This window comes from Butyricicoccus porcorum (assembly GCF_051246315.1).
GTDB lineage: Bacteria > Bacillota > Clostridia > Oscillospirales > Butyricicoccaceae > Butyricicoccus_A > Butyricicoccus_A porcorum.
This window is the reverse complement of the sequence record NZ_CP178353.1, coordinates 2,181,782-2,297,124: the sequence shown is the minus strand read 5'-3', so window position 1 is coordinate 2,297,124 and position 115,343 is coordinate 2,181,782. Positions and strand designations below refer to the sequence as shown.

112 protein-coding genes and 1 tRNA gene (2 of these 113 running past the window's edge) are annotated in these 115,343 nt (G+C 50.0%); 83 read left to right on the top strand and 30 right to left on the bottom strand.

Going from position 1 to position 115,343, the window contains the following annotated elements; all coding sequences use genetic code 11:
* The 42 genes from ACLM7Z_RS11315 to ACLM7Z_RS11110 all read left to right on the top strand — a co-directional run.
* On the top strand, positions 1–2,137 hold the 3' portion of the coding sequence (locus ACLM7Z_RS11315) for an AAA family ATPase (RefSeq protein ID WP_435645068.1). Its footprint begins 146 nt before the window's first position; only the last 2,137 of its 2,283 coding nucleotides appear in the window; its start codon lies beyond the left edge, outside the window; its stop codon occupies positions 2,135–2,137.
* A 51-nt stretch (positions 2,138–2,188) separates the two neighbouring features.
* Positions 2,189–2,887 (top strand): hypothetical protein, encoded by a 699-nt coding sequence (locus ACLM7Z_RS11310; RefSeq protein ID WP_435645067.1) that lies wholly within the window; start codon positions 2,189–2,191, stop codon positions 2,885–2,887.
* Positions 2,880–4,430, top strand: coding sequence for an Eco57I restriction-modification methylase domain-containing protein (locus ACLM7Z_RS11305; protein ID WP_435645066.1), 1,551 nt, complete (start codon positions 2,880–2,882; stop codon positions 4,428–4,430). The genes ACLM7Z_RS11310 and ACLM7Z_RS11305 overlap by 8 nt, the downstream gene beginning before the upstream one ends.
* Positions 4,430–7,408 carry a GIY-YIG nuclease family protein gene (locus ACLM7Z_RS11300; RefSeq protein ID WP_435645065.1) on the top strand — a complete coding sequence of 993 codons (2,979 nt, stop codon included), beginning with the start codon at positions 4,430–4,432 and terminating at the stop codon, positions 7,406–7,408. Before ACLM7Z_RS11305 ends, ACLM7Z_RS11300 begins: the two co-directional genes overlap by 1 nt.
* A 69-nt stretch (positions 7,409–7,477) precedes the next feature.
* Positions 7,478–10,336 carry an AAA family ATPase gene (locus tag ACLM7Z_RS11295; protein WP_435645064.1) on the top strand — a complete coding sequence of 953 codons (2,859 nt, stop codon included), beginning with the start codon at positions 7,478–7,480 and terminating at the stop codon, positions 10,334–10,336.
* Positions 10,275–11,399, top strand: coding sequence for a 5-methylcytosine-specific restriction endonuclease system specificity protein McrC (gene mcrC, locus ACLM7Z_RS11290; RefSeq protein WP_435645774.1), 1,125 nt, complete (start codon positions 10,275–10,277; stop codon positions 11,397–11,399). The genes ACLM7Z_RS11295 and mcrC overlap by 62 nt, the downstream gene beginning before the upstream one ends.
* A gap of 22 nt (positions 11,400–11,421) precedes the next feature.
* Positions 11,422–11,853, top strand: a complete 432-nt coding sequence (locus ACLM7Z_RS11285) for a hypothetical protein (protein ID WP_435645063.1) — start codon at positions 11,422–11,424, stop codon at positions 11,851–11,853.
* A complete protein-coding gene (locus ACLM7Z_RS11280; protein WP_435645062.1) occupies positions 11,841–12,101 on the top strand; it encodes a hypothetical protein in 261 nt (86 codons plus the stop codon). The genes ACLM7Z_RS11285 and ACLM7Z_RS11280 overlap by 13 nt, the downstream gene beginning before the upstream one ends.
* A 45-nt stretch (positions 12,102–12,146) precedes the next feature.
* Complete coding sequence (locus tag ACLM7Z_RS11275; protein WP_435645061.1) at positions 12,147–12,518, top strand: DNA methyltransferase; 372 nt, start codon at positions 12,147–12,149, stop codon at positions 12,516–12,518.
* Positions 12,519–12,660: 142 nt separating this feature from the next.
* Positions 12,661–13,356, top strand: a complete 696-nt coding sequence (locus ACLM7Z_RS11270) for a virulence protein (protein ID WP_435645060.1) — start codon at positions 12,661–12,663, stop codon at positions 13,354–13,356.
* Positions 13,357–13,470: 114 nt separating this feature from the next.
* The gene (locus ACLM7Z_RS11265) at positions 13,471–14,391 is read left to right on the top strand and encodes an amidoligase family protein (protein ID WP_435645059.1); all 921 of its coding nucleotides are present in this window, start codon (positions 13,471–13,473) and stop codon (positions 14,389–14,391) included.
* A 29-nt stretch (positions 14,392–14,420) separates the two neighbouring features.
* Positions 14,421–14,906 (top strand): gamma-glutamylcyclotransferase family protein, encoded by a 486-nt coding sequence (locus tag ACLM7Z_RS11260; protein WP_435645058.1) that lies wholly within the window; start codon positions 14,421–14,423, stop codon positions 14,904–14,906.
* A gap of 176 nt (positions 14,907–15,082) precedes the next feature.
* A complete protein-coding gene (locus tag ACLM7Z_RS11255) occupies positions 15,083–15,670 on the top strand; it encodes a hypothetical protein (protein ID WP_435645057.1) in 588 nt (195 codons plus the stop codon).
* Positions 15,663–16,049, top strand: a complete 387-nt coding sequence (locus ACLM7Z_RS11250) for a hypothetical protein (RefSeq protein ID WP_435645056.1) — start codon at positions 15,663–15,665, stop codon at positions 16,047–16,049. Before ACLM7Z_RS11255 ends, ACLM7Z_RS11250 begins: the two co-directional genes overlap by 8 nt.
* Before the next feature lie 44 nt (positions 16,050–16,093).
* Positions 16,094–16,567, top strand: a complete 474-nt coding sequence (locus ACLM7Z_RS11245; protein WP_435645055.1) for a phage terminase small subunit P27 family — start codon at positions 16,094–16,096, stop codon at positions 16,565–16,567.
* Between the two features lies 1 nt (position 16,568).
* The gene (locus ACLM7Z_RS11240; protein ID WP_435645054.1) at positions 16,569–18,197 is read left to right on the top strand and encodes a terminase large subunit; all 1,629 of its coding nucleotides are present in this window, start codon (positions 16,569–16,571) and stop codon (positions 18,195–18,197) included.
* A gap of 15 nt (positions 18,198–18,212) precedes the next feature.
* Entirely contained in the window at positions 18,213–19,484 is a 1,272-nt protein-coding gene (locus ACLM7Z_RS11235) for a phage portal protein (protein WP_435645053.1), read from the top strand.
* A 1-nt stretch (position 19,485) separates the two neighbouring features.
* Complete coding sequence (locus ACLM7Z_RS11230) at positions 19,486–20,310, top strand: head maturation protease, ClpP-related (RefSeq protein ID WP_435645052.1); 825 nt, start codon at positions 19,486–19,488, stop codon at positions 20,308–20,310.
* A 52-nt stretch (positions 20,311–20,362) separates the two neighbouring features.
* The gene (locus tag ACLM7Z_RS11225) at positions 20,363–21,568 is read left to right on the top strand and encodes a phage major capsid protein (RefSeq protein ID WP_435645051.1); all 1,206 of its coding nucleotides are present in this window, start codon (positions 20,363–20,365) and stop codon (positions 21,566–21,568) included.
* 24 nt (positions 21,569–21,592) lie between these two features.
* The gene (locus ACLM7Z_RS11220) at positions 21,593–21,907 is read left to right on the top strand and encodes a head-tail connector protein (protein ID WP_435645050.1); all 315 of its coding nucleotides are present in this window, start codon (positions 21,593–21,595) and stop codon (positions 21,905–21,907) included.
* 1 nt (position 21,908) lies between these two features.
* Positions 21,909–22,235 (top strand): phage head closure protein, encoded by a 327-nt coding sequence (locus tag ACLM7Z_RS11215; RefSeq protein ID WP_435645049.1) that lies wholly within the window; start codon positions 21,909–21,911, stop codon positions 22,233–22,235.
* 4 nt (positions 22,236–22,239) lie between these two features.
* Positions 22,240–22,617, top strand: a complete 378-nt coding sequence (locus tag ACLM7Z_RS11210) for an HK97 gp10 family phage protein (RefSeq protein WP_435645048.1) — start codon at positions 22,240–22,242, stop codon at positions 22,615–22,617.
* Between the two features lies 1 nt (position 22,618).
* Complete coding sequence (locus tag ACLM7Z_RS11205) at positions 22,619–22,939, top strand: hypothetical protein (RefSeq protein WP_435645047.1); 321 nt, start codon at positions 22,619–22,621, stop codon at positions 22,937–22,939.
* Between the two features lie 3 nt (positions 22,940–22,942).
* Entirely contained in the window at positions 22,943–23,524 is a 582-nt protein-coding gene (locus ACLM7Z_RS11200) for a major tail protein (protein ID WP_435645046.1), read from the top strand.
* A complete protein-coding gene (locus ACLM7Z_RS11195; protein ID WP_435645045.1) occupies positions 23,521–23,895 on the top strand; it encodes a hypothetical protein in 375 nt (124 codons plus the stop codon). Before ACLM7Z_RS11200 ends, ACLM7Z_RS11195 begins: the two co-directional genes overlap by 4 nt.
* Positions 23,892–24,056, top strand: a complete 165-nt coding sequence (locus ACLM7Z_RS11190) for a hypothetical protein (protein WP_435645044.1) — start codon at positions 23,892–23,894, stop codon at positions 24,054–24,056. The genes ACLM7Z_RS11195 and ACLM7Z_RS11190 overlap by 4 nt, the downstream gene beginning before the upstream one ends.
* Positions 24,057–24,147: 91 nt before the next feature.
* The gene (locus tag ACLM7Z_RS11185) at positions 24,148–24,387 is read left to right on the top strand and encodes a heavy-metal-associated domain-containing protein (RefSeq protein ID WP_435645043.1); all 240 of its coding nucleotides are present in this window, start codon (positions 24,148–24,150) and stop codon (positions 24,385–24,387) included.
* 140 nt (positions 24,388–24,527) lie between these two features.
* Positions 24,528–24,662 (top strand): hypothetical protein, encoded by a 135-nt coding sequence (locus ACLM7Z_RS11180; protein ID WP_278308576.1) that lies wholly within the window; start codon positions 24,528–24,530, stop codon positions 24,660–24,662.
* A gap of 45 nt (positions 24,663–24,707) precedes the next feature.
* The gene (locus tag ACLM7Z_RS11175; protein WP_435645042.1) at positions 24,708–25,631 is read left to right on the top strand and encodes a tocopherol cyclase family protein; all 924 of its coding nucleotides are present in this window, start codon (positions 24,708–24,710) and stop codon (positions 25,629–25,631) included.
* A complete protein-coding gene (locus ACLM7Z_RS11170) occupies positions 25,609–27,594 on the top strand; it encodes a thioredoxin domain-containing protein (protein ID WP_435645041.1) in 1,986 nt (661 codons plus the stop codon). The genes ACLM7Z_RS11175 and ACLM7Z_RS11170 overlap by 23 nt, the downstream gene beginning before the upstream one ends.
* A gap of 148 nt (positions 27,595–27,742) precedes the next feature.
* On the top strand, positions 27,743–30,895 hold the full coding sequence (locus tag ACLM7Z_RS11165) for a phage tail tape measure protein (protein WP_435645040.1): 3,153 nt from the start codon (positions 27,743–27,745) through the stop codon (positions 30,893–30,895).
* Positions 30,892–31,542, top strand: a complete 651-nt coding sequence (locus ACLM7Z_RS11160) for a hypothetical protein (RefSeq protein WP_435645039.1) — start codon at positions 30,892–30,894, stop codon at positions 31,540–31,542. Before ACLM7Z_RS11165 ends, ACLM7Z_RS11160 begins: the two co-directional genes overlap by 4 nt.
* A complete protein-coding gene (locus ACLM7Z_RS11155) occupies positions 31,539–32,978 on the top strand; it encodes a phage tail spike protein (protein ID WP_435645038.1) in 1,440 nt (479 codons plus the stop codon). The genes ACLM7Z_RS11160 and ACLM7Z_RS11155 overlap by 4 nt, the downstream gene beginning before the upstream one ends.
* Before the next feature lie 4 nt (positions 32,979–32,982).
* Complete coding sequence (locus ACLM7Z_RS11150) at positions 32,983–34,806, top strand: hypothetical protein (protein WP_435645037.1); 1,824 nt, start codon at positions 32,983–32,985, stop codon at positions 34,804–34,806.
* Between the two features lie 9 nt (positions 34,807–34,815).
* On the top strand, positions 34,816–35,787 hold the full coding sequence (locus ACLM7Z_RS11145) for a hypothetical protein (protein WP_435645036.1): 972 nt from the start codon (positions 34,816–34,818) through the stop codon (positions 35,785–35,787).
* A 5-nt stretch (positions 35,788–35,792) separates the two neighbouring features.
* Positions 35,793–37,655: a DUF859 family phage minor structural protein gene (locus ACLM7Z_RS11140; RefSeq protein ID WP_435645035.1), complete on the top strand. Its 1,863-nt coding sequence runs from the start codon at positions 35,793–35,795 to the stop codon at positions 37,653–37,655.
* Positions 37,656–37,724: 69 nt separating this feature from the next.
* Positions 37,725–38,147 (top strand): phage holin family protein, encoded by a 423-nt coding sequence (locus tag ACLM7Z_RS11135; RefSeq protein ID WP_435645034.1) that lies wholly within the window; start codon positions 37,725–37,727, stop codon positions 38,145–38,147.
* Positions 38,140–38,931 (top strand): N-acetylmuramoyl-L-alanine amidase, encoded by a 792-nt coding sequence (locus ACLM7Z_RS11130; protein ID WP_435645033.1) that lies wholly within the window; start codon positions 38,140–38,142, stop codon positions 38,929–38,931. The genes ACLM7Z_RS11135 and ACLM7Z_RS11130 overlap by 8 nt, the downstream gene beginning before the upstream one ends.
* A gap of 177 nt (positions 38,932–39,108) precedes the next feature.
* Positions 39,109–39,354 (top strand): SHOCT domain-containing protein, encoded by a 246-nt coding sequence (locus ACLM7Z_RS11125; RefSeq protein WP_435645032.1) that lies wholly within the window; start codon positions 39,109–39,111, stop codon positions 39,352–39,354.
* A 53-nt stretch (positions 39,355–39,407) separates the two neighbouring features.
* On the top strand, positions 39,408–40,973 hold the full coding sequence (locus tag ACLM7Z_RS11120; RefSeq protein ID WP_435645031.1) for a recombinase family protein: 1,566 nt from the start codon (positions 39,408–39,410) through the stop codon (positions 40,971–40,973).
* Complete coding sequence (locus ACLM7Z_RS11115) at positions 40,974–41,390, top strand: integrase (protein ID WP_435645030.1); 417 nt, start codon at positions 40,974–40,976, stop codon at positions 41,388–41,390.
* Positions 41,390–42,955, top strand: a complete 1,566-nt coding sequence (locus ACLM7Z_RS11110; protein ID WP_435645029.1) for a recombinase family protein — start codon at positions 41,390–41,392, stop codon at positions 42,953–42,955. Before ACLM7Z_RS11115 ends, ACLM7Z_RS11110 begins: the two co-directional genes overlap by 1 nt.
* Before the next feature lie 160 nt (positions 42,956–43,115).
* Here ACLM7Z_RS11110 and ACLM7Z_RS11105 read toward each other — a convergent pair whose 3' ends face one another.
* From ACLM7Z_RS11105 to ACLM7Z_RS11090, 4 genes are all read right to left on the bottom strand, one after another.
* Positions 43,116–44,879, bottom strand: a complete 1,764-nt coding sequence (locus ACLM7Z_RS11105; RefSeq protein WP_435645028.1) for a UvrD-helicase domain-containing protein — start codon at positions 44,877–44,879, stop codon at positions 43,116–43,118.
* Positions 44,876–46,972: an ATP-dependent nuclease gene (locus ACLM7Z_RS11100; protein ID WP_435645027.1), complete on the bottom strand. Its 2,097-nt coding sequence runs from the start codon at positions 46,970–46,972 to the stop codon at positions 44,876–44,878. Before ACLM7Z_RS11100 ends, ACLM7Z_RS11105 begins: the two co-directional genes overlap by 4 nt.
* Before the next feature lie 452 nt (positions 46,973–47,424).
* A complete protein-coding gene (rlmD, locus tag ACLM7Z_RS11095; protein ID WP_435645026.1) occupies positions 47,425–48,780 on the bottom strand; it encodes a 23S rRNA (uracil(1939)-C(5))-methyltransferase RlmD in 1,356 nt (451 codons plus the stop codon).
* Positions 48,781–49,059: 279 nt separating this feature from the next.
* Positions 49,060–49,713, bottom strand: coding sequence for a hypothetical protein (locus ACLM7Z_RS11090; RefSeq protein WP_087021990.1), 654 nt, complete (start codon positions 49,711–49,713; stop codon positions 49,060–49,062).
* Positions 49,714–49,818: 105 nt separating this feature from the next.
* On the opposite strand from ACLM7Z_RS11090, the gene ACLM7Z_RS11085 reads away from it, so the two are divergent.
* The 4 genes from ACLM7Z_RS11085 to radA all read left to right on the top strand — a co-directional run bounded on the left by ACLM7Z_RS11085 (position 49,819) and on the right by radA (position 53,419).
* Positions 49,819–50,532: an N-acetylmuramoyl-L-alanine amidase gene (locus ACLM7Z_RS11085; protein ID WP_133058312.1), complete on the top strand. Its 714-nt coding sequence runs from the start codon at positions 49,819–49,821 to the stop codon at positions 50,530–50,532.
* A 131-nt stretch (positions 50,533–50,663) separates the two neighbouring features.
* On the top strand, positions 50,664–51,146 hold the full coding sequence (locus tag ACLM7Z_RS11080; protein ID WP_435645025.1) for a DUF6323 family protein: 483 nt from the start codon (positions 50,664–50,666) through the stop codon (positions 51,144–51,146).
* A complete protein-coding gene (locus tag ACLM7Z_RS11075; RefSeq protein ID WP_435645024.1) occupies positions 51,139–52,035 on the top strand; it encodes a DUF6179 domain-containing protein in 897 nt (298 codons plus the stop codon). The genes ACLM7Z_RS11080 and ACLM7Z_RS11075 overlap by 8 nt, the downstream gene beginning before the upstream one ends.
* Positions 52,036–52,045: 10 nt before the next feature.
* On the top strand, positions 52,046–53,419 hold the full coding sequence (gene radA, locus ACLM7Z_RS11070) for a DNA repair protein RadA (protein ID WP_087022007.1): 1,374 nt from the start codon (positions 52,046–52,048) through the stop codon (positions 53,417–53,419).
* A gap of 444 nt (positions 53,420–53,863) precedes the next feature.
* Here radA and ACLM7Z_RS11065 read toward each other — a convergent pair whose 3' ends face one another.
* Positions 53,864–54,307, bottom strand: a complete 444-nt coding sequence (locus ACLM7Z_RS11065; RefSeq protein ID WP_087021981.1) for a MerR family transcriptional regulator — start codon at positions 54,305–54,307, stop codon at positions 53,864–53,866.
* A gap of 135 nt (positions 54,308–54,442) precedes the next feature.
* Here ACLM7Z_RS11065 and ACLM7Z_RS11060 point away from each other — a divergent pair, with 135 nt between their 5' ends.
* The 18 genes from ACLM7Z_RS11060 to ACLM7Z_RS10975 all read left to right on the top strand — a co-directional run bounded on the left by ACLM7Z_RS11060 (position 54,443) and on the right by ACLM7Z_RS10975 (position 74,041).
* Positions 54,443–55,615 carry an iron-containing alcohol dehydrogenase gene (locus tag ACLM7Z_RS11060; RefSeq protein ID WP_087021978.1) on the top strand — a complete coding sequence of 391 codons (1,173 nt, stop codon included), beginning with the start codon at positions 54,443–54,445 and terminating at the stop codon, positions 55,613–55,615.
* Positions 55,616–55,884: 269 nt separating this feature from the next.
* Positions 55,885–57,040, top strand: a protein-coding gene (locus ACLM7Z_RS11055; RefSeq protein WP_435645023.1) for an IS3 family transposase whose coding sequence is annotated in 2 segments (ribosomal slippage) — positions 55,885–56,147 and positions 56,146–57,040 — 1,158 coding nt in all. Because the reading frame shifts where the segments join, the coding sequence is not laid out codon by codon here.
* 665 nt (positions 57,041–57,705) lie between these two features.
* Positions 57,706–59,862 carry a BglG family transcription antiterminator gene (locus tag ACLM7Z_RS11050; protein ID WP_273350544.1) on the top strand — a complete coding sequence of 719 codons (2,157 nt, stop codon included), beginning with the start codon at positions 57,706–57,708 and terminating at the stop codon, positions 59,860–59,862.
* A complete protein-coding gene (locus ACLM7Z_RS11045; protein WP_273350545.1) occupies positions 59,859–61,715 on the top strand; it encodes a PTS mannitol transporter subunit IICBA in 1,857 nt (618 codons plus the stop codon). The genes ACLM7Z_RS11050 and ACLM7Z_RS11045 overlap by 4 nt, the downstream gene beginning before the upstream one ends.
* 21 nt (positions 61,716–61,736) lie before the next feature.
* Complete coding sequence (locus ACLM7Z_RS11040) at positions 61,737–62,888, top strand: mannitol-1-phosphate 5-dehydrogenase (RefSeq protein ID WP_273350546.1); 1,152 nt, start codon at positions 61,737–61,739, stop codon at positions 62,886–62,888.
* A gap of 39 nt (positions 62,889–62,927) precedes the next feature.
* A complete protein-coding gene (locus tag ACLM7Z_RS11035; RefSeq protein WP_087021295.1) occupies positions 62,928–63,185 on the top strand; it encodes an HPr family phosphocarrier protein in 258 nt (85 codons plus the stop codon).
* A gap of 339 nt (positions 63,186–63,524) precedes the next feature.
* Positions 63,525–63,600, top strand: a tRNA-Val gene (locus ACLM7Z_RS11030).
* A 293-nt stretch (positions 63,601–63,893) separates the two neighbouring features.
* Positions 63,894–64,097 (top strand): hypothetical protein, encoded by a 204-nt coding sequence (locus ACLM7Z_RS11025; protein ID WP_087021298.1) that lies wholly within the window; start codon positions 63,894–63,896, stop codon positions 64,095–64,097.
* 139 nt (positions 64,098–64,236) lie between these two features.
* Entirely contained in the window at positions 64,237–64,566 is a 330-nt protein-coding gene (locus ACLM7Z_RS11020) for a (2Fe-2S)-binding protein (RefSeq protein WP_087021301.1), read from the top strand.
* 4 nt (positions 64,567–64,570) lie between these two features.
* Complete coding sequence (locus tag ACLM7Z_RS11015) at positions 64,571–66,160, top strand: FAD-dependent oxidoreductase (protein WP_087021304.1); 1,590 nt, start codon at positions 64,571–64,573, stop codon at positions 66,158–66,160.
* On the top strand, positions 66,157–66,495 hold the full coding sequence (locus ACLM7Z_RS11010) for a (2Fe-2S)-binding protein (RefSeq protein WP_087021307.1): 339 nt from the start codon (positions 66,157–66,159) through the stop codon (positions 66,493–66,495). The genes ACLM7Z_RS11015 and ACLM7Z_RS11010 overlap by 4 nt, the downstream gene beginning before the upstream one ends.
* On the top strand, positions 66,488–67,615 hold the full coding sequence (locus ACLM7Z_RS11005) for an NAD(P)/FAD-dependent oxidoreductase (protein ID WP_087021310.1): 1,128 nt from the start codon (positions 66,488–66,490) through the stop codon (positions 67,613–67,615). Before ACLM7Z_RS11010 ends, ACLM7Z_RS11005 begins: the two co-directional genes overlap by 8 nt.
* 25 nt (positions 67,616–67,640) lie before the next feature.
* On the top strand, positions 67,641–68,789 hold the full coding sequence (locus tag ACLM7Z_RS11000) for a tyramine oxidase subunit B (protein WP_242969857.1): 1,149 nt from the start codon (positions 67,641–67,643) through the stop codon (positions 68,787–68,789).
* 13 nt (positions 68,790–68,802) lie between these two features.
* Complete coding sequence (locus ACLM7Z_RS10995) at positions 68,803–69,966, top strand: iron-containing alcohol dehydrogenase (protein ID WP_087021316.1); 1,164 nt, start codon at positions 68,803–68,805, stop codon at positions 69,964–69,966.
* A 320-nt stretch (positions 69,967–70,286) separates the two neighbouring features.
* Positions 70,287–71,417 carry a tyramine oxidase subunit B gene (locus ACLM7Z_RS10990; protein ID WP_435645022.1) on the top strand — a complete coding sequence of 377 codons (1,131 nt, stop codon included), beginning with the start codon at positions 70,287–70,289 and terminating at the stop codon, positions 71,415–71,417.
* Positions 71,418–71,438: 21 nt separating this feature from the next.
* Positions 71,439–72,263, top strand: a complete 825-nt coding sequence (locus tag ACLM7Z_RS10985; protein WP_435645021.1) for a helix-turn-helix domain-containing protein — start codon at positions 71,439–71,441, stop codon at positions 72,261–72,263.
* A gap of 11 nt (positions 72,264–72,274) precedes the next feature.
* The gene (locus tag ACLM7Z_RS10980; protein WP_087021324.1) at positions 72,275–72,625 is read left to right on the top strand and encodes a P-II family nitrogen regulator; all 351 of its coding nucleotides are present in this window, start codon (positions 72,275–72,277) and stop codon (positions 72,623–72,625) included.
* Positions 72,626–72,640: 15 nt separating this feature from the next.
* Entirely contained in the window at positions 72,641–74,041 is a 1,401-nt protein-coding gene (locus ACLM7Z_RS10975; protein WP_435645020.1) for an APC family permease, read from the top strand.
* A 97-nt stretch (positions 74,042–74,138) separates the two neighbouring features.
* On the opposite strand, the gene ACLM7Z_RS10970 is transcribed toward ACLM7Z_RS10975, so the two are convergent.
* Entirely contained in the window at positions 74,139–74,696 is a 558-nt protein-coding gene (locus tag ACLM7Z_RS10970) for a phosphatase PAP2 family protein (RefSeq protein WP_435645019.1), read from the bottom strand.
* Between the two features lie 10 nt (positions 74,697–74,706).
* On the bottom strand, positions 74,707–75,204 hold the full coding sequence (locus ACLM7Z_RS10965; RefSeq protein WP_435645018.1) for a COG2426 family protein: 498 nt from the start codon (positions 75,202–75,204) through the stop codon (positions 74,707–74,709).
* Between the two features lie 382 nt (positions 75,205–75,586).
* Here ACLM7Z_RS10965 and ACLM7Z_RS10960 point away from each other — a divergent pair, with 382 nt between their 5' ends.
* The 14 genes from ACLM7Z_RS10960 to rbr all read left to right on the top strand — a co-directional run bounded on the left by ACLM7Z_RS10960 (position 75,587) and on the right by rbr (position 87,827).
* On the top strand, positions 75,587–76,777 hold the full coding sequence (locus tag ACLM7Z_RS10960; RefSeq protein ID WP_435645017.1) for a PLP-dependent aminotransferase family protein: 1,191 nt from the start codon (positions 75,587–75,589) through the stop codon (positions 76,775–76,777).
* Between the two features lie 27 nt (positions 76,778–76,804).
* On the top strand, positions 76,805–77,935 hold the full coding sequence (locus ACLM7Z_RS10955) for an MraY family glycosyltransferase (RefSeq protein WP_087021339.1): 1,131 nt from the start codon (positions 76,805–76,807) through the stop codon (positions 77,933–77,935).
* A gap of 17 nt (positions 77,936–77,952) precedes the next feature.
* A complete protein-coding gene (gene wecB / locus ACLM7Z_RS10950; RefSeq protein ID WP_087021342.1) occupies positions 77,953–79,101 on the top strand; it encodes a non-hydrolyzing UDP-N-acetylglucosamine 2-epimerase in 1,149 nt (382 codons plus the stop codon).
* 15 nt (positions 79,102–79,116) lie between these two features.
* Complete coding sequence (locus tag ACLM7Z_RS10945) at positions 79,117–79,932, top strand: hypothetical protein (protein WP_435645016.1); 816 nt, start codon at positions 79,117–79,119, stop codon at positions 79,930–79,932.
* 59 nt (positions 79,933–79,991) lie between these two features.
* Positions 79,992–80,414 (top strand): GNAT family N-acetyltransferase, encoded by a 423-nt coding sequence (locus tag ACLM7Z_RS10940; protein ID WP_087021348.1) that lies wholly within the window; start codon positions 79,992–79,994, stop codon positions 80,412–80,414.
* Positions 80,411–81,667: an aminotransferase class I/II-fold pyridoxal phosphate-dependent enzyme gene (locus tag ACLM7Z_RS10935; protein ID WP_087021351.1), complete on the top strand. Its 1,257-nt coding sequence runs from the start codon at positions 80,411–80,413 to the stop codon at positions 81,665–81,667. Before ACLM7Z_RS10940 ends, ACLM7Z_RS10935 begins: the two co-directional genes overlap by 4 nt.
* Positions 81,668–81,770: 103 nt before the next feature.
* Positions 81,771–82,271 carry a crossover junction endodeoxyribonuclease RuvC gene (ruvC, locus tag ACLM7Z_RS10930; protein ID WP_087021354.1) on the top strand — a complete coding sequence of 167 codons (501 nt, stop codon included), beginning with the start codon at positions 81,771–81,773 and terminating at the stop codon, positions 82,269–82,271.
* A 35-nt stretch (positions 82,272–82,306) separates the two neighbouring features.
* Positions 82,307–82,924, top strand: a complete 618-nt coding sequence (ruvA, locus tag ACLM7Z_RS10925) for a Holliday junction branch migration protein RuvA (RefSeq protein WP_087021357.1) — start codon at positions 82,307–82,309, stop codon at positions 82,922–82,924.
* 16 nt (positions 82,925–82,940) lie between these two features.
* Complete coding sequence (ruvB, locus tag ACLM7Z_RS10920; RefSeq protein WP_087021360.1) at positions 82,941–83,993, top strand: Holliday junction branch migration DNA helicase RuvB; 1,053 nt, start codon at positions 82,941–82,943, stop codon at positions 83,991–83,993.
* Between the two features lie 73 nt (positions 83,994–84,066).
* The gene (gene glmM / locus ACLM7Z_RS10915) at positions 84,067–85,410 is read left to right on the top strand and encodes a phosphoglucosamine mutase (protein WP_087021363.1); all 1,344 of its coding nucleotides are present in this window, start codon (positions 84,067–84,069) and stop codon (positions 85,408–85,410) included.
* Between the two features lie 202 nt (positions 85,411–85,612).
* Positions 85,613–86,200: a sigma-70 family RNA polymerase sigma factor gene (locus tag ACLM7Z_RS10910; RefSeq protein WP_087021366.1), complete on the top strand. Its 588-nt coding sequence runs from the start codon at positions 85,613–85,615 to the stop codon at positions 86,198–86,200.
* A gap of 67 nt (positions 86,201–86,267) precedes the next feature.
* Entirely contained in the window at positions 86,268–86,546 is a 279-nt protein-coding gene (locus ACLM7Z_RS10905) for a zinc-ribbon domain containing protein (protein ID WP_087021780.1), read from the top strand.
* Positions 86,547–86,762: 216 nt separating this feature from the next.
* Positions 86,763–86,969: a DUF1858 domain-containing protein gene (locus tag ACLM7Z_RS10900; protein ID WP_087021369.1), complete on the top strand. Its 207-nt coding sequence runs from the start codon at positions 86,763–86,765 to the stop codon at positions 86,967–86,969.
* Positions 86,970–87,161: 192 nt separating this feature from the next.
* Positions 87,162–87,827 carry a rubrerythrin gene (gene rbr, locus ACLM7Z_RS10895; protein WP_435645015.1) on the top strand — a complete coding sequence of 222 codons (666 nt, stop codon included), beginning with the start codon at positions 87,162–87,164 and terminating at the stop codon, positions 87,825–87,827.
* 124 nt (positions 87,828–87,951) lie between these two features.
* On the opposite strand, the gene ACLM7Z_RS10890 is transcribed toward rbr, so the two are convergent.
* From ACLM7Z_RS10890 to ACLM7Z_RS10840, 11 genes are all read right to left on the bottom strand, one after another.
* Complete coding sequence (locus ACLM7Z_RS10890) at positions 87,952–88,221, bottom strand: hypothetical protein (RefSeq protein ID WP_087021375.1); 270 nt, start codon at positions 88,219–88,221, stop codon at positions 87,952–87,954.
* A 169-nt stretch (positions 88,222–88,390) separates the two neighbouring features.
* Positions 88,391–89,932 carry a glutamine-hydrolyzing GMP synthase gene (guaA, locus tag ACLM7Z_RS10885; protein ID WP_087021378.1) on the bottom strand — a complete coding sequence of 514 codons (1,542 nt, stop codon included), beginning with the start codon at positions 89,930–89,932 and terminating at the stop codon, positions 88,391–88,393.
* Between the two features lie 112 nt (positions 89,933–90,044).
* Positions 90,045–91,820, bottom strand: coding sequence for an Rqc2 family fibronectin-binding protein (locus ACLM7Z_RS10880; protein WP_435645014.1), 1,776 nt, complete (start codon positions 91,818–91,820; stop codon positions 90,045–90,047).
* 25 nt (positions 91,821–91,845) lie between these two features.
* Entirely contained in the window at positions 91,846–92,622 is a 777-nt protein-coding gene (locus tag ACLM7Z_RS10875) for a Nif3-like dinuclear metal center hexameric protein (protein WP_087021384.1), read from the bottom strand.
* 5 nt (positions 92,623–92,627) lie between these two features.
* The gene (locus ACLM7Z_RS10870; protein ID WP_087021386.1) at positions 92,628–93,335 is read right to left on the bottom strand and encodes a tRNA (adenine(22)-N(1))-methyltransferase; all 708 of its coding nucleotides are present in this window, start codon (positions 93,333–93,335) and stop codon (positions 92,628–92,630) included.
* 262 nt (positions 93,336–93,597) lie between these two features.
* Positions 93,598–93,816, bottom strand: coding sequence for a hypothetical protein (locus ACLM7Z_RS10865; RefSeq protein WP_087021389.1), 219 nt, complete (start codon positions 93,814–93,816; stop codon positions 93,598–93,600).
* A gap of 86 nt (positions 93,817–93,902) precedes the next feature.
* Positions 93,903–94,073: a hypothetical protein gene (locus ACLM7Z_RS10860; protein WP_165761151.1), complete on the bottom strand. Its 171-nt coding sequence runs from the start codon at positions 94,071–94,073 to the stop codon at positions 93,903–93,905.
* Positions 94,074–94,113: 40 nt separating this feature from the next.
* A complete protein-coding gene (locus ACLM7Z_RS10855; protein WP_087021392.1) occupies positions 94,114–94,299 on the bottom strand; it encodes a hypothetical protein in 186 nt (61 codons plus the stop codon).
* A 135-nt stretch (positions 94,300–94,434) separates the two neighbouring features.
* The gene (locus ACLM7Z_RS10850) at positions 94,435–94,689 is read right to left on the bottom strand and encodes a uroporphyrinogen decarboxylase family protein (RefSeq protein ID WP_435645013.1); all 255 of its coding nucleotides are present in this window, start codon (positions 94,687–94,689) and stop codon (positions 94,435–94,437) included.
* Positions 94,690–95,200: 511 nt separating this feature from the next.
* Positions 95,201–95,974 carry a sulfite exporter TauE/SafE family protein gene (locus tag ACLM7Z_RS10845; RefSeq protein ID WP_087021395.1) on the bottom strand — a complete coding sequence of 258 codons (774 nt, stop codon included), beginning with the start codon at positions 95,972–95,974 and terminating at the stop codon, positions 95,201–95,203.
* 2 nt (positions 95,975–95,976) lie between these two features.
* Positions 95,977–96,408 (bottom strand): MarR family winged helix-turn-helix transcriptional regulator, encoded by a 432-nt coding sequence (locus ACLM7Z_RS10840; RefSeq protein ID WP_435645012.1) that lies wholly within the window; start codon positions 96,406–96,408, stop codon positions 95,977–95,979.
* Positions 96,409–96,607: 199 nt separating this feature from the next.
* On the opposite strand from ACLM7Z_RS10840, the gene ACLM7Z_RS10835 reads away from it, so the two are divergent.
* Together ACLM7Z_RS10835 and ACLM7Z_RS10830 are read left to right on the top strand one after the other, a co-directional pair.
* A complete protein-coding gene (locus tag ACLM7Z_RS10835; RefSeq protein WP_273350328.1) occupies positions 96,608–97,030 on the top strand; it encodes a transcriptional regulator in 423 nt (140 codons plus the stop codon).
* A 144-nt stretch (positions 97,031–97,174) separates the two neighbouring features.
* Positions 97,175–97,459 carry a helix-turn-helix domain-containing protein gene (locus ACLM7Z_RS10830; RefSeq protein WP_087021402.1) on the top strand — a complete coding sequence of 95 codons (285 nt, stop codon included), beginning with the start codon at positions 97,175–97,177 and terminating at the stop codon, positions 97,457–97,459.
* 793 nt (positions 97,460–98,252) lie between these two features.
* Here ACLM7Z_RS10830 and ACLM7Z_RS10825 read toward each other — a convergent pair.
* Together ACLM7Z_RS10825 and ACLM7Z_RS10820 are read right to left on the bottom strand one after the other, a co-directional pair.
* On the bottom strand, positions 98,253–99,272 hold the full coding sequence (locus tag ACLM7Z_RS10825; RefSeq protein WP_273350329.1) for a Gfo/Idh/MocA family protein: 1,020 nt from the start codon (positions 99,270–99,272) through the stop codon (positions 98,253–98,255).
* A gap of 357 nt (positions 99,273–99,629) precedes the next feature.
* Positions 99,630–102,041: a UvrD-helicase domain-containing protein gene (locus tag ACLM7Z_RS10820; RefSeq protein WP_273350330.1), complete on the bottom strand. Its 2,412-nt coding sequence runs from the start codon at positions 102,039–102,041 to the stop codon at positions 99,630–99,632.
* A gap of 196 nt (positions 102,042–102,237) precedes the next feature.
* Here ACLM7Z_RS10820 and ACLM7Z_RS10815 point away from each other — a divergent pair, with 196 nt between their 5' ends.
* Positions 102,238–102,774, top strand: coding sequence for a DUF1836 domain-containing protein (locus ACLM7Z_RS10815; protein WP_435645011.1), 537 nt, complete (start codon positions 102,238–102,240; stop codon positions 102,772–102,774).
* Positions 102,775–102,821: 47 nt separating this feature from the next.
* Here ACLM7Z_RS10815 and ACLM7Z_RS10810 read toward each other — a convergent pair whose 3' ends face one another.
* From ACLM7Z_RS10810 to ACLM7Z_RS10790, 5 genes are all read right to left on the bottom strand, one after another.
* Positions 102,822–103,439 (bottom strand): TIGR04100 family radical SAM protein, encoded by a 618-nt coding sequence (locus ACLM7Z_RS10810; RefSeq protein ID WP_242969860.1) that lies wholly within the window; start codon positions 103,437–103,439, stop codon positions 102,822–102,824.
* 11 nt (positions 103,440–103,450) lie between these two features.
* Entirely contained in the window at positions 103,451–104,284 is an 834-nt protein-coding gene (locus ACLM7Z_RS10805) for a pyridoxamine kinase (RefSeq protein WP_087021414.1), read from the bottom strand.
* Positions 104,281–104,823 carry an ECF transporter S component gene (locus tag ACLM7Z_RS10800; RefSeq protein ID WP_087021417.1) on the bottom strand — a complete coding sequence of 181 codons (543 nt, stop codon included), beginning with the start codon at positions 104,821–104,823 and terminating at the stop codon, positions 104,281–104,283. The genes ACLM7Z_RS10805 and ACLM7Z_RS10800 overlap by 4 nt, the downstream gene beginning before the upstream one ends.
* A 129-nt stretch (positions 104,824–104,952) precedes the next feature.
* Positions 104,953–106,122, bottom strand: coding sequence for a pyridoxal phosphate-dependent aminotransferase (locus tag ACLM7Z_RS10795; RefSeq protein ID WP_087021421.1), 1,170 nt, complete (start codon positions 106,120–106,122; stop codon positions 104,953–104,955).
* Positions 106,115–106,591, bottom strand: coding sequence for an Lrp/AsnC family transcriptional regulator (locus tag ACLM7Z_RS10790; RefSeq protein WP_087021424.1), 477 nt, complete (start codon positions 106,589–106,591; stop codon positions 106,115–106,117). The genes ACLM7Z_RS10795 and ACLM7Z_RS10790 overlap by 8 nt, the downstream gene beginning before the upstream one ends.
* Before the next feature lie 433 nt (positions 106,592–107,024).
* Here ACLM7Z_RS10790 and ACLM7Z_RS10785 point away from each other — a divergent pair, with 433 nt between their 5' ends.
* Entirely contained in the window at positions 107,025–107,981 is a 957-nt protein-coding gene (locus tag ACLM7Z_RS10785; RefSeq protein WP_435645010.1) for an AraC family transcriptional regulator, read from the top strand.
* A gap of 97 nt (positions 107,982–108,078) precedes the next feature.
* Here the strand turns inward: ACLM7Z_RS10785 and ACLM7Z_RS10780 are convergent, their stop codons facing one another.
* From ACLM7Z_RS10780 to ACLM7Z_RS10765, 4 genes are all read right to left on the bottom strand, one after another.
* Positions 108,079–109,485 carry an IS1182 family transposase gene (locus tag ACLM7Z_RS10780; protein ID WP_435645009.1) on the bottom strand — a complete coding sequence of 469 codons (1,407 nt, stop codon included), beginning with the start codon at positions 109,483–109,485 and terminating at the stop codon, positions 108,079–108,081.
* Positions 109,486–109,618: 133 nt separating this feature from the next.
* On the bottom strand, positions 109,619–110,644 hold the full coding sequence (gene iolG, locus ACLM7Z_RS10775) for an inositol 2-dehydrogenase (protein WP_435645008.1): 1,026 nt from the start codon (positions 110,642–110,644) through the stop codon (positions 109,619–109,621).
* 123 nt (positions 110,645–110,767) lie between these two features.
* On the bottom strand, positions 110,768–111,640 hold the full coding sequence (locus ACLM7Z_RS10770) for a sugar phosphate isomerase/epimerase family protein (protein WP_087021435.1): 873 nt from the start codon (positions 111,638–111,640) through the stop codon (positions 110,768–110,770).
* 67 nt (positions 111,641–111,707) lie between these two features.
* A complete protein-coding gene (locus ACLM7Z_RS10765; protein WP_165761154.1) occupies positions 111,708–113,378 on the bottom strand; it encodes a solute:sodium symporter family transporter in 1,671 nt (556 codons plus the stop codon).
* 341 nt (positions 113,379–113,719) lie between these two features.
* Between ACLM7Z_RS10765 and ACLM7Z_RS10760 the strand changes: the two genes are divergently transcribed.
* Positions 113,720–114,751 carry a LacI family DNA-binding transcriptional regulator gene (locus tag ACLM7Z_RS10760; protein ID WP_435645007.1) on the top strand — a complete coding sequence of 344 codons (1,032 nt, stop codon included), beginning with the start codon at positions 113,720–113,722 and terminating at the stop codon, positions 114,749–114,751.
* Positions 114,752–115,109: 358 nt separating this feature from the next.
* On the opposite strand, the gene ACLM7Z_RS10755 is transcribed toward ACLM7Z_RS10760, so the two are convergent.
* Positions 115,110–115,343, bottom strand: the 3' end of a protein-coding gene (locus tag ACLM7Z_RS10755; protein ID WP_165761156.1) for a sugar ABC transporter substrate-binding protein. Its footprint extends 783 nt past the window's final position; 234 of the gene's 1,017 nt are visible here — the last part of the coding sequence; the start codon falls outside the window, past its right edge; its stop codon occupies positions 115,110–115,112.

Here is a 115,343-nt window from a genome sequence, read left to right as displayed (position 1 = left end):
TGGCACTGGTTTGACGTGGGCCGCAGGCAGAAATCCTGCTGACTATGTTCTGATGGTATATAATCAGGATTTTGTGAATCGCAACTTCGCCACCTACGGTGACCTGAAGGGTGTATTTACCCTGAGCGAAACCAATATCGAAATCCAGAGAGCGATTGAAGAAAAGACCGCCGAAAGAAGCCGTGTAACGACCGAAGGTCAAAACACTGCTACGGCAAGAGATAAAAAGAGAGAAGAACTGGTACCTTTGCGTTCCGGTTTTGAAGATACATGCTGGGATAAAACAACCGACCTTCGTGGTGATTACAGGGCAATGTTCAAAGGCAAACAGAGAAAGAACCTGCTTGCCGATGAGATTCTGGCTGGACGTTATGCTCCGGTTGACCATTCGGTCGACAGTATTCGACAGCTTTTCGAGATTGCATATGACCCGAACGCCCAGAGCTATGGCCTGTTCAAAGGATCTAAAGCGGCAAGTGGCCGATACGACCTTTCAGGCATGGCGCTTTTGGCGAAGGCAATCACCAGTAGTAGCGACACGCCTTTTGCTAATTTCATGAAGGCTCTGAATGCGACCGACTGGGTCAAAGCTGGTCATGCACACTACGTTGGACAGGCTGATGGCAAGTGTCCGTTCTGCCAGCAAAAACTCCCTGCTTCCTATGAAAAGGATATTGCGGAGTGCTTCGACGAACAGTACCAGAATGATTTGCTGGCGCTGGAGGCATTACAGAGTGCCTATGAGAGCAAAATGAAGCAGCTCTTGGCTTTGTATCAGGCAAACCTCACGATTGAGTACGCAAAGCTCAACCTTGAAGATTATCAGGACAAGCTGTCGTTGCTTGAAAATGCAATCACTATCAATTTGCAGCGTATCGGTGAAAAGCTCAGAACACCGGCGAACATTGTAACGCTGGAGGATACCGATGCTCTTGTTGCTAAACTGGATGCAATGGTGGCGGAGTTCAACAAGCAGATTCAGGCCAACAATGACATCGTTGCTACCAAGCAGGACAAGCAGCAGGAGTGCTTCCGCATGGTGTGGGAGCTGATTGCATATAGAATGCAGTCCGATGTTGCTACCTACACCGCGAGTAAGAAGGCTGTTGAGGACGAGGCTGCGGCACTGGATAAGAAGGTCAAAGACCTTCAGGGTCAGTATAAGACCCTCTCCCGTGAAATCAATGACCTGAACACCAAGGTTATCAATACCAAGGCCACGGTCGATAGCATCAATGCCCATCTGTCCGACTCCGGTTTTGAAGGCTTCCACCTTCGTGAGAAAGAGGGCGTCAAGGGCGTGTATGAAGTCATCCGTGAGGACGGAACCATCGCAGTCAACCTTAGTGAAGGTGAGCGAAACTTCATCGCATTCCTTTATTTCTACCATGTGGTAAGAGGAAGCCAGAGTGAGGCTGATTCCGGCAAAGACAAAATCGTCGTAATCGACGACCCTGTTTCCAGTATGGATAGCAGCGCTCTGTTCATTGTAAGTTCTCTGGTAAGAGAGATGATTGGCGTCTGCAGCAACAATGCCGGATTGGTTAAGTCCGATTACGAAGGCACCTACATTCAGCAGCTCTTCATCCTGACGCATAACGCCTTCTTCCACAGAGAAATTACCTATAATATGGTACGCCATTACAGGTATGCGTCCTTCTATAAAATCAATAAAAAGAACAACGTATCCACCATTGAACTTTGCGTTGAAGAAGCCAAGAAGGTATCCGATAAGGATAAGAACTACAATCCGGTGCAGAATTCCTACTCTGCACTCTGGACAGAATACAGCACTCTGACGACCACCATCCCGTTGATGAATGTTATGCGTCGTATTTTAGAGTATTACTTCCTGCAGCTTTGCGGATACGAAGGCCACGACCTAACCAAGAAGGTGCTGGAAGATAAGAAAGATAGATTTATTACACCGATTGAAGGCGCTGCGCCGGATATGACCAGATTCCATCTGGCAAAATCCATGTTGGCTTATATGCACAGCAGTGACACCTTCAACGACGGTCTGAACTTTGTTGATGAGAGCATGGACTGCGACCAGTATAGAGATGTGTTCAAAACCATCTTTGAGGTGCTCGACCAGTCCCAGCACTACGACAGAATGATGAACGAGACCGATTAAGTACAGATTATGGGACGCCAATTCCTGTAGGCTGTACATTAGGAGGACTATATGGCAAAACAAGTGAAATCAAAACAGCGCGTGGCCGACCACGGCGAGGTATTCACCGCCGAACGAGAGGTCAAAGCCATGTGCGATTTGGTTGCCGATGAGTGCCTGAGAATCGACTCGCGATTTTTGGAGCCAGCCTGTGGAGATGGAAATTTCCTCGCGGAGATTCTTTCTCGCAAGCTCGACGTGGTAATCAAAAAATATAAACGTAACCCGGTCGATTACGAAAAGAACGCACTCCTTGCATTAGGTAGTATCTATGGTGTGGAGTTGTTGTTCGATAATGTGTTGGCTTGCAGAGAGCGTTTGTTTAAGCTGTGGGATAAGGCGTATACGAAAGCTGTAAAGAAGATTGACCGAAAAGATGCAGTGCGCGAATCAGCACAGTACATTCTGGAGAAAAACATCATCTGCGGTAATGCGCTGAGTCTTCATCAAGTGGATGAAGCAGGTCAAGATACTCCGGAACCGATTATCTTTTCTCAGTGGGCGTTTGTTACTGGCCCAATGATGAAGAGAGAAGACTATACATTCGAGGAGCTTCTTACTCGAAACGAACCTGTTCCAAAGCCGCCTGAAGCTACCCAGATGACATTGGACTTATTAGCACCACAAGAAGAAGATGATGATGATGGCGAAGGAACCCTAATTCGGGTTTACCCGCCAATACAGTATTGGAGGATAAAAGAATATGGCTGATACAGGATTATTCGGAACAATCTATAACCCGGATGTGTTAACTTGCCTCGCAAATCTGTCCAACGATGAGGTTTTCACACCACCTGAAATTGCTAACCAAATGCTGGATATGTTACCACAGGAATTGTTTAGCAATCCAGATACAACATTTTTAGACCCGGCCTGCAAGAGCGGTGTGTTCCTTCGAGAAATTGCAAAAAGGCTGCTCAAAGGATTAGAGCCGCAGATTCCCGATTTGCAGGAACGAATCGACCATATTCTGCACAAACAGGTTTTTGGAATTGCAATCACTGAGTTGACAAGCCTTTTGGCGCGAAGAAGCGTCTACTGCTCGAAATACCCGAATGGCGAATACTCGGTTTCTAAATTCGATGACGCTCAGGGAAACATCCGCTTCAAAAGGATTCAGCATCGCTGGAGCGGAGGAAAATGTGCATACTGTGGTGCAGCACAGGCACAATATGACCGAGATGACGAATTAGAAACACACGCATATGAATGGATTCATATGGTGAAGCCGGAGGATATATTCAAAATGAAGTTCGATGTGATTATTAGTAACCCACCGTACCAGTTGAGCGATGGCGGTGGTAATGGCGCAAGTGCAAAACCTATTTATCAGCTCTTTGTACAGAAGGCTAAAAAGCTTAATCCCAAGTATATGACAATGATTACACCATCCCGCTGGTTTACTGGTGGTAAAGGTCTGGATGAATTCCGTGATGAGATGCTTCACGATAGCAGACTTCGTGTTATCCACGATTTCCCGGAGGCTTCAGATTGCTTTAGTGGTGTTCAGATTAAGGGTGGCGTTTCCTATTTCTTGTGGGATAGAGACAACAAGGGCGAGTGCTCAGTGTACTCCCATAAAGGTAACGAGGTTTATGGCCCTGCTAACAGACCTTTGTTGGAAAAAGGCTGCGACACTTTTATTCGTTATAATGAGGCTGTTGACGTTTTGCATAAGGTAATGAAAGACAATGCACCTTCGATGGAAGACCTCGTTAGCACAAGATTACCGTTCGGATTGCCGAATACATATAAGGGAAGCAAAACCCAGAGCAGCAGTACAGACCTTAAGATATATGTTAGTGGCAATGACCGAGAAGTCAGAGGCACAACAGCATACTGTCCGAAGAGCAAGGTTACCAAAGGACATGAGATGATTCCTTGGCATAAAGTTTATATCGCAAAGGCTGGTAGTGGTAGCGATGCCTTTCCACATCCTATTCTTCCAAAGCCGTTTTATGGTGAGCCGGGAACCGTCTGCAATGAAAGCTATTTGGTCATTGGCCCGTTTAAGGATAAGACGGAGTGCGAAAATGTAATGAGCTACATTGCAACAAAGTTCTTTAGATTCCTTGTACTGCAGAAGAAAAATTCTCAAAATGCCGCAAAGGGCGTTTATCAGTTAGTTCCGCAGCAGGATTTTTCTAAACCTTGGACTGATGAAGAATTGTATGCAAAATACGGCATTACTGAAGAGGAAATTGCTTTTATTGACTCTATGATTAGACCTATGGATTTGGAAGGAGATAACTAATGGCGAATCAAGTTACATTTGCACCACGCCCAGAAATTACTCCGACAATCTATGCCTATGAGTTGGTAGATGTTGCCTCCCATAAAGGCTATCTTAAAGTTGGATATACCGAGCGTGACGTGGATACGCGTGTTGCGGAGCAGATGCATACCTCCGCAGTTCCTTATAAAATTGTCCTCCGGGCCTCTGCTATGCGCCCGGACGGCTCTTGTTTCACTGACTATGACGTTCATGCTGTCCTGAAGAAAAAGGGCTATATGCAGTTGAACGCTGGCGACGACAGAAATGAATGGTTTAAGTGCGACCTGAATGCAGTCAAGGCAGCTATTATCGCTGTCCGTGATGGTACAGCTAATATCGAAAATCGAACCCAGACATTTAAAATGCGCCCTGAGCAGACACGTGCTGTTCAGATGACGATGGACTATTTCCGTCAGGCAAAGAAGGACGAGCCCGACCGCGCACCGAAGTTCCTCTGGAATGCTAAGATGCGTTTTGGTAAGACCTTTGCCACCTATGAACTGGCAAAGAAGATGGGCTTTACTCGTGTGCTTGTTCTGACCTTCAAACCGGCAGTCGAGTCTGCTTGGTCAGAAGACCTTGCAAGTCATGTGGATTTTGAAGGCTGGCAGTTTATTTCCAACAAAGACGCACACGGCAATGGTATCAATATTGACCAAGCGTATGCTATGGCAGATAAGAAGAGACCGATTGTTGTATTCGGTTCCTTCCAAGACCTGCTGGGCACCAATGATAACGGTGGTATTAAAGCCAAGAATGAGTTCATCCATACCGTGAATTGGGACTTGGTCGCTTTCGATGAGTACCACTTCGGTGCTTGGCGTGAAAACGCTAAGAAGCTGTTCGATAATCCGGATGAAGAAGCCGAGGCCGATTTCGACCAAGAGAAGTATAAGATTGATGAGGCGGACAATGCCTATAACGAAACATTCCTGCCTATTACGACCGGCCACTATCTGTTCCTGTCCGGTACGCCGTTCCGTGCCATTAACTCCGGTGAGTTCATCGAAGACCAGATTTATAACTGGACATATTCTGATGAGCAACGTGCAAAGGAGAGCTGGATTGGCTCCGGCAATCCCTATTTGTCGTTGCCGAGAATGGTCATGCTGACCTATCAGATTCCAGAGAGCATCCGTCAGATTGCTATGGATGGCGAGTTTAATGAGTTCGACCTGAACGTCTTTTTCTCTGCTGCAAAAGCACAGAAAGGTGCAAGAGTCGAAGACTCCAGATTTACTTATGAGAATGAGGTCGGAAAATGGCTGCAGCTGATTCGCGGTAGCTATCTGCCTTCTAATGTTGATGACCTCAAGCTGGGTCAGGACAAGCGTCCTCCGATGCCTTTCTCCGACACCCGCTTGCTGAACGTTCTGAACCATACACTGTGGTTCCTGCCGAACGTTGCATCCTGCTGGGCTATGTATAACCTGTTGATGCAGGATAATTTCTTCCGCGATTACAAGATTATTGTTTGTGCTGGTACTAAGGCTGGTATTGGTGTTGCTGCACTTGCTCCTGTTCAGGCAGCGATGGGCAATCCTCTGGCAACCAAGACTATCACTCTGTCTTGTGGTAAGCTGACCACCGGTGTTACCGTTAAGCCTTGGACAGGTGTATTTATGCTGCGTAATCTGAAGAGTCCGGAGACCTATTTCCAGACCGCTTTCCGTGTGCAGTCCCCTTGGACGATTACCGATGATTCCGGCCACCAGCAGATTATGAAGCAGGAGTGCTATGTCTTTGACTTTGCGTTGGATAGAGCGCTGCGTCAGATTTCCGATTACTCTTGCCGACTGAATGTTAATGAGGATAATCCGGAGAAGAAGGTCGCTGAGTTCATCAACTTCCTGCCGGTTCTCGCTTATGATGGTTCTACCATGAAGCAGATTTCCGCACAGGATGTTCTGGATATCGCTTTGGCCGGTACCTCTGCGACCCTGCTTGCAAGACGCTGGGAGTCTGCATTGCTCGTTAATGTTGACAATGACACTCTGTCTCGTTTGCTTGCAAACAAGGAAGCGCTGGATGCCCTGATGAAGATTGAGGGCTTCCGTTCCCTGAATCAGGATATCGAGACCATCATCAACAAGTCCGAAAAGGTCAAGAAGGCCAAGAAGGAACAGGATAAGCTCACTCCGAAGGAGAAGAAGGAAATCTCCGATGAGGAGAAGGAATACAAGTCAATGCGTAAGCAGATTCAGGAGAAGCTGATTAAGTTCGCTACCAGAATCCCTGTATTTATGTATCTGACCGACTACCGTGAGCGTACTCTGAAAGACGTTATCACGCAGCTGGAACCGGGCCTCTTCAAAAAGGTAACGGGTCTGGATGTGCCTGATTTCGAGATGCTTTGTACGCTTGGCGTGTTCAATGCCAGCCTGATGAACGATGCTATCTTCAAGTTCAAGAGATATGAGGACAGCAGCCTTTCCTATACTGGTATCGACAGACACGAAGGCATGGATGTCGGTGGTTGGGATACTGTGCTTAAAAAGGCTGAGTATGACCAGCTCTTCTATAACCAGCAGGCTACAATGGAGGCTCCTGCCGTGGAACAGCCTGATGAAATCGAGGATGTTATCATTCCGATTAAGAAACCGGAACCTGTCGCTCCGAAGCCTAAGACCACATACGTTACTGGTCAGTACGGCGTTAAGCCTACCGCCTCTATGGTTGCGGAGAAACCGGCACCTTACGGAGCAGGCATTCAGAAACCTGTTGCTAAGCCTGCGTCGAAACCGGAGGAAAAGGCTGATGAGGTTCAGGTTGATTACTCTCGTGTTGTTATCGGTGCAAAGGTAATCCATAAGGCTTTTGGAGAAGGCACTATTGTGTCTATTGATAAGAAGATGAGTAAGATTGATGTCAAGTTTGCTGCTGGACAGAAATCGTTTATCATCGAAAAGGGCAATTCGTTCAATGCTTTTGTGCGCGGTTTCCTGAGATTCGAGTAATCGCTAAAGGCTACGATAAACCAGAAACAACGATGGCGACGGAAAGTATAGCTGCCGCAGGAGGTTCATATGATTGATATTGTAAAATTGAGACCAATACTCGCTGGGTATAAGGCGTACTTTCCGAGCCATTGGGACGATGAGATATATAAATGGGAGGCTATAAAGCACTTCCAAGACCACTGGAACATCGATGCTGAAAACTTCGGTGAGATGTTCAAGGAGGCCACAGATAAGACTTTCAATCTGCTGGCTTCTGGTTATGCCTATCCGAGAGGCATGATGATTAACTTTGCCAAGGCTGATGACGTAGCAGCCCGTCAGATGTTCCGTGACCTTTTTGATGAGTCTCGTGACCTTGCTGAACGTGTTGATGCATTCCAGACGGCATCCGAGGCAATCCGTGCCAAGTACGACGATGGAACGTGGCGTAACCATTATCAGAATACTAATGCCATCAGTGTTTACCTGTGGCTGCGTTATCCTGAAAAATACTATATTTACAAATATGAGATTTACCGCGATGTTGCTGCAGAGCTGAATTCGGAATACCGTCCGAAGAGGAATGGCTCTGTGGACAGCCTTATTGGCGGATTCAAAATGTATGATGAAGTCTGCAAGGTTGTCAGTGAGGATGCAGAAGTCGTAGATATGTTCCGCTCTGCAGTTACAGATACTTGTTACCCTGACCCGCAGATGAGAACGTTGACTGTAGATGTCGGATTTTATCTGAGTCGTTTCTTTCTCGAAGAGCGAAAGGCCGCACAGGAGGAAGAAGGGTGGTTTCCGAAGGATTATAATCCGGATATTACTGTCAGCGAATGGGTCGAAATGCTAAAGGATAGCTCTGTCTTTACTCAGAATGCACTACAGATTATGAAGCGCATGAAGGACTACGGTGGACAGGCCACTTGCGTCCAGCTCTCCATCAAATATGGTGAAACAAAGAATTTTTATAATGCAGGTTCTTCTGCGTTGGCCCGTCGTGTGGCTGAGAAAACCGGTTGTGAGGTTATGACCGGCGACAACGAAAACGCTAAGTGGTGGCCTATCCTCTATATGGGTAAGGATGCGAGTGCGAATGAGGCCGGTGCCTATATCTGGCGTTTACGCAGTGAACTGGCAAAAGCGCTGGAAATGGTAGACCTTTCCGACGTCCCGTTGTATGTTGACGCAGCACCGGCAATTTGGAAAATCAGTGAAGGTACTGATAGCACGGGCATTTCGACAGCCAATAAACAGATTTTTCTTGAACGTCAGGTTGCTGTCGTTCACAGCACCACCAGTGCAAAGGCTACCTCAAAAGTATCTCAGGGGCAGGCTTTTATGGATGCCATTAAGAAGGGCGATTATTTCTACCTTTGCTATGGAAACAGCATCCAGCTTCTCGGCCAGTTCACTGGCGATAAGCCGGTAGAAAATCCTGAGATGAAAGACGGCTGGTATGAGCGCTCTTATCGCGTGATTGCAAAATCGACCGATACCTCTGCTTATGAAGGAACTAAAAAATGGTGGACACCGAATGACAATTCCACCTGCATCAAGGTTGACGAGAGCGAGCATGCACAGTTTGAAGAGTTAATTCTGCAGCCTTATTTCGGCATGACTGTAGAGGAACTGTTCAGTGGTGCAAACGAGCCTCGCCGCTATTGGTGGCTGACCGCAAACCCGAAAATTTGGAGCTTTTCAGACATTAAGATTGGTGAGGAGCAGAGTTATACTCTTTACAATGAAAATGGAAACAAGCGCCGTGTATTCCAGAACTTTCTCGATGCGAAGGTTGGAGATATCGTTATTGGATATGAGGCAAACCCGGTAAAGAAGATTGTAGCGCTATGTGAAATTACACAGGCCAACGACGGCAATAATATCTATTTTGCGAAGACGGAAGGCCTGACTGTACCAATTGAATATGCTGTTCTGAAGGAGTGCCCAGAGCTTGCAAAAATGGAGTTCTTTGTGCAACCAAACGGCAGCCTGTTCAAGCTGACCAAGGGCGAGTTTGATTTTATCATGGACATTGTCCGCGAAGAAAATCCTGTAAAACCAGCTGCTGCGTCCACAACTAAATATACAAAGGCTGATTTCTTGAGCAAGGTATTCATGACTGAGGAACGATACGATGTTCTTGAGGCATTGCTTCGTAATAAGATGAACATCATCCTTCAAGGTGCTCCCGGTGTTGGTAAGACCTTTGCAGCGAAGAAACTGGCGTATGCAATGATGGGTGAAGTGGATGACTCACGCATTGAACTGGTTCAGTTCCACCAAAACTACTCTTATGAAGATTTTATCATGGGCTATCGTCCTGACGGAGCTGAGTTCAAGCTGACCGATGGTATCTTTTATCGTTTCTGCCAGACGGCAGCCAACCACCCAGACAAGGAATACTTCTTTATTATTGATGAGATTAACCGTGGTAACATGAGTAAAATTTTCGGTGAGCTTATGATGCTAATTGAAAAGGGATATCGTGGTACCAAGGCAACACTGGCTTATAGTGGCATGCCGTTTGCTGTGCCGGAGAATCTGTATATTATCGGCATGATGAATACTGCAGACCGCAGTTTGGCAATGATTGATTACGCCCTTCGTAGACGATTCAGCTTCTTTGAAATGGAGCCGGGATTCAATTCAGAGGGTTTCCAGAACTATCAGCAGGCATTTGCAAATGAAACCTTTAATGCCCTGATTGACCAGATTAAGATGCTGAATAAAGAAATTGCAGAAGACCCGTCATTGGGCCGTGGCTTCAGAATTGGTCATAGTTATTTCTGCGGACGTGAAGAAGGCGGCTGCACGACAGATTGGATGCGCTCCGTTGTGGAATTTGATATTCTTCCTATGCTGGCGGAATACTGGTTTGATGAGCCTGCAAAGCTCCAGCGCTGGGAAAAGAATCTGCGTGGTGTGTTCGATGACGAATGATAAGGGAATCTATATAAAAAATATCTACTATATGCTTTCCTACGCATTTCAGGTTTTGAAGTACTCCAATTACGAGAACGTTGCTGCAGAAGAGTTCGAGTTGGTTCAGGACTTGTTTGCTGCCATTCTCGCTAAGGGGGTGGCAAAGCAGCTGAAGCAGGGCTTGTACCGTGAATATGTGACGCAACATGAGACGTTATCTGTTATGCGTGGCAAATTGGATATGCCGGAAACTATCCGCAATCGCATCCAGCGGAAACAGAAGCTGGCCTGCGAGTTCGATGAGCTGTCGGAAAATAACCTGTTTAATCAGATTTTGAAAACGACGATGCTCTACCTCGTCAGGGACAGTGGTGTATCCAAGGAGCATAAAATAGAGTTGAATAAGGTGCTGGTGTTCTTTGATAGTATTTCCGTGCTGGAACCATCGTCTATTGAATGGAGCCGCCTGCATTACCAGCGAAACAACAAGAACTATGAGATGCTTCTGAATATCTGTTATTTTGTTATTGACGGTATGCTTCAGACCACAGAACAAGGCGAATACAAAATGGCTGATTTCTCTGACGAGCATATGGACAGACTATATGAGAAGTTTATTCTGGAATACTACAGACAGCATCATAAATACCTTTCAGAGGCAAGAGCAGCTCAGGTCAAATGGGATTTGGTTGGTGAGAACGATGAAGCTATGATTCGTTTTTTGCCAGTCATGCAGACCGATATTTTCCTGCGCCTAAAAGAAAAGGTATTGATTCTGGACGCAAAGTATTATGGAAGAACGCTTCAGAAGCAGTTCGATAAATATACCCTGCACTCCGGCAACGTGTACCAGATTTTTACCTATGTGAAGAATCAGGATAAGGCTAACACTGGAAATGTGGCAGGTATGCTTCTGTATGCAAAAACAGAAGAAGATATCACACCTGATTGTTTGTTCAATATGGGTGGAAATCAAATCGGTGCAAAGACACTGGATTTGAATAAAGATTTCCGTTTGATAGCTGCACAGCTGGACGCTATAGCTGAGCAGTTCTTTGGAAAACAAACCCTGACCGCGTAATAAGGAAGGCGATTAGTTTGATATGTGCTTTTTCGGACATAGGGATACACCAGATAGTATCCGGGTAGAGCAGGAGGAAACCATCCGGCAGCTTATTGCAGAAAATCCCGATGTTGAATTCATGGTCGGTAATCAGGGCCATTTTGATGGGCTTGTACTCTCGACACTTCGTAAATGCAGAGAAGACTATCCGGCTCTGAACTATCATGTTGTTTTGGCCTACATGCCGGGACAGAAAGAGGAATACTGGCCCTACAAGGATGGTGAGACTTTCTACCCGGAAGGGCTGGAAAGTGTGCCTCGCCGGTTTGCAATCGCTCGCCGGAACGACTGGATGCTGCGAGAATCAGATACTGTCGTGGCCTATGTTCGTTTCTTTGGAGGCGGCGCAGGTCAATTTGTAGAAAAAGCAAAGCGTCAAAAGAAGAAGGTAATAAATCTATGTTCGGATTAGGTAAAAAGAAAAAGTTGAGAGACGACCTTCCTGCAATAGACATCAGGAAGAAACCGGTCAAAGGCTTCTTTGGAAAAACCAAATTAGTACCTGCGTCCAAGAAAGAACAGAGACAGATTAAAGCCAAACTGATGGAGCGGTATCCAGACCGTTGGTTTGTTGATGACCTTAATGAATGGAATTCTGTCGACAAACTAAAATGGATAAATAACATTGAAGAGTATCTGGCGGCGACCGAGGATTTCTAAACCTTTTAATTTTGCCATACCTTTTAATTATTCCTAATAGGCAGCTTGTTCCGGTCAAACCGGTTATGGCTTTCCAGACAATCACATAACGAAAAAGGACTTCTAACAGACCAAAAATCTGCTGGAAGTCCTTATTTTTGCCCTTTTCGGTACTTGTACACCGGGAAGGGCCTTTTTCTTTGTATCAAAGATAACGTCTTGATAGACCCGTTCCTTGGCTCCGGCTCTACACTGATCGCCTGTGAGGAAACCGACCGCGTGTGTAGGGGCATGGAGCTTGACCCGAAATTTATGGATGTCATCGTCAAACGATATATCGGGCATCAGGATGGCAGGTATGACGATGTGTTTGTCCTGCGTGAGGGGCAGAAGCTGCGGTTTGATGAGCTTGCAACCGTGGAAGCCGAAACAGAGTGAGAAAATCTGTCCGGTCTGGCATAACTGTGTAGGTTACACAACAAAAAACGCACATATTTGGCGGAAATTCGGACAGAAACAGCTGGATATTATGTTTTTTCAGAGCGATACTACACGTACCAAAAAACAGGAGGTTTTGAATATGACATTGCATTTTCATGCGACGGGAGCAGAGCGCAAGCGGCTGGCGCACGCGATTGGCGAGTTGATCGGAGAAAAGCCGATTTACCAGTTCATGCCGACCTGCGCGTATCAAATCGGCGGCTTTGTGCTGGACAGGGAAGGAAATCTGCATTGCGATGACGGCACAGAACTCGACAGTCTGCTTGATGCGCTGGAAAAACAGGGCTTTATCGCCGAAAGACCGGAGCAGCAACATTCAGCCGCAGCAGAACCGGCGAATGGTCTGGTAATCCGGCTGCCGAGAGATGGTTTTACCGATACCGCGATGAACAATCTTTATCGCTTACTTGCGTCCAAAGGAACGCTGATCCGCAAAGCACTGGGTGTTGATGCGCTGCCGGTTGAAGTCACGGACACGTGCATTTCGTTTCCATGGTTCCACGGCGAGCTGGACGATGCTTCTGTTCAGGCATATATCCATTTTGTCACAGCGCTCGCTGACATGGCGAAGAAACAGAAGCGTGTGAACGCAGGATCCGGTGAGCCGGAAAATGAGAAGTATGCGTTCCGCTGCTTTCTCATCCGGTTGGGCTTTGTCGGGAGCGAGTACAGGAACGAGCGCAGAATCCTACTCCAAAATCTTTTTGGAAATTCAGCATTTAAGAAGGATAACCGGGCAAAACAGCAGCAATCGTGTACAACATACACAGCGTAATCTACACATATTTGGTGCATTTATGATGGTATTTTCCTTGCTATTATCCGCGATAAGAGCGAATATACACATGCCGAAAGGAAAACGCAAAAAGACATAAAGGAGACATACATCATGAATGAAAAGACCAGAGTACAGATTGAGAACATGAAGAAGCAGACCATTGGCGTTGAGATCGAATTCAACGGCATGACACGGGAAAAGGCCGCCGGAGTAGTTGCAAAGCACTTCGGCACCGAACCCTACTACGCGGCGGCGGAATACGGCTACATGACCTGGGCCTGCCACGACAACCTCGGCAGAGTGTGGAAAATTCAGCGGGACGTAAGCATTGAAGGGCCGGACAGCGAAAAGTGCGAGCTGGTCACACCGATTCTTACATATGACGACATAGAGCCCCTCCAGCAGATTGCCAGAGAGCTTCGGCACGCAGGCGCAAAGAGCTGTCCCTCCCGCGGATGCGGCGTGCACATCCACATCGGCAAGGGCGACCACACGCCGCAGAGCCTGCGCAATCTGGTGAACATCATGGCGGCGCATGAACAGCAGATTGCCCGGGCAATCCGGCTGGATTCCTACCGCCAGAGAAGATACTGTCAGATTGTCGACCGGGATTTTCTGAACCGGCTCAACACCAGCAAGCCGAAAACCTTTGAAGCGATGCAGCGGCTCTGGTACAACGGCATGGATGGCAGCCGCCAGCATTACAATTACAGCCGGTACCACATGCTCAACCTTCACGCGACATGGAGCAAGGGAACGATTGAATTCCGTCTTTTCCAGTTTGCAGAGGCGGGCAACGGCAGAAAGGGCGGCATTCACGCCGGTGAACTGAAAGCATACATCCAGCTTTGCCTTGCAATGAGCGAGCTTGCCAAGGAACTTCGGTACGCAAGCCCCAAGCCGCAGCAGACTGAGAACGAAAAGTACGCATTCCGCTGCTGGATGCTCCGGCTGGGCTTCATCGGCAAGGAATTTGCAACAGCAAGAGAAATCCTGCTGCGGAACATGGAAGGCAATGCGGCATGGCGTTAAGCCTGCCGCAAGAAAGGAGAGACATTTTCATGAAGTATTACTTAGCGTATGGCAGCAACCTGTCGGTCAGGCAGATGCTGCACCGATGCCCCGACGCGGTTTATGTGGGCACAGCGGAAATTCCGGACTATCAGCTGCTGTTCAAAGGCAGCAAGACCGGAAATTACCTGACAATTGAACCTAAACCAGGGTACCGGGTTCCGGTTGTGGTGTGGAAAATCAGCGACAGCGATGAGCGGTGTCTGGATATCTATGAAGGCTGCCCGCGTTTCTACTATAAAACCACGATGGAGGTCACCGTTCACTCGCTGCTGGACGGCAAGCCAATAGGTGCAGTTGATGCACTTATTTACATCATGCACGAAGACCGTGAGCTGGGATGCCCGACAGGGCGTTACTTCGATGCGTGTCTGGAAGGATACCAGCGGTTTGGCTTTGACCCGCGCTGCCTCGGACGGGCGCTGACGGACAGTGTCGATCGGAAAACCGCGAAGCGATTTCTGGAGCAAAGTTAAGAAAAAGTCGCAAAATATATGCGCAGGCAGCCCTCTGGGGCTGTTTGCCGTTTGCACAGAGTTCAGGCTTGCCGCTGGGCAGGTCTTTCTTTTTACCCATTCACGCAGGATGAACCAGCGTTTGTCCGGCGTTTTACATAGATCAGCATTCATTTTGAAGGAGAAAGGACATTCGGATGAAACAACACAGCAAACACATCTCTGCCATTGCAAGACTTACCGTCGCAGTTGCCGCGGCACTTGTTATTGTCACGGCGCTGACCGGATGCACGCAGGCCGAAAGCTCGTCTGACGTGGCAAAGCAGCAGTCTGTACAGGACACACTGTCACGGAATCAGGCAACGCCCACGGATATTGACTATTCACTGGAACGGTATAACCTGATTAAGCGTGCGTATTGGGTCAACGGCCAGCGCGAAAAGGCACTGGCGCTGCCGTGTGCGGTGGAAAAGCCGCTGGGATATATCGTGCTGCTCTCAGACAACGGCGCCGTGTTTGGGCGCTATGTGGTGGACGGCAAGGTCACATCACTCAACAGCTTCCTGTCGCCGGACAGCGAGTATTATGAAATTACGGGCGAGTATTATTGCGAAAATGACTGGCTGGCGGATGTAGACGGCAGCTTCGGAGAGAATGACAGCGGCATCTTTTTCTTCACGCCGGACGGCAATTACTATGAATGGACCGGCGCATACCTGTATACCGACGTGCCGGTGGAAGTAGATGACCCGGTCATTCATGTGGAGGGTACAGCTGATGAGTAAAACAGGAAAAGTGCTGCTCAGCGTGCTGGTTGTCCTGCTGGCCGGCTTTGGCATCTTCGCCGCAACGCCCACCGGTCTGGCACTGCTGAACAGCTATGGCTTTGCCATGCAGAAAACCGATGATGCGACCAGCTATCAGACCGTCAAAAAGGTCGAGGATACCTGCCGTGCAATGCAGGCGAGCTATGAAGCGGACAAAGTGTCCTATGAGCAATACCGGTTCAACCCGGATGAAGAAAAGCAGGGCTGGGCAGAGCAGGCAAAGCTACGGGCAAACCGCACCGCGGCAAATTATAACGAGTATATCCTGAAAAACAGCTTTGTCTGGAACGGCAATGTTCCGACGGATATTGCAATGGAATTGCAGTATTTGGAGTAAACGCGCACATTTTTGAACTTTTCTTAGAAAGGAGGGCGCTGAGCATGGCAACCAGAGGAAGAAAACCGACACCCACTGCAATCAAGCTGCTGGAGGGGAATCCGGGGAAGCGTCCGTTGAATGCCAACGAGCCAAAACCGGCGAAAAAAGCGCCCTCCTGTCCCAAATGGCTGGAGCCGGAAGCCAAGAAGGAATGGCGCCGTTTGGCGAAGCAGATGGAACAGATCGGCATCCTGACGCAGGTAGATATGGCGGCATTTGCCGGCTACTGTCAGGCGTATGCGCGGTGGAAGGAAGCGGAGGAATTTATCACCCAGCATGGCACGATTGTCAGAACGCCGTCTGGTTACTGGCAGCAGGTGCCGCAGGTGTCCATTGCACAGACGTATCTAAAACTAATGAACCGGTTTGCCGAGCAGTTTGGACTGACACCGGCATCCAGAAGCCGGATCATTGCGGCGGACAGCAACACGGATACACAGGACGAAATGGAAGCATTGTTGGAGGGAAGCAGCTGAAATGGCGGAAGCAAGACCAAAGGATTATCCAAAGCTCAAACAGTACACACCGACCCGGTTCATGCTGCCGACCTCACACTACGACAGAGCAAAAGCGGATCGCGCCGTGAAGTTTATCGAAAACCTCCGGCACACCAAAGGAAAATGGGCGGGTACACGCTTCTGGCTTCTGCCGTGGCAGGAACAGCTGATCCGGGACATTTTCGGCGTGGTAAAACCGGACGGGAAGCGCCAGTTCCGCACCGCTTTTGTCGAGATCCCGAAGAAAAACGGCAAGAGTGAGCTTGCCGCCGCGGTTGCGTTGTATCTGCTGTATGCGGATAACGAACCGAGCGCAGAGGTATACGGTGCGGCGGCAGACCGGCAGCAGGCATCCATTGTCTTTGATGTGGCAAACCAGATGGTGCAGATGACGCCTGCGCTCATGAAGCGAAGCAAGATTATGGGCGCAACCAAGCGCATTGTCAATTACAGCAATGCGGGTTTTTATCAGGTGCTTTCCGCAGAAGTCGGAACGAAACATGGGTTAAATGTGTCCGGACTGGTCTTTGACGAGCTGCACGCACAGCCCACGCCGCACCTCTACAATGTCCTGACCAAAGGTTCCGGTGATGCGCGAGAACAGCCGTTGTTTTTCCTGATTACCACTGCCGGTACGGATCGAAACAGCATTTGCTATGCGATACATACCAAGGCAAAGGACATTCTGGAAAACCGCAGGGTGGATGCATCGTTTTATCCTGTGATTTATGGCATTGAGGATGATGATGACTGGTCGGATGAAGAAAATTGGAGAAAGGCAAATCCGTCGTTGGGATACACGATTCCGATTGAACGCGTCAGGGACGCTTATCGGGAAGCGTCGCAGAATCCGGCAGAGGAGAATGTGTTCCGACAGCTCCGGCTGTGCCAGTGGGTGACCAGTACAGTGCGCTGGATACCGGAACACATTTATGAGAAGGGCAACCGTCCGATTGATTTGGAGAGCCTGAAAGGGCGCGACTGTTATGGCGGGCTTGACCTCTCCAGCTCCGGTGATATCACCGCGTTTGTCCTGATGTTCCCGCCGTGCACCGAAACCGAACCGTATTATATGCTTCCTTTTTTCTGGGTGCCGGAGGATACGATCCCACTGCGGGTAAAACGGGCATCTGTTCCATATGATGTCTGGGTCAGGCAGGGGTATCTGATGTCAACCGAGGGCAATGTGATTCACTATGGATTCATTGAAAAGGTGATTGAACAGCTCGGCGAGCTGTACCACATTCGGGAAATCGCGTTTGACCGCTGGGGCGCGGTGCAGATGGTACAGAATCTGGAAGGTGCCGGGTTTACCGTTGTCCCCATCGGACAGGGATACAGGGATATGAGTCCGCCGACAAAAGCCTTTTATGAACTGCTGATGAAGGGGGAAATCATCCACGGCGGCAATCCGGTGATGCGCTGGATGGCGGGAAATGTGGTAGTGGAAACCGACCCGGCAGGCAACATCAAGCCGACGAAAGCAAAATCGGCGGAGAAAATTGACGGCATTGTTGCGGCGATTATGGCGCTCGACCGCTGTATCCGGAATGCGGGACAGCAGGGAAGTGTTTATGATGCCCCGGAGCGGGGACTGCTGGTGTTTTGACAGAGGAGGACTGAAATGGGATTTTTGAAATGGCTCGGATTGGGCAGGCCGCGGGATGCGCCGCCGGTACAGGACAATGTGCGGGATTCTTCCGGCACATTCCTGTTCGGCACGGCAAACAGCGGAGAGCGCGTGGACGAAAAATCTGCCCTGCAAATTTCCACGGTGTACGCCTGTGTCCGCCTGCTGGCAGAGACCATTGCCAGCCTGCCATTACATCTGTACTGCTATATCGATGACGGAAAGGAAAAAGCAACCGACCATCCGCTGTATAAGCTGTTGTACCGGCAAAGCAACCCGGAAATGACCAGCTTCGTCTTTCGGGAAACCATGATGACGCACTTACTGCTATGGGGCAATGCGTATGCACAGATTATCCGGGACGGGCGGAACAACATTCTCGGACTGTATCCGTTACTGCCGGAGAATGTAGAGGTCGACCGGAATGAAAACGGCGAGCTGTACTATATCTATCACGCCTATACGGACGATGTGCCGGGTGAGCGCGACAAAGATATCTATTTCCGGCGGGATGAAATCTTTCACATTCCGGGCCTTGGCTTCAACGGTCTGGTTGGCTTCAGCCCGATTGCCATGATGAAAAACAGCCTCGGCACAACGCTTGCGGTAGAGAAATATGGGGCGTCCTTTTTCAAGAATGGCGCACAGCCGTCCGGTGTGCTGGAGCATCCCGGCGTGTTAAAAGACCCGGCAAAAATTCGGGAGAACTGGTCTGCTGTCTATGGCGGCGCAAACAATGCGCACCGGGTTGCCGTGCTAGAGGAGGGGCTTCAATACAAGCCGATTTCTCTCCCACCGGAGGATTCACAGTTTCTGTCCACGAGGGAATTTGGCGTGGAGGAAATCTGCCGTATGTTCCGTGTGCCGCCGCATCTGGTGCAGAGTCTGAAGCACGCGACGTTCAGCAACATCGAGCATCAGGCGATTGACTTTGTACAGCACAGCATCACGCCGTGGGCGGTTCGGTTTGAACAGGCAATCATCAAAGACCTGCTGTTGGAAACAGAACAGGACAGTTATTTCCCGAAATTCAATCTGGATGGACTGCTCCGCGGCGATTACCAGAGCCGCATGAACGGCTATGCCACCGGCTTTTCCAACGGCTTTCTGTCTCCGAATGACATCCGGCGGCTGGAAAATATGGATCCGATTCCGGACGAAATGGGCGGGAATTTCTATATGGTGAATGGAAGCTATGTACAGTTGAAGGATGCGGGAATTTACGCGAAAAACGGACAGGCAAAGACAGAGGAAAGGAACAGCTGAAATGAAAAAATTTTGGAACTGGCTTCGCAACAGTGAGGGGGAACGCACGCTCCGTCTGGAAGGCCCGATTGACGAGGACTCTGTCTGGGGCGATGAAATCACGCCGAAGGCGTTCCGCGCGGAGCTGGAGGAGGACACAGGCGATATCACGGTTTGGATTTGCAGTCCCGGCGGGAATGTCTTTGCCGCGGCGGAGATTTACACAATGCTTCGGGAGTATCCGGGCACTGTGACGGTCAAGATTGATTCCATCGCGGCATCCGCCGCCAGCGTGGTTGCGATGGCAGGAGACCGCGTGCTCATGAGTCCGACCGGAATGCTTATGATTCACGATCCCAGCACCATTGCCATGGGCAACAGCGAGGATATGCGAAAGGCAATTGATGTGCTCAATGAAGTGAAAGAGTCCATTATTAACGCATATATGGCGAAAACCAAGCTTTCCCACGCCAGAATTGCCAATCTTATGAGCAATGAGACGTGGATGAACGCGAAAAAAGCGGTCGAGCTTGGATTTGCCGATGGAATCCTGTTTGAGGATGCTGATTCGGATGACGATCCGGACGAGGAAGAAGACACCGATGAGGACGATGATGAAAAACCTTTGCGGATGGAAGCACAGCTGTATTCCACGCGCCGGATGGGACAGGCGATTCTGAACCGGCTCGGTGTGAGCGATCAAGTACAGCAGAAGCCTGCGGACACAACTCTTGAAAAACCTGACGGAGGAGTTCCGCCTCAGCCCACCATTGGCATGGATGGCACAACCGAGGACGGAAGCGTACCATATTTGATTTTACAAAAGCAGCTGGAATGCCTGAGATAAGCTCAGTGTTCCGGCTGTCTGTATTTTTACGATAATGTATGGAGGAAAGGCAATGAACAAGATTTTAGAGCTGCGCAGCAAACGCAATACGCTCTGGGAACAGACGAAGGCATTTTTGGAGGAGCATCGCGGCGAGAACGGGCTGGTTGCATCGGATGCTGTGGAGCAGTACGACAGGATGGCACAGGAGGTCAAAGACCTGGGTGCAGAAATTGAACGTCTGGAACAGCAGGCACAGATAGATGCACAGCTGGCGGCACCCACTTCCAGGCCTGTATCCGGCAAGCCGATGATTACGACAAAGGAAAAGCCGGTCACTTGTACCGGCACGAAGGAATATACCGAAGCATTCTGGAATATGATCCGCAACCGCGGCAATTACGGCGAGGTACACAATGCCCTGTCTGTCGGAGAAGATTCCGAGGGCGGCTTTACTGTGCCGGACGAGTTTGAACGCAAGCTGGTGGAGGCACTGGAGGGCAACAACATCTTCCGCGGCATGGCAACGGTCATCCGCACCAGCTCGGGCACGCGCAAAATCCCGATTGCCGAGGACACCGGAGAAGCCAGCTGGATTGATGAGGGCGAGGAAATCCCGGAGAGTGATACCACCTTTGGACAGACCATGCTGTCTGCGTACAAGCTGGGCACAATGATTAAGATTTCGAATGAACTGCTGAATGACTCGGCATTCGACCTCGCGTCGTATATTGCGCGCCGTTTTGGTGTGCGCATGGGCAATGCGGAGGAACGCGCGTTTATTACGGGCGACGGCGTGGGAAAGCCGCTGGGTCTGCTGGACGATGCCGGCGCAAAGGTCGGTGTCACCGCCGCAAAGACAACCGCAATTTCCTTCGATGAGGTTTTCCAGCTGTATTATGCACTCAAAGCGCCGTACCGCAAGAAAGCGGAATTTCTGTGCAATGAGGCGCTGGTGCTCCAGCTCATGACGATCAAGGACAACAACGGGAATTATATCTGGAAGCCCGGTCTGGATATCGGCAAACCGGATACACTGCTCAACCGTCCGCTGAAGACCTCTGCATTTATGCCGGAGGTGACGGCGGGCAATAAGGTCATGGCATTTGGCGATTACAGCTATTACTGGATTGCTGACCGCCAGAACCGCACGTTCCGCCGCCTGAATGAGCTGTATGCCCGCACGGATCAGGTGGGCTTCCTGACCACCCAGCGTGTAGACGGCAAGCTGATCCTGCCGGAAGCGGTGCAGGTGCTCCAGATGAAGGCAGGGGCATAACACCTGAGAAAGGAGGACGCTGACATGGCGCTGATTTCACTGGAGGAAGCAAAAACCTATCTCCGGGTGGATGCGGGTGACGAGGACGCTTTGATAGGCGTCCTCTTATCCTCTGCGGAAAAGCTGTGTGCAGATGTGGCGCGTCTTTCGGAGGAGCAATGGAGCGCAGTGAACGGAACAGATGACAGTGAACAGCTCACTTCCCTGCGGGCTGTACTGCGCGTGGCAATTTTGTACACGCTCGGATATTTGTATGAGCACCGCGAACAGGCAGATCATCATGCACTCACACTGACCCTGCGAAACCTGTTATTTTCTGTCCGGGAGGGGATTGTCTGATATGGAAATTGCAAACATGAACGAACGCATTACGATTCAAAAGAGCAGTATGGTGGCTGACCACATCGGCAACCATACGCTGAAATGGTTTGATTATTACTACTGCTGGGCGCGTGTGGACAATGTGTCCGGCAAGGAATTCTGGGAAGCGGCACAGCACAATGCGCAGGATTCCCTGTATTTTACCATTCGGTATTTCAGTCCGGTGCACGATCTTGATACCACGCATTATCGTGTGAAATTCCGCGGACAGATTTACAATATTACGTTTATAGACCATTCACAGTATAAAAATAAAATGCTCCGACTGATGGCGGAGCGGCAATGACGCTATGGCAAAGAAAATAACAGTTGACCGGTTGTCTGATGAAATCATGGACGCGCTGGAGGAATACAGGGAGATGACGGATGAGGTGGTGCAGACAGCTGTCGATACCGTTTCCAAAGAGACGAAAAAGATTGTACAGGCAGGCTCGCCTGTACAAACCGGCGGATACCAAAAGGGCTGGGCGGTAAAGAAAACCTCTGCAAAAGCCGGACAGGTCAGCATCACCGTCTACAACCGAAAGAAGCCTGGGCTTACCCACCTGCTGGAAAAGGGACACGCCAAACGCGGCGGCGGGCGTGTCGCGGGACAGCCGCACATCGCTCCGGCGGAGGAATACGCCGTCGGCGAGCTGGAAAACAAAATCAAAAGGGGACTGAGCTGACGTGCTTTCCTATGAACAGATTACAGACCTGCTGGATCAGACCGGTCTGCCGTTTGCCTATCATCATTTTTCGGAAGGGGAATCGCCCGATCCGCCGTTCCTTGTGTATCTGACACCCGGCAGTCACAACTTTTCGGCGGACGGTATGGTCTATTATCGGGTCGATCAGTTGGATATCGAACTGTACACAGACAAAAAACAGCCGGAGCAGGAAGCAAAGCTGGAAGCTGTACTGGATGAAGCCGGGATGTTTTACGACAAAACAGAGCGTTTTATCCAGTCGGAACAATTATACGAAGTGCTGTATGAGATGGAGGTGTAGAGCATGGGAAACAAAGTAAAATACAACCTGAAAAACGTCCATGCCGCCAAGCTGACAGAAACGGTCACGGAAGGTGTGACATCGTTTGCGTATGCCAAGCCGCAGGCCATTCCCGGCGCGGTCAGCATCAGTCTGGACGCAGAGGGCGAATCCAGTCCGTTTTATGCGGACGGCATTGTATATTTCCGTTCGGCAACCAATAACGGTTATTCTGGTGATCTGGAAATTGCCTTGATTCCGGAGTGGTTCCGCACGGACATTTTACAGGAAAAGCTGGACAAAAATGGCGTACTGGTGGAAAACAGCACAGTCGCAGAGAGCGTAAAATTTGCCCTGCTGTTCGAGTTCGAAGGGGACATCAATGCCATCCGGCATGTGCTGTACAATTGCAGTGCATCGCGCCCGTCAATTGAATCGGAAACAAAGGAAGATACCATTGAACCGGGAACAGAAAAGCTGTCCATTACGGCAGACCCGCGTTCGGATGGTCTGGTCAAAGCGCGAACAGGGGATACAACCGATCAGACGGTGTATGACGGCTGGTATCAGTCAGTCTATTTGCCGACAGAGGAGGATGCAGGATGATAAAACGAGAAATCGAAATCTGCGGCAGAATGGTGCCGTTTCGATCTTCCGCTACGGTGCCGCGCCTGTATCGCGCCAAGTTCAAGCGCGATATTTTTAAGGACCTCAGCAAGCTGGAAAGCTCGTATAAAGGGAATACCGAAAACGGAGATGTATTTCAGATTGAAGATTTGGAGATCTTCGAGAATGTCGCATATATCATGGCATATCACGCGGACAATTCGATTCCGCAGGACATCAACGACTGGCTTGACCAGTTCGACATGTTTTCGATTTATGAGGTATTGCCGCAGATTCTGGAACTCTGGGGCGATAACATGCTGACAGATGTGACGGCAAAAAAAGAATTGGCAGAAGTGAACGGGAAATGACCACGCCGCTGTTCCTTCTGCGCTGTGTGGAGCTCAGCATTTCCGTCCGCGATCTGGATTTGCTGACCATCGGGTTAGTGCTGGATATGTGGACGGAAAAAGCCAATGACGGTGTGAAATATAATCGCATTGCGACGCAGGAAGATTTTGATAAGTTTTAGCTATCTGTCAGAAAAGGCGTTTTGAAACGGGCACTCATCTTTTGTATAAAACCATTGGGCAACACGCATACTGACGTTGAGGTGAACGTGAATGTCAAAAGCAAGCGCCTATTTTACGCTGGACGGCTTAAGCGATAAGCACGATGTAAAAGCAATCAAGCGGGAACTGGACACTCTTCCGGGGGTGCTTTCCGTCAGCGTCAGTGATGACTCCAAACGAGTCGCTGTGGACTTTGATACCACAGGCGTGCAGACTGACCGCATCGGAAAACGGCTTGAAAAAATGGGGTATCAGATTCGTGATACCAAAACGGAAAACCATGTGATGTAGGAGACAGACAGATGCCAGAGACACAGGAAAGCAAAAAAGCAGAGGGCAACAAACCGCTGAAAAACCACAATCCGAATGAACAGCACAATGTCAAAAAAGAAGCACTCGGTCCCAATACCAGACGATAAGGAGGACATGCCATGCCGAAGGACAGCCAGCCCGATCCGAAGGAAGTCAGAAAAGCAAAAGCGAATGGACAGACACCCCTGACCCGTGAAAATCAGAATCACAACAGGAACGCCAAAAAGAAGTCCATTCGGAATAACGATGTATGATACAGCCCAGTTCGCGCAGGGCGCAGTGTTCATGCGGGTGAGACTATGATAAAATACTATCATGGAACAGGAAAGCGCGGCCTGTATTTTGAAGGATGGTATCTGAAGCACCAGACCAAAGAGGGCGGCGCACTTGCTCTGATTCCGGCGGTTCATATTGACCGTTCGGGACGGCGCAGTGCGTCGCTTCAGGTCATTTCAGACAATCAGGCGTGGTGGCTGGAATATCCGGACACGGAATTCTGTGCTTCGGAGCAGGCATTCCGGATTCAACTGGGGAAAAACCTTTTCACCAGCCAGAGAATGTGGCTGAATGTGGAACGAGAGGGGCTTTCTCTGTGCGGCACTCTGCGCTACGGGCAGTTTACACCACTCAAATCGGATATTATGGGCCCGTTTCGCTTTCTTCCCGGCATGGAATGCTCGCATGGTGTCATCAGTATGGGGCATTCACTGGAGGGAACACTGGCGCTGAACGGGAAAAAGCTGGATTTTTCCGGCGGGACGGGATACATTGAAACCGACCGAGGCAGATCGTTTCCCAGCGCCTATCTCTGGACACAATGCACCTGGCAGGAGCCGCAGAGCGTCAGTCTGATGCTCTCGATTGCCGCCATCCCCATGGCAGTGGGGAGCTTTACCGGGTGTATCTGTGCAATTGTTTACGATGGACGGGAATACCGCCTTGCCACCTACCGCGGCGCGCGGGTAGAACAATGGTCAGAAAGCGGCGCAGAGATTCGACAGGGTAAGTACAGATTAGAGACAGAACTGCTGGAAGAGTATAAATGTCCCCTGCATGCGCCTGTGGAAGGAAGCATGGGACGCACCATCCACGAAAGCCTCTGCGCGAAAGTGCGATACCGCTTCTGGTGCGGAGAAACGCTCCTGTTTGAACACACAGACTGCCGCGCCAGCTTTGAATACGCGGACGAAAGGAATCATCATGGCCAATCAACTGCAATATGAAAAATCACCCTATCTGCTTCAGCATGCGGAAAATCCTGTGGACTGGCGTCCATGGGGAATCGTGGCTCTGGAAGAAGCCAAACGGGAGGACAAGCCCATTTTTCTGAGCATCGGTTACTCCACCTGTCACTGGTGTCATGTCATGGCGCATGAGTCATTTGAAACGGAAGAGGTAGCGGAGATGCTCAACCGTACCTTTATTCCAATCAAAGTTGACCGGGAGGAGCGTCCCGATGTGGATGCGGTTTATATGGCGGCATGCATTGCCATGAACGGTTCCGGCGGCTGGCCGCTCACTGTGCTTCTGACACCTGACCAGAAGCCGTTCTGGGCGGGCACATATCTGCCGAAACCGCAATTGATGTCTCTGCTGGAGCAGGCAGACCGGCGCTGGCGGGAAAACCGCGGGCAGTTGATTTCTGCGGGAGATATGCTGACGGAGCATTTGCGTCAGGAAGAAGCAGTACGGCCCGATGCACCCAGCCGTGCGCTTGTTGAGAAGGGAGTTGCTCTGTTTGTGCAGAGCTTTGACCGGCAATGGGGCGGCTTCGGACAGGCTCCCAAATTCCCGACAGCGCACAATCTGCTGTTTCTCCTGCGATATGCACGCCTGACGGGAAATCATCGGGTACAGGAAATGGCAGAGCTGACGCTGGAGCACATGTACCGTGGCGGACTGTTTGACCATGTGGGCGGCGGATTTTCCCGTTATTCCACCGACCGGAAGTGGCTGGTGCCCCATTTTGAAAAGATGCTCTATGACAATGCATTGCTGGCACTTGCCTATACGGAGGCCTGGAACCAGACCCATCAGGATTACTGCCGGGAGGTGGCCTGCCGCACACTGGACTATGTCCTCGCGGAGCTGACAGACCCACAGGGCGGCTTTTACTGTGGGCAGGATGCGGACAGTGACGGCGTGGAAGGCAAATACTATGTCTTTTCACCGGAGGAAATCGCCGCAATTGTTGGCGAGAAACAGGGCGAAGCCTTTTGCCGGCGATTTGACATTTCTTCTGCCGGAAATTTTGAAGGAAAGAGTATCCCCAATCTAATCGGTGCGCCGGACTGGGAACAGGAACCGGAGGAAATCAAAGCGCTGCGGAAACAGCTGTATGCATATCGCAAAGAACGGACAAGCCTGCATCGGGACGATAAGGTGCTCACTTCATGGAACGGCCTGATGATCGCGGCACTTGCCCGTGCGGGATTGATTCTGGATAAAGTGTGTTATCTGGATGCGGCAGAGCGGGCAGTTGCCTTTATCAGAAAGAATTTGAAAGACAGCAACGGACGCTTGCTTGTCCGCTGGCGCGATGGGGAAGCGGCCCATCCGGGCAAGCTGGAGGACTACGCGTTTTACACATGGGGACTGCTGGAGCTTTACGAAGCGACCTTCCACGTGGATTATCTGGAGGAAGCCTGCGCGCTGGCGGAGCAGTTGCTAAAGCTCTTTTTCGATCATGAACAGGGCGGATTTTATCCGTATGCAAAGGACGGGGAACAACTGATTACCCGCACCAAAGAGGTCTATGACGGCGCGATGCCCTCGGGCAATTCCGTAGCGGCGTTGGTGCTTTCCCGATTGGCACGGTTAACCGGAGAAACTCACTGGATGCAAGCGTCAGAACGTCAGTTTGCTTATCTGGCGGGAGCAATTCAGGGATATCCGGCGGGATATAGCTTTGCGCTTCTGGCATTGCTGGAGGAGCTCTGGCCGACAGCGGAGCTGGTATGCGCGGCAGACAAAATTCCGAAAGACCTGACAGACTTCCTCAGGGAACATGCCTGCGGGCTTACAGTGCTGGTGAAAACGCCGACGGATGAAACCCGGCTTGCCGCACTGGCACCATTCACTTCGGAATATCCCATCCCGGCGGCAGGAGTCCGGTACTATCTGTGCCGGGGAAAAACCTGCGAACGTCCGGTGGAAACCATTGCAGAACTGGAAAAGCTGATGTAGTATAAGAAAAGTCGCCGCATTGACCGGCGATTGGTTTCAATACAATTTATTTTGATACAGGAAGCATCAACCGGTGACGGTTGGTGCTTTTTTCACGCCCGGAGCAATCCGGGCTATTCTTTTGCCCATTTTGGGAGGTGATGGACACATGGCGAGCAGAATCAAGGGCATCACAATCGAAATCGGCGGCGACACAACCGGACTGGACAAGGCACTGAAGTCAGTCAATTCCTCGATTCGCACAACACAGTCAGCCTTAAAGGATGTCAACCGCCTCCTGAAGCTCGACCCATCCAACACACAGCTGCTTACCCAGAAGCAGAAGCTGCTGAAGGATGCTATCACTGCCACGAAAGAGAAGCTGGATTCTCTGAAAGAGGCGCAGATTCAGGCGAAGCAGCAGTTGGAAAGCGGCACGCTCGGTAAAGACAAATATGACGCGCTGGAACGTGAAATCATCGAGACCGAGCAGGAATTGCAGCGATTGCAGCAGCAGGCAGTCACCACCAATGCCACGCTGGAAAAGATCGATGTGGTGGGCGGCAAGATGGAAAGCGCAGGCGATGCCATTGCGGGCGTCGGAAAGAAGATGTCGATTGCGTCGACCGCGGTTGCCGGTCTGGGAGTGGCGGCAGTCAAAACCACAGCAGACTTTGATTCTGCTATGAGTCAGGTTGCCGCTGTGTCCGGCGCAACTGGGGATGACCTGCAGGCGCTTCGGGACAAAGCACGCGAAATGGGAGAAAAGACGAAGTTCTCCGCATCCGAAGCCGCAGAAGCTATGAATTACATGGCAATGGCAGGCTGGAAAACCAAGGATATGCTGAACGGCATTGACGGCATCATGAATCTGGCGGCGGCTTCCGGTGAGGATTTGGCGGCAACCTCAGATATCGTCACAGATGCGCTGACTGCATTTGGATTATCCGCAAAAGATTCCGGCCATTTTGCGGATATTCTCGCCGCAGCATCATCCAATGCGAACACCAATGTCAGCATGATGGGCGAGACCTTCAAATACTGTGCTCCGGTTGCCGGTGCGCTGGGCTACAGCGCGGAGGATACGGCGGAAGCAATCGGCCTGATGGCGAACGCAGGCATCAAATCTACGCAGGCAGGTACGGCACTGCGCTCCATTCTGACCAAGCTGCAGGGTGATATCAAGCTGACCGGAGCAAATTTCGGAGAGGTCACTGTGGCAACCACCAATGCAGACGGCAGCATGCGTTCGCTGGGCGATATTCTCGGAGATTTACGCGGCTATTTCGCACAGATGACAGAATCCGAAGCAGCAGCGACCGCTGAAACGCTTGTGGGACGGGAAGCCATGTCTGGCTTTCTCGCCATCATGCAGGCGGCTCCGGCTGACATCAAAAAGCTGAATACTGCGATTTCAAACTGTGACGGTGTCGCAGAGAAAATGGCAAATACCATGCAGGACAATCTGTCCGGACAGATCACAATCCTGAAAAGCCAGCTACAAGAGCTGGCAATTTCTTTTGGCGAAATGCTGATGCCTGCAATTCGTGCTGCTGTCACTGCGGTTCAGGGCTTTGTGGACAGGCTGAATCATATGGATGAAAGCACGCGAAAGGCTGTGCTCGCTGTCCTGATGATTGTCGCCGCCATTGGGCCGTTTCTGGTGATTCTGGGAACGGCGATATCCAAAATCGGCGTGGCAATGCAGGGCTTTGTCAAACTGGCAAAGGGCTTCGGAAAGCTCCAGCTGGCGATTCAAAACGGGACAGGCCTGATTGGAAAACTGGCATCTGCACTCGGCGGCATCACAGCTCCGATTGCTGCAATTATCGCGGTAATTGGGGTGTTGGTTGCCGCTTTTGTGCATCTGTGGAACACAAATGAAGGCTTTCGGGGTTCGATCATCAACACATGGAATCAGATAAAGTCGGCGTTTCAGACCTGCTGTACAGCAATTGTCGGGATGCTGAACAGTCTGGGCTTTGATTTCACCAGTGTCACAGATATGCTGCGTTCCGTCTGGAACGGCTTCTGTTCACTGCTGGCTCCCGTATTTGAAGGCGCGTTCCGTGCGATCGCAGCGATTCTCACAACCGTACTCGGCGTGATTACCGGTATTGTCCAGACATTTACCGCAGTCTTTCAGGGCAACTGGAGCGGCGCATGGCAGGGTGTCAAAACCATATTTTCGTCCATCTGGAATGGCATGTCATCCATTGTCAGCACGGTTCTGCAAACCATTCAGGGCATTGCGGATGCCATGCTCGGCTGGTTCGGCACGAACTGGCAGGCCGTGTGGACGGGGATCAAGACCTTTTTTGAAGGTATCTGGAACGGCATGGCCACATTTCTATCCACGGTCTGGACAACCATCTGTAATGTGGTCCAGACGGCGGTCATGCTGTTGGGCTCGATCCTGCAAGCGGCATTTGATGTTATTACACTGCCGTTTCAGTTTATCTGGCAGAACTGTCAGGATACCATCATTGAGGTCTGGGATTCGATTCAGGAAAAGGTTTCTGCGGCAATCAATGCGGTATCCGGTGTGATTTCCTCCGTCATGTCCGCGATTCTGGCTGTCATCAGCAGTATCTGGTCTGCGATTCTCACGAAGATCAGCACGGTTTTGAATGCGGTCAAAAGCGTGGTCGTGACAGTGTTCAATGCGATCAAGGGTGTTGCGTATACCGTCTGGAATGGGATCAAATCCGTGATTGCCTCTGTTGTGGATGCCATTCGGAGCAAGGTTTCTTCTGTCTTTGATGGGATCAAATCCTCGGTATCAGCGGCGTTTAATTCCATCAAGTCCACTGCCTCGTCTGTCTGGAACAGCATCAAAACAGCGATCACTAAGCCGGTGGAGGAAGCAAAGGCCAAGGTAAAAGCCTGCGTTGACGCGATCAAGGGCTTTTTCTCCGGTATGAAGCTGTCCCTGCCGCACATCAAACTGCCGCATTTCCATGTTTCGGGCAAGCTGTCTATCGACCCGCCAAGTGTCCCGCACCTGTCCATCGACTGGTACAAGGAGGGCGGCATTCTGGCAAAGCCGACGATATTCGGCATGAACGGCAGTTCGCTGATGGCAGGGGGAGAAGCCGGGGCGGAGGCAATTTTGCCGCTGTCAGCATTCTATAAGCATCTGGAGTCCATCCTTGCATCCAAACTGGATATGACGCGCATGGAGCAGTACCTTGCCATTATCGCGGACAACAGCGGGAAAGGGATTTATCTGGATGACGGCACGCTCATCGGCAGGCTGTTGCCCGGAATTGATGCCGGACTGGGCAGAATGCAAAAGCAGAAAAGGAGGGCAACGATATGATTCCTGATATTTATTTTGATGATGTTTCCATGCTGTCGTACGGCTGGCTCCGGGAATCGGTCGACTTTCCTGCGCCACAGCCACAGAATGACATTCTCACAGTACCGGGACGGAATTCCCCTATCCGTTATGCCGAAGCACTTGGCAGAATTTCATACCAGCCGCGGGAATTTACCGTGGTTCTGGCGATGCTCGGAACACACGCTCGCTTCATCTGGCAGAGCGCTGATATTATAAATCGGTTCAATGGCCGGCTGGTGAACGTGACTAAAAGTGAAGACCCGGAGGTCTATGCGGTTGGCACGCTGCTGATTCAGCCGTCCTATGACGCACTCACCGGAAAAGGAATTCTGACCATCTCCTGCACGGATGCCGACGCCTATCTGTACCATATCACCGAGACTGTGCAGTCCGTGACCGGAAACGCCGCAATTGTCCTGGACAATGATTTCATGCCGGTTGTTCCGACGGTTACGACAACTGCCCAGACAACACTGTCGTGGTCGGTTTTGGGGGATTCGTTTACCAAGACGCTGAGTGCGGGCGCATGGACGATTCCGGAGCTGGAACTTCAGGCCGGAAGCAACACCGTTACGGTTTCCGGCGCAGGCACGACCACCTTCCGCTATCGGGAGGGACGGTTATGAAGCTGTTCCGTGTCTATGTAGACGGCGCATTGTTCTACCATCCGCACCTGTCGAAACTGTCCATCACAGAAGCAAAGCTGGCGGAGGACGCGGAGGGCGTGGACAGCTTCATGCTTTCTGCGCCGCACGACCATCCTTATCTGTCCCGGATTCAGCCGATGGCGTCTGAGATTGTATGTAAAGATGGCGACGCGACGGTGTTTAAAGGCAGGGCGCTGGACATCGGCATGGACTTTTACAACACACATTCGTGGCAGTGCGAGGCGGCGCTGGCGTATCTGCGCGACAGCCAACAGCCGCCGTTTGCATATACCGGAAGTCTGTGCGGTCTGCTGGAGCTGTTCCTCAACAACCACAATTCTTCCGTCGAAGCACGAAAACAATTTGTTCTGGGCGAGGTCACCGTTACGGATTCCAATGATTATATCAATCGAAGCGCATCGGAATATATGGACACTATGAGCGCGATCAAATCCAAACTGCTGGACACGCACGGTGGATATCTGCGGGTGCGGTATGAAAACGACGGCAATTATCTCGACTGGCTGGCGGATTTAGATGTGCGTTCCGCGCAGACAGTGGAGTTTGGGAAAAACCTGCTGGATGTGAAAATAGAAGAATCCCACGAAGATCGTGTGACGGCGCTCATCCCGTTCGGCGCAAAGCTCACGGAAACCGATGAAGATGGCAACGAAACCGAAACGGATCAGCGCGTGACAATCGGTTCTGTTAACGATGGCAAGAATTATGTCTGCGACGAAACAGCAGTGGACGAAATCGGCTGGATCTGGACAACAGAAATCTGGGAAGATGTCACGCTTCCGCAGAATCTTCTAGCCAAAGCGAAGGCGCGGGTAAAAATCCTGTCAAAAGGCATCAGCAGTATTGAGCTGACCATCATAGACGAATCCATTACGGGTGCGGATATTGATGATATTCACGCCAGACAGTATGTGGTCTGCAAATCCGCGCCCCATGGGCTGGACGACACATTCCTGTGTACCGGCAGGACACGGGATTATCTGAACGCTTCGGGAAACACCATTACCATCGGAGCGGAGCGCGCCGGAATTGCGTCCATCACAGCGAAGCAGAACCCGGAAAAGCTCGTGCAAAACGTGAAAATCGAGCTGGAAGAACAGCTTTCCTCGATAGAGCGCAAACAGCTGTACCGGGTCGAAATCACCACCAAAGGCTCGTGTATTTTCACAGACAAGGGCATGGCGTCGGTACTGTCCGCCCATGTGTATGCGTGGAATACAGAGATCACCGCGAAGCTGGATGCGTCCTGCTTTGCCTGGCATCGCAGTTCATCAGATGAAGCCGCCGATGCGGAATGGGACAGCTATCATGCCGGCATGAAATCCATCACAGTCACAACGGAGGATGTACAGGACAATGCCTCCTTCCGCTGTGAAGTCAATATTCAGGAGTGAAAGTATGGCAGTTTTAACCTCATCTCAGCAGACCTTTGTGGACATCACCGATCAGCGGAAGCTGTCCGCATATATCACGTCCAACCTTCCGAAAACGCAGGTGGAAGACCCAAATGTCCTGCCGCACACCTATGCGCCCAGCTGGGACTCCGGAAATCTAAAGCTGACACCAGTCATTTTTCTTGACCAGACCAGTGTCGCGCTCGGCTCGACCGGGCTGACCATCACATGGAAGCGCAAGGACGGCGCGGGGGCAGAATCGGCGCTTGCGTCCGGGGAATCGGTGTCCGGCGGCATTTTGACGGTCAGTGAAAACAAACTGTCCGCGGCAGTGTCCGGTATGCTGACCTATCTCTGTTACATCAGCTATTACGATGCAGAGACGAAAAACACCGTCAATATCACCTCGGATATCACGTTTACGCTGGTGAAAAATGCGGAAAATGCGCGGCTCGCCTATGTCACAGCAGACACCTATGTGTTCAAGTACAATACCAGTTCCACGCTGGTCGGTGCATCGCAGGCAACTCTGACTGCACAGGTGCAGGGCGTTTCCATCAGCAAGTGGCAGTACAAAAACAGCTCGGATGTGTGGGCAGATTATCCGACCACCACGGACAACACCAGCATCACCGGCGGCACGCTGGTTGTCAAGCCGTCCCACGCGGTATTTGTGGACAATGTCGCACAGATCCGGCTGGTGACGGATGATGCGGATGTGTACGATACGGTCACGATCACGAAAATATATGACGGCGCAAAGGGTGATACGGGTGCAACGGGAGACAAGGGGGACACCGGAACAGGCGGGCTTTCCGTCATCCTGGGCAACGAATCGCAGACAATCGCCTGCACGAATGGTGGTCTGGTGCAGTCAGCGGTTGATGTGACCATTCCCTTTGTGGGCTATATCGGCATCACGCAGACCGCGTGCACCTGTGCCGTGGGCACCCTGCCGTCCGGTGTGACGACCAAATCCAACACAGCGGCAACGACGAGTGCCGCAGGCTCTGTTGTCCTCACTTTTTCGGCGAACGGCACGCTGGGCGGCGCGAGCGTGATGAACGGCACGATTGACCTGACCTTTACCATCTCCGGCAAATCGGTGGTCAAAAAATTCGGCTGGTCAAAATCAGTGAAGGGCAACACCGGCGCGAATGCCATTGTGTTTTCCGTCTATGCGCCGAACGGTACAGTCGTCCAGAACCAGTCCGGCACGCTGACGCTGGCAACTGCGGCTTATAATGGCAGTACGGAAATCACCAGCGGTGCCACATATCAGTGGGCAAAATATGTATCCGGCAGCTGGCAGGATATCTCCGGCGCAACCTCTGCCACATACACGGTCAGCGGCGCGGATATCGTGAATATCCAGTCATACCGCTGTACGATGACTTATAACGGTAAATCCTACGTCGATGTCATCACCGTGGAGGACAAATCCGACCCATATGTGTCCGAAATGCTCTCGATTGGCGGCTTTACGGTTAAAAACAATCTCGGCGGTGTCGTGCCGTATGTGATTGTGCGCACAAACCAGCAGGAAGTTGATGCCTTGAAGGGTGCGATTTCAGAAACTGCTCCGTCCAGCCCGGCATCTGGCGCGTTCTGGTACAAAATTGACCATACGGCAAAGACTGTCACGCTGATGAAATACAGCGGCTCCGCGTGGGCAGCGGCAACCGAAACGCAGGAGCTGACCTACACCTGGTACAAGCAGGACAAGGACGGCAATGCGGCGGCTTTCGATAAAACCGGGAAGGTCATCTATCTGTCCGCGGATGAAATTGACAGCCTTGCGACGCTGCAATGCGATGTGTCGAAGTAGGTGATTGGCATGGCAATTTTAACCTCCTGCCAGTCGACCTTTACAGACATGACAGATATTGAAATCGGTGGCAGAAACCTTGTGTTAAATTCGGATGTGGAGTCTTCCTTTAAGAATACGTATAAAACCTATGAGCTCTCTGAATACGGCAGAAAAGCTGTTTCGGGCAAGACCGTAACGATTTCACTGGATGCCTGTTCTGATACTGCCGGCATAACGATTGATGTATATGTGCGAAAGATCGTGGATGGCACCGGCAGCAGCTGCAATGCGAAAGCAAGCATCAAAAATGTTGGAACGGAGTATCAGAGATTTTTCGCTGTCGTCGAAGTCGCGGTAAGCGATTATATTGTACAGGCAGCTGTCCGCAGTAATTCCGCCAGCGGAACAGGGTACAGCACCACTGCGACGGTATACGCCAAGAATATTAAAGTGGAAATCGGCAATGTGCCGACTGACTGGACGCCCGCCCCGGAGGATACCAGGCAGGCCATTGATGCAACCGCAGATGAACTCCGCGAAAGCATCGTGGAGCAGAGCACCTCTCTGGTCAACACCTGTCAGGAAATACTTTTTTCTGCCCTGATGGATTACACCGAAACAGGTGATTTCACACAGTTCCGGGAATCCACCGAAGCACAGCTGAAGATTCTGTCAGATCAGATTTCATTGAATTTCTCTGATGTCACTTCGGAGCTGACCAAAATCAATGGTGATTTACAGGAGAAATTCAATACAATCACGAAATATTTCACATTCAGCGTCAATGGTCTGACGATTGGACAGGTAGATAACCCATATAAGGTCATTATCGACAACGACCGCTACAGCATGACAGTCAATGATGTGGAAGTGTTATGGATTGCGGGAGGCGAAGTGCATACGCCGGAGCTGACGGTCACAGACCGGCTCAAGCTGTTCGGCTATCAGCTTATGCTGGACAGTTCCGGCAATCTGAACTGCGAATATGTAGGAGTATAATTGATATGGCAGCATCAGGAAGTTTTTCTAAGGTGTTCAGTACAGGCTATACGCTGCTTGTGGAGTGGACGGAAAGTAATGTGGATGCACCGAACAATCAGAGTGATATTACTGTGACCGCGAAGCTGAAAGCCACAGGATCATATCATATTTCTTCCTCTGCATCCAAAACAATAAGCCTGACAATCAACGGAACAAAATATTCAAGCACCTGCACAGTGGGCATCAGTGGCGGCGAAACAAAGACGCTGATGACCAAGACGGTAGCGGATATCACACACGGCACAGATGGCAGCAAAACAATTTCCATCTCATGTTCTCTTGATATACAGGTAACGCTGTCCGGCAGCTATGTATCGAATGTGTCAACCTCTGGCTCGGCAACTCTGACAAAAATTGCACGATCCAACACGTTATCTGCCAGCAACGGCACATTGGGAACAGCGCAGACATTAACTGTGACCAAGGCAGATTCCAGTTTTACACACACGATCACATATACGTGTGGTTCCGCATCCGGTACGATTTGCACGAAGTCAAGCGCGGCTTCTGTTTCATGGACGCCGCCGCTCTCATTGGCATCGCAGGCACCTTCCGGTACAGCGGTTTCCGTAGCGCTCAAAATCCAGACCTATTCCGGCAGCACCGCGCTGGGAAACGCATCGAAAACCATCACCTGCGCCATTCCGGCGAGCGTAAAACCGTCTATTTCCATTGCGGTTTCGGACAATAACGGCTATGCATCGACATATGGCGCCTATATTCAGGGATTGTCCTGTGTGAAGGTTACAGCAACGGTTACGTTGCAGTACAGCGCGACAGCATCCGGCTATGATGTGACAATTGACGGGAAGAAATATACAGCTGGAACATCAGCGTCGGTGGTTTCTGATGCACTGACGAGTACGGGCAGTCTGACGATTACAGCATCTGTGACAGATTCCCGTGGGCGTACGGCGAATACAACACAATCCATTACGGTTCTTGCATATTCGCCGCCGTCTATTACGGCATTTACCGCAAAGCGGTGCGATTCGTCTGGAAATTTGTCTGCAACAGGCACATATCTTAAGGTCACATTTTCGGCATCCATCACAGACTTTGGTACTGCTGCAAGTACAGCGAATACGGCGGCGTATAAGCTGCAATATAAGAAAACAACGGCAGCAAGCTATACGGCCGTTGCTTTGACCAGCTATTCCGGAAAATTTTCCGTTTCAAATGGCACATACAAGTTTTCAGCGGATAAAGCTGCGGCATATGACATTATTTTGACTGCAACCGATGCTTTTCGGTCTTTCCCCTGTACCGGCAAAGGTCCGGCTGCGATGACACTGTTTTCTTTCCTGAAGGGCGGTATGGGAATTGCATTCGGCAAGGTTGCGGATACGGAAGGATTTGACATCAATCTGCCTGCCATTTTTCGCGGGAAGCTGTCGTTTCATTCCGATGCGGCGGTTTCCATGCTGGATTACTGCCATCCGGTTGGCACGATCTATGAAACGGTGGATGAAAATTTCGATCCGGCAACGGCATGGGGCGGCACATGGGAGCGCATCAAGGATAAATTTCTGCTTTCTGCCGGCGATACGTATGCAGCAGGCACTACGGGCGGCGAAGCGACACACAAGCTGACCACCTCTGAAATGCCGTCACATTCCCATCGGTCTTACGTGTACAACAGCTCCGGCACAACGAGCTGGACACCGACCTATGGAACCTATGCGCTCACGGTAGGTTCTGTCAATAATTCGTCTCCGGTCAAAACATGGGGCGCTACGGTTGCGCTGGACAAAACCGGAGGGTCTTCTGCGCACAACAACATGCCACCGTATCTCGCGGTCTATGTCTGGAAACGCACGGCATAACAACACAGGCGGCTGTCTTCGGACAGCCGCTTTTCAGATAGAGGAAATCAAATAATGGAGGAATTGTTTATGAAGGAATTTTGGAATGGAATCCAGCTGGTATTCGCCGTCATTGGCGGCTGGCTGGGCTGGTTCCTGGGCGAATGCGATGGACTGATGTATGCGCTGATTGCATTTGTCATCGCGGATTATGTTACTGGTGTGATGTGTGCCGTTTCGGACAAACAGCTGTCCAGCGAAGTCGGATTCAAAGGAATCTGCCGGAAGGTGCTGATCTTTGTTCTGGTAGGCATGGCAAATATTCTGGATATGCATGTGATTGGCACCGGCTGTGTTGTTCGCACGGCGGTGCTGTTTTTCTATATCTCGAATGAAGGCGTGTCTGTGCTCGAGAATGCCGGTCATTTAGGCCTGCCGGTTCCGGCGAAACTGCTGGATGTACTGGAACAGCTTCATGAGGATGCGGAACAGGAGGGTATTGACAATGAGTAAAACGATTACAACTGGATGGATTACAGATAAAATCAACGGCATTGCTGTGAGCAGGATTGCGTGTTCTTCTAAAAATTATGCGCCCTGCTCCAGCCGTACCGTTTCCTTTCTGGCGGTGCATTATACCGGCAATGCAAAGGATACTGCCACGGGCAACGGCAATTATTTCAAAAACAACAGTGTGGGTGCATCAGCGCATCTGTTTGTGGATGATTCCCATATCGTGCAGTCAGTGCGGCTGAAGGATCGTGCATGGCATGTCGGCGCAAATTCCTATAAGCACAAGACCTGCCGCAACACGAATTCCATCGGCATCGAAATGTGCACCAGCGGCGGCTATAAGGTCAGCGCGAAGACGAAACAGAATGCGGCGCATCTCTGTGCGTATCTGTGCCGAATGCTCGGCATTACGGCAGGGCAGGTGGACACGTATGTGCTCCGACACTGGGATGTCACCGGCAAAAACTGCCCGGCACAGATGGCAGGAAACGGCAATGTGGAGTGGACGGCATTCAAGGCGGAAGTGAAATCCATTCTGAACGGCAAGCCGAATGCATCGACCAGCGCTCCTATATCAGCGACATCGTTCAAGGTTCAGGTCTCTGTTTCGAATCTGAACATCCGCAAGGGGCCGGGTACGAACTATGCCAGGACCGGAAAAAAGACGGGCAAGGGCGTGTTCACGATCACCGAAACAAAGTCCGGCACAGGATCAAAAGCCGGATGGGGCAAGCTGAAATCCGGCGCAGGCTGGATTTCACTGGATTACTGCACCAGAGTATAGCCATAAACAAAACTTTACAAAAATAACCAGAAGAATATGATTGTTCTTCTGAGTATAGGATTGATGGCCTGTGAGGGGATTTTTTTCCTTGCAGGCCCTTTTCCTTGCTCTTTTTCGTCCATAGACACTTCTAATGTCCAGAATGTAGTGAGGAAAGACCTTAGAACGGAGGAAATCATGAATACTATGGAAACAAAATCCATATTACACGAAGCTAATATTACAGATCATTTAAATCTCGCTCCCAAGCCGATCACACAGGAGGAATTGCAGCGAGATTATAACTATTACAGAGCTCAGAAGACGGCGGAAACCATGCTGGAGCTTGGGCTGATTTCCTTGTCGGAATTCAACAATTTGACCCGCATCAATCGGGAAACATTTTTGCCGTTTTTGGTGGAAATTCTGCCCGAAATTGGTTGATAATACACGGTTTCAGAGCTAAAATGTGACACTGATCAAGGAGGTGAACGACCATGAAAAGGATTAGCAAAATCGAAGGTGTGCAGGGAGCGCGGCCACCAAAGCATAAGCTCCGTGTGGCCGCTTACTGCCGCGTTTCCACTGATAGCGATGCGCAGCTGGAGAGTCTGGAAGCGCAGAAAAAGCACTATGAAAGCTATATCACCGTCCGTGATGACTGGGAATTTGCTGGGCTTTATTACGACGAGGGCATCACCGGAACCAAGAAGGAGAAGCGTCCAGAGCTGATGCGTCTGATTGCCGACTGTGAGGCGAAGAAGATAGATTTCGTTATCACCAAGTCCATCAGCCGATTTTCCCGAAACACAACGGACTGCTTGGAACTGGTGCGAAAGCTGCAAACTCTGAACATCTCCATCTTTTTCGAGAAGGAAAACCTTAACACCGGATCGATGGAAAGCGAGCTGTTTCTTGCTATCCTCAGCAGTATGGCGGAATGTGAATCGGTATCCATTTCCGAGAACAGCAAATGGTCTGTGGAGCGCCGTTTCCAGAATGGCACATTTAAGCTCAGCTACCCGCCCTATGGCTATGATTGGGACGGAACGAATCTGGTTATCAATGCGGAGCAGGCTGAGATTGTAAAACGTATCTTTGCGGAAACACTCTCCGGCAAGGGTACTGATGTGATCGCTGCCGGATTGAACGCGGAAGGTATTCCGGCAAAGAAGGGGAGTCACTGGACGTCAACTACCATTCTGGGAATGCTGACGAATGAGAAATATACCGGTGATGCGATCTTCCAGAAAACCTACACGGATTCCGGATTTAATCGCCATCGGAATGTAGGGCAGAAGGATCAGTATATGGCAGCCAATCATCATGAAGCTATCATCAGCAAAGAAGACTTCGAAGCTGCTGCCAAACTCATCGCCCAGCGCAGAGCTGAAAAGGGTGTAGTCAAAGGTTCCCGAAAATACCAGAATCGATACGCTTTTTCCGGCAAAATCTTCTGCGGCGAATGCGGCAGTACCTTCAAGCGCAGAGTTCACAGCAGTATCGGTGGAAAATATGTAGCATGGTGCTGTCAGACGCATATCGAGGACAAGGATAAATGCTCCATGCTTTTCATCCGGGATGATGACCTGAAGCTGGCCTTTGTTACCATGCTCAACAAACTTATCTACAGCCACAAGCTGGTCTTGAGACCGTACCTGAAGGCCATTCAGGAGAATTCCAGTGACGAAAACCTGCACCGTATTCAGCATCTGGAGCATCTGTTGGAGCAGAACACCGAGCAGCGTGAAACCCTGACCAAGCTCATGGCGCAAGGGTATATCGATCAGGTGCTCTTTAATCGGGAGAACAATGCACTGCTGTCACAGGCTGACGGTTTCCGGGCAGATATCGAGGCATTAAGAACAAACATGACCGGAGACATGTCACGGGTTAGGGAAGCAGAACGCCTGCTGCACTTTGCAGAAAAGGAACATATGCTGACAGCCTTTGATGATATTCTGTTTACAAGATTTGTTGACCACATTGATGTGTACTCCCGACAGAAAATCGGTTTTGTCATGAAATGTGGGTTGACGCTCAGTGAAAGGATTGGTGAATAAATGGGGCATACACCGTTTGGATATCGGATCAAGAATGGCAAAGCGGTAATTGACGAGCCTGCCGCAGAAAAAATCCGACAGCTCTACCAGAACTACCTGAGCGGAATGTCCATGGTGGCAGCTGCCAAAGCAGCCGACATCGATACTTATCATGGAACTGTCAAGCGCATGATGGAGAATCGTCATTATATGGGAGATGATTTTTACCCAGCAATCATCGATGTGAACACCTTCACGGAGGCCATGCTGGAGCGCCAGCGCAGAGCAAAGAAGCTGGGACGCACGGATCGCATCAAGCCACCGGTCAAGAAAACAGCACCGACCACATTTACACTGGGGAAGATTAAGGAATTTTACGATGATCCAGCAAAGCAGGCTGAGTACCTGTACAGCTTGATAGAAAGCGAGGCAACATAATGGGAAATGTAATGGTTATTCCGGCAAAACGACAAGTCGGAAACACAGCCCGACAGCAGGATATAAAGCCAAAGCTCCGAGTCGCAGCATACTGCCGCGTCAGTACCGACAGTGATGAGCAGGCGACAAGCTATGAGGCACAGGTAGAGCACTACACAGATTACATTCAGAAAAATCCGGAGTGGGAATTTGCCGGCATATTTGCAGATGATGGTATCTCCGGCACTAACACCAAAAAACGCGAGGAATTCAACCGCATGATAGGTGAGTGCATGGCCGGACAAATTGATATGATTATCACCAAGTCCATCAGCCGATTTGCCCGAAATACGCTGGACTGCCTGAAATACATCCGCCAGCTCAAGGAAAAGAACATTCCGGTCTATTTTGAAAAGGAGTCCATCAACACGATGGACGCTAAGGGCGAGGTTCTGATTACGATCATGGCATCGCTTGCCCAGCAGGAAAGCCAGTCACTGAGCCAGAATGTGAAGTTAGGCTTGCAGTTCCGCTACCAGAATGGGCAGGTGCAGGTCAATCACAATCGATTTCTCGGCTACACAAAGGATGCAGAAGGACATCTGATCATTGATCCTGTGCAGGCCGAAGTGGTCAAACGCATCTACCGGGAATATCTGGAAGGGTATAGCATGGACAAGATTGCCGCCGGTCTGGAGCGTGACGGAATTTTGACTGGCGCTGGGAAAACAAAATGGTGGACAAGCACCATCAATAAGATTCTCCGCAATGAAAAGTATATCGGTGATGCGCTGCTTCAGAAAACCTACACTACAGATTTTCTGAACAAGACCAGAGTGAAGAACACAGGCATCGTTCCGCAGTACTACGTGGAGGCTGACCACGAGGCGATTATTCCAAAGGACATCTTCATGCGGGTGCAGGAAGAGCTGGTGCGCAGGCGAGTGGTCAAAGTGAGCGCCAATGGGAAAAAACGCACCTATAGCAGTAACCACTGCTTTTCACAGATCGTCATCTGTGGAGAATGCGGTGAAATGTTCCGCAGAATTCACTGGAACAATCGTGGCTGCAAATCCATCGTATGGCGCTGCATCAGCAGGCTGGAAGCAACCGGTTTGGAATGCCATGCGCGGACAGTCAATGAGCAGGAACTGGAACGGGTGGTAGTTGCTGCCCTGAATGAGCTGCTTGGTGACAGAGAAGGATACCAGCGCCAGCTCCAGCAGAACATTGCCACCGTCATCCGGGCCTCGGCTACCGCATCAGCGGATGCCATTGATGAGAAGCTGTTGGAGCTTCAGCAGGAGCTTCTCAAGAAGGCCAACAGCAAGGAAGCCTACGATGAGATTGCCGATGAAATCTTCCGGCTCCGGGAACTGAAACAGCAGACCTCCGTTGATACGGTGTCCAGAGACGAACAAATTAAGCGCATCACTGCGCTTCAGGATTTCATTCGCAGTCAGCCTGCTGAACTCACGAAATTCGATGAGGCACTGGTACGGCGCTGGGTGCAGAAAATTACTGTCTGGTCTGATAAGTATACGGTGGAATTAAAGTCTGGCCTCAAAGTGGATATTGAAGCATAATCCAATAAAGCAGGAAGCCCTCCTGACCACCATGATTGATGGCCGGGAGGACGTTCGTTTGGGATGCATCCACCAAATTTGTTGAATGCAGTTTTGCATCCGACTTTTGTGTGTCTGACGGGTGGTTATTTAACGTTTATCGAACCTGTTTTCTAGGCAGTTAAAGTCTGATTATCTGAAGCATATTGAACTTTTCGCTAAGCTTTTTTTCATCCTCAGGAGAAATAACCTCCGCATCGAACTGTATAAATAGTCTGTTTTGAGCTCTGCTGAATGCCACATATGCGATTCTATGCTCTTCATCAGTGCCTAGTTTTGGTTCTAAAAGAGCTTTTTTTACTTTATCGTTCCCCACTACAAAAACGTTTCTGAATTGAGCCCCCTTTGACTTATGTATTGTAATATGCGCACTTGTGTCCTCGGGAATGTTCATACAGACTGCTATGCTCTGATAAGAGGTGTCTTCATAAAACGATTTTGCGTTTCCTTTGCTGAAGCCCGGGAGGCGTTTCATTGAAAGCGATGCGGCCACTTCATAAAATTTCATCAAATTATCATTTGAGTACGAAAAATACTCGCGCAGTAATATTGACAAAACATATAATGCCTGCTTTTTAGGATTATCATTGTTGCGAAATGTATGTTCTAAATTTTTAATAGCCTCTTTGAATTTCCCGTTTTTGGCCAATTCCACAGCGCGGACTGTATTCTCAATATAGGACCTTCTAACTACAGAGGTATCCAATTTTCGATACTTCTCAAGAAGCTTAGCATTTAGAACAGTGTCATCAATGTCCTTTTTCATTGCATTTGAAGTTATGTTGTTTCTTGAAAGAGATGTGATTGTTTCTTCAGGAGTATTTCCGCACATATCCAAAGCTTTCTGGTATGCAGATATTCTATCTCCAACTATAACACAAACACTATTTCCGCTTTTACCATTGCATGGTTCTTGCTTAATATCATCACGAAGAACGTTCAAAAATCTTACAATATCTTCACTGCTTCTGTGATTCTGGACAATCGTGAACTGGTTGCCTTTAGGTACTTTAAAAGACTTAAAAAGAGATGGATTTGCACCTTGAAATGAATAGATGGACTGAGACTTATCACCAATAACACCTATGATGGTCTCTCTTTCCTTTATTCGATCTACTATATATGCTTGTACAGGCGAAGTATCTTGGTATTCATCCAAAAAAATATACGGAAATTTAGCCCGAAGGATATCAAGGATAAACGGATAATGATTGATTAGGACCACTGAAAAAAACAGAACATCATTGTGGTCTATTTTCCCTTTTCGCCAGTATATTTTCTTCAGATCTTCCAGATGTGCTGATAGTATTTTCAAATTCGAGCCTTTTAAACGAACTTCCTCGCCATCCGTACTATAAACCGCTTTGCTATCATCACAGCCAAAGCTTACTGCACCTTTTTCATAATAGCATTGCATAGATTGGAGCCACTTTTCTAATGCGGCAAATTGCTTTGGAATCTTTAATAATTGATTTCTGGTGTTTGGATGTTTCAAAGAATCAAAAACAGGATCAGCCAACCATTCATCTAAATACCTTCTATTAACGAAAAAGTCATCGTGTCCATTTAATAAACTGCAATCAGCTTCATACTCCTGTGGTATAAATGTAGCATAGGGCTTAACAACATTTCTATACAAAAAGCTATGAATCGTCGAAACTTCAACTTTTCCTGAAACACTTTTTCCTAATCTTTGAAGAATCGTTTCCACGCCGGTATTGGTATAAGTAATGCATGCTACTTTTCGAGTGCAAGAGAGTCTGTCTGAATTCTGTATAACGTTTTTAATATGATTCACCAAGAAATCTGTCTTCCCAGCACCTGGACCTGCCTCTACCTTGAAACCCTCTTCGATCGGAATTTTATCTGTGGATGTAATTGTCATTTGTCGTCACACACCCATTCAATTGCGTTCTTAATGTATTCAGGAACATGAAATTCTTGAAATTCCGGCGTTCCCTTTTTCGAATAATTTTCCTGTAAAATCGATGAAAGCTCCAAAGCGTTTTCACCTTTTCCTACAGAATTCAAGTAGCGAGAAGCAATGACAGCGGCTTTTTTTGAAGATTCAGGCCAAACTTCGGGCGATAGTTCTTTGCGCAACGCAGATGTTATTCTTTTGTCTTCTTCACTTGACCGAAGAAGTGCAAATAAATATTCCAATGATTCACCTGAAGAAAAAGCGTCCATAAGATCAGACAGTTCTTTAGCATTCGCCAACGACGGCGTTATTAGCAGTTTGCACCCAGAGTTTTCAAAGGCTATTTGATATTCAAGAGTTTTTCCATAAGTGGAATCCTGAGTGAACGAACGAATATTAGGATGACGCTTATCTTCATACGTTTGCAGAGCAATGTTTTTTGTATAGCTGTATATATCTTCTTCTATACCAAATTCATAAGGATAACATTTTTTAGATTTTCCATTTTTTTCATCCTTTTTTCGCCTCATCGGATCTAAATCAGTGATACAGGCGATCCTGCGGTTAATGGTATTTTTTCTAGTACTGTCAAACAGATATAAGAAATGCTGAAAATATCTACCTCCGATGTTGATAACAGAAACATGGTTCTCTTCAAGGCTTTTTCCTAAATATTCAGCAAAAATAGGAAGGAGTAGCTGCTCAGCCATGCCTTCCACAAAAATTATCCTTTCGGCGAACAGCATATTTGATTTGGTTGCATCAAGGAAACGTTGAACATACTTTTTACTATCGCTGTTCTCCCTTGGACTTCCGCCGGGTTGAGCATCAACAAATACCTTTCCCGGATAGGACACATGAATCCTATCATCAGTCCGATACAAACAAATAAGGTCATCAAGTTGCGCAGAAGAAGTAATATGCGTGGAATGCGAGGTAATAAAAACTTGTCGAACTTTGTTCGTTTTTAGGTTGTCTTTCAAGAATTTAATAAATTGGAATTGCATTGTAGGGTGCAGATGTGCCTCAGGCTCTTCTATCACCAAGATAGGAAACACTTTAGCGTTACTGCCCAAATAGCTACCATCCGAATCCACTTGCATTTTTGCAAGCAGCAATGACATAAAAATCAGGTTATTATACCCCAAACCATTATTTGCTACTGGAATCGTCATTCCCGTGTGCTGCTTTATAATCAATTGAAGAATTGAGTACACCTCGTTTTCACTCATTGCTCCCTCAAAGGTCGGTGTCGATTTATCAAATGAGGCTCCAATATGATCTGCATACGACAAAATCTCATCATTGCCCTTATGTAATCTTTCTTTTAATTTATCAATTAGAGTATCCGATGTGGTTTTGAAATCGCTCTTACGAGTATCAATTCTTTTAGTTCGTTCCTCCTGAGAAATAGTTTCGTCTGATTTGATATCATAATCCAGAAAGAAATCAATCACATTTTTTAAAAGTGTATTTTTCCCAGAATACATATCTCTTTCTACATCTCGAATGGCATCCAGAAATTGAAAGTCAAACTTTGAAAGATTTTCTCCGTCTACCTGTACTTGATTATCTGGATTGCCAATCCAAATTTTATAGACATATAGTCGTATAAATAGATTTTCAACTTGCTCCCATACTTTCATTGGGCTTTCAGCATTTTTGATTGAGTTCAAATAATCTTGTTCATGTTCTTCTGGTAAAAAGAAGTCGTATTGTATTTGAGCAGCATATGGCTCTTCCAATTTTACAAGCCAACTACTAACAGTAACTAACTCATCCCCCATCAAATCTTCTTCGGCGGACTGAGATAGTGTTACAGTTACAGTAATTTTAGGAGAATGTTGTTTTAACTCGTTCAGAGGAATTCCGTTATAAAAATCATTTGTCGAAAGTTGCTTCCGAGCTTTACTATCAAAAAATAATGCTAATGCTCTCAGCAAATTTGATTTCCCTGAATTATTTTGACCTACAAGGATGTTAATACCTTCCCTGAAATCTACAGAAAGATTACTAAAACCACGATAGTTTTGTATAGTAATATTTGATATATACATAGCTGAACACGCCCTCCATCTAAATTATTAAGCGGTTTTTTACTAACAATTTGTAACCGACAAATAACAAGGCGGCATACGTAAAATACAGCCCGAGAATCCTCAAATCTGTGTAAACACAGTATTGCAGCGCAGAATTTTATAGTCGGGGGACGGCATATCTGTCGTTCCCTTGCTCACACTATAACGGCAATACCGTTCCGATGTCAAGGGAAGCGGAGCATGAGCCGTTGTTGGGTTTGACGTTATCCATTCCACATACTCAATCTACAAAACAGTTGTGACTGCGGAATTGTTGTCAAACCCGACATCTATTCCGAACACTCAATTTTTTTCGTTATGTTAGAGGGCGCATAGATATGTTTCCATATACTGCGACCGATTGGTGAGTGGTATTGCTGTCAGTCCTCAAAAGTATGTGAAAATGCCGGAAATAGACAGTTTTCCGCACTTTATTCCTCAATGCGAGACATCAACGCTACCGTCTCAACATGCGCTGTCCTTGGGAAAAGGTCAAAAACCTTATATTTCTTTATCTTATATCCCTTTTCACCCAACAGCTTGACATCTCTTGCAAGCGTTGCCGGATCGCAGGAAACATATACCAATCGTTTCGGCTGCATCTGTCCAACAGCATCTATGGTTGCCGCATCCAAACCTTTTCGTGGAGGATCGACTACAATCACATCAGGATGTGTACCCTCGTGGGCAAGCATAGAAGCGGCCTGGCCGGAATCGGCGCAGATAAACTTTACATTTGTAATATTGTTCAGCTTTGCATTTTCTTTTGCATTTTTTACAGCTTGCGGGACAATTTCCGCGCCGATTACCGACTTGGCTTCCCGTGCAAGTGCAAGGGTAATGGTGCCAGCACCACAGTAGAGATCAAGCGCGGTCTGCGTATTGTCCAGTTCGGCATACGCAAGTGCTGTTTCATACAATCGCTCTGCCTGTGCACGGTTTACCTGATAGAAGGAGGCAGGGGAGAGACGGAAATGATTTCCACACAAAACATCTTCCAGTGTATCGCTGCCCCAGATAGTGACATAAGAATCTCCAAGAATTGCATTGCCGGTTTTTTTGTTGATGTTCAGTACAATGCCGACTAACCCTGGGACAGCAGTTCTCGCTGCGGAAACGAGCGCATCGATCGCAGGAAGTTTTGGACTTTTTGTAACGATACAAAGCAGAACCTGACCGGTTGCAAAGCCAGTGCGCACATAGATATGTCGGATCAGCCCATTATGTGTCGTTTCATTGTATGGTGCAATATGATTATCTGTCATCCATTGGCGTACACAGCGGGCAAGCATATCCGCTGCTTCGGTTTGAATGAGACACGCTTCCATCGGAATAATGTCATGACTGCGCGCACGGTAAAATCCGGTAATAACACCGGCATCATTGCGCCCAACAGGATACTGCGCTTTGTTGCGGTAATGATAGATTCGATCAGAACCACAGACATCCTCTGGTTCTAATTTTACACCACCAATGCGCTGCATGGCATCTTGTACCTTTCTTTTTTTTGCACGCAGTTCCTCCAGATAGGTCAAATGCCAATAACAACAGCCACCACATTTGGATGCATGTGGACATTCTGGTTCAATGCGATTTTTAGATGATACAATGATGTTTTCAATTCGTCCAAATGCATAGTTTTTGGCAACTTTGACAATACGGATATCACATTGGTCTCCGACTGCACCACCGGGAACAAAAACAACCATATCATGAATTCGGGCAATAGAAGAACCATCACCGGAATAACCAATGATTTCTGCCCGATAAATTTTATTCTTTTCCATACTTTCCTCCGATGAAAGAAACTGTTGATTGCTATTATTATATCATGGAAACACAATAGAATAAATCATCTATCTACGACTTTTTACGAAGTGACTGTGATTCCGTCAGGATGTTGACAGTTTTACTGTGCTCTGATAAAATAAAAAAACAGATTCTGTGTATAGAGGAAGCCGCTGATGTGCGGCAGCAGGGTGTCCCTGAATCTGCTGGTGACGCAGCAGATTCATCCCAAAGCAAAACAACCGCTGATACAAATCAAATGTATCGGCGGTTGTTTTTTACTTTTTTAGTATTTTAACAGTAGATTCAATATTTAATGCAGAAAAATCTTCAATCGCATATAGCGGATAAGTATGAATATCACGGTAGAGATAAAGTGCTGTGAGGCAACAGTAAACTGCTGCGCCAATCAGACAGGAGGTGAGATCACAGACGACATCATATGCACCAGGCGAAATCTTGAGAACCAGAAGCATAGCCGTGATTTGCAACAGTTTCCAGACCGTACTGACGGCCATGGCAAAACAAAAACAAAAGAGATTGGAAAACTTCATATTTTGTTTTTTAGGCCGTTGCTTCATAAAACAGCAGAAGAAAACCGCAGCAAAGATGCAGAGCAGAAAGCCGCCTGTCAGATAGATCAGTTCATCATATAGTGGAATTTTTTGTGAAAATGACAGAACGATTCCACCGGAATAACCGAACAGAATAAACACATAATAAAAGAAGAGCAGCAGTTGTCCGGGCTTTAGATGAAGGGTATGATGGATTACATGGGGAAGCACAAGCCAGAGCACCGTGCATACAGAGAGCATGGCATGGATAAGATTTCCTGTAAACAGATAATAGACGCCGAGTGCAACGCTCAGCGGAGCATACAAAAGCAAAAAAATGCGATTGATACTGAGAAATAGCTGTTGTCTTTGCCGCATCAGTCAGTATCACTCCTTTCCGGAAATGGCAAAATAGCATTTACAGTATAACACATATTGTAGAAAAACGCATCATATCTTTTGCGGGAGGGAGTTGCTGTGGATATGAGTATATGGAAGCAGAAGCGCATCATTCTGGCAGCAATTGCAATAATTGCAGTGCTCGCAGCGACACTGACATATCGGGATGTTTTTCAGGCAATCAGTGCGTTTGCACCGCACACGTATCAAAATATTCTGGTTTTAGATGCCGGGCATGGCGGAATGGACGGCGGTGCGGTGGCGGAGGACGGCACGATGGAGCAGGACATCAATCTTGCGATTGTACGAAAATGTGAAGCCTTTGCCGGACTGTTCGGCCTGCACACCATGCTGACACGTGAAGACGGAAACTCCATCGATTACGACCCGGAACAGAGTATCCGTGCCAACAAAGTGGCTGATATCCATGCACGCGTACGTATTACAAACAGCGTGCGCAATCCGATTTTTTTGTCCGTCCATCTCAACAAGTTTACGGATTCCTCTTATTCCGGCGCACAGGTCTTCTGGTCGAAGAATAATCCGGAGGGACAGTTGCTGGCACAGCAGATTCAGAGTACTCTGACACGCGGCTTATCGCCTGTCCGGGAGCGGCAAGCGAAGCAGGCAGCGGACAGCATTTATCTGATGAAGACATTAACCTGTCCGGCTGTAATCGTAGAATGCGGATTTCTGTCCAATGCAGAGGAGGCACGTCTGTTGGCGCAGGACGACTATCAGAAGCGCCTTGCTCTGTGTATTATTGACGGCTGCCTGCAATATGCAGAACAATCCTGAAAATTCGTAAAAAAGAGGGAAGAAAAAATTTTTTCTTCCCTCTTACTGCATTTATATTACCACAAAATTGTAAATTTTTCAAGTCTTGTAATCCATCTCCCAATGCGGTATGAAGGATAGGGAGGTACATGATGATGCAGGAATTACAGATATTTTTTCAGTCGGTACAGCTTGAACAGTACAGGACAGAACTGGTGTGCTGCAACCGATTTTCAGAGCAATACGGTCTTTCCCTTTCGGAAGCACAGATGGAGCAGTTGGCAGTGCGGCATATCGAAGCCTTGCGAGCCTCCGGGCGTGTGGAGTTCGGAACAGGTGTGCTGGAAAAGCTGGTGCACGCCTTTTGCGATTCCCCCTATCTGGTGCAGGAAAACTATGCTGACACACTGACGGAATTGCAGGAGCTGTTTTATCATCTGAAAACAGATTGTATGGAACGGGTTTCCGATGATGAACTTGTCGAAGCGATGCAGCTGATATATAATGAAGCTGTACATGGAGATCTGACTGGCTTGATGGATGCAGATCGGGACACCATCTATCGGATTGTCCGAACCGGCAGCCTGTGTAGCACGCTGTGGGAGCAGGAAAGTACGGGGTGGAACAATGAATGACGCCATGATTTTTGCCGCTGGGGAGCTGACCGCAGAACAGGTAGTGATTGTTCAGCGGCAATTGTATGCACTTGTTGCAATGCAGGCAGAACGATATACCGCTGGAGAGAGCAGTTCTGTCCCTGCAGAACTGGCAGGTGAGCTGCTCAATTCGGTGTGCTTCTGTCTGGAACAGCTGGAAGATGGCGTACGTGTGCTGCTGCATTGTGACGGCACGGAAGCGCTGATGGAAGGTATCCGGCGTATCAGGCGCAAGCAGGCATATGGCAAAGCTCTGTGGCAGGAGATATGCGACCATCTGCCGCCGATCAAAAATCGTTCCATGATGGATACGCTCGGCGGTATCGGTACGTTCTGGAAGCGATATAATCCGCGTCTGTTCTCCCATCAGATTCCGGGTGACATTGATTATCAGCTCAGCATACCGGTATCGGAGCAGCTGTGCGGCATCGATTATGTCAACTGTTATCTGGAGCATCTTGCAATAGAAAACGGATTTTTGTGTTTGTTTTCCAAACAGGCATTGCTTCCGGTTCTGAACAGATTTTGCCCGGATTATAACGAACTGCTGGTTAACCTGTATGAGCCGGTTGCAGCGAATGCACTGGGGTGTGTGCTGCTGGGCCGGGAAGTGCTGGGACTCAAAATTCCACCGGAGAGTGATGCGGCATTGCAGGCGTGTTTTTCCGGCAAGCCGACGGATGAAATCAAACAGATGCTATGCCGGGCGGCGCATGTGCTGTCAGAGCAGCTGGACATGCAGTCTGTTCCGGCGAAAGAATATTTGCAGGCTTATGCGGAGCGGTTGGTACCGCGGATTTCCGCCGTGCGCACGCCGGACGGCTTTCGGGGGATTTTCCCTTCCGGAAATCACACAGACACCTGCTGAAAGGAAGCTTATGAAACAGAAATCATCATTTTTATGCTCAGAATGCGGTTATGAAAGCGCGAAATGGTACGGAAAATGCCCGTCCTGCGGCGCATGGAATACCATGGAGGAATTCCGTGAGGCAAAACAGGCGGCGCCGCGCGGTACGTTGGCAAAAACCGACCGGCGCCGCAATAAGCCGCTGGAAATCAGTGCGATTGAAACCCAGGAGGAATTACGCTTCCACACCGGTATTTCCGAGCTCGACCGTGTGCTGGGCGGCGGCGCAGTAAAGGGGAGCTTTGTGCTGGTCGGCGGTGAGCCGGGCATCGGCAAATCCACATTGTTGCTGCAAATGTGTCAGGAAATGTGCCGACAGGCAAAGGTACTCTATGTTTCAGGTGAGGAATCGCTGCGGCAGATCCGCCTGCGTGCCGATCGTCTTCATATCTCCTCTTCTGACCTGTTTGTGCTGGCAGAGACCGATCTGGAGGAAATCATTGAAGAAACTGATATTTTGCAGCCGGATGTCCTCATTGTCGACTCTATTCAGACGGTGTATAAATCTGATCTGAGCAGCGCGCCGGGTAACACGACGCAGATCAAGGAATGCGCGATGACATTGATGCAATATGCCAAGCGGCGCGGTGTCACTATTTTTATTGTCGGACATGTCAACAAGGAGGGCACACTTGCGGGTCCAAAAATTCTGGAGCATATGGTCGACTGTGTGTTGTATTTTGAGGGAGAAAAGCAGATTTCTTTCCGCTGTCTGCGTGCGGCGAAGAACCGCTTTGGTTCGACGAATGAAATCGGTGTGTTTGAAATGAGCGACTGCGGCCTGATCGAAGTTCCGAATCCGTCCGCAGCAATGCTGTCCGGGCATCCGACCGATGCATCGGGCAACTGCATCGCATGCACCATAGAAGGCAGCCGTCCGATTCTTGCAGAAATTCAGGCACTCGTTACCAAAACTGCCTATGGCACACCGCGCCGCATGTCGGCAGGTGTCGATTACAACCGCATGGTGCTGCTGCTGGCCATTCTGGAAAAGCGCGTCGGACTGTACTTGTCTGCAAGTGATACGTATATCAACGTCATCGGTGGCATGCGGCTGGACGAACCTGCAATTGACCTGCCGATTGCCCTGGCTGTTGCATCCAGCTATCGCGATCAACCGCTGCCGGAGGGCGTGATGGCGTTTGGAGAGGTCGGCCTGACCGGCGAACTGCGCGCTGTGACTGCCGCAACACAGCGCATTCACGAGGCCATCCGGCTCGGCTTTTCGACCTGCATCATGCCGAAGCAGGACATTGGCCGCATACAAGTGCCCGATGGATTCCACATCATCCAGACGCAGAATATTGCGCAGGCAATCGGCGCAGCATTCAGTACGAAGAAGTAAAGTCATGCATGGCTTTATATGACCTATGTATGACAGCGAGGAGGCGTAGGACGCGGCACAGGAAATCTTTTCACGCTTCTTCTGCCATCTGCGCAATACCGGCATTACGGAAAGGCGAAGAATTATCTGTATATCATTTCGGGAAATCCCTGCAAAAGTCGGTACGGCAGAGCATATGCCGTATCTCTGGGGAATTCATTGCATTCAGCGATGATATTACAGACAAAATAGATGTAAAGGTATATATCTTTACTGCATTGCAAAAACTGCCGATTTTACTGAAAAAACTCTGATTCTGCGCTTTTTACGACGATATATAAATCTAAGTGGGCGCTGCATTCTTTCTATCCTGTATGCGGCATTCCGCAAGCAGGAAATGCGGTAAATAATAGTTGAAAATAAAAACAGATGGTCTTCCTGCGCTGGGAAGCCATCTGTTTTCAGTTATTCTGCTTTGGGATGATGGAATCTGCGGAATTCCTCCGGGACATCCTCCGGCTTGATGGTGCGCAGAGCTTCACAGGTGCCGGCGGCCTTGGCCGTTTCATAATACCAGCGTTTGTATCGGAGCATTTGCAGATGATCCTGCATTTTCTGTATATTCTGCTCGACCACTGCCTGTTGTGCCTGAATCAGCTCCAGCCGCTGCGGAATGGTTTGGTCGCCCTCCATGCACCAGTCGATAAAAATTTTGATATCTTTGATCGACATGCCGGTGTTTTTGAGACATTCAATGATGTTCAGCCATTCAAAATCCGAATCCTTGAACATACGAATACCACTGTCCGAGCGCTCGACAAAGGGCAGGAGACCTTCTTTGTCATAGTACCGCAGAGTGGAGGGGGCGACATGCATGCGTTTTGCCATCTCTCCGACTGTATAAAACATGCTGTTCTCTCCTTTTTGGAAGAAGTTCAAAAAGAGGGCTTGACTTAAAGTTAACTTTAAGTCGTATAATTTACTTGAGCTTACAGAAAAAGTGTACCACGTTCTATTTTTACTGTCAACGAGGAGGAAAACCGGATGAGCTTTCGTATGTATGTACCAACCAGAATTGTGTTCGGCGCCGGTATGCTGAACAAGCTGTCCCGTCAGAAGATGCCGGGGAAAAAAGCGATGATCGTAATTTCAAATGGCAAATCGACCCGGGCAAACGGTTCACTTGACCGCACCATTGCAGAGCTGGACAAAGCAGGTGTTGAATCGGTGGTATTTGATAAGATTATGGCGAACCCGCTCAAGTCTACTGTTATGGAAGGCGGCGCGTTTGCGAAGGAAAATGGCTGCGATTTTATTGTTGCACTTGGCGGCGGCAGTGTCATGGATGCTTCCAAGGCAATTGCAACAATGGCGACCAATGACGGCGATCTGTGGGATTATGTATATGGCGGCACCGGCAAAGGGCAGCGTATTCCGAATGATCCGCTGCCGATTGTTGCAATCACGACCACGGCAGGCACTGGCAGTGAAGTTGACCAGTACGGTGTCATTTCCAACGAGGAAACCAACGAAAAGATTGGCTTTGGCGGTGATGACCGCCTGTTCCCGTGCACCGCGATCGTGGATCCGGAGTTGATGAAGTCTGTTCCGCCGAAGTTCACGGCTTATCAGGGCTTTGACGCGCTGTTCCACAGCACGGAGTGCTATATTGCCGGTACAGCGAACCTTATGAGTGATATGTATGCACTAACTGCGATTGAAAATATCGGTACTTATCTGGCGCGCGCGGTACAGGATGGCTCGGACATGGAAGCACGTGAGCATGTTGCGTTTGCGAACACCTTGTCCGGTGCCGTTATGACGTTGAGTGCCTGCACGAGTGAGCATTCCATGGAGCACGCAATGAGCGCCTATCACCATGATCTGCCCCACGGCGCAGGCCTGATTATGATTTCCCTGCCGTATTACGAGCATTTTATCTTCAAGCATGCCTGTGATGACCGGTTTATCCGCATGGCACAGGCGCTCGGCAAGCCGGATGCCGACAAGCCGGAAGATTTCCTCACCGTTCTGGCCGATCTCCAGAAGGCATGCGGCGTAGACAATCTGAAAATGTCAGACTACGGCATTCAGCCGGATGAGTTCATGACGCTGGCACAGAATGCGCGCGCGACCATGGGCGGACTGTTCCATGCGGATCGTGTGCCGCTGTCTGATGAGGAGTGTGCGGCAATCTTTGAAAAGGCATACCGCTGAGAAACTGGCATCAAATTTGAATGATCCGCCTGTTTTGGCGGGAACCTGACTGGGCGCAAAACAGCGATACCACCCGATTGTACCGACCCCCAAAAGTTAGACCTAAAAATCTAACGATTGGGAGGTCGGTATTTTTATGGCTAAATATAGCTTCGAATTTAAGAAAAAAGTTGTTATGGCATATTTAAATGGTGAAGGCGGAGTGTTGTGATATAATATAGTTGTAACACCTCGACCTAATAGGATATAATCTTAGGAGGAAACGAGGTATGTCACAAATGAGTAAACACTATGAACCAGAATTCAAGAAGAAGATAGTTCGTCTTCATCTTGAGGAGGGAAGAACCCTCAAAGGGCTTGCTGCCGAATATGGTGTATCCAAGGCAAGTATATCTATCTGGATCAAGCAGTTCCGCAAAGAATGCCAAACAAATGAAGAAGCCAAAGCTGATTATGATTACATGAAGGAGAATCTGCAATTGAAAAAGCAGTTGGCAGAACTTCAGAAGGAAAATGACTTCCTAAAAAAGCGGCGGCATTCTTTGCGAAGGAAATCGATTAGCGGCTTATCGATTTATTCAGCAGTATGGGCACAAATATGGTGTCCGTTGGTTGTTGAAAAGACTGAATATCTTACCAAATGCTTATTATAATTTTCTGAAAAACAGAAAATGTGATTATCATAAGCATAAGGACAAAATCAAGCGTGAAATTGTGAATATATACCACTCTCACAACGGCACAGATGGTTACAGAACCATGCATGCTTATCTCCTTCGCAGAGGATATAACATCAGTCGAATAACTGTCCATAAATACATGAATACAGAGCTTCAGTTATTCTCAATTGTAAGGAAACGCAAGCCGGACTATGAATACGGTGCACCTCATAAAGTGTTTGAGAATAAGCTCCATCAGGATTTTAAGGCAGAATCCATTAACCAGAAATGGTGCACTGATTTTACCTGTTTATTTTTAACGAATGGCAGCAAACGTTATAATTGCACGATTATTGATCTATATGACAGAAGCGTTATTGCCAGCATTACCGACAAACACATAACCGCAGAGCTTGCAAAAAGGACCCTGCAGAAAGCAATTGATTTCCAGCCGGGCTTAGATCCCAGCTGCCTGATTCTTCACTCGGATCAGGGAAGCCAGTATACCTCAAAGGAATTCACAGAATACTGCGAATCAGTTGGTATAACGCAAAGTATGAGCAAGGCTGGATATCCATACGATAATGCCCCTATGGAGCGATATTACAACACTCTCAAGAATGAATTGATAAATCATCATTACTATCATTCTGAGAAAGAATTATATACATCCATCGAAGAATTTGCGTATGTCCATTATAACCATGAACGACCGCATTCTTATAATAATTACAAAACGCCTTTCGAGGCACGCTACGGGGCGTAAAACCTATGCAGTAAAAATCAGGTCAAAGTGTTACAAAAAAGCTTGACCACAACACTTCTTTGTCTGGACATGATAATGGCTCCTTTCTTACATACTGGTTTAAGTATATCAGATTCATTAAAATCTGTCCGAAAAAGTGTCTTAATTTATGATACCATTATACTTAATGCGCAGCCGGGTTCTTCGACAGGCTGACGAGACGGCCAAAGCCGTCTCGAAAAAAGTCTAACTTTAAGGGGTCACCTCAGATGGTATCACTGTTTTACATATTATACAGAAAAATATGCTGTATGTTTTCGGGCCTCGTATAGGTTGCATAATTTTACAAAAAAATGACGTCTAGACAGCGGTTTTGGCAGGAATTGGAGGAATTCCGTAACTTCTGCAATTTTGTCACCAATCTTGACGACTGTTTTTGCATGGCAGATGGTGTGTTATCTGTGGACAAAAATAAAACATTTTTGTCAGTAATTGGTAAGAATTAAGAAAAGAAACGGAAAAATACAGAGAAACATTGCCAATAAATCGCGCAATAATCCATCAAAATTAGGCAAAGTGACAGCTGTGTCATGAATACTTGCGGACAAAGATGCCACAGATATTGGTTGACTTGTCAGGAAGTTAATGGTAAAATTTCAATTGTAAGAGGAAAGGGGGCAGCAAAAATGTCATCATCCCCACGAAATTGCGGAGATCAGGACAAGCATGTACAGCTGACATCGCGCCAGAAGGCGATCATTCAGATCCTGACAAAGTTCACTGCCTCCCGCCCGGTGACAGTTGCCATGATTTCCGAAATGATGGGCGTCAGTTCCCGCACAATTCTGCGCGAGATCCCGCACATCGAACAATGGATGACACAGAATGATTTTCATTTTATCCGCAAGCCGGGCGTTGGCCTGATTCTGGACGAGAGCGTTGAGAATCAGAAGCTGATCCTCGAGCTGCTGGAAGTAGAATCCATCCCGAAGGAATACACCAAGGAGGAACGGCGCAGGCGCATTCTCGGCGAGCTGCTATATGCAGAGGAGCCGTTAAAATCCTATTACTTTACTTCAAAATTCCATATTTCAGAGGGGACACTCTCGAGCGATCTCGATGAGGTAGGGCACTGGCTGGAAAGCTATGAGATCCGTCTCATCCGTCGTCCGGGGCTGGGTATCCTGCTGGAAGGGGACGAGCGCAGTTATCGTCAGGCGATTGCAAATGTGGTGTATGAAAGCATCGACGAGAGTCAGATCATGCAGTTGCTGTGCGGCGACCCGACAGAAGATGGAATGTCCGTAACGGTACATAACCGTGTGTTTGGACTGCTTGATCATGACACGACGTCCAAGGTTGAAAAAATCCTGATGGAGTCGGCACGCCGCCTCCATATTCAGTATACTGACAGCGCCTATGTCGGCTTGATTGTCCATATCGGACTGGCGATTAAACGCATCCAGAACAACGAGAAAATCGAGATGGAGCCGGAACGGCTGCAAAAGCTGATGATGCTCCCCGAATTTTCCGTTGCGGAGGAAATTTCCGATCAATTACAGGAAACCTTCCATGTGAGAATTCCGCGCGGAGAGGTCGGATTTATCACCATGCATCTGTCATCGGCAAGAATCTGGCCGACCGGACGGCAGGTAAGGCGAAACATTGACAGCATCAATTTGCGCCAGCTTGCAACCGAACTGATGGAACAGGTGGAACAGCAAATCGGCATGGTCCTGCATGACAGTGACAGTCTGCTGGAAGACCTGTGCAACCATATGGCGCCGACCATCAGTCGGCTCTCTATGGGAATTCAGATTGAAAACACACAGATTGACTCCATTCAGGAGGAATATCCTGAGATTATGGAGGCAACCCGCGACGCCTGCAACGATATTTTATGTCGGGAGGTCGGCGTGGACGAGGTTCCGGATTCGGAGGTTTCTTTTCTGGCGATGCACTTTGGTGCAGCACTTGAGAAAAAACTACAGCAGCTGCAAACCATTTCAGCTGTCGTCGTCTGTCCGACCGGTATCGGCACATCCCGTATCCTCGAGGCCGGGCTCAAAAAGGCCTTTCCCAATATTGATGTACATGGCACGATCTCAGCGTTCCGAATTGACACAAAAAAGCTGCGTGAGCAGGGAATTGACCTGATTATTTCTACAGTCAATTTGACCACCGATTATCCGTGGATTTGTGTCAGCCCGATTTTGCAGGCACAGGATCGCCGCCAGATTGAGAGCGTCATGGCAGCCCTTCAGGATAAAAAACGAGGGAAGCCAATCTCACTGGCACACCGGCAGATGACATGCGAAGATATTCGCCATATCGCCTACACCGGCTCAGAATTGCTGAATATGGTGGAAAATCTCCGGTTTGATACGCTGTCTGAAGCACATTCGCGCACAGAGGTTATTGCAAAGGCAGGCGCACTGTTTGCGGACAATGATCGCTCTGCGGCTGATATCGAGGCAGGTCTGTATGAGCGCGATCAGGTTGCAGATACTTATGTCAAGCAGTTTCATGTCCTGATGCTGCATTGCCAGACAAATATGATAGACCATGCACGGTTTGGCTATATCAGACTGGATCCTCCGCTGTATGAGCAGGCGCGCGTCATCTTCGGCGCGCTGGTCATGCTGGCACCGGAGACCGCGAGTGAGGATGAGGTAGCGCATCATCTGATCGGTGCGATCAGTTCGCTTTTGGTTGAGAATAAGACACTCTTAGGTCAGCTCCGTTCGGGAGACTGGGACGGGAGCCGGGCTTCCATCGAAGCAGGCCTGGGCGTGTATTATAAACAATATTTGAGGAAGAGAATAGGAGTTGGAGGAAAATGAAACAAGCAGTACAGAGGTTTGGTAAGTTCCTCAGCGGAATGGTCATGCCGAATATCGGCGCATTTATTGCCTGGGGCTTCATTACGGCATTGTTCATCGAAGCCGGCTGGATTCCGAACGAAAAGCTGGCACAGTTTGTAACCCCGATGCTGAACTACCTGCTGCCGGTTCTGATCGCCTACACGGGCGGCAAGATGGTCGGCGGCGACCGCGGCGGTGTTATGGGCGGTATCGCTGTCATCGGCGTTATCGTAGGTGCACCGGATTACCCGATGCTGATGGGCGCTATGGTTATGGGCCCGTTCGCAGGCTGGGTTATCAAGAAGTTTGATCAGGCAATGGACGGCCATATGCCGGCAGGCTTCGAGATGTTGATTAACAATTTCTCGATCGGTATCCTTGGCATGCTTCTGGCAATTCTGGGCTACTATGCAATCGGCCCGTTTATGAGCATCATTCTGGTTATCCTGTCCAAGGGCGTTGAAATCCTTGTCAATCACGGCCTGCTGCCGCTGGTTGCAATCTTCATCGAGCCGGCAAAGGTGCTGTTCCTGAACAACGCAATCAACCATGGTATCTTTACCCCGATCGGCCTGGAGCAGGCAGCTACCGCTGGCAAGTCGATCATGTATATGCTGGAGACCAACCCTGGTCCTGGCCTCGGCGTTCTTCTTGCTTACTGGATGTTCTCCAAGGATAAGGCAACCAAGGACTCCGCTCCCGGCGCAATCATCATTCACCTGTTCGGCGGTATTCATGAGATTTACTTCCCGTATATCCTGATGAACCCGTTTGTCATCGTCGCTCCGATCCTCGGCAACGTCTGTGCGATTCTGTTCTTCAGCATCACCGGCGCAGGCCTGGTTGGACCTCCGGCACCGGGCTCCATCATTTCCTTCCTGGCTATGACGCCGAAGGGCGGCATGATTATCAGCATCATCGGCGTGTGCATTGCAGCTGTCGTTTCCTTCCTGGTTGCATCTCCGATCGTCAAGATGGCGGGGGCAAAGAACCTGGAGGAATCCCAGAATCAGATGGCTTCCATGAAGGCAGAGGCAAAGGGAACCGCAGCTCCGGCTTCCATTTCCACCGGCGCTGTCAAGAAGATTGTCTTTGCATGTGACGCAGGCATGGGCTCGTCCGCAATGGGCGCAACCAAGTTCCGCAACCGCATCAAGCCGCTCAACACCGGCATCACTGTCACCAACACTTCCGTAGACAATGTACCGGCTGACTGCGACATCGTTGTTTGCCAGGTAACGCTTCAGGAGCGCGCAAAGAAGAGCGCACCGCAGGCACAGCTTGTAACCATCGGCAACTTCCTGGCTGATCCGAATCTTGACAGCCTGTACAATTCGATTGCCAATATGGGCAGCGGCGGCACGGCGACTGCTGTAGCAGAGCCGGAACAGAAGGAAGAATCTTCCGGCAACAAGACCGTTATGCTGCGCGAAGGCGTAAAGCTCGGCCTGAAGAGTGTATCCAAGGAAGAAGCAATTCGTGCAGCAGGTGAACTGCTGAAGGAAATCGGCTGCGTCGGCGACGCATATGTAGATGCAATGCTTGAGCGTGAAAAGCTGGTTACCACATATATGGGTCTCGGTGTTGCCATCCCGCACGGTACCACACAGGCCAAGGGCGAAGTAAAGAAGTCCGGCATCGTTATGCTACAGTATCCGGAAGGTGTCCCGTTCGGCGACGAAAAGGCACAGCTCGTATTTGGTATTGCAGGTGTCGGCGATGAACATCTGGATCTGCTCGCAAACATCTCCAACGCTCTGGAAGATGAGGATCTGCTGGAGAAGCTTAAGACGACGAACGATGTTGATCTGATTTTGAAGACTTTCAGCTAAGATAAAAGGAGCGAATATATCATGAAAACAGCCATTCAATTTGGCGCCGGAAATATCGGCCGCGGTTTTATCGGTGCACTGCTCTCGCAGGCAGGCTACCATGTCATCTATGCGGACGTAAACCAGGCGGTTATCGATAAGATCAATGCAGACGGCAAGTACACCGTACATGTCATGGACGTTGCGTGTCAGGATATCCCGATTACTGACATCAGCGGCATCAATTCGACGACCCCGGAGATGGTTGATGCACTGGCAGAGGCTGATCTCGTAACTACCGCAGTTGGTCTGGTTATTCTGCCGCGCATTGCCCCGACGATCGCACAGGGTATCGCCAAGCGTAAGGCACAGGGCTGCACGCAGGCGCTGAACATCATCGCCTGCGAGAATGCAATCCGTGCAAGCTCTCAGCTCAAGGAAGCCGTTTACGGCGCACTGAGCGAAGAGGATCGCGCATATGCGGACGAATATGTCGGTTTCCCGGACTGCTCGGTAGACCGCATTGTCCCACCGGTTAAGAGCGAAAACTTCATCGACGTTGTAGTAGAAAACTACTATGAGTGGAACGTGGAAAAGGCATCGTTCAAGGGTGAAATCCCGGAAATCGCGGGTATGAATCTGGCCGAAAATCTGATGGCTTATATTGAACGCAAGCTGTTTACACTGAATACCGGTCATGCGATTACGGCATACTTGGGTACGCTCAAGGGCTACAGCACCATTGACGAAGCCATTGCTGACGAGAAGATTTATGAAATCGTTCATGCGGCAATGACGGAGAGCGGCGACGGCCTGATCCGCAAACACGGGTTTGATGCAGAGGCACATTACCACTACATCGACAAGATCATCGGACGCTTTAAGAATCCATATCTGAAGGACGATGTGACCCGTGTCGGCCGTGAGCCGCTGCGCAAGCTGAGCCCGACAGATCGACTCACCAAGCCGATGATGACCGCGTATGGCTATGGCCTGCCAGTAGATCATCTGATCCTCGGCATGGGCGCAGCTTTGAAGTACAACAACCCGGACGATGCTCAGAGTGCAGAAATGCAGAACAAGCTCAAGGAGCACGGACTGATTGCTGCTATTCAAGAGATCACCGGCATCACAGATGCTGAATTGGTTGGCCGCATTGTCAATGCGTATGATACGGTCGCATCACAGATCTAACTGATATATTTATTTATCGACGGAAAAGGAGAAAAGATTATGACTAGCTTTACCTACACGTTAACCGATCCGGAAGGTTTCCACGCACGTCCGGCTGGCCTGTTTGTCAAGGAAGCAAAGAAGTTCCCGTGCACCACGACGGTCATTAAGGGCGACAAGCGCGCAGATGCACGCAAGATGTTTGGCCTGATGGGTCTTGGCATCAAGGGCGGAGAGACCATCACCATTACCACCGAGGGTGAGCAGGAAGCAGAAGCTGCTGCTGCACTCGAAGCATTCATGAAGGCAAATCTGTAATTTCCAAGTTTTAGCCCACTCTATCTATTTTATCTATTCTATACTCCGGCGCATCCTGTTCTGTGGTGCGCCGGAACAAAAAAACAACATCTTGGCAGTCATATATGCAGCTGCAAACAATTTTTACTGGAGCAGATATCAATATGAAGGAACTATGGAACAATGGAACAACGTACAAATAAATGGCTGTATGGTTGATCGCTGGGATGATGATATTAAGCCGCCGGGGTGAGTTGCTCAGGCGGCTTGATTTTATTTTTACAAATTTTAAAAAATTTTTATTTTTATTATTGACATTACAGGGAAGTCCTGATATAATAATTCTCGCAGCAAAGAGATGGACACTTAGCTCAGTTGGTAGAGCATCCGCTTGACGTGCGGAAGGTCAGCGGTTCGAGACCGTTAGTGTCCACCAGTTAAAAAGCCTTGAATCATTTAGATTCAAGGCTTTTTTGCGCGTTGTTTTGTGTTTGGATGGAAATTGCGTTGCAAAATCGGCATGTTCATTTTTGTTCATTCTCGTTCGGGTTTGCCACATCATGCACACATATTTCAAAAACAGGGGTCAAAAGTGGGTCATTGGAGAGCTGCGTATCTCCTGCGCTGTGTCCTGTCGCTTCTGCGCTTTCCATTTCATCTTTCCTGTGTTATAATTTTCATGAAGTTTACAACAGGGTGGATGAAAAGCGAGAGACAGGGGGAACAATGATGCTGACAAAAGAAATGCGGGACGCAATGGAAGACCAGCTGCATCTCTATATGCAGATTGCTGCGAGATGTGTGGAGGAAGAGAATCTGACGGACGCGAAAGCCTACTTCCATAGGTATGAGGGCGCAGTGGAAACATTGTATGCGATGGGACTGGTGTCTGAAGTGGAAGGAGCGAGATGGTTGGCTGATTTTTGGCCCTGAACGCGTTGTATCGTTTTTTACAAGACATTCCGTATGACCTGCTGGTATAATACAGGCAGTTCAAAAAAATAGAGAACAGCCAAAGAAGTCTGTGCACAAACTGCGCAGGCTTTTTTTGCGTATTTTAGGAGGTTTTACTATGGCCGGACGTATTGCAGAGCACCCAATTCTGGGGAAACAGGAAAAGGGCCGCATCGTAACATTTACATACAACGGCAAACCCATGCAGGGATATGAAGGCGAGCCGATTGCAGCCGCACTGAAGGCTGCCGGCGTGATGATTCACCGATATACCAAGAAACAGCACAAGCCGCGAGGCATTTTTTGTGCCATCGGACGGTGTACTGACTGCGTCATGGTGGTAAATGGGAAGCCGAATATCCGGACATGCGTAACACCTCTGGAAGAGGGCATGACTGTTCAGACACAGTACGGCGTATCCGCTCAGCCGGATGGACAGGAGGGATAAACAAATGAAACGATATGATTTAATCATTGTAGGTGCAGGCCCTTCTGGTTTGTCTGCGGCAATTGAAGCGGCAAAGCGCGGCGCGGATGTCGTCGTGTTCGACGAGAACGCAAAGCCGGGCGGACAACTGTTCAAGCAGATTCACAAGTTCTTTGGCTCCAAGGAGCATCACGCAAAGATCCGGGGCTATCGCATTGGCGAGGAACTGCTGGAGGAAGCAGAGAAGGCTGGTGTACGGGTTGTCCTGAATGCGACGGTCATCGGACTGTATCAGGATAAAGAGATCGTCGTGCGCATCGGCGAGCAGGTTGTTCATTACAAAGCAGATGCGATTATCATCGCAACCGGCGCTTCGGAAAATATGGTCACCTTCGACGGCTGGACATTGCCGGGCGTCATCGGCGCAGGCGCCGCACAGACCATGATGAATCTGCATGGCGTCAAGCCGGGCGAGAAAGTCTTGATGCTCGGCTCTGGCAATGTCGGCCTGGTCGTCAGCTTCCAGCTGATGCAGTGCGGCTGTGATGTGGTTGCGCTGGTTGATGCAGCGCCGCGCATTGGCGGATATGGCGTACATGCGGCAAAGGTAGCACGCACCGGTGTGCCGTTCTATCTGTCGCATACGATTGTCAAGGCGGAGGGCGAAGACCATGTCACCGGCGTCACCATCGCAGAGGTTGACAGCTCATTCCAGTTTATTCCGGGCACTGAAAAGCATTTCGATGTCGATACCATTTGTCTGGCAGTCGGTTTGTCGCCGATGTCTCAGCTGCTCAAAATGGCAGGCTGTGCGATGGAAGATAACCCGAAGCGGGGCGGACAGGTTCCGCTGTGCAATGATCTCGGCGAGACCTCGCTGCCGGGTGTCTTTGTTGCAGGCGATGTCTCCGGCATTGAGGAAGCCAGCTCCGCGATGATTGAAGGTCGTATGGCTGGCATTTCCGCCTCCTGCTATCTGGGATACATGGATGAATCGGAGCGCGATGCCGAGCATCAGAACTTAATGCATGCGCTGGATGGCCTGCGTCAGGGCATGTTTGCCCCGAAGAACAAGGGCAAGGTGCTGACCGAGACCGAAGAGGGCATTGCGATTTCTACCAACCTGCTGCGCCATGGTTATCTGACCGATGAAGAAGTCGAGCAGTATCCGGGCGTCACGCATCGCGTTGGCATCCATCCGGTTATGGAGTGCTCGCAGAATATCCCGTGCAACCCGTGTCAGGATGCGTGCCCGAAGAAATGTATTAAAATCGGTGAGAAGATCACCTCTCTGCCCGCAGTAGATGAAACGGCAACCTGTATTGGTTGCGGCATGTGTGTGGCTTCCTGCTCCGGTCAGGCGATCTTCCTTGTAGATGAAACCTATGAGCCGGGCTATGCGACCGTTACACTGCCGTATGAATTCCTTCCGCTGCCGAAGGCAGGGGACAAGGGCATGGCGCTCAGCCGCAGCGGCAAGGCATGCTGTGAAGCAGAGGTGGTATCCGTCAAGTCTGCTCCGGCGTTTGACCATACCAACCTGCTGACAATTAAGGTTCCGGTCGAAATGGCAATGAAGGCGCGTTTTTATCGCGCAGATGAGGTGGCAAAATGAACAGTATCAATGATAGATCGCGTGATATCGGGCCATTTGTCCCGAAGCCGGATGATGACCGCATCATCTGCCGCTGTGAGGAGATCACGCAGGGTGAAATTCGCCGTGCTGTACACGATGGTATGTGGACACTGACTGAGATCCGGCGCTATCTGCGTACCGGTATGGGTTTGTGTCAGGGTCAGACCTGTGCGAAGCTGGTCAAGAGCATTGTCGCACGTGAGTTGAAGGTTTCTCCGGCAGAGCTGGAACCGGCAACCAGCCGCGCGCCCATGCGCCCGATTGAAATGCGGGTTTTTGCAAATGAATCCGAGGAGGTCGAAGACAATGCGTAATTGTGCAGATGTCATCATTGTCGGCGGCGGTGTCATCGGCTGCGCGACAGCATATTATCTGGCAAAGGCAGGCAGCAGCGTCATTGTGCTGGAGGGCAGTGACCACATCGGCAATGGCGGTTCCAGCCGCAATGGCGGCGGCGTCCGTCAGTCCGGACGCGATCCACGTGAGCTTCCGCTGGCGATTTACGGCATCCGCAACCTGTGGCCGACGCTGTCTGAGGAGTTGGAGGTTGACTGTGAATATCATCAGGACGGAAATCTCCGCCTTGGCAAGAACGAAACACATGCAAAGATTCTGACCAATCTGGCCGATAAGGCAAGAGCCTGTGGCCTGGATGTTCGCATGATTGACGGCGACGAGGTTCGTCAGATCAACCCATATCTCTCCCATGAAGTTACGGTTGCGAGCTGGTGCCCGACCGATGGCCATGCAAACCCGCTGACTACGACACTTGGCTTTTATAAAATGGCGCGCCGCCTTGGTGTCCGCTTCATCACAGGAGAAAAAGCCGTTCGCCTGAAGAAAATTCGAGGCAAACTGCGCCAGGTTATCACGGAAAATAACGTATACGAAGGCGATCAGGTTCTGCTTGCAGCGAGCCTGCACAGCCGGGAGCTTGCCGGAACCGTCGGCATTGATATTCCCATGACGTCTTCGCTGCTGGAAGCGCTGGTCACTGAAGCGCAGCCGCATATGTTTGACCAGATGCTGGGCACGGCAGAGGCAGACTTTTATGGCCATCAGACCAAGCATGGTTCGTTTGTATTCGGTGGTTCCTCCGGTTTGGAACCGTTTAACAAGGATAACGGCACACCGGTTACGAGCAGCAAGACCGCACCTTGTATCTGCCGCGGCATTATGAAGTATTTCCCCGATCTGGCAGATGCGAAGATTGTTCGCACCTGGGCGGGCTGGAGTGATAAGTCTGCTGACGGCGTCCCGGTGCTCGGCGCAGTCGAGGAGGTTCCGGGACTGGTTCTGGCCTGTGCCTTCACCGGACACGGCTTTGGCATTTCTCCGGCAGTCGGCGAACAGCTTGCAAAACTGATGCTGACCGGAAAGACGGATGTTGACCTGACGCCGCTGCGGTATGACCGTTTCAAGGCAAAGATTTAATCCAGCGGACAGGAGTGAAACCAGATTGAAAGTAGATTTTTTATACCTGAATGAAAAAGATATGATCGAAGCCGGCGTGTTGGATGCCGAAAAATGCATTGAAACGATGCGCGATACGATTTCTCTGTTCGGAAAAAAGGACTATCTGCTCGGCGGCCCAAAGGCAGACGAGCACGGGCTTCAGGTCAATTTCCCGGGTAAATCCGACATTGAGAATTTCCCGCTGGATGATGGCCCGGATCGTCGCTTTATGGCGATGCCGGCCTATCTGGGCGGCCGTTTCCACATCGCCGGCCAGAAATTTTACGGTTCTAATAACCATAACCTGCGCATCGGCCTGCCGCGCTCCATCCTGATGGTCACGCTGGCAGATGTCGATACCGGTGCGCCGGTCGCATATATGTCTGCAAACCTGCTGAGCGCCATGCGCACCGGTGCCATGCCTGCGCTGGCGGCGTCCTATCTGGCACGCAAGGATTCCAAGGTTATCTCCCTGATCGGCCCCGGCGTCATCAACAAGTGTGCGTTTATGTGCTATATGAAGGTGCTCCCGAAACTGGACACCGTCAAGCTGCGCGGCAGTTCGGCCCATTCCAAATCCGCACACCGTATGGCAGACTGGATTCGTGCGGAATATCCGCAAATCAAGAATATTATCTTCTGTTCCTCGTTGGAGGAGGCATGCCGCGATGCGGATATCGTGAGCGAAGCGATGTCCGTCACCAAGACTGACATGGAGGAATTCAAGCTGGATTGGTTCAAAAAGGGCGCATCTGTATTCTCTATGGGCAGCTTTTTTGCAAAGGAATATGACAAATTTCTCGATACAACGATGGTTGTCGACAACTATGGCATGTATGAAAAGTACATGAAGAATTTCATCGCACGCGGCCCGGTCGATGACTTGGGCAACAAGCGTGAGTGGTGCATCATGGGCATGCACTTTGTCCATCTCGTAAACAGCGGAAAGGCAAAGCGCAGCGATGTGCTCGATCTGGCGGATATGGTAAACGGTATTACACCGGGGCGCACATCCGACGATGAGATTGTTATGTGCAGCATCGGCGGCATGCCGCTGGAAGATCTGTCCTGGGGCTATGACTGCTATCAGGCAGCAAAGGAAAAGGGACTCGGCACTGTGCTCAACCTCTGGGATGAGCCGTATCTGAAATGACGGAGGAATACAAATGAATTCGTTTCGATTTTGCGTACCGACTGATATCCGGTTCGGCGAGGGACAGATTTCCTGCCTGCCGGAGGAGCTCGGTAAATACGGAAAAAATGTCCTGCTGGTATACGGCGGCGGCAGCATCAAGCGCAGCGGCTTATACGACACAATTCAGGAGCTGCTGAAGGACTTCAATCTCTTTGAGTTGTCCGGCATTGAGCCGAACCCGAAGATTACCTCCGTCCGCAAGGGTGTGGCGCTGTGTCGGGAACACAGCATTGATGTCATTTTGGCAGTCGGCGGCGGCAGCTGTATCGACGCGTCCAAGAATATCGCCTGCGGCGCATATTACGACGGCGATCCGTGGGATCTGGTCATCGACCGCAGCAAAATGACAAAGGCACTGCCGATTGCAGTTGTCCTCACTATCTGTGCGACCGGCTCAGAGATGAACTGCGGCGCAGTCATCAGCAACGAGGAAACGCATGAAAAGCTGGAAATTGCGGGTGATATCCTGTATCCGGCCCTGTCGGTCTGTGACCCGACTTATTTGTATACGCTTCCCGCAAGACAGACGGCGGCAGGCACGGCGGATATCATGTCCCATGTGTTTGAGCAATATTTTCAACCATATGACGGCGCGTATCTGACCGACCGATTCTGTGAGAGCGTGCTCAAGACCTGCATCCATTATGCACCGATTGCGTTGGCAGAGCCGGACAATTATGAAGCGCGTTCCAATCTGATGTGGTCGAGCACCATCGGCCTCAACCATCTGCTGACAGTCGGCAAGGGCGGCGCATGGTCATGCCACGCGATGGAACACGAACTGAGCGCCTATTACGACATCACCCACGGCGTCGGTCTTGCCATTGTAACGCCTGCATGGATGCGCTATGTCCTGTGTGACAGAACCGAAGCGCGTTTTGCGATGTATGCGAGAAATGTCTGGGGCATCACCGAACCGGACGACCGCGCGGCGGCAGAACAGGGCATTGCCCGCACGGAAGAATTTTTCCAGTCGCTTGGCCTGCCGTCCACGCTGCGTGAGGTCGGCATTGGCCCGGAAAAATTTGAGGAAATGGCCGCAGAAGCGGTGCGCACCAGCGGCATTGCCACACGCTCCTATTATCATCTCCAGCCGGAGGATGTTGTAAAGATTTACGAAAGCTGCCTGGGATGACTGGCAGAGTATCGATTTTTACAAGACAAACAGGCGGACCGGTGGTATAGTATAGACAGTTCAGAAAGCTGCGAACAGTCAAGGATGCCTGTGCACATGCATGGGCATTTTTGCGTATTTCTACCTGTGTTTATCCTCAAAAAGCAGTAGACAAAGCGAGAAATCGATGGTTTTTGAATGAAAATGTAAAAAAATGCCGTAATTGGCATGACAACGCGATACAATGTATGGTATACTGTATGTGACAATGGCGTCGGCAGAAAGCTGCTGACGCCTCTTTTTTGGTGATACGGTATATCGTCCGGACAGGAGGATTTTCAATGGACACCAAAATCAGTTTCAAGTACCTGAGCGAACAGGACATGATCGAAGCAGGCGTTATGAACATGGACGAATGCGTTGAGGTCATGGAGGATATGCTGCTGACACTCAACCGCGGCGACTATGTGATGGGCGGACAGAATCACAATTCGCACGGCTGCATGGTCACATTCCCGGATGATCCGCAGTTCCCGGGCATGCCGAAAAACGGTGACGACCGCCGTTTTATGGCAATGCCGGCATACCTCGGCGGCAAATATCAGATGGCGGGCATGAAGTGGTACGGCTCCAATGTAGAAAACAAGAAGAAGGGTCTGCCGCGCTCCATCCTGATGATGATGCTCAACGACAAGGACACCGGCGCACCGCTCGCTCTGATGTCCGCGAATCTGCTGAGCTGCTACCGCACCGGCGGCATTCCAGGTGTCGGCGCGAAGTATCTGGCGCGTAAGGATGCCAAAACAGTCGCCGCAATTGGCCCGGGCGTTATGGGAAAGACCTCGCTCGCCGCATTCATGAGTGTTCGTCCAGGCATTGATACGGTCAAGGTCAAGGGACGCGGCCAGCGTTCGCTGAATTCCTTTGTTGATTTTGTTAAGGAAAACTATCCGCAGATCAAAAATATTGTCATCTGCGACACGATTGAAGAAGCTGTCCGCGATGCTGATATCATCAGCATGACAACCTCTGTCGGCAATAAGGAAGCGGAATTCCCGTACATCGATGAATCCTGGATCAAAAAGGGTGCGCTCATCAGCATGCCGTCTGCGGCGCGCTTTGAGGAGGATTTTCTCGTCAACCGCTGCAAGAAGGTTGTGGACAACTGGAAGCTGTACGAGGCTTGGGAAGAGGAATATCCGTATCCGACCTATGACCAGCTTCAGATTATCGGCACCAAGTTTACTGATCTGAAGCATCTGGGTAAGATTACACGCGACGAGATCATCGATATCACCGATATTATCACCGGAAAGGCCGAGGGTCGCAAGAATGATGATGAAATTATCATTTATTCGGTTGGCGGCATGCCGGTAGAGGACATTGCCTGGGGTGCTACGGTCTATCGCAATGCCCTCAAAAAGAACATCGGCGTGACACTCCCGCTGTGGGATGCCCCGACGATGGCATAAATTGTTAAAGGAGCTGATGCTATGCGCAGGAAGCAGATCCATGTGCTGACACCGAGACAGCCGTTTCTCGCCATGCATACCGATACATATAAAAAAATCGTTGTGGAAGACGCGGGAATTTCGCATTTTTACGAATTTACCGTCAATGGTGGGACGCCGCCCGATGTACAGGCCGTCCCGGACGGGAGTGTCGATCTCCTGTTCAGCATCAGCGGACATGATATCCGTACCGTCATCGGCGGTACGGTACTCAAGGTAAAAAAATGGCCGATTGACGAGCAGCGCCTTCATTTCGGCGTGCGCTTTCAGCCCGGTGAGTGCGTGCTTCCGGCAGGCTTGTCCATCAAAAACGTTGTCAACGCCGATATCGAGCTGGATACCACTGCAATACTCGGCGAAGATTATGTGGAACGGCTTGCATCCTGTCGGGATGCGCGGGAGCGTGCGCTGTGCTTCCTGCGGTGGTATGCATCCAAGGCTGCGGCACAGTCCGAGCAGCAGGATCCGGCACACCGGCTGGAATTTTATCTCCGCAGCCGGATTTACGAGAGCCGGGGCAATGTCACGATACAAGAGCTCGCACAGGAAACCGGCTATTCCGAATGCTATATCCGCCGGATCTTCAACAGTATCCACGGAATATCTCCAAAAGTGTTTGAACGTTTTGTGCGATTCCAAAATGCGCTCGATCTCATGCGCCGCAGGACGCTTACACTGGAACAGACTGCGCTGGAATGTGGTTATTATGACCAGTCTCACATGGTAAAGGATTTCAAAAGTTTTTCAGGCGTCACGCCGGAGCGGTATCAGTCCATTATGGTTCCGGTCGATGAGAGCAGAATCTAGGAGGTTTCATCATGAGTTTATCTAAAATTGAAGTCATCACCCAAATCGCAAAAATGAATGGCCTGAAGGCAGCGCTCAGCAAATGCGGTGTCGGCGGCATGACAGTAACACAGGTACTCGGCTGTGGCGTAGAAAAAGGTTCTCTGGAATACGCTGTCGAGGAAAATGAGGAGATGGAGCTTCTCCCGAAGCAGCTCATCAGCATTGTCGTTGAGACCGAAAAGGTGACGAAAATCGTCGAGGTAATCAAGCAGGAGCTGTATACCGGACACATTGGCGACGGCAAGATTTTCGTATATAAAATAGACAATGCAATCCGTGTCAGAACCGGCGATGAGGGCACGGATGCACTGCATAAATAACAGGAGGCGGTGAATATGGAAAAGAAACTCGGCCTTGGCAGTGTCGTTTCGATTTCTGTCGGCCTGGTCATTGCGACCAGCTGTCTGGTTTCCCTCGGACAGGGCGCAGGCACCATCGGCGTTGTGTTTATTTTCGCCATGATTATCGCGTGTCTGCTGAATATGACGACGGTCGCCTCGCTTTCCGAGCTGAACGCGCTGATGCCAAACACGACCGGTGGACTGGCACAGTACACGCTGGTCAGCATGGGGCCGTTCCCGACGCTGATTTCGATGGTCGGCGGCTATCTGATCTGCAATACGCTGTCCTGTGGCGTTGAAGCATCGATTTTCTCCTATGCAATGGCACAGACGTTTACATTTCCGATTCCCAGTGTTGGCTATGCACTGATTATGTCAGTTATCGTCATGATTGCCAATCTGTATGGCATCGATATGTTCGCCAAGATTCAGAATCTCGTCGCATTTCTGCTGGTCGGTTCCATGGTTGTCATGGGTATCATCGGCGCGCTCGGTCTGGGCACCGGTACGCAGGTCGATCAGCCATATTATATGGCGTCCAATCTGTCGGAAATCGTCCCGATGACGGCGGTTGCGTTCTGGCTGTTCATCGGCGCAGAATACGTCATTCCGGTCTCCAAGGATGTAAAAAACGCAAAGCGCAATGTGCCGCTCGGCATGATTATCGGTCTGATTTTAATTTGCGCGATGCAGTCCATCATGGTGTTTGGCTTCCACAATTACACGGCATGGGATGACCTGGCCAATTCTGCCGCGCCGCACCTGCTGTACGGTGAAAACCTGCTCGGCAGTGTAGGCAAGACCTGGATGACGCTGGTTGCAGCACTTGCAGTCATCAGCACGCAAAATTCCACGGTCAATGGTCTCGCCAGCATCTGTCAGGGCATGGCGAAGATGAACATGATGCCGCAGGTCTTTGCGAAGACCAACAAGCACAACGTTCCGTATGTCGGCGTTATTTTCATCAGCGTTTCGATTGCGATCTTTGCCGTACTCAGTGACAGCTCGTCCGATATGATTTCGTTCCTGATTCTGGTCGGTTCCGTGTTCTGGATGGTCTCCTACATCCTCGCACACATTGATGTCCTGATCCTGAGAAAGCGTCTGCCGAAAGCACCGCGGTCGTTTAAATCGCCCATGGGTATCGCTCTCCAGATTATTGGCATCGTAGGAACCGTCTATATGATCCTCAATATCTCTACTGACCCGACCGAACGCATGCAGATCTGGGTATTAACCGGTGTCACCTTCCTCATCCTGGCGATCTATGCATTCTTCTGGATTAAATACAAGATGAAACGCCCGGTATTTAAGAGCATTCCGCTGCCAGAGGTTATGGCGATGGAAAACGATCTGTATTATGCAATCCGCAAAAACAGAGGAATCTGGCGATAAAATTTCCCCGCCAGATAAAAACGGCTTATCTGCACGTACAGATAAGCCGTTTTGCGTATCATTTGAGTTTTATCATCTGCGTGCCGCTGAAACGCTCTCACGCGGATGGATCGGGATGTATGCACGTCAACAGGCGGCTGCTGAGGCGCGGCGTCAGGACAATGCCGACGCACAAGCCAAGTGCAATCCCTGTGAGCACATCGGTGGGGAAGTGTACATAACAGTACAGACGGGAAAATGCAATCAGTGCCGCAAGGATGTATGCGGCGATGCCCGCCCTTCGATCATGGAAGAACAGCGCGGTTGCAGCTGTGAACGAGGATGCGGAGTGTCCGGACGGGAAGGAGTATGTGGTCGGCAGTGCCAGAAGTATATCTGCAATCGGCTGCTGTACACAGGGGCGTTCCCTTGTGAACAGATGCTTGAGAAGGCCTTCTCCAAGAAGCGCAGTGACGGCGAGACAGACGAGCATGCAGATTCCACAGCGCCGCGTTTTGGGGAAACAAAGCAGGATAATGCCAAGTGCAATCCAAAATATGCCTGCATCGCCCAGATGGGTCACCAGCTTGAAAAAGCCATCGAAAAAATCGTTGCGCATGTGCGCCTGAATCCAGTATAACAGTGAAAAGTCGAGGGAAGTAATGGCTGCTGTCATGGCGTCTCCCTCATGCAAACAGCTGGAACAGTCCGACCACGCCGCGCGAGCCGATGGTCATGATAATACCGGCAGTCAGCACGCCGCAGATAACAGCAGCGAAGGCCTTTTTCGGCGGGACATCGAGCAGGGCAGCAATCAGTGAGCCTGACCATGCGCCGGTACCCGGCAGTGGAATGCCCACAAATGCCCACAGACCGTAAAAGGCATATTTCTGGATGGTTGTCGACTTGGACATCAGCCGCGCCTCGTACCAGTTTGTGAGGCGTGACAGCATCGGCAGTGTCTTGAGCCATGCGATCAGCTTTTCGCCGAATATCAGGATGAACGGGATGGGAATTAGATTTCCGACAATGCTCAGCGCGAGTACGTTGAGCCATGGCAAGCCGAAGGCTGTGCCCACGATGACCGAACCGCGCAGTTCAATGAGCGGAATCATCGATACAATAAGTACAGCGCCATAGGCGCTGATATGCTCGGTAAAAAAGCGAAAAATCGTGTCTATCATGCGTTAGAGTTCCTTTCATAAGAATAAGACAGAATCATTACCACGATAGTATACCACAAATACCATTGGGCAGAAGTACCAAATCGTTAATTTTTTGAAAAAACTGTGTCTGCTGTGTATTTATGAGGGATAAAACGGACAGGAAGGCTGCGCAGACAGGAGAATATATGCCGTTGTTGTTACACCCTGCATACATTTGGAAGGAAAAACGGTTGATTTCACCAGTGACGCGTGCAGAAAACCACAAAACCTTCCCGAAAAATTCACAGGAGCAGTGTCCATGCAGTTGCAAGAAACGCTGTATTGTGATAAAATCAACCAGGAACGTTTTATTTTCGGTGAAAGAGAATAAAACGCATATATATGATAGGAGAGATCGATTATGGAATACAAAATTGCCAGCCACATTGCGGAAATGAAGCCCTCTGCAATCCGTGAAATTTTCAAGGTTCTCGCAGATCCGGACGTTATTGCACTGTCCGCAGGTGAGCCGGATGCGGTATCTCTGCCCCAGAAGGAAATGGCAGAGATCGGCGCAGAAATCTTTGCAAACCAGGCTGCGGCAGCACTGCAGTATGGTATGACGGAAGGCTACCAGCCGCTGCGCGACCTGACCAAGAAGCGCATGCGCGAAAAATACAACATCGGCACGGACGACGATGAGCTGATCATCACGACCGGCGGCCAGCAGACCATCAGCCTGTTTACGCAGACGATGATCAACAAGGGCGATACCATTATCTGCGAGGGTCCGAGCTTCATCGGTGCGCTCAACGCATTCCGCAGCTTCGGCGCGAACCTCAAGAGTGTTCCGATGGATGACGAAGGCATGCGCATGGACAAGCTGGAGGAAGTTCTTGCCACCACCGAGCGTGTCAAGTTCATCTATGTCATCCCGACCTTCCAGAACCCGACCGGACGCACCATGTCGCTGGAGCGCCGCCGTCAGCTGCTGGAGCTTGCGAAAAAGTATGACGTCCTGATTCTGGAGGACAATCCGTATTTCGAGCTGCGCTATGAGGGTGAGCCGGTTCCCACCATCAAGTCGATGGATACCGAGGGCCGCGTCGTTTATGCGGGTTCCTATTCCAAGGTGCTGTCTCCCGGCATGCGTATCGGTTACTGCATTGCGAACAAGGAGATTATTAACCGCATGGTCGTCTGCAAGCAGGTCAGCGATGTACATACCAACCTGTACTTCCAGATGCTCGTTGCCGGATATCTGGAGCGCTTTGACCTCGACGCGCACATTGCCGATATGTGCAAGCTGCACAAGGAGAAGCGTGACGCGATGCTGAATGCCTGCGAGAAATATTTCGACAAGCGCGTGACATATACCCATCCGAACGGCGGCCTGTTCATTTGGTGCGAACTGCCGGAGGGCTATGACAGCTTCAAGCTGTGCCAGCTCATCACGGAGAAAAAGGTTGCCTGTGTTCCGGGCAATGCGTTCTCTGTCGACGAGAGCGCCGTATGCAATGGCTTCCGCATGAATTTCTCGAAGCCGAGTCTGGAACAGATCGAAACCGCATGCGCACGCATCGGCGAGGCCATGCAGGAGTTTCTGAAGTAACCGAGTTGATCGGTTCAGAGGTATGTTATGGATGAAGTATATCTGGTTGTCGTCCGGGTGCTGATCGCATTTTTTGCTGCGGGCATTCTTTCGTTTGCCCTCACACCGCCGGTCAAGCGCCTGGCGCACCGCATCGGTGCGATTGACGTCCCGAAGGATGCGCGCCGCATGCACAAAAAGCCGATCCCGCGGCTGGGCGGTCTTGCGATTTATCTCGCATTTGTCGTCGTATGCATCCTTTTTGCCGAAAAAAGTGTGCAAAATCTGACGATCTTCCTTGGATCGGCAGTGATTGTCGTCCTCGGTATTTTTGATGACCGAAATGCACTCGGTGCAAAATTCAAGTTTTGCATTCAGCTGGTTGCAGCGGCCATTCCAGTCGTATTCGGCAATCTGCGTATCGAGTTGATTACCAACCCCAATCTGTTGAGCGATAATTTATATCTTGAATTCGGCGTGCTGTCCATCCCGATTACGATCATCTGGATTGTTGCAATCACCAATGCGGTCAATCTGATTGATGGTCTGGACGGTCTGGCGGTTGGCGTGTCTGCGATTGCCTGCATGACCATGCTGGCAGTATCGCTGCTCATCGGCGAAATCGAAATTGCAATTCTTCTCGCCGCACTTGCCGGCTCGTGCGTCGGCTTTATGCCGTATAATCTCAACCCGGCGAGCATCTTTATGGGCGATACGGGTTCCACCTTTTTGGGCTTTATGCTGGCAACGCTGTCCATTCAGGGCATGTTCAAGGTCTATGCGATTATTTCATTTGCCGTTCCGTTCCTGATTCTCGGCCTGCCGATTTTCGACACGGCATTTGCCATCCTGCGCCGCGTTCTGTCCGGACGCAGCCCGCTGTCCCCGGATCGCGGACATGTACACCATCGCCTGATGGACATGGGTTTCAATCAGAAGCAGGCAGTTGCAATCCTGTATGCGATTGCAACTGTGCTTGGCTTGCTGGCAGTGGTCCTGACAACATCCGGTGAGCTGCGCGCCATCGTGCTGGTTGCCGTTGTCATTCTCACGATTGTCATTGGCGGCGGCGTATATCTGTCCTCTTCACGCCAGAAAATGCGCCGCCATGAGCAGCAGCTTCAGGAAGAACTCCAGAAGCGAGAGCAACACACGGATTTCCCGGAACAGAAATCGTGACTGCGGAGGAAAACAGAATGAAAACAATCAAAGTTATGACCGTTTTCGGCACGCGGCCGGAGGCGATTAAGATGGCGCCGCTCGTGCATGAGCTGGAGCGCACAGAAGGTGTCGAGTCGATTGTCTGCGTCACGGCGCAGCACCGGCAGATGCTCGACCAGGTCATGGATATTTTCCACCTCAAGGCGGACTATGATCTGGATATCATGCAGCCGCGTCAGACCCTTGCAACGATCACCACGAAATCGCTCACCGGTCTGGACGAAGTTTTGGAGCAGGCAAAGCCGGACATCGTTCTGGTCCACGGCGATACGTCTACGACGTTCGCGGGTGCACTTGCGGCATTTTACCACAAAATCCCGGTCGGACATGTCGAGGCCGGTCTGCGCACGTTTGATAAATACTCCCCATTCCCGGAGGAGATGAACCGTAAGCTGACCGGACAGATTGCCACCCTGCATTTTGCCCCGACCGAACGCAATCGCAGAAATCTGGCGGCAGAGGGCATTACGGACGGCGTTATTGTATGCGGCAACACCGTCGTCGATGCCATCCATTCGACGGTCAATCCGTCCTTCCGTTTTCGCGATGAAACACTGGAGCATTTGGATTATCAAAACCGCCGCGTGATTCTGGTCACGGCGCACCGCCGCGAAAATTACGGCGAGCCGATGGAAAATATCATGCGCGCGCTGCGCCGCCTTGCAGACGCCTATGAGGATATTGATATCGTCTATCCAGTGCATCTCAGCCCATATGTGCGCGAAACTGCGGCAAACTATCTGTCCGGTCACGCACGCATCCATCTGATCGAGCCGCTTTCGGTCGATGAGATGCACAATCTGATGGGACGCAGCTATATGGTGATGACCGATTCCGGCGGATTGCAGGAAGAGGCGCCCAGTCTGGGCAAGCCAGTACTCGTCCTGCGCCGTGAAACCGAACGGCCGGAGGCCATTGAGGCAGGTACCGTTCGTCTCGCCGGTGTGGAAGAAGAGACCATCTATTCGATGGCATGCACGCTGCTGGATGACAACATGGAATACCAGAAAATGGCACATGCGGTCAATCCGTACGGTGACGGTCAGACTTCGCGCCGCATTGTGCAGATGATCCGGCATTATTTCGGACAGATTTCCGAGCTGCCGGATGAATTCCGTCCGTAACGGGAGCGTCAGAAAATGACAGAAAAACCAACGGAACAACCGGAAACACAGGCTGCACCTAATAAATCCGTAAAAAAAATAACGCCACGCCGTGCGGCGTGGGTGGTTTTTCTTGCAGCAATCGCGCTCGCAGTGTTCTGCGCTGCGGCATTGCCGGGCAGCAGCTCCGCCGGCATTGTACTCCCGGAGGGAAGCGGCGCGGATATGCATGATGTGATTACCGAGCAGACACAGTATCAACTGACAAGTGCAGATATCACAAAGGAAAACGTGCAGCAGGTGGTTGCAAGCCTCGCCCGGCCGGAGTCGTATTCTGCATCGGTCACCAATACGCTGTACTGGAACGGTGCATGGAAGGAAATCCATGCGATGCAGTATGTGCGGGACGGCGTGTGTCTGACGGAATATGATGACGCAGACGGCACTGCTGAGCGCTTTGAAGCGGTCAAAGGCGGCAGCTATTTTGCATGGCAGCGTACTGGTTCTGCGCAATACACCGGTGCAACCGGCACGGTCACATCCGATGATCTCAGCATGATTCCGACCTATGAAACATTGGTTGCGGAAGACCCGCAGGAAATCACGGAGGCAGGTCTGCGTACAGTTGGCGGTGTGTCATGTATTTATGCAACGGTCACGGATGCGGAAACCGGCTACAGTCTGACCTATTGGATTTCAGCGGTCAGTGGCTTGCTGATTCAGGCGGATTATACGCGCGGCAGTGAGCTTGTGCGCAGTGTAGTCGTCGATGAGATGGAGCAGGAACAGCCGTCTGCATCGCTGTTTGTCATGCCGGACGGTACATCCCTGTTGCCAGAGGATACTGAATAACAAAAAAGGACGGATTGCAGCAATGCGCCGTCCTTTTTGACGGAACCGGGAGGATTTTTATGGATTGTATCTGGAGCAGGTATGGTGAGCTTCCGCCGGAGGCGGCGCATATCCGCGAAGCGGTATTTATGCAGGAACAGGGCTTTTGCAGTGAATTCGACGAGCTGGACGGGCAGAGCTACCATCTGCTGCTCCGTCGGAATGGCAAGGCAATTGGCACGGCGCGTCTGTTTTCCGATGGAAGCAATCACAACATGCATATCGGGCGTGTGGCAGTACTCCGTGAGGAGCGCGGAGGCGGAAGCGGATCGGCGCTTTTGACGGCGTGCTGCGAAAAGGCACGCGCACTGGGCGCGCAGCGTTTGGTGCTCGGTGCACAGTGCCGTGCAATGAAATTTTATGAAAAAAACGGGTTCCAGCCGTTTGGCGAATGCTATGACGACGAAGGATGCCCGCATCAGATGATGGAGAAGAAATTATGAATTATTTGGATATTTCACCCGAAGTGCGTCAGCTTGGATGCGACGCAGAAAAAGCCATTCGCCCTCTGTTTGACCGCATTGATGAGATCAGTGAGCGCAATACGGAAAAGGTTCTCGCAGCATTTTCCAAAAATCGTGTCGGCGAGAGTATGTTTGCAGGTACGACCGGTTATGGCTATGACGATCAAGGCCGCGATACGCTCGACAAAATTTATGCCGATATTTTCGGAACAGAGGCGGCTCTGGTGCGCATTGGCTTTGTCAACGGCACGCATGCGCTGTGCTGCGCGATGTTTTCCGCTGTCAAAACCGGAGATGTCGTGCTGTCCGCGACCGGACCGGCATATGACACGTTGATGAATACCATTACCGGTGACATGGCAGGCAGCATGAAGCAGTACGGCATCGGCTATCGCCAAGTGGAGATGAAGTATGGTCTGCCGGACATCCCGGCCATTGTGGAAGCAGCCACAGCCCCCGACGTCAAACTGGTCTTTATCCAGCGCAGTAAGGGATATGCCGTGCGTGAGACATTGTCCTGTGAGCAGATCGGAGAGGTCTGCTCGGCAGTCCGTGCGGCAAATCCGAACGCTGTCATCATGGTCGACAACTGCTATGGCGAATTTGTCGAAGAAATTGAGCCAACTCAGGTCGGTGCAGACATCATTGCCGGTTCCTTGATTAAGAATCCGGGCGGCGGACTTGCGCCGACGGGCGGCTATATCGCAGGCAGAAAGGATCTCATTGAAAACGCGTCCTACCGTTTGACTGCACCGGGTATCGGCGGCGAGTGCGGCTGCACAATGGGGCAGAATCGTCTGTTGTATCAGGGCCTGTTCCTTGCACCGCATACAACTGCACAGGCGCTCAAGACCGCAATTTTCTGTGCTAAAGTCATGCAGATGATGGGCTTTGAGGTGCATCCGCTGCCGGAAGAGACCAGACATGATATTATCCAGACAATTGCGTTCGGCGCACCTGAGCCGCTGTGCAAATTCTGCGAGGGCATTCAGGCCGGCGCACCGGTTGATTCCTACGTGACGCCGGTTCCGTGGGATATGCCGGGTTACGATGATCCGGTTATTATGGCAGCCGGCGCATTTGTACAGGGCGCGTCCATTGAACTGTCTGCGGATGCGCCGATGCGCGAGCCATATGTCTGCTATATGCAGGGCGGTCTGACATATCCTTCCGGCAAGGCAGGCATCCTGCTCGCTGCTGAGCGCATCCGCCGCGCCGGGTACGGTGTGTAATGTGCAATCTGCACTTTTTCCGGCGGCAGAAGCGGGAATTTCTTGTGATATCGGGCAAGTTGTGGTACACTAATGGTACAGCATGCGGAAGCAGGAGGGATATATGATTATTCTGGGGATTGACCCGGGCTATGCCACTGTCGGTTATGGCGTCGTGCAGTATGAACGCGCACAGTTCACGCATATCCGCCACGGTGCGATTACCACACCCGCCGGCATCCCGCTGCATCTGCGGCTGAAAGAAATTTATGACGATATGCTGACTCTTCTGGACACATTCCATCCGGATGCGGTTGCAGTGGAGGAGCTGTTTTTTAATACCAATATCACGACCGGCATTCAGGTCGGTCATGCCCGAGGGGTGATTCTGCTTGCCTGTGCACAGAGAGGCATTGCGCCGGCAGAATATACGCCCTCGGAGGTCAAGCAGTCCGTCGTCGGCTATGGGCGTGCCGAAAAGCGCCAGGTGATGGAGATGACGCGCGTCATGCTGAAGCTGCCGCGCATGCCGCGCCCGGATGATGCTGCTGACGCGCTTGCGCTGGCCATTTGTCATGCACATGCCGCCGGTTCTCAGCTGACCAGGCAGAAACTGGGGCTGTAACAGCCCTACCCCTCGGAACGGAAAAGGAGTCATCTTTGTTTTATTATGTGGAAGGCACAGTTGCGCTGATTGAGCAGGAGCTTGCCGTCATCGATTGCGGCGGCGTCGGCTATGCGTGCAGGACATCGCAGAATACGTGCGCCGCATTGCAATGCGGCAAAAAAGCGCGCTTATATACCTATCTGAGCGTGCGGGAGAGCGCCTGTGACCTGTACGGTTTTGCCGAAATGGAAGAGCTCAATTGTTTTAAAATGCTGCTTGGTGTTTCCGGCGTAGGCCCGAAGGCTGCACTTGCCATTCTGAGCAGTGCGCCCCCGAGCCAGCTTGCGCTGTCTATTATTACAGGAGATACCAAATTTCTGACACGCGCACCCGGCATCGGCAAGAAAATCGCACAGCGCATCTGTCTGGAACTCAAGGACAAGCTTGCCAAGGAACAGGAGAACATTGGTGCAGGCTCCGGTCTCGTCATGACGGCTGCTGCGGCGCCGGAAGGCACGGCAAATGCTGTGAGCGAGGCGGTTTCCGCGCTTATGGTGCTCGGCTATTCCCAGGCAGAAGCCATGCAGGCGATGGAAGGGCTGCCGGTTTCTGACGATTTGTCCGCAGAGGATCTCATTCGCGCCTGCCTGAAAAAGCTGGCGGCGCAGTAACTGAGGAAACAACCCTATGAGTATTGAATTTGACGATAATTTTTCTGACCGTATCGTGACGTCATCACAGACGCCGGAGGATGAAAGTGAACCGTCCCTCCGTCCAAAAACGATGGCGGAATACATCGGACAGACCAAGGCAAAGGATAACCTGTCGGTGTTTATCGAAGCGGCCCGCCGCCGCGGTGAACCTCTCGACCATGTGCTGCTGTACGGCCCGCCGGGTCTTGGCAAAACCACGCTGGCAGGCATTATTGCAAACGAGATGGATGTCAACATCCGTGTCACCAGCGGCCCGGCAATTGAAAAGGCAGGGGATCTGGCAGCGCTGCTGACCAATCTCAGCGAAAATGATATTTTGTTTATCGATGAAATCCACCGTCTTAATCGAAGCGTGGAGGAGATTTTATATCCTGCGATGGAGGATTATGCGCTGGATATTATCATTGGCAAAGGGCCGTCCGCACGTTCCATTCGTCTTGACCTGCCGAAATTTACGCTGATCGGTGCGACCACGCGTGCAGGTCAAATGACCTCACCGCTGCGTGACCGCTTTGGCGTCATGCTTCGGCTGGAGCTGTATTCGCCGGAAGAGCTGCAAATGATTGTTTCGCGCTCAGCAGATATTTTACAGGTCGAAGCCGATCCGGCAGGTACGTATGAAATTGCGCGCCGTTCGCGCGGCACGCCGCGTATTGCAAACCGTCTGCTCCGTCGTGTGCGTGACTTTGCACAGGTACAATTTGACGGTGTAATCACACAGAAGGCGGCAGATACCGCGCTGCGTGCGCTGGAAATCGACGAGCTTGGACTGGATTCGATTGACCGCCGCATGCTGCGCAGTATCATGACCACATTCGGCGGCGGCCCCGTTGGGCTGGAAACGCTTGCAGCAACGATTGGCGAGGAAGCTGTCACGTTGGAGGATGTATACGAGCCATATCTGATGCAGATCGGTTTTCTGAACCGCACCCCGCGCGGGCGCTGTGTCACAGCGTTGGCTTACGATCATCTCGACATCCGGCCGAACACGCCGCTGACACCGGATCAGCTGCGGTTTACCGATTAAACAGAAAATTCACATTGTGCGATATGTTTTTATATTCGGCACAGTATTTTATCAGATAGAAGGAGTTATGAACATGGGCAAGTATTTTGGAACAGATGGCATTCGCGGTGTCGTCAATGTCGAATTGGACGCACATCTGGCATTTAAGGTCGGGCGCGCCGTTGCATATGCATTGGCACAGCAGACCAACCACCGCACCAAAATTCTGATCGGCAAGGATACCCGCATTTCCTCCGATATGCTGGAAGCCGCGCTGATTGCCGGCATTTGCTCGTCCGGCACCGATGTCGAGTCGCTTGGTGTCATTCCGACGCCTGCTGTTGCGTATCTGACCATCAAGCATAAGGCAGATGCAGGCATTGTCATTTCCGCCTCGCACAATCCGTATGAACACAACGGCATTAAAATCTTCGCAGGCAGTGGCTACAAGCTCTCCGACGAACTGGAGGCCCGCATTGAAGAGTACATCGATCACGTGGAAAACCTGCCGCGTGCGACGCATGAACAGATCGGTCATGTCATCAAATCGGAGATTGATCCGGTAGAAGAATACACCGACTATCTCGCCGAGACCATCAATGGAGATCTGTCGGGTCTGCGTGTCGTTGTCGACTGTGCAAACGGCGCTTCGTCCGCAACGGCATCCCGTCTGTTCCGCAAGCTGAATCTCGATGCTTCCATCCGCTATTATGAGCCGGATGGCTGCAATATCAACGATCGCTGCGGTTCAACGCATCTGGAAGCGTTGCAGGAGCTTGTCCGTCAGGGCGGCTATGACGTTGGTATTGCTTTCGACGGCGACGCAGACCGCTGCCTGATTGTCGACGACAAGGGTGAGAAGCTGGATGGTGACCGTATTATGGCGGTTTGTGCAGCAGAACTCAAAAAGCAGCACAAACTGCGCGGCAATGCTTTCGTTGCAACCATCCTGTCCAATATGGGCCTGCATGCGTATGCCCGGGAACGCGGCATGGAAATCGTCTGCTCAGATGTCGGTGACCGCTATGTGCTTGAGAAGATGCTGGAAAACGGTTACATCCTGGGCGGTGAACAGTCGGGTCATATCATCTTCCTCGAATATGCCACCACTGGTGACGGTGAACTGACCGCCATCCAGTTCCTCAAAATGCTCAAGGACAGCGGTAAGCGTGCGTCTGAGATCGCATCTGAGGTTGTTCCGTGGCCGCAGATCATGATTAACGTACAGGTTCCAACGGCGCTCAAATATTCGATCTCTGACCGCCCAGAGGTTCAGGAGGCCATTGAGAAGGAGAAGCAGGGTCTTGGCGAAGGCCGCATTCTGGTTCGTCCGTCCGGTACCGAACCTCTGGTTCGCGTCATGGTCGAGGGCATGGACAAAACCCGGGTACACAATGCCGCTGAAGCAGTTGCAAAGGTAATAGAGTCTATTGTTTGATCACAATTTTGTGCAGAGAGGATGCAGAAATGTATCCTCTCTTTTGTATCTGCATAAAATAAGACACGGCATTTGGCGGAAACGCACAAAAAATATGAGTATATTTCGCTTTGTGTCGATAAAGTGAACAAATATTATTGACAAATTGTTAACGATGGGGTATAATCGAAGCAATATGATGTATAGCAATGAAACTCTCACAATGGAAGACTACTCGGATGAACAGTTGTGCGCGCTGGCACAGCAGGGAGACCGCACTGCGGAAGAACTGCTGGTTGAACGCTATTTCAGCGTGGTCAAGGCCTGTTCCCGTCCATATTTTCTGGCAGGAGGCGACGGGGAAGACCTGATTCAGGAGGGCATGCTCGGTCTGCTCAAGGCGGTGCGCGCATTTTCATCCGAACGCGGCGTGCCGTTTGAGGCGTTTGCGCGCATGTGTATTATGCGCCGTATCTATTCCGCCGTCAGTGCGGCTTCCGCTGCCAAGCATGAACCGCTCAATCATTCGGAGAGCATTGCAAAAACCCCTCTTTTTGACGAAAATACTGAAACGGCGCACGCGGCTGCTGATCCGGCTTATCTGGTCATCGGCGCGGAGGAGCACCGGGAAAGACAGCAGAAACTGATGTCTCTGTTGTCTGCGTTCGAAGCCAGGGTTCTCGCATTGTATTTGGACGGCTGTTCCTATGAAGAAATGGCTGCAGAAGTCGGCAAACCCGTAAAGTCGGTGGACAACGCAATCCAGCGCATCCGGCGGAAGGCCGCAACATTTTTGGGCGAACACAGGTAACGTCCTGTGCGCAATAAAATTCAGTCTTTCCGCGAACGCGGAGGACAAGTCACAGAGAGGTATCATGATGTATCAGGATAAGACATTGGTATGCAAGGAATGCGGTCAGGAATTCGTTTTTTCTGCCGGAGAACAGGCTTTTTACGCAGAGCGTGGTTTCCAGAACGAGCCGCAGCGCTGCAAGGCTTGCCGCGACAAGAGAAAGAACGCAGCCAAGGCACCGCGTGAATATTTCACCGCAACCTGTGCGGCATGCGGCGGAGAGGCAAAAATCCCGTTTCAGCCGAAGAACGACCGCCCAGTTTATTGCAGCGAGTGCTTTGCCAAGATGAAGGCAGAGGGCTGATTAGACAGATAAGAACGAAAAGCGTCTATCGTTGATCGATGGACGCTTTTTTATGAAATTAGTAATATCAAAAAAATATGTGAGAAAATCAGCTGGAAATTTATAAAAATTTCCGACTGATTTTCTGGTTTTTCAGTTGCAGCGTATTGAAAAACATCCGGAGAGACAGTATAATACTAAAGTAATCTATTTCTAAAACACAGGAGGTCATTTTCCATGGCTGCAATTTCCAAACAGACCACGATCGGCGAGGTTCTCGCAATTGATATCAATACCGCCCAGTTCTTTATCAACATCGGCATGCACTGCCTCGGCTGCCCGCATTCTCAGGGTGAAAGTATTGAGGAAGCCTGCATGGTTCATGGCACCAATGCGGACGAGCTGGTAACGGAGATCAACAACTACCTTGCAAGCAAGGCTTAATTTTCAAATCGAAACCGGAAGGGCGGCGCAGTATTGGGTCGCCCTTCTTTTTATGTAAGTTTTACACAAAAAAGTTTGACAAAACTACGCAAATTTGGTAATATAATAAAAACAGCGTGTAGCGTAACTGCGTAAATCCAGTTGAATTGCTACTCGCTGTTTTTATTTTTACAGATTTGGAGGAATCAGACAATGGAAAAATGGAGATGTACTGTTTGTGGATATATTCATGAGGGCCCGATGACGCAGGACTTTACCTGCCCGCGCTGTAAACAGCCGGCATCTGCTTTCGTTCCGGTAGAAGACGAGAAGTCAGACAGCCGCAGTAAGTATGCCGGAACCAAAACGGAAAAAAATCTCGAAGAAGCGTTTTCCGGCGAGAGTCAGGCGCGCAATAAATATACATTCTTTGCCGCAGTCGCACAGCACGAAGGATATGAGCAGCTGGCAGAGCTGTTCCTGAAGACAGCCCGCAATGAGCAGGAGCATGCACGGATGTGGTTCGAGGCTCTGGGCGGTATCGGTGGCACGTCTGCAAATCTTCTGGCTGCCGCAGAAGGCGAAAATTACGAGTGGACGGATATGTATGACCGTATGGCGAAGGAAGCTGACGAAGAAGGTTTCCCGGAAATGGCTGAAAAGTTCCGCCGTGTCGGTGCGATTGAAAAAGCACATGAAGAGCGCTATCGCAAGCTGTTGAACAACGTAGAAATGAAGCAGGTCTTTGCGAAGAGCGGACAGACAATGTGGGAATGCCGCGTCTGCGGCCATCTGGTCGTCGGCATGGAAGCACCGGAAGTCTGTCCGGTCTGTGCACATGCGCAGAGCTATTTTGAGGTCCGCAAGGAAAATTACTGATTAGACTATCTGTCAGGCTGCTTTTAACAATATATCGCAAGCTTTTAATTTCTGATATCAAATATCATGCATAAAAGGCCCTGAGATGCATTTGTATCTCAGGGCTCATCTTTTCAGCAGAACGTCACGGAAGATCCGGTTCCGGAATATCATTTTCCAGATTATCCCGTGCAAGATCGTTGTCTATGACAGAATAAATGTCAGAGATTGGCTTTTCCGCTGTGTGCGGATGCGCGTGGAATACCTTTTGTGACGGGGGAACAGTCCCTGAAATGATGGGGTTTGCTTTGCTTTTTCCAGTCTTGGCTTTTCCCTGAAGCTCCGGTACCGGTGTCGCATCATTTCTGCGTTGCGTGTGCGTCCGCTCCGGACGTTTCATCCCTTGCTTTGCCATAAAATCACCTCAGGAACAGTATGTGCTCTTATCATTCTTTTTAGCCAACACTTGGATGAGTCAATTTTGTGTAGCAAAAAAAAAACAACCCTATTTCGTTAGAAAGCAATTGTTTCAAGCGAAATAGGGTTGTTTTAGAACTTATTGGTCGATAAATTCAGTTATGCAATTATTCCCACTCAATGGTTGCCGGCGGCTTGGACGTGATATCGTACACAATGCGGTTGATACCGGCAACCTCGTTGACAATGCGGCTCGATGCCTTGTCCAGTACCTCATATGGGATTCTTGCCCAGTCTGCGGTCATGAAATCGGTTGTCGTGACACCGCGCAGTGCGAGCGTATAGTCATAGGTTCTTGCATCACCCATAACGCCGACAGAACGCATGTTGGTCAGAACCGCAAAATACTGATTGATGGAATACTGAAGACCGGCATTGGCAATTTCTTCGCGGAAGATGGCATCTGCATCGCGCAGAATGTCTGCCTTTTCCTTGGTAATTTCACCGATAATACGGATTGCAAGACCCGGGCCCGGGAACGGCTGGCGCATGACAAGATATTCCGGCAGACCAAGCTCACGGCCGAGCTGGCGAACTTCATCCTTAAACAGCATGCGGAGCGGTTCAATAATCTGGAACTGAACATCGTCCGGCAGGCCGCCGACGTTGTGATGGCTCTTGATTACAGCCGCATCGCCCTTGCCGGATTCAATGACATCCGGGTAAATAGTGCCCTGTACCAGAAAATCAACCTGACCGACCTTGCTGGATTCTTCCTCAAAGACACGGATAAATTCTGCGCCGATGATCTTGCGCTTTTTCTCCGGTTCCGTGACACCCGCCAGCTTGTCGAGGAAGCGCTGTTCCGCATCTGCGCGGACAAAATTGATATCCCACTTTTTGAAAGCGGCTTCGACCTCGTCGCCTTCATTTTTGCGCATCAGGCCGTGGTCAACAAAGACACAGGTCAGCTGGTTGCCGACCGCTTCTGCCAGCAGAGCAGCTGCAACAGAAGAATCGACACCACCGGACAGACCAAGCAGTACCTTGCCATCGCCAACCTGCTCGCGGACAGCGGCAATTGCAGTTTTGCAGTAGTCCTCCATCGTCCAGTCACCGACTGCGCCGCAGACATTATACAGGAAGTTGTGCAGCATATCCTGACCGTGCTCGGTATGGTTGACCTCCGGATGATACTGTACGCCATAGAAACCACGCGATTCATCAGCAATTGCGACGTTCGGACAGGCATCGGAATGTGCAACCAGTGCAAAGCCTTCCGGTACACGTGCCATATAATCGCTGTGACTCATCCAGGAGATGCCCTCTTCCGGCAGACCCTGGAACAGTTTGCAGTCCGTGTTGTAATAGGTCTTGGTTTTGCCGTATTCACGGGCGGAATCATCCTGTGCCGGTGTGACTTCGCCGCCCAGTGTATAGGCCATCAGCTGACAGCCATAGCAGATACCAAGAACCGGGACACCCCATTCAAAAATTTCCTTGGAAATGTGGGGAGATTCCTCCAGATATACGCTGTTCGGTCCACCGGTAAAGATAATGCCAATTGGGTTCAGCGCCTTTAATTCCTCCAACGGGGTTGTATATGGCTTGACCTCACAATATACATTGTTTTCGCGCACACGGCGGGCAATCAACTGATTATACTGTCCGCCGAAGTCAATAATCAGAACATACTGATGATTCTTCATCCGAATATACTCCTTTTTCCTTTCGTGAACTGGCATGTGCATGCACATTGCGCTCAATAAGATTTATTCTTTTAATTATGCCATAGAATAGCACAAACGACAAGATATTTTCTCATTCGATACGCATTTTTTCGATTTTCTTTTCATCTGGTGTGACAAAAGCGGTCTGATAGACATGATAAATGACCATGCCGGGCTTGGCACCATTTGGCTTTTTGATGTTGCGCACCTGGGAATAATCTACAGGGATCTGTGCCGAACCGCGCGCCTGCGAATGCCAGGCGGCAATTTCAGCTGCTTCTGTCATCGCTTCATTGGTGGGATCACGCCCGTCACAGACAAGGATGACATGGGAACCATGGATTTTCTGTGTATGGAACCACATGTCGCTCTTAAATGCCGTTTTTAATGTCAGAAGATCGTTTTGTGTGTTATTCTTTCCGGCAAATACATCGAAACCATCACTCGTCCTGTAATGAAACGGCTTGCCCTGTACCGGCTTGGCACGACGGCGTTTTTTCTTGTCCTGCTTGGCGGAAAGATAGCCGGTGTTCACGAGCTCCTCATTGATCTGTGCCAAATCGGTGAGATTTTCCGCTTCTGAAATGGACTCCAGAACGCTGTCCAGATAAGCCAGCTCCTGTTCGCCCTGCGCAATCTGCTCCGTCAGTTTTTCTTCGGCATTTTTCGCCTTGGTATACAGCTTGAACTGCTTTTGTGCGTTCTGCTGGGGAGAGAGGCGGATATCCAGATCCAGTTCCACCTCTGGGCACGCCGGATCATAATAATCAATGACGCGTACCTTGCGCGCACCCGGTTCAATCTGATACAAATTCGCCGTAATCAGATCGCCACGGCGCTTGTATTTGTCGCGGTTCTGCGAACGGCTCAGCTCCTGCCGCTGCGCCGCCAGCTTGCGGCGCATGCGATCACGTGCATTTTGTATCGTGTGGGTCATATTCTGCGCACGGCGACGGATATGTTCCATACTGCTCTTTTTCTCGTAGAATTCTGCGAGGAGCTGGGAAAAGCTATCCGTCTGTTGATTGTGCATCAGATCGCCGTATTGCGTGACTGGCATGACAGTGAAATCAAAGACACTGTCGTCTTCCGCATGGGTGAGCAGATATGGTTTCATGCGGTTGTCCTCGATCATCTGGACAAAATCTGCGAGCACATCGGCAAGACTGCTGCGTTCGCCGTCCGTGAGGTCACACATTGGTTTGGCTGTTTCGCCGCAGGCACGGCAGGCCAACTCACGACAGAGCAGGGGAGACAGTCCTTTGAAATGGCTGAGCAGCCAGCGGTCTGCCGCCGTATCATCATCCGCGTTTTTGATTGCTGCGGCAATGCCTGCCTGAGACACCTCGAGCAGGTTCACTTTGTCCTGCGGGGGCGGCATGCGGTAAAATAATCCGGGCAGAACCTGCCGTTTGCCGGAAGTATCGCCATCGACACGCTTAATGGCATCCAGAATGCGTCCGTCTTCACCGTAGAGGATAATGTTGGAATATTTGCCCATCATCTCGACGGCGAGATATTTTTTGCTCGGTATACCCATTTCGTCTACGGTATCGCACTCAATGATTGCCATGCGTTCCATATCAGGAGAGGTAACAGAAACAATTTTTGCGCCTTGCAGGTGCTTGCGCAGCAGCATGCAGAACATCGGGGGAGCAGCGGGGTTTTCGCGTCCGGTTTCAATGAAATGCATCCGGGGTGCTCCGGCACCTACAGACAGCAGCAGTTTGACACCGCCCCGCATCAGTCGGACAGACAGCACAAGCTCATCGCGCTCCGGCTGATAGATTTTATCAATTCGACCACCGGCCATGCGCGTGCTGATTTCGCGTACAGTGGCCAGCAGACACACAGCATCTAATGGCATAGGGAAGTACTCCTTATTTTTTTATTTAATAAAATGAAATACAGTCGCAGTGGACATCAGAGACCTCAACCGTAAGGTTGGGAAACTGTTCCGCGATCAGATCACGGAAGCCACGGGCAACCGGATTTTCCGTCGGAAAATGTCCTGCATCCAGCAAGTTCAGCCCGATATCATGCGCTTTCATCATGATATCATAGCTGCAATCGCCAATGACAAAGGTATCTGCACCTTTTCGCACGGCGAAGTCCATCAGCTTGCCGCAGGCGCCGCCGCCGACTGCCACACGGCGTACCGGTTTGCCGCCATCTGCAACACGCACGCCGCCCGCACCGAGTGAAAGCTTCACATGCTTTGCAAATTCCTCCAACGTCATGTCGCGCGGCAAATTTCCGACCCTGCCGAGATTTCCGCCTTCGCCCGCCTCCATATTTTCTACATCGGTCAGGCCGAGCGACGCGGCGAGCAGATCATTGACACCTGCTGACGCACAGTCCATATTGGTATGCATGCAGATGCCGGAAATACCTTTCCGAATCATCGAGATCAGAATTTTTCCGGTCACGGTATCCGATGTAACACGACTGACGGAAGTGAAAATCACCGGATGATGTGCCACAATCAGATTGCAGCCGCGCTCCGCAGCTTCTTCAACAACCGCTTCCGTGATATCCAGTGCACACAACACACCTTCCACCTGTGCCTCCGGGTCACCGACCAGCAGGCCGACGTTGTCCCAGCTCTCCGCCAGTTCATACGGTGCCGCCTGTTCCAGACACTGCAATACCTGTTTTACCTGAATCATATCTGTCACTCCTTTTCCAGTTGCTCCAATTCGCCGGACAATACACGGACATTGCCGCGGTGTAGTGCCAGCTCATCCGGTTTTTGATGTTGTGCCGCTTCGAGCGAGGCACAGATTTTTTCCTCCCGGCTGAGCAGACGCGCCAGATAATCTGCCGCAAGGGGATCGCACAACAGTGCATCCGAAATACAACAATCGGACAGTGTTTTTTCCATGCATTCTCCGCCGCCGCGCACGGTCATTACAGTATACATGCGTTTTCCTTCCCGGCACAGCGATTCCTTTTGTATGATACCTCCGTGCGCCGCCAGATACTGTCGCAGCTGCGCCTGTGCGGTCATGGCCTGCAAGAGCAACAAATGCTCACCGTCCAGCGCCCACGGATCCTCTTCAAGAATCTGCGCAATGGTTTCGCCGCCCATGCCGGCGATGACAATGGTATCGGCTTCCTTTGGTGTGACTGTACATAATCCTGCACCGAGCCGCAGTGAAATTTCGTTTTCAAAGCCAAATTGTTCAGCTGTGCGGGCGGCGCTTTCCAACGGACCTGTTCGGATATCTGACGCAATGGCAGATACAATGCGCTTTCTGCGCAGCAGTGCTGCCGGGATAAGTGCATGATCCGTGCCAATATCGGCAAGCCGCGCACCCTGCGGCACCTGCTCCATAATCATGCGCAGGCGCGGTGTCAGATGCATTCGATTGTCCTGCATAGAAATTCCTCCCTGCACAAATAAATCTCATGTTTTGCCAGACATTATCTGTATGTTTCAGATATGTCTCAGGCAATCCCAAAGCAAAAATCAGTTTACAGATATGATAAGGCTCTTCTCTGATGGAAGAGCCTCAACATAACAGAATAATTTTATCATATCAGAGCTGATTTGGCAAATCAATTTGGCAAACAGCGATGGCAAAAGCCCATAAGCAAAGCCCGGCGACCAATCCGGCTGCCGGGCTGCTATTTATCTGTGGTCAGCATCGGCAGGTGCCAACTTTGAAAATGTGCATTGCAGTGATCTGCGGCGGAATGCTCATAGTCATTGCACCGCTGAACAGAACGTGCACTACATCACCGGGGCGGAACCTGCGTGCAAAAGATGTGTGAACAAGGACTTCCTGCGATGTGCGGCGGTCACGAACCAGTAAATTGTTCGGACGAACCTCCCGCACAGTTGCGATCATGGTCGTCATACCATCGACCCCCTATACATCAGATTATGTCGCAGCAAGCCGCAATGTTACAGAGGAGTTATGTAGCCGCCAGAAGGCGGCGGGAGCTACATGATATGCTCCTCTGCACAGTTATCCAGCACACGCACACCCATCTCTTCTCTCAAAGCGACAGGGAAGTTCGCAATACTGACTGCATCAAATTTGGCACACAGGCGCTGCTCTGGATTCAGGCGCAGATCATCTGTCCGATCCGGCCTGTCGGTTTGCTTTGCCATATCATCACCCCCGGAAATAGTATGCCGCGGGGAGGGCATCTTATTCGACCGCACTCTGTGCATCCAAACTGGACACCAGCTGTTGCATTTCCTGTTTGGAACGGACGCTGTGTGTTTTCTGAAGAACCGCCAGCTTCTCTGATTCCGTCAGTGATTCAAATTTTTTCATAGCAGCTTCATTCTGCGCCAGTGCCATCCCGAAACCCAGGGGAAGTTCCAGTTTCATCACAATCACCTCTGGAACAGTTTTTGCGGAAAGATATTGCGGTATGCATCGCTGTGGAAATATAGCAACCCCCCCCGGAGTTACCGGGGGGCAATTCATCATATTTCTGATATAGGGAGCCAGAGGCAGAAGAACTCAACCGAAATGCTCGGCGTTATATTCATGCGCTGCCTTGAAAGCTGCCCAGATGTTTTCAGCCGGCGTATCACCGACAATGTTGTGGATGGTGTTGAAGACATAGCCGCCGCCCTTGGACAGGATATCAATGCGCTCCTTTACCTGCGCAGCAACTTCTTCCGGCGTACCGTACGGCAGCATCTGCTGCGTATCTACACCGCCGCCCCAGAATACGAGCTTATCGCCATATTTCTCCTTGAGCATTCTGCACATACATTGATACCGGTCTGACCGGTTGCGCCGAAGTCAATCGGAACACGGTCCGGCTGCTGGTGGTTGATCGCAGCAATTACTCTTTCTCTCGAAGTCATAGGGATCCTCCTTGTCTCGTTCCAGAATGTTTTGTGATATCCTGTTACTTTCTGAATCTCATTATAAACGAGCGGTATTCGGAAAAAAATGATGATACCTGCTGTTCACTTTGGAATTCATGCTCTGTTTTATTTGGGCAAAAGAAACAAAGAATCGACTATTTTCTTCGAAAAAATGTCCTCATTACCTATTCAAGTGAGCGAAAATGCTACAAGAATAGTGAAAAAAGAAGGGATGTGCTGATAAATTGCTGTGCGCCCATGACTATCATATGAATGCAGGATGCAGTCTGATGAGCCAGATCGTACAGTCGCTCCAATGCAATACAGTAGGGAAGCGCTCTGGTACTTTTTCAGAAAGTACAGGCGAAAACGGTACGGGGAAGTCAATCGGCAATGTTGCTTTCAAACAGTCAGAAGAAATTGACGCCGAGGATGACTACACCGAGCAAAAGCAATACAACACCGGTTACACGGTTCAACACCTTTGGCTGCGCTTGGTTGGCTATGGTTGCTGCAATTCTTGCCCAAACAAAAGTAAAGGCAACACACAAAATCAGTGTCAGAGCATCGGGCATTCCGCCGATTGCAAAATGGCTGACACATCCCGTAAGCGCTGTGAAGGTCATCACAAATACACTGGTTCCGACTGCACATTTTAATTCATATCCAAGCATTGTGGTCAATACAAGCAGCATCATCATGCCGCCGCCGGCACCGACAAAACCACAGATAAAACCGATGACGATGCCGCCAATGACAGATTTCACCATCCTGGTTCTTTGCGGAATTGATTCCATGGCCTCTTTGGTGGTCATAACTGGCTTTACAATAAATTTAATGCCGAGCAGCATGGTCATAAAGACGGAAAAATTGCTCATCGTTGCATTCGGCACAAGGCTTGCGACAAAGCTGCCGACCAACGTAAAGAGCAATACAAACACCATCATGATGAGTCCGTTTTTTATGTCGAGATTTTTATTTTTCTTGTAGGTATAAGCGCTGACTGCGCTTGCAAGAACATCGCTTGCCAGTGCAATGCCAACCGCCGTATACGCAGGAATACCCAGAAAAGTAATCAGCATCGGGCTGATAACAGCAGCTGCACTCATTCCGGCAAAGCCAGTGCCAATACCGGCACCGGCACCAGCCAGAAAACAAACAAAAATTTTAATAAAGAGTTCCATTTTTAAACCTCCGGGTGGATGTTATCACGGGCATTGGTGTACATACGGGAAAACAGCGCTTTACAGAATTCAAATTCTTCGTTGGAAAATCCTCGGAACAATTGTTGTGCAAATTTCATTTGTGCTGTTTTACCGTCGTTTAAGATGTCTGCTGCCGCGTCTGTTATGGCCAGATGAACAGTCTTTCGATTGCCGTTTTGATAGGATTTTGTGATATACCGCTTGTTTTCCAACGATTTCAGCGCAGAAGAAACGTGAGATTTTGTCAGCATTCGCAATTTTACGATGTCTGAAGCAGTGTCATGCTGCGGGTTATTGTGGAGAAACATGAGAATATCAAATTCCATCTGTGTCAGGCCATATGCAGCACAGACAGGTTTTGTACACTGGATATAAAACGTGTGTATGACTTTTTGATTTTCCCAGAAAAGCACACCATCACCTCCAAAAAAAGTTCTATTTAGAACTATTATAGCACGCAATCAAAATATTGCAAGGTTTATCGGCTACGGAATGAGACAATAGTTACGATTTACAGATTCAAAATTTGTTTACAAACGTAACATTGACAAGTGAGAGGAAGACGACTATAATTGCTAACATAGAAAGCTAATTCCGTTAGGAGAATATGATATGGATTATACAGCTTTGGCAGAGGATCTGCTTCAGACGCGAACGAGTATGTCGCAGATGACCGTTGAGCGCCAGATGTCAAAAATGATGAAAGGGGAAATTTTTCTTCTGGGTTATCTGTCATCTCACAACAATCAAGCCTATCCAAAGGAACTCAGCAAAGGAATGAAGGTGAGTACCGCAAGAATCGCTACCATTCTCAATCATTTGGAGGAGCAACAGTTCATTACCCGCACAACAGATGCACAGGATAACCGTCAGATCATTGTAACCCTGACAAAAGCCGGCATGCAGGCTGCGCAGGAACATCGCGCGCAAATGTTGGACTATTTGGTTAAGATGCTCGAACTGCTCGGGCCAGAGGATGCCAAAGAATATGTTCGGCTTCAAAAAAAGCTGCTACAGGTTTTTCGCACAGCATGAAAGAATTGCTGCCTACAGCTACAGGCTGTAGGCGACTCTTTTTCCATAATTGCTAATTCCGTTAGCAATTATATAAGAACAAGCTAAAATTTACTGCACGAAGGACTGTGCAGGACAAAATAATACTATCAAAGGGTGTTTTATATGAAAAAAAACAACAGCATTGCACAGACATTAAAAAGCCTGCGGGAAGAAGCAGGCTATTCCATTGAGCGTCTGGCTCAGTTTTTCGATGGAAACATTACCATGATTTCCGAATGGGAAAATGGAACGAGAGAGCCGAGTATTTATGATTGCTGTGTTTTGAGCGGCCTATATAATATTTCGCTGGACAGCATGGTTGCTGCGATTTCACCGGGGGAATTGCTGCCGGAAAATATGCAGAGCGAATATGCGCATGAGTCCTGGATCAATCGTCTGGCTTGCTGACAAGCAGCGGGTCTGGATTTTTTATTGAATTCCAACTCGAACCTATTGGAAACGCAGAAGCTTTCTGAGCAGTTTGAGCCAAAGGTATGTGCCGAACTGCTCAGAAAGATGGTTTGAAACGGATTGCAATAAGTTTGCAACAAGACAGTTCAGAACGTATGGAATCGACATGGCAAGTTCAAGCTTGAGATCGCCCAGAGGAGCAATATTATGAGTTGAACAAAATAAAAATTTTGTTCAACTGGAGATAGGGGTCTTCCGGAAAACCGGCCAAATCAGCCAAATTTTCCACGAATTGGATTTTGAAATTTTTCGTGTTTTTTGTTTGCAGTCTGCACATTATTTTTTCGTCACAATCCGTCTGCCGTTTTGTTTACGAATCTGTTATTCCTAAAATAAAATCAAAAAAATCCGCAGTCCGGCCATCTGTCAATTCTAAATGGATTGCCGTGAGCTGTGGATTTATAATTTTTATTTGGATTCCGAGTATTAATTTTATAGTTGCATCAAAAACTTTTTACTATGCTGACTTTGCTATCAGGCATTTTGTGCGGCTTTGTCACGCTTTTGCCGTCATCGATTTGTTTGCCACAATTGTCCCGCGTTCCGATGCCTTTTGTCAGGTGGATTCAAACGTCTCCTTTTTAACCATATTGTATTTGTTTTCATTGTATTTTATAGGGTTTATAACAGCTTTTTTGCATAATTCTTCCGTCAGTGTTACAATCAGGTTCCTGAAAAAAAGCCGTGGTATCCAAAACCGGATACCACGGCTCGTCTGTATGTTTTTGAATCAATATTCAACCTTGACGGCCTTGCCGCTGTGGAACGAATCCGTGATCGCATACGTAACAATAGTCGCCTTCGTACCATCATATACTGTTAACTCTGGTTTGCGATCCTTTTGGATGCAATCGATGAAATCAACCATCTCAAGCAGGTAGGCTTCCGCAAAACGCTGCGGGAAGTTCTCAATGATCTCCTGCCGTGCGCCGTACTGATCGTATACCATGGTACGATCTTTCCAAGGTACACCTGCAACACGAATGTGGCCTTCGGTTCCGACGATCTCGGTCTCAGTGTGATAACCATGCGGCGCGGTGCGGCCAACATGCAGGAAAGCAACCGTACCGTTATCCAGCTTGAGCATCGCCATGCCGGTCTCTGTGTCGCCGTTTTCGGTGAATTCCGGATGCTTAAACGTCGTACCAGCCGCATAAACCTCGGTAATCTCGCCGCCCAGGAACCAACGCATAAGGTCGATGTCATGCGAAGCCGCGTCGATAAAGATACCGCCTGAAGTCTTTGAGAACTTAATGCAGCTCTCGACCAGTGCTTCCGGATCAAGACCGGTTGCTTTGACCAGATAAGGCTTACCAATCTTGTTTGCATCAATCTGCGCCTTCGCATGGGCATAAGACGGATCATAGCGGCGCATAAAGCCAAGGAAGAACACTTTGTCCGGATGACGCTCGACGGCGGCTTCGGCACGTTTGCATTCCTCGAGCGAGCAGCCGAGCGGCTTGTCACAGAATACATGCTTGCCGGCGTCCAAAGCATACTCGATCATCCAGCAGTGCTCAGGCGAAGACGAAACGATAGCGACAGCTTCGATGTCGGCTTCATCAATCATTTTCTTGTAGTCGGTCGTGGCGAAATCAACATTGAGGTAATCCTTCGCCCATTCCAGTTCCTTCTCATCAAGCGAACACGCGGCGACTAACTTGCATCCGGGAATTTTGAATGCTAAATTCTCGGCATGGACAGAGCCGAGACGTCCCAGACCGACAATACCAACTTTTACTTCCTTCATGATAATTCTCCTTTTCTATAAATGAGGTTGTGGAAGCCCACTGCCCTCTTTTCTCCCATTTTTCTGCCTGACATTTGTCAACAGCGAAGCATTCCGTCTTCTGTGTAGTTGTAATAAATAACAGTTCTGCATATTTTATATAAATCAAAGTTTAACTTCTCTTTTCCTTATCATATCAGGTGTATCGGCTGTTTTCCATTGCAATTATTGCGTTTGGTCTTATAATTATTGCTGTCCGGACAGCGAATGAGAGAGCCAAAACCGTGCGTTCAGGGAGTTCTGTTGGCTGGAAGAATGCCGGAAATTACATATGAAGAGCGCCTGCAGATGCAGGCGCTCTTGCCGTGAGAATATAAATCAATCCTGTTTGGTCATAAAATTCATAGCGGACTTTGCCATCAGGCGTTTTGTGCCGACCTTGTCAAATGACACCTCGAGCAAAATATCTCCGCCCATCGGCCTGCACGACGTAATCATGCCATGGCCGAATGCTTTGTGGTCAACCTGATCTCCGGGCTTCAGATCAACTGCCGCCACACTGGACGGCTTCTTTCTGGTTGCTGTATTCGTATGAATGTTACCTGAAATATCATGTGCCCGCTTGGAGTAAAATTTCGGATTCGGCTGAAACTCCTGCTTTTCAAGAATTTCTCGCTTGGTTTCCATAATGTTGGAATCGACAAAATCCTTCGGGATTTCTTCTAAAAACCGGGACGGTCTGGAATATTGGGTTCTGCCATACATCATACGGCGCTCCGCACAGGTCAAATACAGCTGTTTTTTTGCGCGTGTCACAGCAACATAACACAAACGGCGTTCCTCTTCCAGATCTTCCTCCTTTTCCACTGCACGGAAGCCCGGGAAAATTCCCTCTTCCATGCCAACAAGGAACACATTCGGGAATTCCAATCCCTTTGCAGAGTGCATTGTCATCATGACAACTGCATCGGCTTCCGCGTCCATGCGGTCAATATCCGTGAACAGTGAAACTTCTTCCATAAATCCACCCAGCGTTGGATTTTCTTCGCGTTGCGCATATTCCGCAATATTTGACTTGAGTTCCATCGTGTTTTCAATACGCCCTTGTGACTCGGAATCCCCCTTGGCTTCGAGTGCTGCAAGGTATCCGGTGTGCTCCATGACCTGTTCATAGAACTCATCCAGCGGCATATATTCCAACATTTTTTGCAGATCGAGAATCAGATTTGCAAATTTAGTCAGTGCGGCGCTCGCACGGCCTAATTCCGGATATTCGCCTGCATGGGATACAATATCAAACAATGTCGTATTGTGCTGTTCCGCGAGAGTTGCGGCTGTTTCTACGGTTTTATTGCCGATTTTGCGCGCAGGTACATTGATAATGCGTTTCAGGCGCAGGTCATCTGCCGGGTTCAGGATAACCCACAGATACGCAAGCATATCCTTGACTTCGGCGCGGTCAAAGAAGCGCAGGCCGCTGACAATGCGGTACGGGATGCTGTTGCGTTTGAATGCAGATTCAATGTTATTGGACAGCACGTGATTGCGATACAAAATCGCGTAATCCCCCCAGCGGTTTCCCTCAGAGAAGCCGTCGAGGATGGTTTCTGCAATGTATTCCGCTTCCCCCTCCTGTGTCTCGGAACGATGAAAGCGGATTTTTGCGCCATCTCCATTGTCTGTCCACAGCTCTTTCCCCTTTCGGCGCGCGTTGTTGCGGATCAGCTCATTGGCTGCATTCAAGATATTCTGTGTCGAACGATAATTCTGTTCCAGACGGATGGTCTTTGCGTTTTTGTACTGCTGCTCAAATTCCAGAATATTGGTGATTGTCGCGCCCCGGAATTTATAAATACTCTGGTCGTCGTCACCGACCACACAGATATTTTCATAGCCGCCTGCGAGCAGGCTGATGAGCACATACTGTGCGTGGTTGGTATCCTGATATTCGTCTGCGAGAACATAGCGGAACTGGCGCTGATAATGCTCCAGAATGTCCGGATTTCCCTGCAACAGTTGGACGGTTTTCATAATAATATCGTCGAAATCCATTGCATTGGATTCCTTGAGCTGCCGGGCATATTCCTTATAAATTTCTGCGACAGTCATCTGATAATAGTTGTCTCCTGCTTCCAGCTCAAACATGCGCGGCGTCTGGAGATTGTCCTTTGCACGTCCAATGGTGCTGGCAATCGTTCGGACATCAAAGATCTTGTCGTCTAACTTTTTCCCCTTGATAATTGCGGTCAACACACGTTTTTGGTCATCCGCGTCGTAAATCGTGAACGAACGGTCGTAGCCGATGGCTTCGCAGTTGCGCCGCAGGATGCGTACACAGGCGGAATGAAATGTCGATGCCCAGATATCGCGTGCAAAATCTTCGCCAACTGCGCGCTCCAGGCGCTGCTGGATTTCCTTTGCCGCCTTGTTGGTAAATGTAATGGCGAGAATCTGCCACGGGCGTGCGGGCTGGACAGCACATAGCAGCTCGGCGCGCATGCGATTTTCTTCCGTGGGATGGCGCAGGTAATCGCGCAGGAATAACAAATCGTCTTCGGTTGCGTCCTCCGGTGCAAATTCACAGGAATAACCGCGCCCAAACCGCAGGATATTGATGATGCGGTGAATTAAGACAGTGGTCTTGCCGCTGCCTGCGCCTGCGAGCACAAGCAGAGGGCCTTCGGTATGAAAAACTGCCTCACGCTGGCGGTCATTGAGCGATTCAAATTCCCGTTCAATAATCGCGCTGCGCAGTGCAGCATACTGTATGTCAAATCTTGTTTGCTCCATGATGATCTCCTTCAAAACAGCAGACTGGACTTTCAGTATAGCACAATTTTAGTGGAGGAACAAGGATGCAGCGGCCAGCCTCTTTCAAACCGCCATGCGGTTTTAAATACAAGATGACAGATTGTTGAGTTCCTTGTAACCTCTTCTCTGTTATGCTATAATAAAGAAAACAAACCGTATCACAGGGGGAAGGAAAATGGATTCATTTATTCAATCAGACAAGGCACAGGAGATGCGGGAATACACACTGCCCAGATTCCATGAACTGCCGAAAATCCAGATCTATCTGGATCAGTTGATTACTGTGCTCCAACAGATTCTCAGCCCGCTGTTTGACGCGGATGCGCAGCAGTGTATGACAGCGTCAATGATTAACAATTATGCCAAGCAGGGTGTCATCAGCCGCCCGGTCAAAAAGAAATATACCCGCGATCATATCGCCTACCTGATCTTTATTGCTGCATCCAAGCAGGTGCTGTCGATTGACGGCATCCGCAAGCTGATTCAGATCCAGTTGGACAGCTATCCGCTTGAAGCCGCATATGATTATTTCTGCACGGAGTTGGAGAATGCACTGCATGCTGTTTTCAACGGCGCGGAGCCGCCAGCAGACACTGCCAGTACGCAGACACAGCAGACCAAACTCATGCGCGCCGATGTGTCTGCCATTGCGCACAAAATTTATCTTTCAAAATATCTCGAGCAATTTGCCGCACAGCAGGCGCAGGACTGACAACACGAAAGCCCAATCCAAACGGATTGGGCTTTTCTCTGTCTTTGTCAATCTTCCCACGGGCGAATGCGATAGCGTGCGCCAATGCTTTCGCAGATTGCGCGACACTGTGCTTCTTCCTCATGGGAAATCGTTGTGTCAACCGTCGTCATCACAACCTCAGGGACTGTCTTGACGCAGTCCTTCGCAAAACGGATCATCGCGTCAAACGACTGTTCACCGAATTTGCTGCGGGTCAGTCGGAGGTATTCCTCTGCATTCGGTGTGTTCAGACTGATGGAAACAACATCAATCAGACCGGACAATCGATCGGCAATCGGCTCACCGTTGACCAGATCGCCGAGGCCATTGGTATTGATGCGGATTTCCAGTTCCGGGCACTTGGATTTGATGTACTGCGCCGTGCGGAGCAGCATATCCAGGCGTTCTGTCGGCTCGCCGAAGCCACAGAACACGGCTTCGCTGTATTTGTCCAGATCACAGCCATCAATTGCCGCCGTGATTTCCTCATAGGACGGTTCATGCTCGAGCCAGAGTCCGCCGGAATTGCCCACATGATCCATGGTCTGCCGCAGGCAGAACGTGCAGGCACACGGGCAGCGGTTGGTCAGGTTGATATACAGACCGTTGTGTACATCGTACACAATCGTCATTTCTTTTTTCATCGGGAATCTCCTTAATGCAGTGTGGTGAGGAATTCCTCGAAGCACACGCCATCGGTTTTCGGAATCCCCAGCTCAATCGAGCGCAGAATGCATTTTTTGACGAACGCAGATGCCTTGCGCACAGATGTTTCAAACGGAACCTGATTGACGGCATCCGTGGCTACAATGGATGAGAAGACATCGCCTGTGCCGGAGCGCTCATCTCCGATGCGCAGTGTGCGCAGCAGCTTTGCTTCCCCGCCCTTTTCATAGACCAGATTGGAGACATATGTCTTCTGCGGAACGCCGGTAATGACAATCTTTTCCGGACCCTGCTCTGCCAGTGCATATGCAAGGCGCACAAGTTCCTTTGTCTCCCAGTGTCCCTCGTGGAACGGAGTATCGGTCAGAATACACGCTTCGGTCAGGTTTGGTGTCAGAATATCAGCATAGCCGACCAGCTGCTTCATCGCCTGGCACAGCTCATCCGTATAAGTCGGATATGGCTTGCCATGGTCGCCCATGACAGGATCAATGATGACCGTCGTACGTTCTGTTCGGAAGTCCGAAATGAACCGCTTTACAATTTCAATCTGCTGTTCGGAGCCGAGAAATCCGGTCTGAATTCCATCGAACTCCAGCCCGAGCTTCTTCCAGTTGTCGATATACGGCTGCATTTTCGCCGTATAATCCTCGAAGAAAAATTCCGGGAACCCAGTGTGGTTGGAAAAAATCGAGGTCGGTACCGGACAACACTGCACCTTCATCGCGGAAATAATCGGCATGGACACTGCAATGGAGCAGCGTCCGAAGCCGGACATGTCGTTGATGACGGCAATTTTCTTTTGTCTGTTGTGGTCAATCATGCCTGACCCTTTCTTTCCGATGTGAGCAGCGGGCGGACCTTTGCCTTTTCAAACAGTGCGCCGACGCCATAGCAGACTGCCAGATTGAGTACACCCTTGACAGCCAGACCCGGCGTGGATGCCAGACCCTGCGCGATGCCGCCATACAGGATTGCGCCGGCAACGGTGTAGCCGACAACCATCCATACCATGCCGACAACACAGGCAATCAGTGCGCGTGCAGAAAACAGCGTGCAGGTGCCATCTTTGTTGTACGCAATTTTGCCGACGAACAGTGCCATCAGCGACTTGATGATAAAGGTCGGGATAACCCAGCCGGTAAAGCCGGTCAGCAGGTCAGCGAGCGCAGAGCCAATGCCGCCTGCCCAGATGCCGGAGCGTTTGCCGACAAACAGGACGGTCAGCAGGATAAACGCATCGCCCAGATGTGCATAACCCAGCGGAATCGGAATCTGTACCACCATGGTCATAACACAGATCAATGCCGCCATAACGGCAGTCATGCACAGAAAACGCGCGGAAAACTTGTTTGAATTCATACTTACACCTTATATTAAATGGATTCTATACGGGTGCATTATACCGCACAACTTACCCCAATAAAATGGACAGTTTCGTACGGATTTCAAAGCACAGTTTTCATTTTTCCACCATTGTTTTGCGTTATTTTATAACTCGTTGACAAATTCCTCAATGCGCTCCATAGCGGTTTCCAGATGCATCATGGAGTAGGAATAGGAAATGCGAATATGTCCGCGGCCGCTCTCACCGAACGCGCTGCCCGGCACAACAGCGACCTTCTTCGACCGAAGCAGGCGGTCACAGAACTCTTCGTCATCCTCCATATATTTCTGAATGGATGGGAAAATGTAGAACGCTCCCTCCGGCTCGAAGCACGGCATGCCGATTTCCTGTAACCGTGTGTACATAAACCGGCGGCGCATATCGTACTGATCGCGCATATACGCGATATCGTCCTGTCCGGTGCGCATGGCTTCAATTCCGGCAAACTGGCTGACCGTCGGTGCGGACATGATGCCGAACTGATGGATTTTTACCAGCGGCGCAAGCATTTCCTTCGGCGCCATAACCCAGCCGAGACGCCAGCCCGTCATGGCATACGACTTGGAAAAGCCGTTGATGACGATGGTGCGCTCACGCATGCCAGGCAGCTCTGCGAAGCAGACATGCTTCTTGCCGCCATAGGTCAGCTCACAGTAAATTTCATCTGAAATAACAATAATGTTGGTGCTGCGCAGGACAGCTGCAATTTTCTCCAGCTCCTCACGGGTCATGATTGCACCGGTCGGATTGTTCGGGAACGGCATAATCAGAACCTTGGTGCGCGGCGTAATCGCTTCCTTGAGTGTCTTTGCTGTCAGCTTGAAGCCGTCTTCCATGCGCGTCTTGAGCGGAACCGGCGTGCCGCCTGCCATGATGGTCAGCGGCGTATAGCAGACAAAGGACGGCTCCGGAATCAGAACCTCATCGCCTTCCGAGACAAACGAACGGAGTGCATTGTCAATTGCCTCCGAGCCACCGACTGTGACAATGATTTCCTTGTGGTAATCATATTCCAGATGATAATTCTCCCACGCATATTTGGCAATTTCTTTGCGCAGGTCTGCAAGGCCCCAGTTTGAGGTGTAGAAGGTTTTGCCCTGCTGCAGAGACGCAATGCCTGCACGGCGGATCTGCCATGGCGTCTGGAAATCCGGCTCTCCGACACCGAGAGAAATGGCATCGTCCATTGTATTGACGATATCGAAAAACTTCCGGATACCGGATGGCTTGATGGTGCGCGCCTTGTCCGAAATCAGGGAGGAATAATCAATCATCGTGGAAATCCTCTCTTTCGTCAACCGGATTAAAATCAATACCGGCATCCTTGTATTTTTTCAGGACAAAGTGCGTGGAAGTGGAAATGATGTTCTCCATCGGCGCAAGGTTCTCGGATACAAAACGCGAGACCTCCTGAAGCGAGCGTCCGTTGATGATAACGGTAAAGTCAAAGCTGCCGCTCATCAGGTAAACACTGACAACCTGCTTGTGGCAATGGATGCGGCGTGCCAGCTCATCAAAGCCCATGCCCTTCTGGGGGCTGACGCGGACCTCGATCAGTGCGGTGACACTGTCGCGTTCAACCTTATCCCAGTCGATGATGGCCTTGTAGCCGAGGATAACGTTTTCTTTTTCGTATTTATGGATGCTGGCATTGACTTCCTGTTCTGTAATGCCGAGCATTTTTGCAATGCGGGCGGGCGTAATGCGGGCGTCCTGCTCCAACAGCTGTAAAATTCGATGCATAAGAATAAACCTCCTGCAATGGATGCGGCTCCCGGAAACGGAAACCGGAATGGGTTCCGGTATGTGTTCCCTGAAACAGCAAGATAAAATCACGTTGATTGTGCGGACAGATGCTCCTGCCATCCTTCTCTAAGGGAATGAATCGGGGGGCAAATAGAATTGCACCAGTTTAGTATAGCATAAAGTTGCGAAGTAAACCAGATATAAAGTGAAATTGGCACCAAATATTATCCCGTCTGTAAATATCATCCAAAACGTGCGGGAAGCTTTGCTTTGGAGCACTTTTTTGAAAATGATATGCATTTCCTGGCAGATTACGAAAGACATCATTTGTTGATAATTGCTTTGTTTTTTCAGAAAAGTTGAGTTTTTCGGCAAATGTTGTATAATGTATAGACAAATTGTTGGTATTTGGTGGGAAGGGAGTTTTTGCATGGCACAGCATCAGCCGCTCAATGCACAGTGTTTTGTAAAAAGAGAATTTCATCCGATTTTTGTGGATGACAACAATCCGCAGCTGCTCTATGTCTGTAAGGTACGCCCAGATATCAGCAGCCGCCATCCCCGCATCATGCATTCACACGATGATCTGGTTGAACTGGTGCTGATTTACAGCGGTGCAAGCGATTATCTGATTCACGATAAAAAATGTACCGTCAAGGCCGGTGACCTGTTGATTTACAATTCAGGAGTCGTGCACGACGAAATGGCCGGGCCGGATTCCCTGCTCGGTTTTATCACCATTGCAGTCGGCGGGCTGCGCATGCCCGGACTGCGTGAAAATGCACTGATTCCGGATGAGCTGGGATACCTGTTCCAGACGGGGCACAATTTTGAGGATATCCGCCAACTGCTGGAACTGATGTTCCGCAATCTTTCGGAGGAAGAACCGGATGCTGCGGCCTTCTGCAACAGCCTGATGCATGCCCTTTTGCGCAAGGTGCTTACGGTGGTTCGTGAAAATACCGGAACGGCAGAGGAAGGCACAGCTTCTTCTGAGATCGATGAGCCGAATATTCTCGGGCACCGCGTCAAGCAGTTCATCGACCAGAATTACACCCAGCCGATTACCCTGCAAACCATTGCAGAAGCGCTGCACACCAGCCCCTATTATATGTCGCATGTCTTTAAGGAAATGAGTGGCTATTCCCCTATTCAGTATCTGCTGCGCAGGCGAATCGGAGAGGCGCAGACACTGCTGATTACAACCGATTATTCCATTACGGAAATCGCCGGAATGGTCGGCTATGATACACAGAGCTATTTCAACATGCAGTTTACCAAGCATGTCGGCATGCCGCCCAAGAAATTCCGCCAGAATTACATTGTCGCTGAAAAAGAAAAAAATACGCGGACCAGAAAGCCGCGCAGCAAAAAGGATTCCGAATGACTGAAATCCGCGAATCATCATATCGTATCTATGTAAGCAAGCCCACCTGCATTTAACAGGTGGGCTTGCTGAGCCTGTCGAAGAACCCGGCTGCGCATTAAGCGAGAGCCAGATTTTGGCACATATAGGGAAAAAGCCGGAAAACTGGAATAGGGAAATGGATCTTCCACTTCCACATAGCCAGCTTTTTCAGATTCATGGCAGCAAATTTAAGCTTCACCCAGTTGGTAACTTGAGCCAAGCCTCGATATTGTGTATAGCGCATACCATGCTTTTCTTTGGCATCTGCAAATACACGTTCAATCTTTTGTTGTCGGAGTTTATATAAGTCACGATATTCAGTCATATGACGTGCGTCTTCTGCCAACTCTACATAATCAGCCCATACGTGTCTGGTGACAGTCTTTTCAAACTTTGCACTCGATGTACACAGCTCTCTGGTCGGACAATGTTCGCAGACGTATGACCTGCTCTTATATTCACGATATCCATCTTTGTTCGTTGTTGCATAATGAAGTGTTTTATACTCCGGACAGATTACACAATCATAATACTCATCATAAACATATTTCCACCATTCATGACCGCCTTTCTTTGTCATTGGACGTTTATATGCTGTAGATAATACTCTTCCACTCTCAAAAATACGTTTGCAAATCGAAGGAGTTTTGTAGGCGCTGTCTGCTACTATCGTTTTATGTTCTGGGTAATGTTCGCAAAGCTGGTCATATAACGGGTCAAATGCTACACTGTCATGTACATTTCCTGCTGTTACTTCTACGTCGAGAATAAAATTATGCTTGTCACAGGCTGTATGCGCTTCGTAGGCAAAACACTTCTTGTGTTCACCTTTATGGAATACGCCGGCATCCGGATCCGTTGTCGAAACTGTTATTTCTTTCTCCTTTGGCGGTGTTGAATCGTCATCATCATCGAATGGCTTTTTGTCGTGTTCTTCGCGATCTCTGTTAATTTCTTCCCGCAGCTCCTTTGCATATCGTTTTGCTTCAACTGGAACAGCTTTTCGTGCTTTTTTCTTCATGTTTGCACTTGCTTTGATATGTGTCCCATCGATAAAAATTGCACTCGTATCCAGAAATCCTTCCTTTGCTGCTGTGTTCAATATCCACCGAAATATATATTCTACAGTTGCTGTTGTAAAACGATGCTTAAAATTATAGCTTACTGTTGAAAAATGCGGCACCTGTTCATTCAATGGATAACCGATAAACCACCTGTATGCAACATTCATATTCACTTCTTCCAGCGTCCGCCGGAGCGATGGTATCCCATATATGTGCTGTATCATTACAATCTTAAACAATACTACCGGATCGATACTTGGCCTGCCGTTGTCCTTGCAGTACAAATCATCTACAAATTCATAAATTTGTTTGAAATCTACTGCTGCATCTATTTTCCTCAGTAGATGATCCTCGGGCACTAACATATCCATACTTACAATCTCTACTGCCTCTCTGTTTTCCTTCCCTTTTACTATCATTTTATCACCTGTCTTTCTTATCTTTATTATAACAGAAAAAGCCGCCTTTCGGCGACTTTTTCGACAGGCTGACCCCGTTTATCTTCGGATAAACGGGGTGTTTTCAGTCAGCGGAATGCACTAATATGTTGTTTTATGCCTCAACCTTAACCCAAGCGCCGCCGTTCTGGCAGGACTCGGTTGCAGCCTTAGCCATCAGTACCGGACGCAGGCCGTCTACTGCACCGACAGCAGTCGGCTTGTCATTCTGGATTGCATCCACAAAGGACAGAACCTGATTGATAAATGCCTGATTGTAGCGCTCGAGGAAGAACCACAGCGGCTTCTGGGAAACAGCACCGTCAACGGTCATAACGGTAGCGGTGTTCTGCAGATCGTTTGCATCCGAAGCCATACCCTTGGAGCCAAATACCTCGACACGCTGATCGTAGCCGTAAACCGCCTGACGGGAGTTGTTGATAACGGCAATTGCGCCGTTTGCCATCTTCATGGTGACAACTGCGGTGTCAACATCCGGAATGCCGGACTCTTCCTGCAGATTCGGATTGACCAAGCAGGAGCCGACAGCGGAAATCTCCACTGCCTCAGAACCGGTAACGTAGCGAACCATATCAAAGTCATGGATCATCATATCGTAGAAGATACCGCCGGAAACTGCAACGTAGGATGCCGGGGGCGGCTCCGGATCACGGGAAGAAACGATAACGATATGCGGATCGCCCACGGTGCCGTCCTTGACAGCGTCAGCGACAGCCTTATGGTTGTGGTCAAAGCGGCGGTTAAAGCCTACCTGGAACTTGACGCCCTTTTCCTCAACCAGTGCGAGCAGTGCCTTGATCTTGTCGATATCGTAGTCGATCGGCTTCTCACAGAATACGTGCTTGCCGGCCTTGACTGCTTCCATCGAAACCTGGCAGTGCGTATCGGTGGAGGAGCATACGAATACAACCTCTACCTCCGGATTGTTGATGACGTCCATAAAGTCGGTAGACACCGTTGTAATGCCGCGCTCAGCCAGCCACTCGCGTGCGCCGGACTTGTCCAGCATCGGATCAGCAACTGCTGCAACCTCGACGCCCGGAACACTGTTGATCAGATTGTTAATGTGCAGCTTGCCGATGCGTCCGCAGCCGACAACGCCAATTTTCAGATTTGCCATAAATAGCACTCCTTTGCTATAACATTTTTGAAAAGGGAGGCTGTGCCCGGCGGGTAACGGCCATAGCACAGCCGGTGAGAATAGTACCTATACGCTGCTTCCTGAATGCAGAGACGGAAAACATTACTTGCAGTACTTTGCTACGTGTGCCTTGGTGATCTCAGCGGACTTCTTGACATTCTCCTCCTGAGTCATCTCATAGTACTCCGGACGGAAGATCTCAATCGTGCAGCAGTCACCGTCAAAGCCGATCTTCTGCAAAGTCTCTGCATAGCGCTGATGCGGCAGGCAGTCGCCCTCAGCATCCGGCCACATGCGCTTCTCATCGTTGTTATACGGTGCGCCGCACGGCAGATCCTCGGTACCATTCAGATGCCATACAAAGATCTTCTTGCCGTCTGCTTTCTCCAGGGTCTCCCAGCCGGAGCCCATTGCGTAAAAGTGATACTGATCGAGGGTTACACCGACCAGCGGAGAGTTAACCTCTTCAACGATTGCGTAAGCATCCTCGAAACGGTTGATCGTCATTGCCGGCTCACCACAGAACTCCAAAGACAGCTTGATGCCATACGGCTCAACCTTCTTTACCATCTCCTTCAGGACAGCAACCGCATCCTCTCGGATCTCCTTGCGGGTCGGCTGCAGACCGCGCTCGGTCATATCCTTGGACGGAACGACAACGATCATCTTGCAGCCCAGAATGTTGCAGCGGCGGATGATCTCATCCAGCTCTGCCATAACTGCTGCCTTCTCTTCCTCGGTCTGCTTCATGTTGAAGAAGCACAGGGCGTTGTAGGACAGCATCTTCAGATGATGGCTCTGGAACCACTCACCCAGCTCCTCCAGCGTTACGACACCGGCCTCCAGATCGCGGTTCAGGCATTCAGACTGAATGTCGATGCAGTCGAAGCCGTACTTCTCGCACAGCTCGAGATCCATCATCACGGTATGACCCTTACAGAAACGGTCATTTGCCTCGTTAAATCCGATTTTCATAACATTTTCTCCTTTTCAGTAAAATATTTACACTAAAATGATTGGCAGGCAATCATTTATATCCAAGTTAAGCAGCAATGCCAATCGGCGAGAACAGAATATAAATACCGATTGCAATGATTGCTCCGATAATGCAGACCACATGACGGTACTTCCACGGGGTCATATCCACTACGCCGGCATTCGGTGCTTCCCATTCTTCTACACCCTTGAAGTGATTCAGATACAGCATGATGAGCAGCTCAATCACAAACAGGACTGCCATTGCATACAGATAATGAATCGGCTCCGAAGATCCTCCGACAATTTCATAGGTCGGCTGAATCAGCATGAACGCTCCGTAGCAGATGACATGGAATATGGTAATCAGGAACGGCGTATAGCGCGGCACGCGGCGGAATACAATTGCGCCGAGCACGGTGAACAGAATCGGCAGAGATACGAACTGGCTCATCGAGTTCAGGAATGTAGTGATACCGTTTGCATACATGACGAACGGAGAGATGATGATTGCGATAATTCCCGCGATAGTTCCGTAAATCTTTGCCACCTTGACATAGAATGCATCCGTACGTCCCGGGCAGATGACCGGCTTGAACAAATCCAGAGTAAACATTGTGGAAGCCGAGTTCAGCACGGAATTGAAGGACGACAGGATTGCACCGAACAGAACCGCTGCAAAGAAGCCCATCACCGGCTTCGGAACAACCGCAGACACCAGAGCCGGATATGCAAAGTCGATTGCACTGTCTCCGGCTGCAGCAATCTTATCCTGAATAGACGGCAGGAAATGTGCGATAACGCCCGGAAGAACCAGATAGAAGAATCCGAGAGTCTTGAGGAATCCACAGAAGATTGCGCCCTTCTGACCCTCCTTGAGGGATTTTGCCGCCAGCGAACGCTGTACAAACGACTGATTGCAGCACCACCAGTACAGGTTATTGAAGAACATACCGGTGAAGATCAGCGGCCACGGAAGTGCAGGCTCACCTGCGTCCCACTCAGCCCATGCATTCAGCTTTGCCGGTTCGGTATCAATCATATACTGGATGCCGGCCAGCATACCGCCGCCGGAGGTTTCCTGTCCCAGCAGGGACAGCGCCAGAAACGGAATCATCAGACCGCCGATAATCAAACCGATACCGTTGATTGTGTCGGATACCGCTACCGCCTTCAAACCGCCGAAGATTGCATAGCAACCGCCGATGATACCGATGATGACACACAGAATTGCAACAGCCGCAAACTTGCTCGAACCGAGCATTCCGGAGACATTAAAAATATTTTCGAACACAACCGCGCCGGAATACAGGATGACCGGCAGATTGAGGATGGAATACATTACAACGACAATCAGCGAAAACATCGTGCGGGTGTTTCTGCCAAAGCGCTGCTCCATCAGCTGCGGCATGGTGGTAGTACCCATCTTTAAGTAGGTCGGCAGGAACCAGTATGCCAGTGCAAACAGCGTAAACAACGAACCGACCTCCCAGCCGATCGGACTCATGTTGGAAGCCCATCCCTGTCCGTTGGTGCCGACAAGCTGTTCGGCAGATAGGTTTGTAAGCAGCAGCGAGCCCGCAATGACAATTCCCGGCAGTCCGCGTCCCGCCAAGAAATATCCCTCAGCGGATTCCAGATTTTCATCCTTCGTTTTCAGCGCTGCAACGACAGCAACCATAATGGTGAAGAATAAAAATGTAATAATGATCCATGGTGTAGAACTAAAGAAGCTCAAAATTTTTTCTCCCTTCAGTGTAGATTTCTCTCTCATTGTTACGAGACAGCAGACCAGCCGGTGCCGTAGCTTTCTCTGCTTGTTGAACCAAAGATATGACACGCAAAAGCAGGTTTCAAGCGTTTGAATCAAAGAACATTTCTCCGTGCAAAGTATCGTAAATATATCCAAAAAATCTTCATACATTTTAGGCATATTGCTCTACAAGTATCATTTGCACGAGAAAACAATGCACGTTTTATAAAAATTTATCGGGAAATATATCACAAATCGGACTGGCAAAACGACTTCGACTGTGCTATGATAGGGACAGCAAAATGACTGAGAAAGAGGGATGCAACATGGCTGTGACATTACAGCAGATTGCAGAGGCATGCGGCGTTTCACGCGGCACAGTAGACCGCGCGCTGCGAGGACGGGAAGGAGTGCGCCCGGAGGTTGCGGAAGGTATCAAGAAAAAGGCGCGAGAGATGGGCTACATTCCCCGCCACGGCAACGTTCTGACTGATATTCGTCCGCTGCGCATCGGCGTGGTGCTGCATACCGGTGCATCCGACTTTGTGCAGTCTCTGGCGGAGCTGATCCGGAGCTTTCCAAGTCAGACAATTCTCCCGATTTCCCCCACCGTGCGCATCATGGACGGTACGAACGTGCTACATCAGCTCGCGCTGATTGATGAGCTGGTGGAAAACGAGCAGATTGACGGTCTGATGCTGATGCCACTGGCAAGCAACCAAGTGCGGGATAAGATCAACGAACTGACTGAAACCCATGGACTGCCGATTGTCACGCTGAATACGGATATCGCGGACTGCGGGCGGCTTGCCTATGTCGGCCCGGACAATATTGCCTGCGGTCGCACAGCCGCCGCGCTGATGGGACTCACCATCAGCGGCACCGGACGCGTACTTCCGATTCTCGGACAGCAAAGCGGACACTTCGCGGATACGCAGCGTCTGAGCGGCTTTTTGTCCGAAATGAGCGAGTCCTTCCCCAATGTAACGGTAATGTCGCCGGAATATTGCTTTCTGGATCAGGATCTGGCGGAGCGCATTACCGCCCGTGCCCTGCGGGATGTGGACAATCTTTCCGGCATTTATCTCTCCTCAGTCGGACGCAGCGGTGTTTATCAGGCCATCCGCCGCGCCAGCAAGCAGGGACAGGTACATGTTGTGGTTCATGACCTGACTGCGGACAACCTTCAGATGATCCGCGAAGGCGTTGTGGATTTTGCCATCGGGCAGGATGCCGAAACGCAGGCCTGGCTCCCGCTCCGCCTGCTGTATCAATACCTAACCAAACGCAAATCACCCACCCAACGGCAGTATACAACGGAAATCGGCATCAAATTCCGATGCAACCTCACGGACTAAAGCGCCAAACAGAAATCCCGACCATGAATCATGATCGGGATACCTCTCCAAAATGTCCGCATGTGCGCACTGACTCAAGCCGCCAGGCTTGACCGCAAGCTGCATCTTGTCGAGAGCCACAACACCCGGGAATGTTTTGGTACAATCCCGCAGCTCTACGATATATTCACTCATTGACAGTTCACCCTTTTCTCCGAGAGAGAGTTTTCCAACAGGTGCGCGGTATAGTCCTCTGATATTTTGTTCTCGGCACAAAATACGGTACGGTACACCTGTCCAGATGAAGAATGCCCTTATCGGTGTTTTCTACCGATAAGGGCATTGTATTGTTCATGGATTTTGCTCTTTCGGGATTCCCTTATTTCAGATACTTATCCAGCTCGTCCAGACGTTCCTGAACATTTTCCTTGGTAACAACGCCTGTACCGGAGTCGATGAACTCATCCAGCTCTTCGCCGTTCAGTGCTGCAACTGCTGCTTCTGCTGCCTTGTAGCCCATACCGTAAGCATCCTGAACAACGGACATTGTCTCGTTGCCGGCCAGAATTGCTTCACACGCTGCGCGGTCACCATTGAAGCCGAGGAAGATCGT

Coding starts and splice junctions, on each gene's coding strand:
- ACLM7Z_RS10785 (WP_435645010.1), top strand. CDS start 107,025: ATGGCACAGCATCAGCCGCTCAATGCACAGTGTTTTGTAAAAAGAGAA.
- ACLM7Z_RS11090 (WP_087021990.1), bottom strand. CDS start 49,713: ATGCGGCAAAGACAACAGCTATTTCTCAGTATCAATCGCATTTTTTTG.
- ACLM7Z_RS10825 (WP_273350329.1), bottom strand. CDS start 99,272: ATGAAGGAAGTAAAAGTTGGTATTGTCGGTCTGGGACGTCTCGGCTCT.
- ACLM7Z_RS11255 (WP_435645057.1), top strand. CDS start 15,083: ATGAAACAACACAGCAAACACATCTCTGCCATTGCAAGACTTACCGTC.
- ACLM7Z_RS10905 (WP_087021780.1), top strand. CDS start 86,268: ATGTATCAGGATAAGACATTGGTATGCAAGGAATGCGGTCAGGAATTC.
- ACLM7Z_RS11305 (WP_435645066.1), top strand. CDS start 2,880: ATGGCTGATACAGGATTATTCGGAACAATCTATAACCCGGATGTGTTA.
- ACLM7Z_RS10980 (WP_087021324.1), top strand. CDS start 72,275: ATGAGTTTATCTAAAATTGAAGTCATCACCCAAATCGCAAAAATGAAT.
- radA (WP_087022007.1), top strand. CDS start 52,046: ATGAAACAGAAATCATCATTTTTATGCTCAGAATGCGGTTATGAAAGC.
- ACLM7Z_RS11110 (WP_435645029.1), top strand. CDS start 41,390: ATGGGAAATGTAATGGTTATTCCGGCAAAACGACAAGTCGGAAACACA.
- ACLM7Z_RS10995 (WP_087021316.1), top strand. CDS start 68,803: ATGAATTCGTTTCGATTTTGCGTACCGACTGATATCCGGTTCGGCGAG.
- ACLM7Z_RS11120 (WP_435645031.1), top strand. CDS start 39,408: ATGAAAAGGATTAGCAAAATCGAAGGTGTGCAGGGAGCGCGGCCACCA.
- ACLM7Z_RS11010 (WP_087021307.1), top strand. CDS start 66,157: ATGAACAGTATCAATGATAGATCGCGTGATATCGGGCCATTTGTCCCG.
- ACLM7Z_RS11270 (WP_435645060.1), top strand. CDS start 12,661: ATGACATTGCATTTTCATGCGACGGGAGCAGAGCGCAAGCGGCTGGCG.
- ACLM7Z_RS11065 (WP_087021981.1), bottom strand. CDS start 54,307: ATGTTTTATACAGTCGGAGAGATGGCAAAACGCATGCATGTCGCCCCC.
- ACLM7Z_RS10795 (WP_087021421.1), bottom strand. CDS start 106,122: ATGATTGATTATTCCTCCCTGATTTCGGACAAGGCGCGCACCATCAAG.
- ACLM7Z_RS11125 (WP_435645032.1), top strand. CDS start 39,109: ATGAATACTATGGAAACAAAATCCATATTACACGAAGCTAATATTACA.
- ACLM7Z_RS11140 (WP_435645035.1), top strand. CDS start 35,793: ATGGCAGCATCAGGAAGTTTTTCTAAGGTGTTCAGTACAGGCTATACG.
- ACLM7Z_RS10850 (WP_435645013.1), bottom strand. CDS start 94,689: ATGTGCAGAATGCTCAAGGAGAAATATGGCGATAAGCTCGTATTCTGG.
- ACLM7Z_RS11040 (WP_273350546.1), top strand. CDS start 61,737: ATGAAAACAGCCATTCAATTTGGCGCCGGAAATATCGGCCGCGGTTTT.
- ACLM7Z_RS10815 (WP_435645011.1), top strand. CDS start 102,238: ATGGATTCATTTATTCAATCAGACAAGGCACAGGAGATGCGGGAATAC.
- ACLM7Z_RS10830 (WP_087021402.1), top strand. CDS start 97,175: ATGAAAAAAAACAACAGCATTGCACAGACATTAAAAAGCCTGCGGGAA.
- ACLM7Z_RS10910 (WP_087021366.1), top strand. CDS start 85,613: ATGGAAGACTACTCGGATGAACAGTTGTGCGCGCTGGCACAGCAGGGA.
- ACLM7Z_RS10770 (WP_087021435.1), bottom strand. CDS start 111,640: ATGAAAATCGGATTTAACGAGGCAAATGACCGTTTCTGTAAGGGTCAT.
- ACLM7Z_RS10870 (WP_087021386.1), bottom strand. CDS start 93,335: ATGCAGGACAATCGAATGCATCTGACACCGCGCCTGCGCATGATTATG.
- ACLM7Z_RS11280 (WP_435645062.1), top strand. CDS start 11,841: ATGTTCGGATTAGGTAAAAAGAAAAAGTTGAGAGACGACCTTCCTGCA.
- ACLM7Z_RS11190 (WP_435645044.1), top strand. CDS start 23,892: ATGACCACGCCGCTGTTCCTTCTGCGCTGTGTGGAGCTCAGCATTTCC.
- ACLM7Z_RS11150 (WP_435645037.1), top strand. CDS start 32,983: ATGGCAGTTTTAACCTCATCTCAGCAGACCTTTGTGGACATCACCGAT.
- ACLM7Z_RS11260 (WP_435645058.1), top strand. CDS start 14,421: ATGAAGTATTACTTAGCGTATGGCAGCAACCTGTCGGTCAGGCAGATG.
- ACLM7Z_RS11015 (WP_087021304.1), top strand. CDS start 64,571: ATGAAACGATATGATTTAATCATTGTAGGTGCAGGCCCTTCTGGTTTG.
- wecB (WP_087021342.1), top strand. CDS start 77,953: ATGAAAACAATCAAAGTTATGACCGTTTTCGGCACGCGGCCGGAGGCG.
- ACLM7Z_RS11135 (WP_435645034.1), top strand. CDS start 37,725: ATGAAGGAATTTTGGAATGGAATCCAGCTGGTATTCGCCGTCATTGGC.
- ACLM7Z_RS10960 (WP_435645017.1), top strand. CDS start 75,587: ATGGAATACAAAATTGCCAGCCACATTGCGGAAATGAAGCCCTCTGCA.
- ACLM7Z_RS10865 (WP_087021389.1), bottom strand. CDS start 93,816: ATGACGACCATGATCGCAACTGTGCGGGAGGTTCGTCCGAACAATTTA.
- mcrC (WP_435645774.1), top strand. CDS start 10,275: ATGAGCCTGCAAAGCTCCAGCGCTGGGAAAAGAATCTGCGTGGTGTGT.
- ACLM7Z_RS10940 (WP_087021348.1), top strand. CDS start 79,992: ATGGATTGTATCTGGAGCAGGTATGGTGAGCTTCCGCCGGAGGCGGCG.
- iolG (WP_435645008.1), bottom strand. CDS start 110,644: ATGGCAAATCTGAAAATTGGCGTTGTCGGCTGCGGACGCATCGGCAAG.
- ACLM7Z_RS10945 (WP_435645016.1), top strand. CDS start 79,117: ATGACAGAAAAACCAACGGAACAACCGGAAACACAGGCTGCACCTAAT.
- ACLM7Z_RS11170 (WP_435645041.1), top strand. CDS start 25,609: ATGGCCAATCAACTGCAATATGAAAAATCACCCTATCTGCTTCAGCAT.
- ACLM7Z_RS10860 (WP_165761151.1), bottom strand. CDS start 94,073: ATGGCAAAGCAAACCGACAGGCCGGATCGGACAGATGATCTGCGCCTG.
- ACLM7Z_RS10970 (WP_435645019.1), bottom strand. CDS start 74,696: ATGACAGCAGCCATTACTTCCCTCGACTTTTCACTGTTATACTGGATT.
- ACLM7Z_RS11250 (WP_435645056.1), top strand. CDS start 15,663: ATGAGTAAAACAGGAAAAGTGCTGCTCAGCGTGCTGGTTGTCCTGCTG.
- ACLM7Z_RS11175 (WP_435645042.1), top strand. CDS start 24,708: ATGATAAAATACTATCATGGAACAGGAAAGCGCGGCCTGTATTTTGAA.
- ACLM7Z_RS11130 (WP_435645033.1), top strand. CDS start 38,140: ATGAGTAAAACGATTACAACTGGATGGATTACAGATAAAATCAACGGC.
- ACLM7Z_RS10810 (WP_242969860.1), bottom strand. CDS start 103,439: ATGAAAAAAGAAATGACGATTGTGTACGATGTACACAACGGTCTGTAT.
- ACLM7Z_RS11060 (WP_087021978.1), top strand. CDS start 54,443: ATGAGCTTTCGTATGTATGTACCAACCAGAATTGTGTTCGGCGCCGGT.
- ACLM7Z_RS11225 (WP_435645051.1), top strand. CDS start 20,363: ATGAACAAGATTTTAGAGCTGCGCAGCAAACGCAATACGCTCTGGGAA.
- ACLM7Z_RS10985 (WP_435645021.1), top strand. CDS start 71,439: ATGCGCAGGAAGCAGATCCATGTGCTGACACCGAGACAGCCGTTTCTC.
- ACLM7Z_RS11155 (WP_435645038.1), top strand. CDS start 31,539: ATGAAGCTGTTCCGTGTCTATGTAGACGGCGCATTGTTCTACCATCCG.
- ACLM7Z_RS10800 (WP_087021417.1), bottom strand. CDS start 104,823: ATGAATTCAAACAAGTTTTCCGCGCGTTTTCTGTGCATGACTGCCGTT.
- ACLM7Z_RS11195 (WP_435645045.1), top strand. CDS start 23,521: ATGATAAAACGAGAAATCGAAATCTGCGGCAGAATGGTGCCGTTTCGA.
- ACLM7Z_RS10965 (WP_435645018.1), bottom strand. CDS start 75,204: ATGATAGACACGATTTTTCGCTTTTTTACCGAGCATATCAGCGCCTAT.
- ACLM7Z_RS11285 (WP_435645063.1), top strand. CDS start 11,422: ATGTGCTTTTTCGGACATAGGGATACACCAGATAGTATCCGGGTAGAG.
- ACLM7Z_RS10760 (WP_435645007.1), top strand. CDS start 113,720: ATGGCTGTGACATTACAGCAGATTGCAGAGGCATGCGGCGTTTCACGC.
- ACLM7Z_RS10975 (WP_435645020.1), top strand. CDS start 72,641: ATGGAAAAGAAACTCGGCCTTGGCAGTGTCGTTTCGATTTCTGTCGGC.
- ACLM7Z_RS11160 (WP_435645039.1), top strand. CDS start 30,892: ATGATTCCTGATATTTATTTTGATGATGTTTCCATGCTGTCGTACGGC.
- ACLM7Z_RS10820 (WP_273350330.1), bottom strand. CDS start 102,041: ATGGAGCAAACAAGATTTGACATACAGTATGCTGCACTGCGCAGCGCG.
- ACLM7Z_RS11080 (WP_435645025.1), top strand. CDS start 50,664: ATGATGCAGGAATTACAGATATTTTTTCAGTCGGTACAGCTTGAACAG.
- ACLM7Z_RS11295 (WP_435645064.1), top strand. CDS start 7,478: ATGATTGATATTGTAAAATTGAGACCAATACTCGCTGGGTATAAGGCG.
- ACLM7Z_RS10790 (WP_087021424.1), bottom strand. CDS start 106,591: ATGCATCGAATTTTACAGCTGTTGGAGCAGGACGCCCGCATTACGCCC.
- ACLM7Z_RS11180 (WP_278308576.1), top strand. CDS start 24,528: ATGCCGAAGGACAGCCAGCCCGATCCGAAGGAAGTCAGAAAAGCAAAA.
- guaA (WP_087021378.1), bottom strand. CDS start 89,932: ATGAAGAATCATCAGTATGTTCTGATTATTGACTTCGGCGGACAGTAT.
- ACLM7Z_RS11145 (WP_435645036.1), top strand. CDS start 34,816: ATGGCAATTTTAACCTCCTGCCAGTCGACCTTTACAGACATGACAGAT.
- ACLM7Z_RS11050 (WP_273350544.1), top strand. CDS start 57,706: ATGTCATCATCCCCACGAAATTGCGGAGATCAGGACAAGCATGTACAG.
- ACLM7Z_RS11245 (WP_435645055.1), top strand. CDS start 16,094: ATGGCAACCAGAGGAAGAAAACCGACACCCACTGCAATCAAGCTGCTG.
- ACLM7Z_RS11210 (WP_435645048.1), top strand. CDS start 22,240: ATGGCAAAGAAAATAACAGTTGACCGGTTGTCTGATGAAATCATGGAC.
- ruvB (WP_087021360.1), top strand. CDS start 82,941: ATGAGTATTGAATTTGACGATAATTTTTCTGACCGTATCGTGACGTCA.
- ACLM7Z_RS10935 (WP_087021351.1), top strand. CDS start 80,411: ATGAATTATTTGGATATTTCACCCGAAGTGCGTCAGCTTGGATGCGAC.
- ACLM7Z_RS11240 (WP_435645054.1), top strand. CDS start 16,569: ATGGCGGAAGCAAGACCAAAGGATTATCCAAAGCTCAAACAGTACACA.
- ACLM7Z_RS11235 (WP_435645053.1), top strand. CDS start 18,213: ATGGGATTTTTGAAATGGCTCGGATTGGGCAGGCCGCGGGATGCGCCG.
- rlmD (WP_435645026.1), bottom strand. CDS start 48,780: ATGGAAAAGAATAAAATTTATCGGGCAGAAATCATTGGTTATTCCGGT.
- ACLM7Z_RS11005 (WP_087021310.1), top strand. CDS start 66,488: ATGCGTAATTGTGCAGATGTCATCATTGTCGGCGGCGGTGTCATCGGC.
- ruvC (WP_087021354.1), top strand. CDS start 81,771: ATGATTATTCTGGGGATTGACCCGGGCTATGCCACTGTCGGTTATGGC.
- ACLM7Z_RS11185 (WP_435645043.1), top strand. CDS start 24,148: ATGTCAAAAGCAAGCGCCTATTTTACGCTGGACGGCTTAAGCGATAAG.
- ACLM7Z_RS11045 (WP_273350545.1), top strand. CDS start 59,859: ATGAAACAAGCAGTACAGAGGTTTGGTAAGTTCCTCAGCGGAATGGTC.
- ACLM7Z_RS11200 (WP_435645046.1), top strand. CDS start 22,943: ATGGGAAACAAAGTAAAATACAACCTGAAAAACGTCCATGCCGCCAAG.
- ACLM7Z_RS11025 (WP_087021298.1), top strand. CDS start 63,894: ATGCTGACAAAAGAAATGCGGGACGCAATGGAAGACCAGCTGCATCTC.
- ACLM7Z_RS11165 (WP_435645040.1), top strand. CDS start 27,743: ATGGCGAGCAGAATCAAGGGCATCACAATCGAAATCGGCGGCGACACA.
- ACLM7Z_RS11265 (WP_435645059.1), top strand. CDS start 13,471: ATGAATGAAAAGACCAGAGTACAGATTGAGAACATGAAGAAGCAGACC.
- ACLM7Z_RS11300 (WP_435645065.1), top strand. CDS start 4,430: ATGGCGAATCAAGTTACATTTGCACCACGCCCAGAAATTACTCCGACA.
- ACLM7Z_RS11115 (WP_435645030.1), top strand. CDS start 40,974: ATGGGGCATACACCGTTTGGATATCGGATCAAGAATGGCAAAGCGGTA.
- ACLM7Z_RS10890 (WP_087021375.1), bottom strand. CDS start 88,221: ATGGCAAAGCAAGGGATGAAACGTCCGGAGCGGACGCACACGCAACGC.
- ACLM7Z_RS10780 (WP_435645009.1), bottom strand. CDS start 109,485: ATGATAGTAAAAGGGAAGGAAAACAGAGAGGCAGTAGAGATTGTAAGT.
- ACLM7Z_RS11085 (WP_133058312.1), top strand. CDS start 49,819: ATGAGTATATGGAAGCAGAAGCGCATCATTCTGGCAGCAATTGCAATA.
- ACLM7Z_RS10845 (WP_087021395.1), bottom strand. CDS start 95,974: ATGGAACTCTTTATTAAAATTTTTGTTTGTTTTCTGGCTGGTGCCGGT.
- ACLM7Z_RS11220 (WP_435645050.1), top strand. CDS start 21,593: ATGGCGCTGATTTCACTGGAGGAAGCAAAAACCTATCTCCGGGTGGAT.
- ACLM7Z_RS11105 (WP_435645028.1), bottom strand. CDS start 44,879: ATGACAATTACATCCACAGATAAAATTCCGATCGAAGAGGGTTTCAAG.
- ACLM7Z_RS10855 (WP_087021392.1), bottom strand. CDS start 94,299: ATGAAACTGGAACTTCCCCTGGGTTTCGGGATGGCACTGGCGCAGAAT.
- ACLM7Z_RS10900 (WP_087021369.1), top strand. CDS start 86,763: ATGGCTGCAATTTCCAAACAGACCACGATCGGCGAGGTTCTCGCAATT.
- ACLM7Z_RS10805 (WP_087021414.1), bottom strand. CDS start 104,284: ATGATTGACCACAACAGACAAAAGAAAATTGCCGTCATCAACGACATG.
- ACLM7Z_RS10875 (WP_087021384.1), bottom strand. CDS start 92,622: ATGATTCAGGTAAAACAGGTATTGCAGTGTCTGGAACAGGCGGCACCG.
- ACLM7Z_RS11075 (WP_435645024.1), top strand. CDS start 51,139: ATGAATGACGCCATGATTTTTGCCGCTGGGGAGCTGACCGCAGAACAG.
- ACLM7Z_RS11035 (WP_087021295.1), top strand. CDS start 62,928: ATGACTAGCTTTACCTACACGTTAACCGATCCGGAAGGTTTCCACGCA.
- ACLM7Z_RS11310 (WP_435645067.1), top strand. CDS start 2,189: ATGGCAAAACAAGTGAAATCAAAACAGCGCGTGGCCGACCACGGCGAG.
- ACLM7Z_RS11215 (WP_435645049.1), top strand. CDS start 21,909: ATGGAAATTGCAAACATGAACGAACGCATTACGATTCAAAAGAGCAGT.
- ACLM7Z_RS11100 (WP_435645027.1), bottom strand. CDS start 46,972: ATGTATATATCAAATATTACTATACAAAACTATCGTGGTTTTAGTAAT.
- ACLM7Z_RS11020 (WP_087021301.1), top strand. CDS start 64,237: ATGGCCGGACGTATTGCAGAGCACCCAATTCTGGGGAAACAGGAAAAG.
- ACLM7Z_RS10990 (WP_435645022.1), top strand. CDS start 70,287: ATGGACACCAAAATCAGTTTCAAGTACCTGAGCGAACAGGACATGATC.
- rbr (WP_435645015.1), top strand. CDS start 87,162: ATGGAAAAATGGAGATGTACTGTTTGTGGATATATTCATGAGGGCCCG.
- ACLM7Z_RS10880 (WP_435645014.1), bottom strand. CDS start 91,820: ATGCCATTAGATGCTGTGTGTCTGCTGGCCACTGTACGCGAAATCAGC.
- ACLM7Z_RS11230 (WP_435645052.1), top strand. CDS start 19,486: ATGAAAAAATTTTGGAACTGGCTTCGCAACAGTGAGGGGGAACGCACG.
- glmM (WP_087021363.1), top strand. CDS start 84,067: ATGGGCAAGTATTTTGGAACAGATGGCATTCGCGGTGTCGTCAATGTC.
- ACLM7Z_RS10955 (WP_087021339.1), top strand. CDS start 76,805: ATGGATGAAGTATATCTGGTTGTCGTCCGGGTGCTGATCGCATTTTTT.
- ACLM7Z_RS10835 (WP_273350328.1), top strand. CDS start 96,608: ATGGATTATACAGCTTTGGCAGAGGATCTGCTTCAGACGCGAACGAGT.